The 115,343-nt window shown below is 35.3% G+C and carries 101 protein-coding genes, 5 tRNA genes, 1 other RNA gene and 1 riboswitch (1 of these 108 running past the window's edge); of the genes, 64 read left to right on the top strand and 43 right to left on the bottom strand.

From position 1 onward, the window contains the following. Window positions 1-848, top strand: partial view of an ABC transporter ATP-binding protein gene (locus A9G24_RS00950; protein ID WP_065637364.1) — the end only. It extends 1,078 nt beyond the left edge of the window; 848 of the gene's 1,926 nt are visible here — the last part of the coding sequence; its start codon lies beyond the left edge, outside the window; the stop codon is at window positions 846-848. A 74-nt stretch (window positions 849-922) separates the two neighbouring features. Here the strand turns inward: A9G24_RS00950 and A9G24_RS00945 are convergent, their stop codons facing one another. Together A9G24_RS00945 and tpx are read right to left on the bottom strand one after the other, a co-directional pair. Next, entirely contained in the window at window positions 923-2,104 is a 1,182-nt protein-coding gene (locus tag A9G24_RS00945) for a sugar transporter (RefSeq protein WP_065637363.1), read from the bottom strand. Between the two features lie 139 nt (window positions 2,105-2,243). After that, entirely contained in the window at window positions 2,244-2,756 is a 513-nt protein-coding gene (gene tpx, locus A9G24_RS00940; protein ID WP_065637362.1) for a thiol peroxidase, read from the bottom strand. Window positions 2,757-3,042: 286 nt separating this feature from the next. Between tpx and A9G24_RS00935 the strand changes: the two genes are divergently transcribed. Next, entirely contained in the window at window positions 3,043-3,396 is a 354-nt protein-coding gene (locus A9G24_RS00935; RefSeq protein WP_065582439.1) for a DMT family protein, read from the top strand. 281 nt (window positions 3,397-3,677) lie between these two features. Beyond that, a complete protein-coding gene (locus A9G24_RS00930) occupies window positions 3,678-4,418 on the top strand; it encodes an acid phosphatase (protein WP_065637361.1) in 741 nt (246 codons plus the stop codon). Window positions 4,419-4,526: 108 nt separating this feature from the next. On the opposite strand, the gene apbC is transcribed toward A9G24_RS00930, so the two are convergent. Then, window positions 4,527-5,600 (bottom strand): iron-sulfur cluster carrier protein ApbC, encoded by a 1,074-nt coding sequence (gene apbC, locus A9G24_RS00925; protein WP_218056173.1) that lies wholly within the window; start codon window positions 5,598-5,600, stop codon window positions 4,527-4,529. Between the two features lie 226 nt (window positions 5,601-5,826). On the opposite strand from apbC, the gene metG reads away from it, so the two are divergent. From metG to A9G24_RS00910, 3 genes are all read left to right on the top strand, one after another. Continuing rightward, on the top strand, window positions 5,827-7,854 hold the full coding sequence (gene metG / locus A9G24_RS00920; RefSeq protein ID WP_065637359.1) for a methionine--tRNA ligase: 2,028 nt from the start codon (window positions 5,827-5,829) through the stop codon (window positions 7,852-7,854). Window positions 7,855-8,067: 213 nt separating this feature from the next. Further along, window positions 8,068-8,517: a hypothetical protein gene (locus tag A9G24_RS00915; RefSeq protein ID WP_065637358.1), complete on the top strand. Its 450-nt coding sequence runs from the start codon at window positions 8,068-8,070 to the stop codon at window positions 8,515-8,517. Between the two features lie 88 nt (window positions 8,518-8,605). Further along, window positions 8,606-8,950, top strand: coding sequence for a hypothetical protein (locus A9G24_RS00910; protein ID WP_065637357.1), 345 nt, complete (start codon window positions 8,606-8,608; stop codon window positions 8,948-8,950). 178 nt (window positions 8,951-9,128) lie between these two features. Here A9G24_RS00910 and tolC read toward each other — a convergent pair whose 3' ends face one another. Continuing rightward, window positions 9,129-10,475, bottom strand: coding sequence for an outer membrane channel protein TolC (gene tolC / locus A9G24_RS00905; RefSeq protein WP_065637356.1), 1,347 nt, complete (start codon window positions 10,473-10,475; stop codon window positions 9,129-9,131). Between the two features lie 139 nt (window positions 10,476-10,614). Here tolC and nudF point away from each other — a divergent pair, with 139 nt between their 5' ends. Together nudF and cpdA are read left to right on the top strand one after the other, a co-directional pair. Further along, a complete protein-coding gene (nudF, locus tag A9G24_RS00900; protein WP_065637355.1) occupies window positions 10,615-11,244 on the top strand; it encodes an ADP-ribose diphosphatase in 630 nt (209 codons plus the stop codon). Between the two features lie 169 nt (window positions 11,245-11,413). Continuing rightward, window positions 11,414-12,244, top strand: a complete 831-nt coding sequence (cpdA, locus tag A9G24_RS00895; RefSeq protein WP_065637354.1) for a 3',5'-cyclic-AMP phosphodiesterase — start codon at window positions 11,414-11,416, stop codon at window positions 12,242-12,244. Window positions 12,245-12,286: 42 nt separating this feature from the next. Here the strand turns inward: cpdA and cls are convergent, their stop codons facing one another. The 5 genes from cls to fldA form a co-directional block, all read right to left on the bottom strand. Further along, window positions 12,287-13,750 (bottom strand): cardiolipin synthase, encoded by a 1,464-nt coding sequence (cls, locus tag A9G24_RS00890; RefSeq protein WP_065637353.1) that lies wholly within the window; start codon window positions 13,748-13,750, stop codon window positions 12,287-12,289. 6 nt (window positions 13,751-13,756) lie between these two features. Further along, entirely contained in the window at window positions 13,757-14,212 is a 456-nt protein-coding gene (yciA, locus tag A9G24_RS00885; protein WP_065637352.1) for an acyl-CoA thioester hydrolase YciA, read from the bottom strand. 25 nt (window positions 14,213-14,237) lie between these two features. Further along, window positions 14,238-14,783: an inner membrane-spanning protein YciB gene (locus A9G24_RS00880; RefSeq protein WP_065637351.1), complete on the bottom strand. Its 546-nt coding sequence runs from the start codon at window positions 14,781-14,783 to the stop codon at window positions 14,238-14,240. Between the two features lie 69 nt (window positions 14,784-14,852). Next, window positions 14,853-15,305 carry a ferric iron uptake transcriptional regulator gene (gene fur / locus A9G24_RS00875; protein ID WP_065637350.1) on the bottom strand — a complete coding sequence of 151 codons (453 nt, stop codon included), beginning with the start codon at window positions 15,303-15,305 and terminating at the stop codon, window positions 14,853-14,855. Window positions 15,306-15,382: 77 nt separating this feature from the next. Continuing rightward, on the bottom strand, window positions 15,383-15,895 hold the full coding sequence (gene fldA / locus A9G24_RS00870; RefSeq protein ID WP_065637349.1) for a flavodoxin FldA: 513 nt from the start codon (window positions 15,893-15,895) through the stop codon (window positions 15,383-15,385). A gap of 188 nt (window positions 15,896-16,083) precedes the next feature. On the opposite strand from fldA, the gene sucC reads away from it, so the two are divergent. The 11 genes from sucC (at window position 16,084) to hslU (ending at window position 25,923) form a co-directional block, all read left to right on the top strand. Next, window positions 16,084-17,241 carry an ADP-forming succinate--CoA ligase subunit beta gene (gene sucC / locus A9G24_RS00865; protein ID WP_065637348.1) on the top strand — a complete coding sequence of 386 codons (1,158 nt, stop codon included), beginning with the start codon at window positions 16,084-16,086 and terminating at the stop codon, window positions 17,239-17,241. 27 nt (window positions 17,242-17,268) lie between these two features. Continuing rightward, window positions 17,269-18,141 (top strand): succinate--CoA ligase subunit alpha, encoded by an 873-nt coding sequence (gene sucD / locus A9G24_RS00860; protein WP_065637347.1) that lies wholly within the window; start codon window positions 17,269-17,271, stop codon window positions 18,139-18,141. Window positions 18,142-18,241: 100 nt separating this feature from the next. Continuing rightward, window positions 18,242-19,813 (top strand): cytochrome ubiquinol oxidase subunit I, encoded by a 1,572-nt coding sequence (locus tag A9G24_RS00855; RefSeq protein ID WP_065637346.1) that lies wholly within the window; start codon window positions 18,242-18,244, stop codon window positions 19,811-19,813. Between the two features lie 19 nt (window positions 19,814-19,832). Then, complete coding sequence (cydB, locus tag A9G24_RS00850; protein WP_065637345.1) at window positions 19,833-20,969, top strand: cytochrome d ubiquinol oxidase subunit II; 1,137 nt, start codon at window positions 19,833-19,835, stop codon at window positions 20,967-20,969. A gap of 9 nt (window positions 20,970-20,978) precedes the next feature. After that, window positions 20,979-21,089 carry a cytochrome bd oxidase small subunit, CydX/CbdX family gene (locus A9G24_RS12605; protein WP_141673014.1) on the top strand — a complete coding sequence of 37 codons (111 nt, stop codon included), beginning with the start codon at window positions 20,979-20,981 and terminating at the stop codon, window positions 21,087-21,089. Between the two features lie 169 nt (window positions 21,090-21,258). Further along, entirely contained in the window at window positions 21,259-21,660 is a 402-nt protein-coding gene (gene ybgC, locus A9G24_RS00845; RefSeq protein WP_442902744.1) for a tol-pal system-associated acyl-CoA thioesterase, read from the top strand. After that, window positions 21,657-22,328 carry a protein TolQ gene (gene tolQ / locus A9G24_RS00840; protein WP_065637343.1) on the top strand — a complete coding sequence of 224 codons (672 nt, stop codon included), beginning with the start codon at window positions 21,657-21,659 and terminating at the stop codon, window positions 22,326-22,328. The genes ybgC and tolQ overlap by 4 nt, the downstream gene beginning before the upstream one ends. Window positions 22,329-22,330: 2 nt before the next feature. Beyond that, a complete protein-coding gene (gene tolR / locus A9G24_RS00835; protein WP_065637342.1) occupies window positions 22,331-22,750 on the top strand; it encodes a colicin uptake protein TolR in 420 nt (139 codons plus the stop codon). Between the two features lie 27 nt (window positions 22,751-22,777). Then, on the top strand, window positions 22,778-23,893 hold the full coding sequence (gene tolA, locus A9G24_RS00830; RefSeq protein ID WP_065637341.1) for a cell envelope integrity protein TolA: 1,116 nt from the start codon (window positions 22,778-22,780) through the stop codon (window positions 23,891-23,893). 147 nt (window positions 23,894-24,040) lie between these two features. Beyond that, the gene (gene hslV / locus A9G24_RS00825) at window positions 24,041-24,568 is read left to right on the top strand and encodes an ATP-dependent protease subunit HslV (protein ID WP_025316169.1); all 528 of its coding nucleotides are present in this window, start codon (window positions 24,041-24,043) and stop codon (window positions 24,566-24,568) included. A 26-nt stretch (window positions 24,569-24,594) separates the two neighbouring features. After that, window positions 24,595-25,923 (top strand): HslU--HslV peptidase ATPase subunit, encoded by a 1,329-nt coding sequence (gene hslU / locus A9G24_RS00820; protein WP_065637340.1) that lies wholly within the window; start codon window positions 24,595-24,597, stop codon window positions 25,921-25,923. A 50-nt stretch (window positions 25,924-25,973) separates the two neighbouring features. Here hslU and asmA read toward each other — a convergent pair whose 3' ends face one another. The 3 genes from asmA to mltA all read right to left on the bottom strand — a co-directional run bounded on the left by asmA (window position 25,974) and on the right by mltA (window position 29,630). After that, complete coding sequence (gene asmA / locus A9G24_RS00815; protein ID WP_065637339.1) at window positions 25,974-27,857, bottom strand: outer membrane assembly protein AsmA; 1,884 nt, start codon at window positions 27,855-27,857, stop codon at window positions 25,974-25,976. A 32-nt stretch (window positions 27,858-27,889) separates the two neighbouring features. After that, window positions 27,890-28,471 carry a dCTP deaminase gene (gene dcd / locus A9G24_RS00810; protein ID WP_065637338.1) on the bottom strand — a complete coding sequence of 194 codons (582 nt, stop codon included), beginning with the start codon at window positions 28,469-28,471 and terminating at the stop codon, window positions 27,890-27,892. Between the two features lie 70 nt (window positions 28,472-28,541). Further along, a complete protein-coding gene (gene mltA, locus A9G24_RS00805) occupies window positions 28,542-29,630 on the bottom strand; it encodes a murein transglycosylase A (RefSeq protein WP_065637337.1) in 1,089 nt (362 codons plus the stop codon). Window positions 29,631-29,829: 199 nt separating this feature from the next. On the opposite strand from mltA, the gene cycA reads away from it, so the two are divergent. Then, window positions 29,830-31,203 carry a D-serine/D-alanine/glycine transporter gene (gene cycA, locus A9G24_RS00800; RefSeq protein ID WP_065637336.1) on the top strand — a complete coding sequence of 458 codons (1,374 nt, stop codon included), beginning with the start codon at window positions 29,830-29,832 and terminating at the stop codon, window positions 31,201-31,203. A gap of 47 nt (window positions 31,204-31,250) precedes the next feature. Here cycA and A9G24_RS00795 read toward each other — a convergent pair whose 3' ends face one another. Continuing rightward, window positions 31,251-32,276: a TerC/Alx family metal homeostasis membrane protein gene (locus A9G24_RS00795; RefSeq protein ID WP_065637335.1), complete on the bottom strand. Its 1,026-nt coding sequence runs from the start codon at window positions 32,274-32,276 to the stop codon at window positions 31,251-31,253. Between the two features lie 181 nt (window positions 32,277-32,457). Here A9G24_RS00795 and dacB point away from each other — a divergent pair, with 181 nt between their 5' ends. Then, entirely contained in the window at window positions 32,458-33,894 is a 1,437-nt protein-coding gene (gene dacB, locus A9G24_RS00790) for a serine-type D-Ala-D-Ala carboxypeptidase (protein WP_065637334.1), read from the top strand. Window positions 33,895-33,970: 76 nt separating this feature from the next. Here the strand turns inward: dacB and A9G24_RS00785 are convergent, their stop codons facing one another. Both A9G24_RS00785 and A9G24_RS00780 read right to left on the bottom strand, forming a co-directional pair. Further along, on the bottom strand, window positions 33,971-35,806 hold the full coding sequence (locus tag A9G24_RS00785) for an ABC transporter ATP-binding protein (protein WP_065637333.1): 1,836 nt from the start codon (window positions 35,804-35,806) through the stop codon (window positions 33,971-33,973). Window positions 35,807-36,059: 253 nt separating this feature from the next. Further along, the gene (locus A9G24_RS00780) at window positions 36,060-36,749 is read right to left on the bottom strand and encodes a LexA family transcriptional regulator (RefSeq protein WP_065637332.1); all 690 of its coding nucleotides are present in this window, start codon (window positions 36,747-36,749) and stop codon (window positions 36,060-36,062) included. Window positions 36,750-37,373: 624 nt separating this feature from the next. Here A9G24_RS00780 and A9G24_RS00775 point away from each other — a divergent pair. Next, window positions 37,374-37,550: a Sec-independent protein translocase subunit TatA gene (locus A9G24_RS00775; protein WP_065637331.1), complete on the top strand. Its 177-nt coding sequence runs from the start codon at window positions 37,374-37,376 to the stop codon at window positions 37,548-37,550. 14 nt (window positions 37,551-37,564) lie between these two features. After that, a complete protein-coding gene (locus A9G24_RS00770; protein WP_065637330.1) occupies window positions 37,565-38,749 on the top strand; it encodes an FAD-dependent monooxygenase in 1,185 nt (394 codons plus the stop codon). 1 nt (window position 38,750) lies between these two features. Here the strand turns inward: A9G24_RS00770 and A9G24_RS00765 are convergent, their stop codons facing one another. The 3 genes from A9G24_RS00765 to pheA form a co-directional block, all read right to left on the bottom strand. Next, window positions 38,751-39,974 (bottom strand): MFS transporter, encoded by a 1,224-nt coding sequence (locus tag A9G24_RS00765; protein WP_065637329.1) that lies wholly within the window; start codon window positions 39,972-39,974, stop codon window positions 38,751-38,753. 68 nt (window positions 39,975-40,042) lie between these two features. Further along, the gene (gene mutY, locus A9G24_RS00760; RefSeq protein WP_065637391.1) at window positions 40,043-41,086 is read right to left on the bottom strand and encodes an A/G-specific adenine glycosylase; all 1,044 of its coding nucleotides are present in this window, start codon (window positions 41,084-41,086) and stop codon (window positions 40,043-40,045) included. A 5-nt stretch (window positions 41,087-41,091) separates the two neighbouring features. Beyond that, window positions 41,092-42,243 (bottom strand): bifunctional chorismate mutase/prephenate dehydratase, encoded by a 1,152-nt coding sequence (pheA, locus tag A9G24_RS00755; RefSeq protein ID WP_065637328.1) that lies wholly within the window; start codon window positions 42,241-42,243, stop codon window positions 41,092-41,094. Between the two features lie 457 nt (window positions 42,244-42,700). On the opposite strand from pheA, the gene A9G24_RS00750 reads away from it, so the two are divergent. Continuing rightward, window positions 42,701-44,317, top strand: a complete 1,617-nt coding sequence (locus A9G24_RS00750; protein ID WP_065637327.1) for a hypothetical protein — start codon at window positions 42,701-42,703, stop codon at window positions 44,315-44,317. Between the two features lie 102 nt (window positions 44,318-44,419). Here A9G24_RS00750 and raiA read toward each other — a convergent pair whose 3' ends face one another. Next, entirely contained in the window at window positions 44,420-44,749 is a 330-nt protein-coding gene (raiA, locus tag A9G24_RS00745) for a ribosome-associated translation inhibitor RaiA (protein WP_065637326.1), read from the bottom strand. A gap of 236 nt (window positions 44,750-44,985) precedes the next feature. Here raiA and trmJ point away from each other — a divergent pair, with 236 nt between their 5' ends. Next, window positions 44,986-45,747 carry a tRNA (cytosine(32)/uridine(32)-2'-O)-methyltransferase TrmJ gene (gene trmJ, locus A9G24_RS00740; RefSeq protein WP_065637325.1) on the top strand — a complete coding sequence of 254 codons (762 nt, stop codon included), beginning with the start codon at window positions 44,986-44,988 and terminating at the stop codon, window positions 45,745-45,747. Between the two features lie 88 nt (window positions 45,748-45,835). On the opposite strand, the gene cysS is transcribed toward trmJ, so the two are convergent. The 6 genes from cysS to mog form a co-directional block, all read right to left on the bottom strand. Beyond that, on the bottom strand, window positions 45,836-47,245 hold the full coding sequence (cysS, locus tag A9G24_RS00735) for a cysteine--tRNA ligase (protein WP_065637324.1): 1,410 nt from the start codon (window positions 47,243-47,245) through the stop codon (window positions 45,836-45,838). Window positions 47,246-47,458: 213 nt separating this feature from the next. Next, a complete protein-coding gene (locus A9G24_RS00730; protein ID WP_065637323.1) occupies window positions 47,459-47,698 on the bottom strand; it encodes a GlsB/YeaQ/YmgE family stress response membrane protein in 240 nt (79 codons plus the stop codon). Between the two features lie 1,105 nt (window positions 47,699-48,803). After that, entirely contained in the window at window positions 48,804-49,049 is a 246-nt protein-coding gene (locus A9G24_RS00725) for a GlsB/YeaQ/YmgE family stress response membrane protein (protein WP_065637322.1), read from the bottom strand. Between the two features lie 346 nt (window positions 49,050-49,395). Beyond that, on the bottom strand, window positions 49,396-50,760 hold the full coding sequence (gene lysC / locus A9G24_RS00720; protein ID WP_065637321.1) for a lysine-sensitive aspartokinase 3: 1,365 nt from the start codon (window positions 50,758-50,760) through the stop codon (window positions 49,396-49,398). Window positions 50,761-50,835: 75 nt separating this feature from the next. After that, window positions 50,836-51,009, bottom strand: a riboswitch (Lysine riboswitch). Between the two features lie 108 nt (window positions 51,010-51,117). Beyond that, window positions 51,118-51,576, bottom strand: coding sequence for a transcriptional regulator ArgR (gene argR / locus A9G24_RS00715; RefSeq protein WP_065637320.1), 459 nt, complete (start codon window positions 51,574-51,576; stop codon window positions 51,118-51,120). 165 nt (window positions 51,577-51,741) lie between these two features. Beyond that, window positions 51,742-52,320 carry a molybdopterin adenylyltransferase gene (gene mog / locus A9G24_RS00710; RefSeq protein ID WP_065637319.1) on the bottom strand — a complete coding sequence of 193 codons (579 nt, stop codon included), beginning with the start codon at window positions 52,318-52,320 and terminating at the stop codon, window positions 51,742-51,744. 222 nt (window positions 52,321-52,542) lie between these two features. Between mog and A9G24_RS00705 the strand changes: the two genes are divergently transcribed. After that, on the top strand, window positions 52,543-53,481 hold the full coding sequence (locus A9G24_RS00705; protein WP_065637318.1) for an ABC transporter ATP-binding protein: 939 nt from the start codon (window positions 52,543-52,545) through the stop codon (window positions 53,479-53,481). Beyond that, the gene (locus A9G24_RS00700) at window positions 53,481-54,251 is read left to right on the top strand and encodes an ABC transporter permease (protein WP_065637317.1); all 771 of its coding nucleotides are present in this window, start codon (window positions 53,481-53,483) and stop codon (window positions 54,249-54,251) included. Before A9G24_RS00705 ends, A9G24_RS00700 begins: the two co-directional genes overlap by 1 nt. Before the next feature lie 56 nt (window positions 54,252-54,307). Here A9G24_RS00700 and A9G24_RS00695 read toward each other — a convergent pair whose 3' ends face one another. The 3 genes from A9G24_RS00695 to accB form a co-directional block, all read right to left on the bottom strand. Then, window positions 54,308-54,946 (bottom strand): bifunctional 4-hydroxy-2-oxoglutarate aldolase/2-dehydro-3-deoxy-phosphogluconate aldolase, encoded by a 639-nt coding sequence (locus tag A9G24_RS00695; protein WP_065637316.1) that lies wholly within the window; start codon window positions 54,944-54,946, stop codon window positions 54,308-54,310. A gap of 68 nt (window positions 54,947-55,014) precedes the next feature. Further along, on the bottom strand, window positions 55,015-56,361 hold the full coding sequence (gene accC, locus A9G24_RS00690) for an acetyl-CoA carboxylase biotin carboxylase subunit (RefSeq protein WP_065637315.1): 1,347 nt from the start codon (window positions 56,359-56,361) through the stop codon (window positions 55,015-55,017). A 39-nt stretch (window positions 56,362-56,400) separates the two neighbouring features. Further along, window positions 56,401-56,856 (bottom strand): acetyl-CoA carboxylase biotin carboxyl carrier protein, encoded by a 456-nt coding sequence (gene accB / locus A9G24_RS00685; protein ID WP_065637314.1) that lies wholly within the window; start codon window positions 56,854-56,856, stop codon window positions 56,401-56,403. Window positions 56,857-57,227: 371 nt separating this feature from the next. Here accB and A9G24_RS00680 point away from each other — a divergent pair, with 371 nt between their 5' ends. The 6 genes from A9G24_RS00680 (at window position 57,228) to A9G24_RS00655 (ending at window position 63,546) form a co-directional block, all read left to right on the top strand. Further along, entirely contained in the window at window positions 57,228-58,274 is a 1,047-nt protein-coding gene (locus tag A9G24_RS00680; protein WP_065637313.1) for a rod shape-determining protein, read from the top strand. A 147-nt stretch (window positions 58,275-58,421) separates the two neighbouring features. Further along, window positions 58,422-59,264 carry a rod shape-determining protein MreC gene (mreC, locus tag A9G24_RS00675; protein ID WP_065637312.1) on the top strand — a complete coding sequence of 281 codons (843 nt, stop codon included), beginning with the start codon at window positions 58,422-58,424 and terminating at the stop codon, window positions 59,262-59,264. Next, window positions 59,251-59,736: a rod shape-determining protein MreD gene (gene mreD, locus A9G24_RS00670; RefSeq protein WP_065637311.1), complete on the top strand. Its 486-nt coding sequence runs from the start codon at window positions 59,251-59,253 to the stop codon at window positions 59,734-59,736. The genes mreC and mreD overlap by 14 nt, the downstream gene beginning before the upstream one ends. A gap of 11 nt (window positions 59,737-59,747) precedes the next feature. After that, a complete protein-coding gene (gene rng, locus A9G24_RS00665; RefSeq protein WP_065637310.1) occupies window positions 59,748-61,223 on the top strand; it encodes a ribonuclease G in 1,476 nt (491 codons plus the stop codon). A gap of 139 nt (window positions 61,224-61,362) precedes the next feature. Next, window positions 61,363-62,823 (top strand): metalloprotease TldD, encoded by a 1,461-nt coding sequence (gene tldD / locus A9G24_RS00660; protein WP_065637309.1) that lies wholly within the window; start codon window positions 61,363-61,365, stop codon window positions 62,821-62,823. A gap of 27 nt (window positions 62,824-62,850) precedes the next feature. Further along, the gene (locus tag A9G24_RS00655) at window positions 62,851-63,546 is read left to right on the top strand and encodes a DedA family protein (protein WP_065637308.1); all 696 of its coding nucleotides are present in this window, start codon (window positions 62,851-62,853) and stop codon (window positions 63,544-63,546) included. A gap of 1 nt (window position 63,547) precedes the next feature. On the opposite strand, the gene rnpB is transcribed toward A9G24_RS00655, so the two are convergent. The 3 genes from rnpB to A9G24_RS00640 form a co-directional block, all read right to left on the bottom strand. Then, window positions 63,548-63,937, bottom strand: an RNA gene (rnpB, locus tag A9G24_RS00650) — RNase P RNA component class A. A 165-nt stretch (window positions 63,938-64,102) separates the two neighbouring features. Next, window positions 64,103-64,468, bottom strand: coding sequence for an outer membrane protein assembly factor BamE domain-containing protein (gene bamE, locus A9G24_RS00645; protein WP_081303018.1), 366 nt, complete (start codon window positions 64,466-64,468; stop codon window positions 64,103-64,105). A gap of 235 nt (window positions 64,469-64,703) precedes the next feature. Continuing rightward, on the bottom strand, window positions 64,704-64,967 hold the full coding sequence (locus tag A9G24_RS00640) for a helix-turn-helix domain-containing protein (protein WP_065637306.1): 264 nt from the start codon (window positions 64,965-64,967) through the stop codon (window positions 64,704-64,706). A gap of 179 nt (window positions 64,968-65,146) precedes the next feature. Here A9G24_RS00640 and A9G24_RS00635 point away from each other — a divergent pair, with 179 nt between their 5' ends. The 31 genes from A9G24_RS00635 (at window position 65,147) to A9G24_RS00490 (ending at window position 100,865) form a co-directional block, all read left to right on the top strand. Further along, on the top strand, window positions 65,147-65,503 hold the full coding sequence (locus A9G24_RS00635; protein WP_065637305.1) for a DNA-binding protein: 357 nt from the start codon (window positions 65,147-65,149) through the stop codon (window positions 65,501-65,503). 63 nt (window positions 65,504-65,566) lie between these two features. Beyond that, complete coding sequence (gene proQ, locus A9G24_RS00630) at window positions 65,567-66,115, top strand: RNA chaperone ProQ (RefSeq protein ID WP_065637304.1); 549 nt, start codon at window positions 65,567-65,569, stop codon at window positions 66,113-66,115. 9 nt (window positions 66,116-66,124) lie between these two features. After that, window positions 66,125-68,206 carry a carboxy terminal-processing peptidase gene (prc, locus tag A9G24_RS00625; protein WP_065637303.1) on the top strand — a complete coding sequence of 694 codons (2,082 nt, stop codon included), beginning with the start codon at window positions 66,125-66,127 and terminating at the stop codon, window positions 68,204-68,206. Between the two features lie 27 nt (window positions 68,207-68,233). Next, a complete protein-coding gene (gene cydH / locus A9G24_RS13255; RefSeq protein ID WP_141673013.1) occupies window positions 68,234-68,323 on the top strand; it encodes a cytochrome bd-I oxidase subunit CydH in 90 nt (29 codons plus the stop codon). A 71-nt stretch (window positions 68,324-68,394) separates the two neighbouring features. Then, window positions 68,395-68,482, top strand: a tRNA-Ser gene (locus tag A9G24_RS00620). A gap of 149 nt (window positions 68,483-68,631) precedes the next feature. Then, complete coding sequence (gene prmB, locus A9G24_RS00615) at window positions 68,632-69,525, top strand: 50S ribosomal protein L3 N(5)-glutamine methyltransferase (protein WP_065637302.1); 894 nt, start codon at window positions 68,632-68,634, stop codon at window positions 69,523-69,525. A 30-nt stretch (window positions 69,526-69,555) separates the two neighbouring features. Then, window positions 69,556-70,629, top strand: a complete 1,074-nt coding sequence (gene aroC / locus A9G24_RS00610; protein ID WP_065637301.1) for a chorismate synthase — start codon at window positions 69,556-69,558, stop codon at window positions 70,627-70,629. After that, window positions 70,626-71,378 (top strand): TSUP family transporter, encoded by a 753-nt coding sequence (locus A9G24_RS00605; RefSeq protein WP_065637300.1) that lies wholly within the window; start codon window positions 70,626-70,628, stop codon window positions 71,376-71,378. Before aroC ends, A9G24_RS00605 begins: the two co-directional genes overlap by 4 nt. A 196-nt stretch (window positions 71,379-71,574) precedes the next feature. Further along, on the top strand, window positions 71,575-72,498 hold the full coding sequence (locus A9G24_RS00600) for a LysR family transcriptional regulator (RefSeq protein WP_065637299.1): 924 nt from the start codon (window positions 71,575-71,577) through the stop codon (window positions 72,496-72,498). Window positions 72,499-72,646: 148 nt separating this feature from the next. After that, window positions 72,647-72,916, top strand: a complete 270-nt coding sequence (gene rpsO, locus A9G24_RS00595; RefSeq protein ID WP_065567223.1) for a 30S ribosomal protein S15 — start codon at window positions 72,647-72,649, stop codon at window positions 72,914-72,916. Between the two features lie 310 nt (window positions 72,917-73,226). Further along, entirely contained in the window at window positions 73,227-75,341 is a 2,115-nt protein-coding gene (gene pnp / locus A9G24_RS00590; protein ID WP_065637298.1) for a polyribonucleotide nucleotidyltransferase, read from the top strand. 31 nt (window positions 75,342-75,372) lie between these two features. Next, window positions 75,373-76,227 carry a lipoprotein NlpI gene (gene nlpI / locus A9G24_RS00585; RefSeq protein WP_065637297.1) on the top strand — a complete coding sequence of 285 codons (855 nt, stop codon included), beginning with the start codon at window positions 75,373-75,375 and terminating at the stop codon, window positions 76,225-76,227. A gap of 358 nt (window positions 76,228-76,585) precedes the next feature. Next, on the top strand, window positions 76,586-78,352 hold the full coding sequence (locus A9G24_RS00580) for a DEAD/DEAH family ATP-dependent RNA helicase (RefSeq protein ID WP_065637296.1): 1,767 nt from the start codon (window positions 76,586-76,588) through the stop codon (window positions 78,350-78,352). 800 nt (window positions 78,353-79,152) lie between these two features. Further along, window positions 79,153-79,449: a YfcZ/YiiS family protein gene (locus A9G24_RS00575; RefSeq protein WP_065637295.1), complete on the top strand. Its 297-nt coding sequence runs from the start codon at window positions 79,153-79,155 to the stop codon at window positions 79,447-79,449. A 25-nt stretch (window positions 79,450-79,474) separates the two neighbouring features. Continuing rightward, window positions 79,475-79,918: a phosphohistidine phosphatase SixA gene (sixA, locus tag A9G24_RS00570; RefSeq protein ID WP_218056170.1), complete on the top strand. Its 444-nt coding sequence runs from the start codon at window positions 79,475-79,477 to the stop codon at window positions 79,916-79,918. Continuing rightward, the gene (gene recB, locus A9G24_RS00565) at window positions 79,897-83,373 is read left to right on the top strand and encodes an exodeoxyribonuclease V subunit beta (RefSeq protein WP_065637294.1); all 3,477 of its coding nucleotides are present in this window, start codon (window positions 79,897-79,899) and stop codon (window positions 83,371-83,373) included. The genes sixA and recB overlap by 22 nt, the downstream gene beginning before the upstream one ends. A gap of 468 nt (window positions 83,374-83,841) precedes the next feature. Beyond that, a complete protein-coding gene (locus A9G24_RS00560; protein ID WP_065637293.1) occupies window positions 83,842-86,298 on the top strand; it encodes a type VI secretion system Vgr family protein in 2,457 nt (818 codons plus the stop codon). A gap of 2 nt (window positions 86,299-86,300) precedes the next feature. Further along, window positions 86,301-87,230 (top strand): hypothetical protein, encoded by a 930-nt coding sequence (locus tag A9G24_RS00555; RefSeq protein WP_065637292.1) that lies wholly within the window; start codon window positions 86,301-86,303, stop codon window positions 87,228-87,230. Between the two features lie 29 nt (window positions 87,231-87,259). After that, on the top strand, window positions 87,260-91,210 hold the full coding sequence (locus A9G24_RS00550; protein WP_065637291.1) for a toxin VasX: 3,951 nt from the start codon (window positions 87,260-87,262) through the stop codon (window positions 91,208-91,210). A gap of 17 nt (window positions 91,211-91,227) precedes the next feature. Continuing rightward, on the top strand, window positions 91,228-92,052 hold the full coding sequence (locus A9G24_RS00545) for a DUF6708 domain-containing protein (RefSeq protein WP_065637290.1): 825 nt from the start codon (window positions 91,228-91,230) through the stop codon (window positions 92,050-92,052). Window positions 92,053-92,132: 80 nt separating this feature from the next. Beyond that, window positions 92,133-92,957 carry a DUF6708 domain-containing protein gene (locus tag A9G24_RS00540; protein ID WP_065637289.1) on the top strand — a complete coding sequence of 275 codons (825 nt, stop codon included), beginning with the start codon at window positions 92,133-92,135 and terminating at the stop codon, window positions 92,955-92,957. Between the two features lie 22 nt (window positions 92,958-92,979). Beyond that, the gene (locus A9G24_RS00535) at window positions 92,980-94,167 is read left to right on the top strand and encodes a hypothetical protein (protein WP_065637288.1); all 1,188 of its coding nucleotides are present in this window, start codon (window positions 92,980-92,982) and stop codon (window positions 94,165-94,167) included. Window positions 94,168-94,185: 18 nt separating this feature from the next. Then, window positions 94,186-95,010, top strand: a complete 825-nt coding sequence (locus A9G24_RS00530; protein WP_065637287.1) for a DUF6708 domain-containing protein — start codon at window positions 94,186-94,188, stop codon at window positions 95,008-95,010. Window positions 95,011-95,092: 82 nt separating this feature from the next. Then, window positions 95,093-95,917 carry a DUF6708 domain-containing protein gene (locus A9G24_RS00525; RefSeq protein ID WP_065637286.1) on the top strand — a complete coding sequence of 275 codons (825 nt, stop codon included), beginning with the start codon at window positions 95,093-95,095 and terminating at the stop codon, window positions 95,915-95,917. A 520-nt stretch (window positions 95,918-96,437) separates the two neighbouring features. Then, window positions 96,438-98,156, top strand: a complete 1,719-nt coding sequence (locus A9G24_RS00520; protein ID WP_065637285.1) for a carbohydrate porin — start codon at window positions 96,438-96,440, stop codon at window positions 98,154-98,156. A gap of 320 nt (window positions 98,157-98,476) precedes the next feature. Next, window positions 98,477-99,088, top strand: a complete 612-nt coding sequence (locus A9G24_RS00515) for a TIGR04211 family SH3 domain-containing protein (RefSeq protein ID WP_065637284.1) — start codon at window positions 98,477-98,479, stop codon at window positions 99,086-99,088. Continuing rightward, window positions 99,088-100,188 (top strand): multifunctional CCA addition/repair protein, encoded by a 1,101-nt coding sequence (locus tag A9G24_RS00510; protein WP_141673015.1) that lies wholly within the window; start codon window positions 99,088-99,090, stop codon window positions 100,186-100,188. The genes A9G24_RS00515 and A9G24_RS00510 overlap by 1 nt, the downstream gene beginning before the upstream one ends. Before the next feature lie 116 nt (window positions 100,189-100,304). Beyond that, window positions 100,305-100,381 (top strand) — tRNA-Met (locus A9G24_RS00505). Between the two features lie 37 nt (window positions 100,382-100,418). Continuing rightward, window positions 100,419-100,503 (top strand) — tRNA-Leu (locus A9G24_RS00500). Between the two features lie 25 nt (window positions 100,504-100,528). Continuing rightward, a tRNA-Gln gene (locus A9G24_RS00495) sits at window positions 100,529-100,603 on the top strand. A gap of 187 nt (window positions 100,604-100,790) precedes the next feature. Continuing rightward, window positions 100,791-100,865: transfer RNA gene (locus A9G24_RS00490), tRNA-Gln, on the top strand. A 196-nt stretch (window positions 100,866-101,061) separates the two neighbouring features. Here the strand turns inward: A9G24_RS00490 and A9G24_RS00485 are convergent. The 12 genes from A9G24_RS00485 to vgrG form a co-directional block, all read right to left on the bottom strand. Further along, the gene (locus A9G24_RS00485; protein WP_065637282.1) at window positions 101,062-101,313 is read right to left on the bottom strand and encodes a hypothetical protein; all 252 of its coding nucleotides are present in this window, start codon (window positions 101,311-101,313) and stop codon (window positions 101,062-101,064) included. Further along, window positions 101,313-102,563 carry a hypothetical protein gene (locus tag A9G24_RS00480; RefSeq protein WP_065637281.1) on the bottom strand — a complete coding sequence of 417 codons (1,251 nt, stop codon included), beginning with the start codon at window positions 102,561-102,563 and terminating at the stop codon, window positions 101,313-101,315. The genes A9G24_RS00485 and A9G24_RS00480 overlap by 1 nt, the downstream gene beginning before the upstream one ends. Then, entirely contained in the window at window positions 102,563-102,829 is a 267-nt protein-coding gene (locus A9G24_RS00475; RefSeq protein ID WP_065636308.1) for a PAAR domain-containing protein, read from the bottom strand. The genes A9G24_RS00480 and A9G24_RS00475 overlap by 1 nt, the downstream gene beginning before the upstream one ends. Before the next feature lie 72 nt (window positions 102,830-102,901). Beyond that, window positions 102,902-103,882, bottom strand: coding sequence for a hypothetical protein (locus A9G24_RS00470; RefSeq protein ID WP_065637280.1), 981 nt, complete (start codon window positions 103,880-103,882; stop codon window positions 102,902-102,904). Between the two features lie 19 nt (window positions 103,883-103,901). Continuing rightward, window positions 103,902-104,819 carry a hypothetical protein gene (locus tag A9G24_RS00465; protein ID WP_065637279.1) on the bottom strand — a complete coding sequence of 306 codons (918 nt, stop codon included), beginning with the start codon at window positions 104,817-104,819 and terminating at the stop codon, window positions 103,902-103,904. Between the two features lie 129 nt (window positions 104,820-104,948). Next, entirely contained in the window at window positions 104,949-106,817 is a 1,869-nt protein-coding gene (locus A9G24_RS00460) for a hypothetical protein (RefSeq protein WP_065637278.1), read from the bottom strand. Window positions 106,818-107,060: 243 nt separating this feature from the next. Next, a complete protein-coding gene (locus tag A9G24_RS00455; protein WP_065637277.1) occupies window positions 107,061-108,890 on the bottom strand; it encodes a hypothetical protein in 1,830 nt (609 codons plus the stop codon). 111 nt (window positions 108,891-109,001) lie between these two features. Then, a complete protein-coding gene (locus A9G24_RS00450) occupies window positions 109,002-109,883 on the bottom strand; it encodes a hypothetical protein (protein WP_065637276.1) in 882 nt (293 codons plus the stop codon). Window positions 109,884-110,108: 225 nt separating this feature from the next. After that, window positions 110,109-111,992, bottom strand: a complete 1,884-nt coding sequence (locus A9G24_RS00445; RefSeq protein ID WP_065637275.1) for a hypothetical protein — start codon at window positions 111,990-111,992, stop codon at window positions 110,109-110,111. 28 nt (window positions 111,993-112,020) lie between these two features. Beyond that, window positions 112,021-112,323 (bottom strand): hypothetical protein, encoded by a 303-nt coding sequence (locus A9G24_RS00440; protein ID WP_141673012.1) that lies wholly within the window; start codon window positions 112,321-112,323, stop codon window positions 112,021-112,023. 133 nt (window positions 112,324-112,456) lie between these two features. Beyond that, complete coding sequence (locus A9G24_RS00435; protein ID WP_065637273.1) at window positions 112,457-112,915, bottom strand: hypothetical protein; 459 nt, start codon at window positions 112,913-112,915, stop codon at window positions 112,457-112,459. A 30-nt stretch (window positions 112,916-112,945) separates the two neighbouring features. Then, on the bottom strand, window positions 112,946-115,343 hold a 2,398-nt coding region (gene vgrG, locus A9G24_RS00430; RefSeq protein ID WP_065637272.1), incomplete at its 5' end, for a type VI secretion system Vgr family protein.

Below are 115,343 nucleotides of genomic sequence, written 5' to 3'. Positions count from 1 at the left end.
CTTTGTTAAAACTGATGTTAGGTAATTTAATACCAACATCAGGTAGCGTGCATTGCGGTACCAAGCTTGAAGTGGCTTATTTTGATCAATATCGGTTAGAGCTCGATCCTGAAAAAACCGTGATGGATAATTTAGCTGAAGGTAAACAAGAAGTGATGGTTAATGGACGATCACGTCATGTACTTGGTTATCTGCAAGATTTTTTATTCCCGCCAAAACGCGCCCGAACACCTGTTCGTGCATTATCAGGTGGGGAGCGTAATCGTTTATTGCTGGCTAAATTATTTTTAAAGCCTAGTAATTTATTAATACTTGATGAACCGACCAATGATCTGGATATTGAAACGCTGGAATTGTTAGAAGAGTTGGTTAATGATTATCAGGGAACAGTCTTACTAGTTAGTCATGATCGGCAGTTTGTTGATAATGTGGTTACCCAATGTTGGTTTTTTGAGGACAAAGGGCATATTGGTATTTATGCCGGTGGTTATGCCGATGCTCTGCAACAACAGCAACAAGCACAACCGGTTAAAGTAGCGGCAGTTAATGATGTCAAACAGCCTAAAAAAGCATTAAGCACGGCGAATAACAAAAGCAATGATCAAGCCACTAAAAAAAAGGTTAAGCTGAGTTATAATGAACAACGAGAGTTAACACAATTACCAAGCAAAATAGAACAATTAGAATTAGCCATTGCTGATTTACAAGCACAGATTAGTCAAAGCGACTTTTTTAATCAACCCCACGAGGTTACAGGTCCAATCTTACAATCTTTGACCGACAAAGAAGCCGAATTAGAATCTGCTTTTGAACGCTGGGAACAGTTAGAGTCTTTAAGTAAATCATAATGTAAGAGTGTTATTTTCAGCATTATTTATTGGCGTTATATAATAAATAATGCTGTTTCTGAGCTTTAAGATTTTTATAAAATGGTTTTATTATTCCACAATTTTCTAGAACAAAGACAGAAAAATAACAACGCAATAATAACGAAAACGGCGCCAACAAAACCAATATCCTCCGTTGATAGTAAAATTAATACTTTACTACCTATAAAAGCGCCTCCGCCTATTCCAATATTGTAAATACCTGAATAAACAGATGTGGCAATATCGGTTGCATCGGGCGCTGCATCGATGACTTTGCTTTGCATGACCATGCCAATAATGGTAATCGAAAGCCCCCAGATCAAACATTGAATGATTGCGGTATAAAGTGTGAACGAACAGACATAAAGTGATAATAAACAAGCGATCAATGACAACATAGGGATCACTAAAATGGCGGTTGGATTTTTTTCGGCGTATTTTGCAAAAATAACGCTGCCAATCATGCCAGAAAAACCGACTACTAACAATAAAGCGACGATAACATTTTGATTAAATCCGCCAACATCTTTCATAAATGGCGTAATGTAGGTATAAGCAGTGAAGTGGCCAGCAATTATAATGGCTATTAATAGATAAATGTTTAGCAGTATTGGGCGTTTTAATACCATTGGAATATCTTTGATAGAGATAATATCCATGCTTGGTACAGTAGGCAATAAGCGGAGTAGTAATATCATCACGCAAAAAGCGATACCAGCAATACATAAAAAAGTCACACGCCAGCCAACGAGTTGTCCTATGATGGTGCCAATTGGAATGCCTAGAATGGTTGCCATCGATACGCCAATAACAATAAAGCCCATGGCTTTAGCTTTTTTACCATTGGGCGCTAACCGAACGGCAAGTGGTGTTGTAATTGCCCAAAATACCGCATGAGCACAAGCAATACCAATTCTTGCTACCATCAAACTGTAAAAATTCCACGCAAATCCAGCTAAAATATGACTACCAATAAATAGGCAAAATAAAAGGATGAGTAGCTTTCTTCGTTCCATTTTTGACGTTAATACTGTGAGTGGCAATGATAATAACGAGACAGCCCACGCATAAATGGTGAGTAATAATCCAGCATGAGCCACATCCATTGAAAAGCTTTCAGCAATATTAGGTAATAGCCCAACGGGTACAAATTCCGTTGTATTAAAAATAAATGCCGCAAATGCAAGGCAAAGAATTGATGACCAAATGCGAGATCGGGTAATACTATTGTTCATGATTAAGAGTATGGAGGGAAGATTAGATTATGTTTGATTATAACTGAATATTTTTGTCTATAAAATAGCTGCCATGAATAAATCTTAAAGTAAACTGCCACCACTCTGGGATTGGGTGGCGAAGTATCATTGTTGCTATTTATGCTAATGCTTTAGCAGCCGCTAGGGCTTTATCATAATTAGGTTCTGAAGATGTTTCTTTAACATATTCAACATAAGCAATTTTGTCATTTTTATCAATAACAAATACGGCACGAGAAAGTAAACGTAGCTCTTCAATAACAGTGCCATATTTTAAACCAAAATCCAGATCTTTATGGTCAGAAGTGACTTTGACCACATCAATGCCTTCAGCCGCACAATAGCGATTTAATGCAAAAGGTAAATCAACACTAATTGAAAATATCACGGTATCTTTTAGTTTTGCTGTTTCTGCATTGAAGCGGTGAACTTGGGCACTACATACCGAAGTATCAATGGATGGTACCGAATTAATAATTCTGATTTTACCTTTAAAATCGGATAATTTAATGGGTTTCATTGCTAAATCTTGCACGATAAAATCGGGTGCTATGTCACCAACGTTGATTTTGGGACCTAACAAAGTAATGGGGGCTCCACGCATAGTAACTTCATTGACTCTTTTTTGCATAACTGTTTCCTTTGGGGGATAATAATTGTGTTGTAATAAGTTTCAGTGTTGATAGGATAACGACGTTCAATGCATTAAAGATTTTGCACCTATTGGCGTTGATTCAATATAGACCTAAACAGGCTACTGAGCAATAGCGCTATCATGTTTTTAGTGATGAATTAGCCAATTTCAACTATTGTTAATAATGTTGTTTTTTTAATGTAATTAAATTATTTCTATTTTGTATGTTTATTAGACAATGGTATATAATGCCAGTCCCTTTCTTTACTCTTATATCAACACAATGAATCAATTACTTATTACTGTTTGTTTACTGACTTTTAGTAATGTTTTTATGACTTTTGCGTGGTATGGGCATTTGCGGTTTTTACATAACCAAGTTTGGCTAGTGGCGGTGTTTGCTAGCTGGGGGATTGCGTTATTTGAGTATTTATTGCAAGTGCCTGCTAATCGCATTGGTTTTCAGGTTGCCAGCGCAAGTCAATTAAAGATTATTCAGGAAGTAATTAGTTTGTCTGTTTTTATCCCTTTTTCAATTTATATTTTAAAAGAGCCATTTAAGACAGACTATATTTGGGCGGGTTTGTGTCTTTTAGGTGCGGTATTTTTTATGTTCCGCGATAAGATTTTTGCTTAAATTCATTCTAGAACCGTGATAAATATTGAGCATATTTGTCACGGTAATGATCTAAATTAGCCTTTCAAATATTCCACTGTAAATATAATTGTGATGACTATCACATTAAAAATACTCAATCTTTATTAATATGTTGCTGTATTTTATTGTTGAACAGCTATTGATATCTTGCTGACCGTGTTGTTGTTTCATACAAAATCATTAATTAGATGTTATTTAAGCGTTTTTTGTTTCGATAACATGTTTTGATAGTTATCCCTTATTTGTATAAGGAGAAGTATATGCAAAAAAAAATTTTTTGTTCGTTATTTGTTGCTTCTTTAATATGTTCAAATGTTTTTGCTTCTGGGGGAAAAGATGTAACAACAGATCCTAATGATTTTTTCCTTAAAGAAGAACAAGCACCTAATAGCTTGCTGCTTTTGCCACCGCCTCCTACTTTTGACAGCATTGATTTTTTACGCGATAAAGCAATATACGATTGGGGTAAGTCTGTTCGTAATACAGAACGTGGAAAACAGGCCTATTTAGATGCTGATTCAAGTAAAGATAATATCACTAAGCAATTTTCACCATCTTTTGGGTTTGAAATTTCTGATAAGAAAACGCCAGAAATTTACAAATTAGTTACTACAATGAAAGAAGATGCAGGGGATTTGGCAACGCGCTCAGCTAAAAACCATTATAATCGTATTCGACCGTTTTCATTTTTCCATGAACCAACCTGTCGCCCAGATGATGAAAAAGCGCTATCGACCAATGGATCCTATCCCTCTGGTCATACAACAATGGGGTTTGCTATTTCACTTGTGTTAGCAGAGATAAATCCAGCGCGTCAAAATGAAATTTTAAAACGAGGTTATGAGATTGGCGAAAGCCGCGTTATTTGCGGCTATCATTGGCAAAGTGATGTTGATGCTGCTAAGGTGATGGCAGCTGCGGTGGTTGCTCAATTACATACGAATACCGCTTTTAATCAACAATTAACGAAGGCAAAAGCCGAGTTCCACCATTTAAAATAAGGGTGATAATGGGCAGTTATTGCGCGGCTGATCATGGCGATGTGATGCCAAATTAATTATAAAATATCAATAGCATTGGCTGTTGTTGACAGCCAAGCTTATTCTTTATTATAGCGCCTTAAAGGAAATATCCGGTAAAATTGCTTCGCCTTGCCAATATAACTCACTGGCAATACGCCCGGCAATTTGGCAATAAAGCTGGGTAAATTCGCTATCAGGATGGCTAATAACAGTGGGTTGCCCTGTATCGAGATCTTGGCGTAACATTTTATGGAGTGGCATTTTTCCGAGTAATTTTGTTTGATATTGCTCAGCTAAACGCTGTGCTCCACCTTCGCCAAAAATGGCTTCGTGATGACCACAATTTTCGCAAATGTGGTAACTCATGTTTTCAATAATGCCTAGTGTAGGGATGTTGACTTTATTAAACATGGTCATGCCTTTTTGGGCATCAATTAATGCTATGTCTTGTGGTGTACTGACAATGATTGCTGCCGTTACTGGAATGCTTTGTGCTAGGGTTAATTGGATGTCCCCAGTTCCCGGAGGCATATCAATAACCAAATAATCAAGTTCAGGCCATAATGTATCTTGTAATATTTGCAGTAATGCCTTGCTTGCCATTGGTCCTCGCCATACCATGGCGCTATCTGGATCGACTAAATAACCAATAGAGTTACTGGCTAATCCGTGTGCCATAATTGGGGTCATGTGTTTATTGTCAGGTGTTAACGGTTGCTGTTTTTCTGTGCCTAACATGGTTGGAATTGAAGGGCCATAAATATCTGCATCTAAAATACCTACTTTGGCGCCTTGTTTTTGTAAAGCTAGTGCAAGATTGACGGCTGTTGATGATTTACCCACGCCACCTTTGCCTGAACTTATGGCGATAATATTTTTTATATTGTTAATGGCATGTTGGTCATTAGCGCGTTTTAATGTGGCTATTTTATAGTCAATGTGCCAGTCAACGTCTTTAATGTCGTTAAGTTTAAGTAATTTTGGGGTGGCTATTTTTTTTAACTCGTCAAAAGCGTTTTGCCAAGCAAAGGGCATGGTTAAATTAATGGATAAATGCTGATTAACTATTTCACATTTAGTTAGTGCACCAAGTTCAAGTAAATTTTTTTGTAAGGTTGCATGAGTAAAATTCTCAAGAATCTTTTTTACTTCAATGTTCATTGCTATTATCTCTTTATGCATTGATATTTATACTTGTTCATTTTTAATACTCTTCTTTAAAGAGGCGGAAAAATGATAATATTTTACATTCTTCAAAAAGGATTATTTGCCATTTGCAAAGTGAATCGAGTATAGAAATTTTATCAAATTATGGCATAAATCTAGCGATAATCCCACGATTGATGTACTATTTCTGCCATTATGTAATAAAGGGTAATAAATCAACATGACAACTCAACGCAAAATATTGGTGACTTGCGCACTGCCTTATGCCAATGGTGCAATTCACTTAGGTCATATGCTTGAACATATTCAAGCTGATGTATGGGTACGTTATCAACGTATGCGTGGTAATGATATCTATTTTATTTGTGCCGACGATGCGCATGGCACCCCAATTATGCTCAAAGCACAACAACTTGGCATTACGCCTGAACAGATGATTAGTGAAGTAAAAACTGAGCATCAGCGTGATTTTGCTGGATTTAATATTAGTTATGATAATTACCATTCAACCCATAGCTCAGAAAATCGTGAAATATCAGCACAAATTTATAAGCGTTTAAAAGCTAATGGTTATATTAAAACCAAAGTCATTTCACAGCTATTTGATCCTAAAAAACAGATGTTTTTACCTGATCGCTTTGTAAAAGGTACTTGCCCACGTTGTAAAGCGCCAGATCAATATGGCGATAACTGTGAAGTGTGTAGTGCAACTTACAATCCGATTGATTTAATTAATCCTAAGTCTGTGGTTTCGGGGGCAACGCCAATTTTAAAAGAGTCAGAACATTTCTTTTTCGATCTGCCGGCTTTTTCAACTATGTTACAAGAGTGGATTCGCTCAGGGACACTACAAGACCAAGTCGCTAATAAAATGCAAGAGTGGTTTGAATCAGGCTTACAGCCGTGGGATATTAGCCGCGATGCCCCTTATTTTGGTTTTGAAATCCCCGATGCACCAGGTAAATATTTTTATGTCTGGTTAGATGCACCAATTGGTTATATGGGATCTTTCTTAAATTACTGTAATAAGCAAAATAAACCGATTTTTGATGAGTTTTGGAATAAAGATTCAAGTACTGAACTTTATCACTTTATTGGTAAAGATATCGTGTACTTCCATAGCTTGTTTTGGCCTGCTATGCTAGATGGTAGTGAATATCGTAAGCCATCGAATATTTTTGTGCATGGTTATGTAACTGTTGACGGCGCAAAAATGTCTAAATCACGAGGTACTTTTATTCAAGCAAGTACCTATTTAAAACATTTAGATCCTGATTGCTTACGTTATTATTATGCGGCTAAACTATCACCACATATTGATGATATTGATTTAAATCTTGAAGATTTTGTGCAACGTGTAAATAGTGATTTAGTCAATAAAGTGGTAAATATTGCTTCGCGTTCGGCTGGTTTTATTTATAAACGCTTTGACGGCAAATTATCAGAAAAAGTGGCTGAGCCAGAACTTTATGCGTTATTTGTAGAAAAAGCAAAAGTCATTGCTGATTATTTTGAACAACGTGAATCAGGTAAGGCGATTCGTGAAATCATGGTACTAGCTGATGAAGCTAATCGTTATATTGACGAAAAAGCGCCATGGGTGGTTGCCAAACAAGAGGGGCAAGATCAAGCATTGCAAGATATTTGCTCAATGGGTATTTACTTATTCCGCATTTTAATGACTTACTTAAAGCCGATTGTACCGTCATTAGCAGAGCGAACAGAAGCATTTTTAAATAGCAAATTAGAGTGGGATACTATTGCTAATGCGTTAACTAGCCATAAGATTAACCAGTTTAAAGCTCTATTTAACCGTATTGATATGGATAAAATTACTGCCATGATTGAAGAAACAAAAGAACAAGCTGCCCTAGCAACACCAGCTAAAACAAATGTTGCTGAACCTATTGCCGATACAATTAGTTTTGACGATTTTACCAAAGTTGATATGCGTGTTGCTTTAATTAAACATGCCTGTTTTGTTGAAGGTTCCGATAAATTACTCCAGTTGACGCTTGATATTGGTGATGAAACCCGTAATGTATTTTCAGGCATCAAACAATTTTATCCTGATCCAGAAGTGCTAATTGGGCGTTTAACCATTATGATTGCCAACTTAGCACCTCGTAAAATGCGATTCGGTGTTTCCGAAGGGATGGTGCTTTGTGCCAGTGGTAAAGATGATGGTGACGGCGTATACTTGTTATCGCCAGATAGTGGGGCTAAACCGGGAATGCGCATTTCGTAATTTTTATTCTTATCATACAAAAAATGCATCTTAACAAGTTAATATGCTTGTTAAGAAGTTTCAGAAAACTATACGTTTGAGTATAAAAATGATATATCGATATATCTAAGTCCGCTATTTCACGATATGACAAATAGATATTTTTTATGTGATCTTTTAATAGTTCCGGTAGGTATTATATAAAATTTTGACCTAAAAATATTAGGAAGTGTAATGGATTTTTTTGATTATTTAAATAAGCATGGGGTTATTTACTCAGCACGTGATGGTATGTTGTATATTTATGAAAGCTTGGATTTGGTTGGTGCGTCAGTCAGTGAATTATGCGACTATTTGACTGTAATGGGCGATTTTTATTGGCCTGATGAATCAGTTTATAAAATGCCTAAAAAATTAATTGTATATGGTGATTTATATATATGTAATAATGCAATCACAACTTTACCTGATGATTTAATGGTTGGCGGTGATTTAGATTTGGGCGAAACAGCCATTTCTCAATTGCCTAATAATCTTATTGTTGGTGGTGACTTAGGGCTTGGTTATACTCAAATAACCCGATTGCCAAATAACTTATCTGTTGGTGGTGATTTGGATTTAAGTCATACATCTGTCACTGAATTACCAGATGATCTGTTTGTTGGTGGTGCAATAGATAGATAAAATCCCGAAACAGGTAACGCCTAAAAATTTTATTATGAAAAATGGATATTTACACTTTGTTTTGTCTATTCAAATTTAAGGAATACTAATGAATAGCTTTAAGTCTATAAATGAATTAATCATGAACCTCTATCTTTTAGATCAAGGTGAATGGATTTATGCAAACTTAGAATTGTGGAATAGTGATCCAAAACATACAGAGTTTTATTATATTCCATGGGATTATATTCAAAATTTAAACGATAATGAAATATATCTGGATGAAGAGGATATGGAAATGCCTTTTATCGTTCAAGGATTAAATTTAAGAGGGTGGATGTTAGTTAGTTCATTAGACTATATAGCTCAAAATAAATCAAATTATGGACATGATGATAATTGGTTTATTGACGAAATAAATTATTATCGAGTAAATGATACATTTAGAACATAAGTTTACATGTTTTATCGGAGCATGTTACAAAATTCGTGTTTACCATATTTTTAATTAAAATAGCAGAATATGATTAACAATGTTAAAGTTAGCAGGATATATATTTTTTAAATATTAAATGACTGTTAAAAAGGCGATTTATTCGCATTTTTAACAGTTGTAATAAAAGAATTGGTGATTATTTTATCGTCACTAAAGTGCTAACTTCTTTACCTAACATATTGTTTAGATAAATTAAATCGTTAGCTGTTAAGGTTCCTACTGCGTATTTTAGTTGTAGTAAGCTAGTTAGATAATTATATTTTGCATCAGATAAATTTCGTTTAGAGTTGTATAGCTGTGTTGTTGCATTTAATACGTCAACGATTGTTCTAGTTCCAACTTGATAACCAGAATTAGTGGCTTCTAATGAACTTTGTGCAGAAACCACTGCTTGTTGATAAGCTTTGATTGCACTTATTGATGATGAAATATTGTTGTATGATGAACGTACTTGATTAATTACGCCACGATTGGTACTTTCTAGTTTTTCGCTGAAACTCACGTAATTTTGTTGTGCTTGTTCAACTTTAGACATTGTTGCACCACCCGAAAAGATAGGTAGATTTACACTGACACCGACATAGTTATTTCCTGAATAAGATTTACCACTATGTGCACCAGGCGCTATGTTATTACCATATCTATCAGTTTTATTTAAATTAGTTGATGCATCTACACTTGCTGTAGGCAGATGGCCTGCTTGTGAAAGTTTGATCTGTTCACGTGCGATGTCTAGATTTAATTTCATTGTTAATAAATTAAGATTAGATGCTTCGGATTGCTTTAACAATGTACTGATTTGCGTTGGGTTTTCCGTTCTAAAGGTGTTGGTGTTAACGCTTGCTAAATTAGAATAAAAACGACCGCTCACTTGACGTAAATCTTCGATCGCATTGTTTAGTTCATTTAATGCGTTAACTTGTTGTGCAACAGTTAGGTCATAGTTAGCTTGGGCATTTTGTACATCAGTAATGGCGACTAAACCAACTTGGTGTTGTTGACGAGTTTGTTCTAACTGACGTCCAATGGCTTTTTTCTGGGCATCAATAAAGCTCAATGCATCAAGTGCTTTTAATACATTAAAATAAGCAACAGAGGTATTTAAGATTAATGTTTGACCTTGGTATTGATAAGCAATATCGGCAACACTTGCTTGTTTTTTAGTAATATCCAAGGCTTTCCAATTTGAGAAATTAAAAATGCTTTGAGATGCCGTTACTTGGTATAAATTGCCACTTTTGGATTTTATACCACTCGTATCACGTCGACCATGAGTTACACCGTAAGAAGCACTTAAACCAACTTGCGGTAGTAAACTCGCTCGAGAACCTGAAATTGCCGCGTATGCTTTATTTTTTTCAGCTAATGAACTGCGCAGATCTGGATTGGTTTCTTTTGCTTGTTCATACACTTGAATCAAATTTTCAGCAAAGACAGATTGACTTAATGCTAAGCCAATTAAAAAGGTTAAAGTTTTTTTCATTAATCTTCTCTTTAAAAATCATTAAAATATAGTAGTATTTTTAATGGCGTAATTTTAACAGATAATTAGTATATAGTAAGCATAGTTTGCATGCCATTCGCACTTTTTATTCAAATTCATTTTAAAATCGAGAATATATATGAAAATTAAAAATAATCTGGTACATTTTGACAAAAATGATGTATTTAATCTAACTAAACGAATCTTATATAAAGGTTTTTTTTCTTTGTTTGAATATCGTTTTCAATATCGCAAATTTGATGGTTCAATGAGCGAGGTTGTAACACGTGAAATTTTAGAACGTGGACATGCAGTTGTGCTTTTAGCATATGATGCAAAACGTGATGAAGTTGTGCTAATTGAACAAATCCGGATTGCCGCTATTGAAACGCAAGATAGTCCTTGGATGCTAGAACTCATTGCTGGAATGATGGATCATGAAAATGAATCATTTGAAGAAGTAGCAAAACGTGAAGCAATGGAGGAAGCTGGAGTCGTTATTGGTCGATGTAAACCTATCATCAATTATTTAGCATCGCCTGGTGGTTTAACAGAACAATTGCATATTTTTGTGGGCGAAGTCGATTCATCAACAGCCAAAGGTATTCATGGTCTTGATGAAGAAAGCGAAGATATTAAAGTTCATGTTGTCGGTCGCAATCAAGCTTATCAATGGGTTAAAGATGGAGTGATTAACAATGCTGCATCAATTATTGCGCTTCAATGGTTAGAACTTAATTATCAGTTATTAAAAGAAGAGTGGGAATAACTTTTTTAGTATTCATATTTAATTATTTCTTTCATAAAAGTGTGATCTGTTTTACACTTTTGTATAACACTTAGATTTATAATAAAAATTATGTTTCCTGTCACAATGCCTATTTTGTTGCTGACACTATTAACCATAATTATAGATTGATAAGTAATTGGAGTGAATTTTGAGGTCATTGTTAAAACTTCCAATTCGTAATAAAAATTACGGTAAAATATTGCATATAACTGATACCCATCTTTTTGCTGATGAAGATGATTCATTGCTTGGTATTAATTCCAATGCAAGTTTTTTAGCAGTTATCAATGAAATTGGACGTAATAATAAGCAGTTTGATTTGATTGTGGCAACAGGTGACTTTGTACAAGATGGTTCTAAAAAAGCTTATGCCCGTTTTGCCGAGCAAATAAACAAGTTTAATACGCCTTGTGTGTGGTTAGCTGGCAACCATGATAACTATACTAGTATGCAAGATGTGTTTGCAAATTATCAGCTGGCTGATAATAAAATAGTGTTATTGGGGGATAACTGGCTGGTTGTTTTATTAAACAGCCAAGTTATTGGTCAAGCATATGGATTTTTACCAGAATCTGAACTTGAATTTTTACAAAATGCTTTAACTGAGCATTTTGATCGAGATGCATTAGTTTTTTTACACCATCATCCAATTAATTCTGGATGTCATTGGTTAGATCACCATATTTTAAAAAATAGTGATCAATTCGAGCAAATTATTCAAAAAAATGCTAATGTAAAGGGAATAGGTTGGGGGCACATTCATCAAAAACAAGATTATGTTTGGCATCATTGTCATGCGTTTTCAACTCCTTCAACGTGTTTTCAATTTAAACCTGAATGTTATGATTTTCGAGTATCAAGTGATGATGCACCAGGTTGGCGAGAAATCACACTTAATGCTGATGGTTCTATCGAGAGCGAAGTTTATCGTTTAGTGGATAATCAGTTTTTACCCGATGTTTCTCAAAGTGGTTATTAGCAAATAGTAATAATAGTTGCGATCTTAAAATTACCCTAAAAATCATAGCAACGGTGCAAAACAGTAGAACAGTCTTTCAACAATGCGTTGCCAAATTGGGCGTTGGTTCCATTTTTCAGTGCTTATTTTATCTGAATGAGATAAATATTTTTGTAAGAGAATTGATAGTGACTGAGCAAATTCTGCATCATCAATTACAGTTGTAATTTCAAAATTAAGCCATAAGCTGCGCATATCTAAATTAACAGTGCCAACAAGGCTTAATTGATTATCGATTAAAACACTTTTGGTATGTAATAAGTTATCGTTGAATTGATAAAGTTTGACGCCACCGTTTAATAATTCAGAAAAGAAAGCCCGGCTTGCCCATTTCACCATTAGTGAATCAATATTTTTGGGAATAATGATGATGACTTCAACACCTCGCTGAGCTGCGGTGCATACAGCATGTAAAATATCATCAGTCGGTACTAAATAAGGCGTAGTAAAAATAATTTGTTCTTGCGCTGAATAAATTGCCGTTAATAATACTTGGTGTATCATGCTTTCCATATAGCCAGGACCTGATGCGATTAATTGCATAATGTGTTTTTTATCTTCTGGTGGTTCGGCAAAATCAGTGATTTGTGGTAGGGCTAAATATTTGCCTGTTTCTAGCTGCCAATCGCAGGCATATATAGCGCCCATAAGTGTTGTAACTGGACCACTTACTCTAACCATGATATCAACCCATTTTCCAACATGTTTATTTTGTTTGAAAAAACGTGGATCGACAATATTCATGCTGCCAGTATAAGTGATATAGTTATCGATAATAGCTACTTTGCGGTGTTGACGTAAGTCCAGACGTCGAAACATAAAGCGAAGCAAGTTGACTTGTAAAGCTTCAATAATGGTAATACCAGCATCACGCATTCTTTTACTTGCGTTGGACTGAATAAAATGTCGGCTACCAGCAGAATCAACCATTAATCGACAAGTTACGCCTCGTTTAGTTGCTTGAATGAGTGCTTGCTCGACATCATCAGCCCGACCGCCTTCATTCCAGATATAAAATACCATTTCAATATTGGACGTTGCTCGATTGATATCATCAATTAAGCGGTCGAAAATGACATTTGTTTCACTCAATAGCTCAATATGATTACCATTAATTCCATCAAGCCCTGTTTGGTGTTTACAAAGCTGGAAAATCGGCTTGCTGACTTGGCTTACGTTTTTAGTGAAGATATCTGGAAAGTCACTTAGTCGGTTAATAAACTTGGAAATCGTTGGACGCATTTTTTGCGCTCGTTTGGCGCGTTGCTGCCCTAAGTGAGCTTCACCCAGTGTAAAATAAAGGAACACACCAACAAGTGGTAAGATATAAATGACTAACATCCATGCAATAACATAAGTCGTTGGTCTTCGTTTGAAGACAATTCGTAATGTTGTTGAAACAATAATCAGCCAATAAACAAGGAAGATCAAAGTACTGATTAAAGCATGAAATGAGGTAAATTGCATATTTACTTAGCTATGAATTAGATTCAGTTTAGCTATTGGATCTTTAGTACAATCATAATGTTGAAAAACCTCAGGTAATGGTTTTGGGTTATTATGTTTATCTACTGAAACATAAGTGAATACAGCATCTGTTATGCAAAAACGTTGTGTAGTGTCAGATGTATCAATGACTTTTTTAACCCAAACTTCAATACCTATCGTGATTGATGTTTTTCCTGTTTTGATGCAATGTGCATAACAACAAACAACATCACCTACCATTGCTGGTTTGTAAAATGTAATGCTACTAGCATTAACTGTTACAACTCGATTTCTCGCGATCTCTTTTGATAAAATACCGCCAGCAAGATCCATTTGAGACATGATCCACCCACCAAAAATGTGTCCGTGAGGATTGGTATCAGCCGGCATGGCAAGCGTTCTAAGCACTAATTGACCTTTAGGGGTTGTATCTTGTGTCATGCTAAAATACTCCGTTTGTTCTAACTTATTGTTTATTATCTACATCTTTATTCATATTTTTGTAAATATAGATACCTGATATTAACGATAATAGTAACGATGCGCCAGGTAAAATAAATACTTTAAATATCCAAAAGAAATCGTCAGTTGTGTAATAGGTTGCACCTAAACTAATGGCGCCACATAATATAAAAAAGAAGATCCATAATAAATTTAGTTTATTCCAAATAGCAGTATCAAGCTGTATTTCTTTGCCTAGCATTTTTTGAAGTAGGTTTTTTTTGAAAAAGTATTGGCTAATTAATAAGGCTGTGGCAAATAAAAAATTAATAATAGTGACTTTCCATTTGATTATATTCGGGTCACGCAAATAAAGTGTAAATCCACCGAAAACCATGATCATTAGATAAGAGATCAATTCTACTTTATCTATTTTTCTATATAGAATAAGAATGAGAAGAAAGCATATTGTTGCGGTAATCATCAATGCTTGAACGCCAACAAAGACATCATACATGGTTAGAAAAACAAAAAAGAACACCAAAGGAATAAAGTTTAAAAGCTGTTTCATTTGATTGTTAACCTAGCAAAAAGGTAAGTTGTCATATTTTAAATAAGTCAAAAGCCTATTGGAATAGGCTTATTTTTTGTGATGAAGTTCAGGATGCGCTTTACAGTTGCCAGATTGACAATGCCCATAAAGATATAAACTGTGAAAAGTCAATTTTACACCATATTGTTCGGCGATTTCTTTTTGTCTCGCATTAATAATATCATCGCGAAACTCAAATACTTCGCCACAATCTAAACAAATTAAATGATCGTGATGTTGCTGTGTAGCTAGTTCGAAAACTGCTTTACCACCCTCAAAGTTATGGCGAGTAACAATTCCTGCATCGTCAAATTGATTCAAAACACGATAAACGGTTGCAAGCCCGATTTCTTCACCCATATCAAGTAGTTTTTTATAAAGATCTTCTACTGTAATATGTTGACATGAAGGATCTCGTAATAACTCTAAAATCTTTAATCGAGGTAGTGTAACCTTTAAACCAGCGCTTTTGAGTGCTGCATTATTATCATGATTTGTCATATTACTTTCCATTAGTGATGAATAATTACCTATTATAGGAACTATATACGGTAAATAAAAGAAATCATTTTAATAGATTAAATTTTCATTTCGGTTTTAACTTGGTTCACCCAATTGTTGATTCTTTCTTCAGTTAATTCGGGTTGACGATCTTCGTCAATTGCTAAACCAACGAAATGTGCATCATCAACTAAACTTTTTGACGCTTCAAAACTATAACCTTCGATTGACCAATGCCCAACAATTTTGGCACCTTTAGGCTCAATAATATCGCGAAGTGTTCCCATGGCATCACAAAAATATTCGGCATAGTCTTCTTGATCGCCACAACCAAAAATCGCCACGGTTTTACCACTAAAATCTATTTTTTCTAAATTGGGGAAAAAGTCGTCCCAGTCTGCTTGAGACTCACCATAGTACCAAGTTGGAATGCCAAAAAATAGGTAATTGTATTGTTCAATGTTCTCTCTAGAGGCTTTTGCAATGTCGAAAAGGTCAGCTTTGTCACTACCCAAAATGAGTTGGATTTGCTTTGCTACATTTTCTGTATTACCTGTGTCACTACCAAAAAAAATACCAACTTGTTTCATATTTGTACCTTTATTATTTACCATATTAAATATTTTATTAAATATTTTAGGAGTATATCATTGTCATTTATTATCAGCAATCATTCTAAATTGCACAGAACATAAGTTATTATTTGCTATACAATTTATCCATCTTGCATTAGAATTAATACCTGTTTTCATATTAACATTGGCTATGGAATTTCTTTATGAATTTGCATGAATATCAATCTAAATATCTTTTTAAGCAATATAATTTACCCGTACCAGAAGGGTACGTTTGTAGCTCAATTGGTGAAATACAAGATATATTAGCTCAATTACCTTCAGGATCTTGGGTTGCTAAATGTCAAGTTCATGCAGGCGGAAGAGGTAAAGCCGGTGGCGTTATATGTACTCAAAATTATGATGAAATAAAGCAATTTGCTGAAAATTGGTTGGGGCAATACCTTGTTACTTATCAAACCACCGATAAAGGTCAGCCAGTTAATAAGATTTTAATTGAAAAGGCGTCTAATATTCAGAAAGAACTGTATTTAGGGGCGGTGGTCGATCGCAGTTCGAAGCGTATTGTGATTATGGCATCGACAGAGGGTGGCGTTGATATAGAAAGCGTTGCCGAAAAATCACCACACTTAATTTATAAAACTTCACTTGATCCTTTAACCGGTCCTTGTGCTTATCAAGGTCGTGAACTGGCGTTTAAATTGGGGTTAACAGGAAAATTAGTTAATCAGTTTACAAAATTATTTGTTAATTTTGCAAAACTCTTTTTAGAAAATGATGTGTCACTAGCTGAAATCAATCCGTTAGTGATTACTGATTCAGAAGAACTCATTTGTTTAGATGCAAAAGTTGTTTTAGATGATAACGCGCTTTTTAGGCATCCTAACTTAACGATTTTAAGAGATACAACTCAAGAGGATGAGCGTGAGTCAATTGCTGCAAAACAAGGTATTAGCTATGTATCATTAAATGGCAATATTGGCTGTATGGTTAATGGCGCAGGTCTTGCGATGGCAACTATGGATATTATTAAACTATATGGTGGTGAACCAGCCAACTTTTTGGATGTCGGTGGAGGTACAACGAAAGAACGCGTTGCTGAAGCATTTAAGTTAATATTATCTGATACAAATGTGAAAGCGATTTTGGTTAATATTTTTGGTGGTATTGTTCGTTGTGATTTAATTGCCGATGGCGTTATTAGTGCAATTAAAGAAATAGGCCTGACTGTTCCCGTTGTTGTTCGTCTTGAAGGTAATAATGCTCCGCTTGCTCGAGAAATTTTAGCGAAAAGTAAATTAAATGTTATTACTGCAGAAAGTTTAACCGATGCGGCCCAAAAAATTGTCGCTGTTGCCTAATAATAGGGTGCGTGGAGAATAGTTATTATGTCAATTTTAGTTAATAAAGAAACCAAAGTTATCTGCCAAGGATTCACTGGTAGTCAAGGATCTTTCCATTCACAGCAAGCACTTGCTTATGGTACCAAGTTAGTTGGTGGCGTGACGCCAGGCAAAGGTGGTACAATTCACTTAGGTTTGCCTGTTTTTAACACCGTTAAGGAAGCGGTCGCAGCAACTGGAGCAACAGCAAGTGTCATTTATGTGCCAGCAGCATTTGGTAAAGATTCGATTTTAGAGGCAATTGATGCAGGTATTAAACTTATTGTCTGTATTACTGAAGGTATTCCAACTTTAGATATGCTTGTTGTTAAAGAAAAATTACAGTTAAATGATGTTGTGATGATTGGACCGAACTGTCCGGGGATTATTGTTCCTGATGAATGTAAAATAGGTATTATGCCAGGTCATATCCATCGTGCAGGAAAGGTGGGAATTGTTTCTCGTTCTGGTACCTTAACTTATGAAGCGGTTAAACAAACAACCGATATTGGTTTAGGGCAATCTGTGTGTGTGGGCATCGGCGGTGATCCTATTCCAGGTAGCGATTTTATTTCTATTTTAGCGTTACTTGAACAAGATCCTAAAACTGAAGTTATTGTGATGATCGGCGAAATTGGAGGGAGTGCCGAAGAAGAAGCCGCTGAATATGTTAAAAAGCACGTAACTAAACCTGTGATTGCTTATATTGCGGGTATTTCTGCCCCATCGGGTAAACGCATGGGGCATGCAGGAGCCATTATTTCGGGTAATAAAGGCACCGCGGCGGAAAAATCTAAAGCATTGCAATCGGCAGGTATTACGGTTGTAACAAGCCTTACTGATATCGGCGATGCTGTAAAAAAACAAATTACGATATAGTTTTTTTGATGTATATCAATTATTATTCTGTAATTATCTGTGTATAATGTTCGTCAATAACGTAAAAAATTTGTGAGCATTTAAGATTTAGGGAGCGTTTATGTTAGATATAGTAGAACTTTCACGACTCCAGTTTGCACTCACTGCAATGTATCATTTTATTTTTGTACCATTAACGCTGGGTTTAGCGTTTATGCTAGCAATTATGGAAACGGTATACGTTGTTAGTGGTAAGCAAGTCTGGAAAGATATGACAAAATTCTGGGGTAAGCTGTTTGCTATCAACTTCGCTGTTGGGGTAGCAACTGGCTTGACCATGGAATTTCAATTTGGTACTAACTGGTCTTATTATTCACATTATGTGGGTGATATTTTTGGTGCGCCATTAGCCATTGAAGGTTTAATGGCATTTTTCTTAGAATCAACTATGGTAGGCTTATTCTTTTTTGGTTGGGATAGATTAAGCCGTGGTAAACACTTAATGGTGACATGGTGTGTGGCATTCGGTTCTAATCTTTCAGCACTTTGGATCTTAGTTGCTAATGGTTGGATGCAATTTCCTGTGGGATCTGAATTTAATCCAATTAACTCACGCATGGAAATGGCGAACTTTTTTGAGCTGATTACTAACACCGTTGCCCAATATAAATTTGTTCATACCGTTGCTGCGGGTTATTTGACCGGTGCTATCTTTATATTGAGCATTAGTTCTTATTATTTACTAAAAAAACGGGATATTGGATTTGCAAAACGTTCTTTTGCTGTGGCTGCTCCTTTTGGTCTTATCATGTCAATTGTAGTTGCTATTATGGGTGATGAAGCGGGGCATGAACTGACAACTGTTCAACCGGCTAAACTTGCTGCTATTGAAGCTGAATGGGAAACTCAACCAGCACCTGCATCGTTCAATGCTATTGCGTTTCCATCACAAAAAAATAAAGAAAATTTATTTGCAATAGAAATTCCTTATGCAATGGGCATAATGGCCACGCGTTCATTTGACACGCAAGTAATAGGTTTAAAAGACATATTAGCGAATAACGAAACGAGAATTCGTAAAGGTATTTTAGCTTATACAAATTTAGAAAAAATCCAACAAGGTAATCACGATCCTGACGTCCTTAAAGCATTTGAGGATAATAAAGCTGATTTAGGCTATGGTTATCTGGTTAAACGCTTTACTGATCGTGATAATCTAACTATTCCTCAAGCGACTGAAGAACATATTAAAGCCGCGACAGAGGACTCAATTCCTACAGTATGGCCACTATTTTGGGCATTTAGAGTCATGGTTGGTTTAGGTCTGCTAATGATTCTTGGTACTGGGTTTGCATTATGGGTAACTTATAAAAATAAAATTGGTGAAAAACGTTGGTTACATCGTTTATTAGTCCTATTTTTACCGTTCCCATGGTTAGCCTGTGAATCTGGTTGGTTTGTTGCAGAATATGGACGTCAACCTTGGGCGATTCAAGATATTTTACCGACTGGAGTGGCAAATTCATCATTAACAGCGGGTGAAGTGTTATTCACTATGGTACTTATTTGTGGGCTTTATACATTGTTTTTAGTTGCTGAATTATTCTTAATGTTTAAGTTTGCTCGCTTAGGACCAAGTTCGTTAGGGACGGGCAACTATCATTATGAAAAAACACAACCGATAACAAAATAGGGCATAGGGAGTATACACAATGATTGATTACGAAATTGTACGCGTCATCTGGTGGGTGCTGATTAGTGTTGTTTTAATCGGTTTTGTTGTCACAGATGGTTTTGATATGGGCGTGGGTATTTTATTACCTTTTATCGGTAAAACAGATACGGAACGTCGTATTATGATTAATGCAATTGCTCCTCATTGGGATGGCAACCAAGTTTGGTTAATTACTGCTGGGGCGGGAATATTTGCCGCCTGGCCTATGGCCTATGCTGCATCATTTTCTGGCTTTTATATTGCGATGATTTTAGTGCTTTGCGCGCTATTTTTTAGACCAATCGGTTTTGATTATCGTAGTAAACTAGAAAACTCAAAATGGCGTAATTTATGGGATGGTGGCATTTTTGCAGGTAGCTTTGTACCTGCCCTCGTTTTTGGGGTTGCTTTTGGCAATTTATTAGAAGGTGTTCCATTTAGGTTTGATAACTCTTATCGGGTGTTTTATGATGGTAACTTCTTCGGTTTGCTTAATCCTTTTGCACTATTGACTGGTGTTGTGAGTTTAATGTTATTTGTTGCTCATGGTGGAGCATGGTTACAAATGAAAACGTCGGGTGAGCTCTATTTAAGAGCCAGAAAAGCTACACAAATCGCTAGTTTAGTTATGCTAATTGCATTTGCGTTAGCAGGTGTTTGGGTGGCATTTGGTATTCATGGTTATGAGGTTACTAGTATCATTGATTATAATGCCGCATCTAACCCATTGACTAAAACAGTATCTACTGATGCATCGTGGTTAGCTAACTATATGAATTATCCTATTTTATGGATAGTGCCTGCTTTAGGCGTGGTGTTACCACTATTAACCATTCTTTTTTCTAGTCTAAATAAAAATGCATTAGTGTTTGTTTCATCTGCATTAACCATTGCTTGTGTTTTATTTACCTATGGTATTGCAACTTTCCCATTCATTATGCCTTCAAGCATTATGCCAAATGCAAGTTTGACAATATGGGATGCATCATCAAGTCAATTAACTCTTAATATTATGTTTATTGTTGTTCTTATATTTTTGCCTATTGTTCTTTTTTATACCATTTGGTCATATATTAAAATGTTTGGAAGACTGGATAAAAATCATATCGAAAATAATAAACATTCTCTTTATTAAGGAACTACTATGTATTACGTTTTATGGTTTATAGGACTTATTGCAGCATGTATGCTATCAGCTATAATTGGCTTATGGGTTGAGCGAGACTGTAGCGAAAAAGAGTCTAATAACAAATAATATGATTTAAAAAGTAATAAAAAAGGTGGCAAATAGCCACCTTTTTATTTTTGTATAGGCTGTTAAAAATAAATGATAAATGATAATTGTTTTCATTTGGTTTTTTTCATATCATAGTGCAGGGAATTTTGTATTCAGATATAATAGTCTCAAATTTAATTAGCGCGATTTGGACATGAAACAATTCATATGGAATGCAAGAGTTTATTATGAAGACACAGATGCGGGTGGTGTCGTGTACCATGCTAGGTATCTTGCTTTTTTTGAACGAGCTAGGACAGAAATGCTAAGGCAACTTGATATTAGCCAGCAAAAGTTATTACAAGAGGGTATTGCTTTTGTGGTAAAAAAGATGGATATTAGCTACCATTTCCCCGCTCGTTTAGATGATATGCTGACTATTAAGACTAATGCTGAGCAAGTTCGCAAGGCGTCTATTATTTTTAAGCAGACTATTTTGAATCAAAATAACCAAGTTATCAGCACAGCGGATGTTCTTATTGCTTGTGTGAATATCACTAAGATGAAGCCATGTGGGCTTCCTAAGTTATTAGTTTTGGAGTTTATATGAATATTATTGATCTGTTTTTGCAAGCAGGTTTGTTAGTAAAATGCGTTATGTTGTTGTTACTTACTTTTTCTGTTATGTCGTGGGCTATTATATTTCAACGAACTAAGATTTTAGGTAAAGCTAAAAAACAGATTGAGCAATTTGATAATAGTTTTTGGGTTGCAGATGATTTAAATGTTTTATTTGATAAAGCAAAATTTAATAAAGAAGATATTAGTGGTACAGAACATATTTTCTATTCAGGTTTTAAAGAGTTTTCACGACTTTATCAAATTAACCCAAATATGGCAGGATCAGCCTTAGATGGAGCATCACGTTCTATGCGTTTAGCAATGAATCGTGAGCTCGATATTCTAGAATTGCATATCCCTTTTTTAGGTACAGTGGGTTCTATTAGCCCATATATTGGTTTGTTTGGTACTGTCTGGGGTATTATGAATGCATTTATTTCTTTAGGATCTGCTAAACAGGCAACATTACAAATGGTTGCACCTGGGATTGCAGAGGCATTAATTGCAACTGCAATTGGTTTATTTGCAGCTATTCCTGCGGTTCTTGCTTATAATCGCTTGTCATTGAGTGTAAACCGAATTGAACAAAGCTATCTTAACTTTATTGATGAATTTTCAGCAATTTTACAACGTCAAGCAGTTGCTGTCAGGAAATAATTATGAGTAGACGTTCACGTTATACAACTAAATCTGAAATCAATATAGTACCTTTGCTTGATGTGTTATTAGTATTAGTGCTTATTTTTATGGCAACAGCGCCAATTATTAGCCAAAGTGTTGAGGTCGATCTGCCACAAGCGTCAGAATCTAAAACGGTCTCCTCTTCAGAAAATAAACCAATTATTATTGAAGTGTCTGGTATTGGTATATATTCACTGATTATTGATCAGAACCGTCAATCTAATTTACCACAAGAACAAATTGTTGCAGAAGTTAAGCAACAGATGTCACTTAACGAAAAAGCTGTTTTTTTAGTTGGTGGCGCTAAAGATGTTCCCTATGAAGAAATTATAAAAGCGTTGAATTTATTGCAATCTGCAGGTGTTAAGTCTGTAGGTTTAATGACTCAACCGATTTAAATAAAATAATATAGCAAGAAGTCCGCAATGTCTTATAAGTCAAATTCAAAATTAAGTATAGCTATTATAGTATCCATTATATTACATGTGATTTTAATTATTATTTTGGGGTACCGAGCTATGTATGATAACGATGCTAACTATGGTAGCGTTAATGGAAATGCTATTGATGCTATTATGGTTGATCCTTCCGTCATGACCGAACAATATCAAAGACAATTAAAGACACAGATTAGCCAAAAACAAGCAGAACAACAAAGGCAGCAACAAATAGATGAGCAGGCGCGAAAGCTACAAGAGCAGCAGCTTGCCCAACAACAGCGACTTAAAGAGCTAGAAAAGGAGCGCTTAAAAGTTGAACAGCAACAAAAGCAAGAAGCAGAGGCAGCACAAGCTGCGCAGGTAGCAAGGCAAAAAGAAGAAGAAGCTCGCAAAGCAAAAGAACAGTTAGAAGAGCAAAAAAGAGAGGCTGAAAAACAGCGTTTAGAGCAACAGCAGGCTGAATTAGCAAAACAAAAAGCAGAGCAGGAAGCTAAATTAAAAGCAGAGCGAGAATTGTTGGATAAACAACGAGAAGAAACTTTGCGTAAACAACAAGAATTGACGAAACAAAAAGCTGAACAAGAAGCTAAAGCTAAAGCTGAACAAGAACTTATTGAAAAGCAACGAATTGAAAATGAACGTAAACAAGAAGAACTAAATAAGCAAAAAGAAGAACAAGCAAAAAAGCAAGCCGCTGACAAAGCTGCTGCCGAAAAAGCAAAAAAAGCCGCACAAGCTAAAAAAGATAAAGAACTTGATAATCTGCTAGGTGGATTGACATCAGGCGCACCAACTCCATCAGGTGGTGCCGCTGCTCGTAAAGGTGTTTCAAATGGAGAACTTGATAAATATAAATCTTTAGTTCAAAATGCCATCAGTAATAAGTTTATTAATCCTAACAAATTATATAGTGGTCGAAATTGTGTGTTAGATATTCAAATAGCACCTGATGGCTTATTACTTGATGTTAGTGCAAAAGGGGGTGATGACGCATTATGTCGAGAAGCGCTTGCTGCGACTAAACAAGCTGTAATTCCCAAACCTGCAAGTGGTTTTTATAATCAAGTAAAAACGATGACAATTGACTTTCAACCGAAATAATTTTTATACGCAAACACGATGTTTTCTGAAACTTTTTTACAATAAATATCTATATCTTCAAATGTGAATATTGAAATTACATTAATCATCCCAATATATCCTCTATTCATTTCGAATCAAGTTTTTAAGTAAAAGAAGGAACAGAACATGACAACAATTGTCAGTGTCCGTCGTGAGGGGCAAGTCGTTATTGGTGGTGATGGTCAAGTCACGTTAGGCGAACGTATTATTATGAAGGGTAATGCTCGTAAAGTTCGTCGTTTATATAATAACAAAGTGATTGCAGGTTTTGCTGGTGGTACTGCTGATGCTTTTACACTATTTGAGTTATTTGAGCGCAAATTAGAGATGCACCAAGGACATTTAACCAAGGCCGCTGTTGAACTAGCTAAAGATTGGCGAACCGATAGAATGTTGCGCAAACTAGAAGCATTACTTGCTGTCGCTGATGAAAGTGCATCATTGATTATTACAGGTACTGGTGATGTTATCCAACCAGAAGATGATTTAATTGCTATTGGGTCTGGCGGTCCTTATGCGCAAGCAGCGGCTCGAGCTTTACTAGATAATACCTCACTTTCTGCACACGATATCGTACAAAAATCATTGTCAATAGCGGGCGATATTTGTGTATATACCAATAATTTCCAAACTATTGAAGAACTCAATTACTAATCAATCGAATTAAAGAGAATATTATTATGTCTGAAATGACTCCTCGCGAAATTGTAAGCGAACTAAACCAACACATCATAGGACAAGATAAAGCAAAACGTTCTGTGGCTATAGCATTGCGTAATCGCTGGCGTCGTATGCAACTTGATGAAACATTGCGTCATGAGGTTACGCCCAAAAATATACTTATGATTGGCCCAACTGGTGTTGGTAAAACGGAAATTGCAAGACGTTTAGCAAAATTAGCGCATGCTCCGTTTATTAAAGTAGAAGCGACTAAATTTACTGAAGTTGGTTATGTAGGTAAAGAAGTTGATTCCATTATTCGTGATTTAACCGATTCTGCGGTAAAAATGATCCGTCAAGAAGCGATTGAACGCAACCGTAATAGAGCGGAAGAATTAGCAGAGGATCGTATTTTAGATGTACTTGTACCACCGGCTAAAGATGGTTGGGGACAGGTTGAAAATAATACTGATTCAGCTGCAAGGCAAGCTTTTCGCAAAAAACTACGTGAAGGTGCACTTGATGATAAAGAGATTGAAATTGAAGTTGCAGGTGTCAATATTGGTGTTGAAATTATGGCGCCTCCAGGTATGGAAGAGATGACGAATCAGTTGCAGTCAATGTTTCAAAATTTAGGTGGACAAAAAACTAAACCACGTAAAATGAAGATCAAAGATGCATTTAAACAGCTAATTGAAGAAGAAGCTGCTAAATTAGTTAATCCTGATGAGCTTAAACATGAAGCTATTGAGGCAGTTGAACAAAACGGAATTGTTTTTATTGATGAGATAGATAAAGTCTGTAAACGTGGTAACTCATCAGGTCCAGATGTTTCACGTGAGGGAGTGCAACGAGATTTGTTACCATTAGTTGAAGGTTGTACTGTGTCGACTAAACATGGTTCTGTTAAAACAGATCATATATTGTTTATTGCTTCAGGCGCTTTCCAAACAGCAAATCCATCTGATTTAATCCCTGAATTGCAAGGTCGATTACCTATTCGAGTTGAATTACAAGCACTAACTAGTGAAGATTTTGAGCGTATTTTAACTGAACCAAATGCTTCGCTTACTGTTCAATATAAGGCGCTAATGGCAACGGAAGGTGTCAATATCGATTTTACTCCAGATGGTATTCGTAAAATAGCAGAATCAGCATGGCAAGTGAATGAGCAAAATGAAAATATTGGTGCTCGTAGGCTACATACTGTATTGGAACGCTTGATGGAAGAAGTCTCATTTGAGGCGAGTGAACTTGATGGACAGACTGTTACAATTGATGCTAAATATGTTGGTGATCATTTAGATAAACTTGTTGCAGATGAGGATTTAAGTAAGTTTATTTTATAATTAGGTTATGTTAGACATAAAAAGGTGAGTTTTGCTCACCTTTTTTATTCTTATTTTCTTAGTAATTCTCCTAAGATGTCGGTAGCTTTTGATTTGGATTTCGAATTCTCTTTAGAATTATGATTCTCTAATTTATCGCGAAGTTTATCTAAACGTTCTTGTAATTTATCGCTTAGAACATCGGTAACTAATTTACCAATATCAATTTGGTAACGAAGTTTAGTAAATTGACCATAAATGCGCAGCGGTATTGTCAACTTTTGTAGTTTTGCAATAGTTTCATTTTTAGCATTCCAGCCGCCTAGCATTTTTAAGTTCAAATTTATATCCAAGTCCTGTTTTAATATTCCGACTCTTCCTGAACCGTCAATGACATCAAGTGTTTCAGAATTAGCATTTAATGTCGAAAACTCCAAATTTCCCTGTTTCAAGTCAGCATTGGCCGAAATTGTATGAAATTCGGTATATTTTTTTTGATTTTCAGGTGTCATGACATCTTTTGAATAATGTGCTGCTGCATTTTGGATAATACTTTGAATATTCAAATTATTGAGTCTTGCATTATTTACAATAATAGCGACATTGCCTTGCAAGTTAGCTAAAAGTTTGGAACCTGATAAGCTGTTACTTTCTAAATCACCTGTAGCGTTAAATAAGCCTTCTAGATCATGTGCTGTATCTATTTGGTTAAAAAATGTATTTAAATCAACATCAGTTATCTTGGTATTAAGTTTTACAAGTGTATTTTTTTGTTTGCCATTTGCAACACCTGTTGCAACTATATGACCCTTAGCAAAATCTAAACTGATGTTTTTAAATATTGCAATACCGTCATTATTAGTCATATCAACGTTAATATTATTTAATGTTATTTTGTTAGCATTGATCTGTTTGATATTTAACTTAGCTTTAGCGTTAAAAGTATTTAGAAAGCTTAATTCATTATTGGTTTTAGCAATATTTGAAACCACAGGCGAAGTTTGTTGGGTCGTTGTCTTTTTATTCGATTTTTCATTTATTTTCAAAAACGAGGAGAGATCGATTTTATCTGAATTTACCTGCAAATCTATGTACGGTTTATTTGCTAAATCGGCATTGATAGTACCAGTAAAATAATTGTCATTAATTGAAAAAGATAAATTTTTGCTTTTCAGCAACCTAGGCATCTGCTGATAGTTAAATACGCCATTTATGTTACCTTTTAGTTCTTTGGTAGAATTAGCGACGCCTTTATAAGTGAAATCAAATTTTTTTAAATTGATTGTTGCTTGTTCAGGGAATTGATTTAAATCGACATAAGCATGGGCTATGTATGATACATCTTGTTGATTTTTATCTATATTACCGCTTAGGTCGATTGAGATGTTTTTATCTTTATTTTGTTCTACTACTAGATTGATATTTCTGAAGTTAATGAGATCATTTTTATGTTGAAGCACCACAGTACTATCAGCAACTTCAAATTTATTTAAGCTAAATTTCCAATTTGATGAATTTTTTTGATCTTTAGAATGAGATGCTTCATGAGTATTTGCGTTAATAGATGGTCGTTTAGTGCCATTTTTTGCAATATTGCTTTTACTTTCATCGGTAATGTTGATGATTGCTGATTTGATAAATACATTTTTAACTGATAATTTTTTTGAGAAAAGAGGTAGTAATTCAACATCTAGTCTCATATTATCTGCTGTTAAAATCGGTTTTTGAGCGCCAGTATCATATAGTTTTACTGAATCGGTTAGAATACTCACTTGTGGCCATATATGCCAGCGCAAATTGCCATCAATAGATAACTCATAACTTGTTTTATCTTTCACTGTATCAGAGATAAACCCACGAAAGTTGTTAGGATCGACAAAAACAATAAGCGAAAAAATACTAATTGTGATAAGTAAAATTAAGGCAAATAGAATAACCAATATTTTTTTGATCATATTAATGTTCCTTTGTTATAGTTATAAACTGCTTAGTCTTTATCAATACGACTGGCGACAGCGCCATGTTGGTCTTTATATTTTGCATCTTGCCTTCTATTATATGGCCTTGCAGCAGATCCTGTAAGTGTTTCAAAACTGAGGGCTCCGATTGTCATGCCAGGCCTAAGTGCTAATGGAATTTTTCCTGAATTATAAAATTCTAAAACAATTTGTCCTTGCCAACCGGGATCGATACGATGAGCTGTAACGTGAACCATAAGTCCTAGTCTGGCAAGCGATGAACGCCCATCTAACCAACCAACCAAATCGTCAGGAATAGTGACTGATTCTAATGTTACAGCTAATGCTAATTCTCCTGGGTGTAGGTAAAAGGCATCCCCCTCAGGTAATATCATTTCTTCACTCATTACTCGTTCTAACACAGCTGATACTTCTTCTTTAGGTCCACTTAAATCTATATAAGGTGTGGTATGTTCTCGGAAAGTTCTAAATTGGTTACCTAATCTAACATCAACTGTCGCACCATTAATACTGCTTATAGCAGGTTGCGGTATTATTTTTAATTTACCATTTAGCAAATACGCTTCGATATCTCTGTCGCATAATCTCATGAGTTATCCTCAATTTAGCTTGTATTGCTTTATTCTAACAGGTTCTTTTAATGGCGTCGATGTTAGTCGTTTAAGGCTTTAGCACCCATGCACGTCCATAGTGGTTATAATATCCTGCTAATTTACCTGGTTTATCACCAATGCCCAGATAAAGGTCAAAATGTTGTCCTTTTATAGCACCGCCAACATCGAGTGCAACCATCAGTCGAGTTTCTCGTCTACCTCGATATTGGCCATCTTCATCAAGAAGTGGTACATCGACTAATACTACAGACCCTATAGGGATGATAGATTTATCTGAAGCAACCGATGCATTTGCAATCAAAGGTACTTCTGCTGCGCCTGTAACCTCAGCATTATACTGTGGTTTGAAAAAAACGAATGAATGGTTTTGAATTAATAAATCTTTAAGTTGCTTTTCATGTTTATTTTCAGCCCAAGCTTTAATTGATTGTATCGACATGTTTTCTTTTGCAATTTCACCTTGTTCTACTAATAATCTTCCTATACTTGAATAACCATGATTATTTTTACCCCCATAGCAGAAGAAAACTAAAGGCGAGCCATCTTCAAAATCAACATAAGCACTACCTTGTACTTCCATAATGAAGTTATCCATTAAAGAGTTACTATAAGCAATTTCAAGATCCTTTCCAACTAATGCACCATCATAAATTTGTTCGCGATTTGGTAATTGTTCTCCACTGTTATCAGGCATTTTGTAAATAGGATATTTAAATTCTGCGGTTGGTTGATGCCTTGCTTTGATTATCGGGGTGTAGTAGCCTGTCAAATGCACATTACCGTATTCATCTTGTCCAGCCATTTCATAACTGTTAAGTCCAACTTTGTAAAATTCATCAGTCCTTAAAGAGTGGTTTATCCATTCATCTATAGCCTTATAAACTTGTTCATTTTTACGATATAAAGATGGGGATGATGATTTAATTTTTTCAACTTGAATAATGTAGTCTGATATATTCACTGGAATACTTAATTGAGGGTGATTTATATTAAGTGGTAAAGATAGTTTACCATCTTTATATTGTTGACCTTGATTGATTGGTTTATTTGAATGGTTTTGGCTACTAGTTAAGAGGGATAAAATAAATAAAGTACATAAAACATAAAAACTATAATAGTGTTTTTTTTCTTTCATCTTGGTAAATAATTATAATTAAATTAAGTAATATAGTTATTTATGCTACACAATTCTATTATAAGAAACTACCAATAATTATGATGTAACCATAAAAATTTTTCATAAAGATTCAGCTTGCGATTTAACGTTGGAGACTTTATAGTCCTATGATAAAAGAAATATTAGAACATTTTGAAAACTAAAGGTAATAAAAGCGATGAGCATTACATCCTCAAAGCATGATCTAAAGCGAAACCTTTCTAACCGTCATATTCAATTAATTGCAATCAGTGGCGCAATTGGTACTGGCTTATTTATGGGCTCAGGAAAAACAATTAGCCTTGCTGGACCTTCTATTATTTTTGTGTATATGATTATTGGTTTTATCCTTTTTTTTGTTATGCGCGCGATGGGGGAAATTCTGCTTTCTAATTTGAAGTACAAGTCTTTTAGTGATTTTGCCAACGACCTTTTAGGCTCTTGGGCGGGTTTTTTTACTGGTTGGACTTATTGGTTTTGTTGGGTGGTTACAGGTGTTGCGGATGTTATCGCAATTGCTGGTTATGCTCAACATTGGTTCCCAGAATTACAATCTTGGATACCAATGTTATTAACGGTTGTTTTACTATTAACCTTAAACCTGTTAACTGTAAAAATGTTTGGTGAGACAGAGTTTTGGTTTTCAATGATTAAGATTGTTGCAATTTTAGCTCTGATTGGTATTGGACTCATGCTTATTGTAACGGCTTTTCATTCCGAACAAACTGATACCACAGCTACATTTTCAAATCTATGGCAATACGGTGGTTTTTTCCCTCATGGTACTATGGGTTTTTTTGCTGGATTTCAAATTGCCATTTTTGCTTTTGTGGGAATTGAATTAGTTGGTACAACCGCTGCAGAAACAGTTGATCCGAGCAAAAATTTACCTCGTGCTATTAACTCTGTGCCAGCACGTATTATTTTTTTCTATGTTTTTGCTTTAATTATTATTATGAGTGTCACACCGTGGACGTTAATTTCTCCAAATAAAAGTCCGTTTGTTGAATTATTTACTTTAATTGGTTTGCCAGCTGCCGCAAGTATTATTAATTTTGTAGTACTGACATCAGCAGCATCTTCAGCTAATAGCGGTATTTACTCAACAAGTAGAATGCTATTTGGACTTGCTAAAAAACAAGATGCGCCAGAACCTTTTGGTAAATTATCAAGTCGTTCAGTGCCAGCGAATGGTTTAGTATTTTCGTGTGCTTGTTTATTTGGTGGTGTGGTTTTGATTTATTTAGTGCCTGATGTTATGGAGGCCTTTACCATAGTAACCACAATTTCGGCTATTTTATTTATGTTTATTTGGTCGATGATTCTTATTTCTTATATTGCTTATCGTCGTAAAAAATTAAACTTGCATGAACAATCTCAATTTAAAATGCCTGGCGGGATTTTGATGTGCGGTGTCTGTTTAGCTTTTTTTGCTTTCATGATTGTGTTACTTACTTTCGAGGCTGATACCCGCCAAGCATTAGTAGCCACACCTATTTGGTTTGCTATTTTAGGTGTGAGCTATTTTATTCGATCTTTAAAACGCCAATGAATCTAAACTCAAAATGGCAGGGAACCCTGCCAATATCATTATTGCAGTTATTGAGATTTATTTTTTTCTGGCCAGATAATACTGGCAATAATACCCAAAGCAAGTATACCTAAAACGATATAGAGACTTGTGGTTGGATCGATATCAATACCATATCCCAATAAATGGTTGCTTGCATTTAAAGCTAATTTTCCGGCAATAAAAAAGAGTAAGCAGATAACCGCCTTACCAAGGTGAACTAAGTACTGTTTCATGGCTTGTAAAATAAAGTACATCGTTCTAAGGCCTAAAATAGCAAAGATCATGGCACTATAGACGATTAGTGGCTCTTGGCTGACAGCAATTACCGCAGGAACAGAATCAAAGGCAAACATAACGTCACTGAGTTCAATTACAATAATACATAAAAATAGCGGTGTAGCATAAAATCTGCTTTTAGGTATTTTATCGACTAAATTTTTGTTTTCAGGTTTAGTAAGTTCTGTATCAAGTTGTTTTTGAGATAATAAAAAGTGATGGCCGACAATTTTGGGATAAGATGGAAAAATAAGTTTGGCTATGCGAAACGCAAAGTGATTTGAGTAATCTTTGATATCTTGGTCATTGTCTTGATTTTTCAACATCATTATTCCTGTGCAAGCCACCAAGATTGAAAATACAAATTCCATCCACGGCCCCAAATATAACAAACCTGTACCAATTACGACAAATATGGCGCGAAATATAATAGCACCAATAACTCCCCAATAAAGTAAGCGATGACGATAATTATTAGGTACTGCAAACCACGAAAAAATAGCCATAATCACAAACAAATTATCGACCGATAATGCTTTTTCAAGGACATAACCTGTAATAAATAAGCTGGCTATAGCACTGCCATGATGAAGGTACAAATATAGTGCAAACCCTAGGGCAACCATTATCCAAAATAGAGACCAAACAATGGCATTGCTTAAACTAATTGGTTTATCGTTATGGTGAGCATATAAATCAATAATAATTGCGGCTAGGGCTAGCCCAATAAATACCAATATAGTTTCTATTGGAAAACCTAATGAGTCTTGAATCATAATTATATTACCTAGTATTAAATGCTATATGGAGTGAATTTTGTTTTTTGTTATGTTGAATTATTAAATAGATCATAATTATAAAAGTGATTGAGTATATATTGCTAGCTAAATCAAAAAAAGTTATATTTGCAGGTCTCATTTAACTGTTTTAATTTGATAACTTTTTGAGCCAACATTCATGATAAAATTTAGGGTAATTATTTTCTTTTTTCTTCCTCTTTTTTCAGGATTATTACATGCACAATCAGTGGAACCTTACGTATCTTCTTTACCTAAAGGAAGTGATTTATCCATTTTGATTCAGTCTGTAGGAAGTAATCCTAAGACGTTAGCAAAATATAAAAGTGATCAGTTTAAACAACCTGCAAGTACTCAAAAAGTAATAACCGCTTTGGCAGCTGAGCTTGAATTAGGGAGTGATTTCCGATTTATAACGCACATGCAAACTAATGGCACGGTTAGTAATAGACAGTTAAATGGTGATCTGATTATTCAGTTTAGTGGCGATCCTACTTTTACTCGCGCACAATTAAAAAATATGATTGCAGAGCTACGTCAAAAAGGTATTGAAAAAATTGCAGGAAATGTAATTCTCGATACTTCAATATTTACAAGTCATGACAAAGCTCAGGGGTGGTCATGGAATAATCTAACAGCTTGTTACAATGCTCCACCATCTGCAGTGATTATTGATGATAATTGTTTCTATGCAACATTGACCCCAGGTAAAGTAGGAGCGAAAGCCTCAATTTCTAAGTCATCAAATATTCCTGTTGTTGTGACAGGTGATGTGAAAACGATCGCAAAAAACAGTAAAGATCTCAATGATAAGTATTGTGAATTAGATGTAAGCTATTTAGATAAAAATCGTTATTACCTATCAGGGTGTATTGCCTCAAGTTCTGATAAAACGCCGCTAAAATTTGCGGTAATTGATGGTGTTGAATATTTTTCTACTATTTTTAAAAATGAACTTAAGCAACAAAAAATCACTTATACCGGATCACTCTTTGAACGCAATCAGAGGACTAGTGAACAGTTGTCTTTGTTAGCTTCTAATCAGTCAGCACCACTTTCTGAACTGTTAACCGTGATGCTTAAAAAATCGAATAATTTATATGCAGATGCTATTTTTAGAACTTTAGGTGCTCATTATTATAATGTTCAAGGTACATGGCGTAATGGTGGTGATGCTGTTAAGCAAATTTTACGCAAAAAAGCAGGTATTAATCTTGAAAACTTAGTTATTGCTGATGGTTCTGGATTATCTCGATTAAACTTGGTGAGTGCTGACAAATTAATGGAAATTTTGCAATACATTGCTGCTCATAATACGCAATTAAGGATTATTGAAATGTTACCAATTGCTGGGGTTGATGGTACGTTGCAAAATCGTAAGAGTTTTAACCAAGCACCTTTTAAAGAGACAATACGAGCCAAAACAGGTTATATTCAAGGATGTTATAATTTAGCTGGATTTATCCAAAAGTCTGATGGTAGATATGTGGCTTTTGTGCAGTTAATATCGGGTTACCACGCCGATAGACAAAATGAGCCAAAAAATAGTGCAATTATGCGATTTGAATCAGAATTTTATAAAAACTTCATTAATTAAGGGACTAAAAGGACACATAGGTTTGATATGAAAATGAAATATGTGTCCTGATTTATTGTCAGTAAAATATATTAAATTAAAGATTATTTCCTAAAAATCCACCACTTTGATGTTTCCAAAGCTGTGCATATAATCCATTTCTTTTGAGTAATTCTTGGTGTGTTCCTTGTTCAATGATTTTACCTTGATCAAGTACAACCAACCTATCCATTGCTGCAATAGTTGATAACCGGTGAGCAATGGCTATAACGGTTTTTCCCTCCATTAAAGAGTATAGGCTTTCTTGAATGGCTTGCTCTATTTCAGAATCCAACGCACTTGTTGCTTCATCTAATAATAATATAGGGGCATTTTTAAGAATGACGCGAGCAATGGCAATACGCTGCCTTTGCCCACCAGATAATTTTATGCCTCGCTCACCAACAAATGCGTCATAACCAGTTCGACCTCTTGCATCAACAAGCGTTTGAATAAAGTTATCAGCATGTGCCTTTTGAGCTGCTTCAATCATTTGTTCTTCGGTTGCGTGATTGTTACCATAGAGCAAGTTTTCTCGTACTGTTCGATGCAATAATGAAGTATCTTGTGTCACCATACCAATTTGCGCTCGCAGGCTTTCTTGACTTACAGTGGTAATATCTTGACCGTCAATAACAATCTTGCCACTTTGTAAATCGTAAAAGCGAAGCAATAAATTGATAAGTGTTGATTTTCCTGCCCCTGAACGACCAACTAATCCGATTTTTTCACCTGACTTAATTGTTAAATCTAAATTTTCAATGACTGAATGCTGCTGCTTCTTGTCATATGTAAAATGAATATGTTTAAATTCGATTTTACCTTGAGTAACATCAAGCGGTGTTGCATTGGGTTGATCAACAACCGTTTTAGTTGCTGAAAAAGTATTAATACCGTCTTTAACAACTCCAATATTTTCAAATAGGGCTGCTATCTCCCACATGATCCAATGTGAAAAACCATTTAAACGAAGTGCAACAGCCGTTGTTGTTGCAATTGCGCCAACGCCAATTAATTGATCCGTCCATAACCACAGTGCAACGCCTGTGGTACTTAGTACTAACAAAATAGACAATAAGTGATTAACAATTTCAAAACTACTCACTAAGCGCATTTGTTTATTAACAGTAACTAAAAATTCATCCATTGATTCTTGAGCATATTTTGCTTCATTGCCTGCATGAGAAAATAGTTTTACTGTCATAATGTTAGTATAGGCATCGGTTACTCGTCCGGTCATTGTAGAACGAGCATCAGCCTGCATACTTGCAACTTTACTTAATCGGGGAATAAAGTAATACATGGCAATACCATAAAGTAGACACCAGCTCATAAATGGTATTAATAACCAAATATCTAATTTCCCAATGATTGTTGCCATAGTAATAAACGAAATTAGGACATAGATGAAAATATCTGCTACTAAAAAGCAAGTATCACGAACTGCCAGTGCCGTTTGCATGACTTTTGCTGATATTCTTCCCGCAAATTCATCTTGAAAAAAGCGCATACTTTGATTAAGTACTAGTCGATGTAGGTTCCAACGCATTCGCATTGGAAAATTCCCAGCTAAGCACTGGTGTTTAATAATCGTTTGTAGTCCAATGATAATGGTACTTGCTAAGATGATTAAGGCTAGTAAGACTAATGTTGTTTTTTCTTGTTGCCAAAATTTGCTAGGTTCAACAACTGCAAGCCAGTCAATGACTTTACCAAGAGCTGCATATAAAAAGGCTTCAAAAGCTCCACCTAATGCACTAAAAATAATTAATAACAGTAGAAATAAACGAGTTCCTTTAGTTGATTGCCATATGAAACTAAAAAAATTTTTAGCCATAGGTTGAGGTTCATCTTTCGGATAAGGCGACACCAATTTTTCGAAGAATTGATACATATTTAGACCTAATTAATAATAAGGTGTTCTTTGATTATATTGTCAATGATATAGAAAAATGGGGTGAGTGCAAATAGCTATAAATTATTTTTACATTCGAATTTTATATGAAATTTAAATAAGCATTACTTAGCTATAAATTTGATATTACTAGATTTATCAACATCAAAGAAGTTAGTGAGGAAATAAAATGTTTTATATTTCCTCGCTTTTTGATTATATCTTGAAAGTTAATATATAGCGATTAGTTGTATTAAAAAATGTCTTTAATAATAAGCACCACACGCCCAACAATATGGTATTTATGAAAATCTATCTTAGAAACTTCAATAGTTGGATGTTGGCTATTATTACAAATTAACAACCACCCATCGAGTGTTAAACGTACTTTTCTTAAAAAAGTAATATCTTCATATTCAATTAGATATATTGCACCATCAACAATATCAGTTATTTCTGTGTTTAGAATTAGCCCGTTATTGTTTTCTATTTCTGGAGACATTAAATCGCCTTTTGCCCAGTATATAATTAATTTTTTAGCATCTAAACCGCGATGCTTAGCCCAACCCTCAATAATAGGATAGTTCATTAATGGCGGTGTTTCTCTAACAAAACGTTCCTTTTGTGCTTCTTCTTTGGTTGGTAATTGTTTTTTATAAACAGGGATTCGATAAATATTTTCGTTGTAAACATCTTCTTCATTTTTAGAATCTACAAATTCTAGCCTATGCCCAGTGGCCAGCCAATTGAAAGAAACATTACATTTTTCAGCAATGACTTCTAAACGGGTAAGCGATGGGTATGTTTTACCAGATAGATAATCTCTAATTACCGTTTCTGACATATCGCATTTTTTCGCGAATGCAGAAACAGATAAACCTTGCATTGAGCTGTGTAATCTATCTTTGAAAGTTTTAACATTATTATTTTTAATTGAATTCATCTTTGATCCATTATTTCTCGCATAAATTCATTAATTATAGTGTATTTTTTTGTGATTTTGTATATGAAAATAGTATATAAAATCAATTCAATGGTTTTTATTCTATGTTAATGTGCTTTTTTAATTTTATATATTCGATTTTATGTTATGTTTCGTTTTTTAATATAAGAATGATCGCATTGTTAAAAAAACGATTATTTTTTGTTTTTTCTGCTCGATTTCTTGTATTTTTCTGTGAAATTCATTTATTTTTATGTTTTGCAAATGTTTTTTTTGTTAAATTTGATGTTTGTCAGATGATTTTTTGTGGATGAATTTTAGTTATCATTATGTTTTTATTTGATTTGTTTGTTTGTTGTGAAATGGTTAAATAAGCTGAAAGGCAAATAAAAACGTTGACTAAAGCGAAAAAAAATGGATAATAAGCAGGGTAAGGATTTTTCATTGTTTTCTTTCCTTATATTCCTTATATTTCATGTTGGCCTGTATAATTTTATACAGGTCTTTTTTATTCTTTAACTACTCATGAAATCACGCCATAAAAAGAGTATAATGAGCATTTTATAAAATCTATTTTAAAGCCTACCCTAAATAGAGCGTTATATTTATTGAGAGGATTTGATTATGTCTTTTAGCATTCCACACCTTTTAGTGTTTTTGGCCGTAGTTATTTTATTATTTGGCACTAAAAAATTGCGTAATTTAGGTTCGGATCTGGGTTCAGCATTAAAAGGCTTTAAAAAAGCGATGAATGATGACGAAGTTGAATCGAAAAATGATGATAAGTTAGATAATAAATAGTTGTACTTATAGGTATGAATATTCATTTTGATATAGCAATTGTTGGTGGTGGGTTAGTGGGTTTAGCAACGGCGTGCGCACTTAGTCAATATGCTCTAAACATTGCAATTATAGATACTAAAATTCATCAGCATGCATCCTTGTCACATGAAGATGTTGGTATTAGAGCTTCAGCTATTAATGGCGCAAGTCAACGGTATTTTTCGCAAATCGGTATATGGAATGATTTGTGCGCCAGTCAACGTGTACAAGAGTTTACCGAAATAGGTGTATGGGAAAAAAATGGTCAAGCTCATTTATCAGCCCACGCTAAAGATTATAGCTATCCAAATCTAGGTTATATTATCGAAAATAATGTCATTTCTCATTATCTTTACCAATATGCTTTAAACTGTTCCAATATTAATATTTTTAGTTGCGAAGCCATTGATTGTACATTTAATGATGACTTTGCCTTTTTGACGCTTGCTGATAAAACTGTTTTACAATCTAAATTAATGATAGGTGCTGATGGTGCTCATTCTTGGGTGCGTAGATGCAAAAATATTTCTGTTTTTGAGCGCGATTATATTCATCATGCTGTTATTACCACTGTTGAAACCGAGTATCCACATCGATTTTGTGCTAGACAAGTGTTTTATCCTGATGGGATTATCGCTTTTCTTCCTCTTTGGGATGAATATAAAAGTTGCTTAGTTTGGTCGACTAAACCAGATAATGCAGAAACTTTAACTGCGCTTTGTGAATCTGAATTTTCAAATGAATTATTAGCATTAACGGGTGATAAGGTAGGCAAATGTAAATTAATTAATCCGCGCATGGTCTTTCCATTAAAAGCGCGTTTTGCAAAACAATTTGTTAAACATCGCTTAGTACTTATCGGTGATGCTGCGCACACGATTCATCCTTTAGCAGGACAAGGTGTGAATTTAGGTTTTCAAGACTCCGCTTTATTAGTTTCGACCATTAAACAATTAATTGATACACAAAAAGATATTGGACTTGTAAATAATTTAAAGTCATTTGAATTTAACCGTCGTAAAGATACGTTAGTTATGTTAACTGCCATGCGAACTATTCAAGATATGTTTAATGGTGATAATGTGCTGAAAAAGACATTAAGAACCATTGGTATGAATGCAATTAATCACAGCCCATTATTAAAAAAACAATTGATCAAATACGCTATGCATATTTGATCTAAGTTGACATTTTATTACTGTGATTTTTGTCAAAAAGTTTCTGATAGGAATGCGTTTTAGTATAAAAAAGCCAGCAAATGATACCTAATATTGCCAAAGACGTGCTTGCAATGATTATTGCTATCCATCCGTAATGACTAAATAAATAGGTTGAACCCGCAGATCCTAGCATTCCGCCAATAAAATAACATACCATATAACCTGTATTCATTCGGCTGCGTGCTTCGGGCCTAATTTGATAAATGGCATTCATATTTGAGACGTGGGTCACTTGTACGGCAAAATCTAATAAAATCACGCCGATAATTAAGGTGTAAATTGAATATTTGGCTAACGAGAGCGGCAACCAAGATAACAGTAATAAGCATAACCCTATGGTGGTTGCAATAAAACCTTTTCCTTTGTCTGACAATTTTCCCACTATTGGAGATCCCATTGCACCAGCCGCACCAGCAAGTCCAAATAAACCAATAATAAAATCAGAATAGTGGTATGGAGCATTAGTTAACAAAAAGGCAAGCGGTGTCCATAATAGTGAAAATAGTGCAAATGATACAATGGCTAATAGTGAACGAATCCTAAGCGTTGGTTCTTGTTTATATAATAAAGCAATCGACCATAACAACTTAAAATAATTAATGTTAATATCGCTATGGTAACTAGGTAGAGAAATCCAGAGTAATAGCGTCACAATGGTCATGATACCTGTTGCAATCCAATACACGTCATGCCAATCAGCAATTGTTGAAATGGCGCCAGCAAAGGTTCTACCTAATAAAATACCCAGTAACATACCACTCATTAACGTGCCTACAATTTTACCACGATTCTCTGGTTTTGATAGCGTGGCAGCAAAAGGAATTAAAACTTGAGCCACCGTTGAAAATAGCCCTGTCATAGCCGTGCCTATTATAAGCATCCCTATATTTTGAGATAATGCGCTTACTATAAGTCCACAAGTGGATAATATCATTAAAATAATAATCAGCCTTTTACGCTCCAATTTATCGCCAAGTGGAGCGATAAAAAGTAAGCCAACAGCATAACTAAATTGGGCTGCCATAATGATTGATCCTGCATTTTCTACTTTTATATGTAGATCATGTGTAATCGAGTGTAATAGCGGCTGAGCATAATAATTGCTGGCAATAGTAATACCAATAGCAAATGCCATTAAAAAGACTAAGTAGCTAGATAAATTTTGATGTGGTTTGCTTTGCATAACTGAATATCGTTAAAAATAATCGGTAATTATATACGAAAAATAACCTAGATACTGATAAAGAAGCGTTAGTAAGTCGTTTGTTTTAATAAGTTATAAATAGGTGTTGCTAGTCCTATTTTGGCATTGTCAGCTTTAAGGTTATACCAATAGCCACAAGATTCATCCCAACATTTTTTATATTTAGTGATAACACAATAGATAGGAATAATATCTAAGTGAAAATGGCTAAATGTGTGGCGAAAGGCAGTGAGTTGCTTTGGTTTGGTTGTTTCAATTCCGTATTTTTTTAACCAGTCAGTTAACGCTTGCTTACTTGAAAACTGAGGTAAACAATATAGGCCTCCCCAAATGCCAGACGCTGGTCTTTTTTCGAGCCAAATAGTTTGGTTATATTCAAGTATTAAAAAATAGGCTATTTTTTCAGGAATAGTATTTTTAGGTTTTTTGGTTGGGTATTGTTGCCAACTTTCAGTTTTATAGGCAAGACAATGATTATGTAAAGGACATAAAGTGCACTTAGGTTTAGAGCGAGTACAAACCGTTGCTCCAATATCCATCATGGCTTGATTAAATTTTGCAACATTATTTTTGGGTGTAACTTGCTCACTCAATTGCCAGAGCCTATTTTCAACAGTTTTAATACCAGACCAGCCTTCAACTGCAAAATATCGGGTTAAAACACGTTTTACATTGCCATCTAAAATGGGATAATGTTGATTTTGTGAAAGTGATAAAATTGCCCCAGCAGTTGAACGCCCTATGCCGGGTAGTGCAATGACATCGTCAAATTGTGTTGGGAATTTACCATTAAACTTTTCAGCAATCATTTGGGCTGCTTTATGTAAGTTACGTGCTCTTGCATAATAGCCAAGACCAGTCCAAAGATGCAATACATCATCTATTGAAGCTTTTGCAAGATCAGTTACCTTGGGAAATTGTTCAATAAAACGGTTAAAGTAAGGGATAACAGTTGCAACTTGAGTTTGTTGCAACATGACTTCTGATAACCAAACATGATAAGGGCTTTTTTCGATTTGCCAAGGTAGCGATTTTCTACCGTACTGTTCATACCAGTTAAGTACCGCTTGTGAAAAATGTTGCATTGTCATAGTCATTACATTACCGCAACAATTGAATCACTTGGATAGCATCCGAGCACCTTAGTATATAGCGTCATTGATGCTAGTTCTTTGAGTGCTGTTTGCATTTCATAAGAATGGATGTTGCCTTGCAAATCAATATAAAACATTTCTTCCCATGGTGTACCATGAATTGGACGCGACTCAAGTTTAGTCATGACGATATTATGATTACGTAATACTAATAGGGCATCAACTAAAGCACCTGCTTGTTGACCTGTCTTCATTAAAATTGTGGTTTTAGCTGGAATTTGATCCGAAACCTCAATCGGCTGGCGTGCCAACACAATAAAACGCGTAATATTTTCTTTTTGATTAGCAAAGTTATGTTCAAGGACTTGCAGTCCATATAATTCACCGCCATCTTTATTACCCATTGCTGCAACATTAGGTTGATTCAATTTAACAACAGTTTCCATTGCTGATGAAGTACTGTCGCAATATACAATCTTCCAATGAGGGTAGTTTTCTAGGAAGTTACTGCATTGCTGGAATGGTTGTGGATGACTATAAATAGTATTAATTTGCTCAAGTTGTGAATTTGGTATAGCAAGAACGCAATGATCGATAGGTAAAGAAAGCTCACCAATAATGTGCAAATTGGTTTTTTGCAATAAATCATAAACCTCATTAATCGAGCCTGAGCTAGAATTTTCGATTGGTAAAATGCCATAATCTACAGCTCTATTTTCTACTTGTGTAAAAATATCTTTAAAGGTTGAACAGCCTAATTCAATCATTTCATCTAAGTGAGCGCTAGCATAGCGTCGAGCAGCAGAATGTGAATAAGAGCCTTTGGGACCTAAAAAGGCAACTTTGGCAGTAGCACTAGTGCCGTGATTAAGCTTTTCTTGTAAGATTTTTTGTTGTAATAGTACAGAATCTTCGATAATTAATTGATATAAGCGCTTAATAAATACATCATCAAGATGATAGTTTTTGCCTTGATTGATTAAAGTTTTTATCAGTGAACGCTCACGCTCCATATCGCGCACCGGAATGTTCGCATCAATTTTAGTATGAATGACTTGTGTTGAGAGTCTGCGACGTTCAGCAATAAGTTCTAACAACGTTTTGTCTAGCTCATTAATCTTATCTCGTAAAGGTAATAAAGGGTTTGCAGTCATTTTCATTAGATATTTTAAAAAAGATAGTTTGTATTATAACAAGCAAAAAAATAAAGACACCATCAAAGTCTATTTTTATGATAGAATAAAGATATACCTACTGTGGACTCGATATAACAAAATTTTTTATTTTCTGTTTATTATCATGATATAAAAAATGTCTAAATCACCAAGATTTTTAGGTCATTATAGTATATTCAAAAAATCTATCTCAAGTCTTCGGTATAAACATGTAGCGTTTGTACAATATATTTACAAATCTTAACAAAAATCTATTTTTTTGCTTTTAAACAACTGTTTTTTATTTATAATGCAGGTTCTATATGCTAATTTGCACAGTTCTTATTATTTGCATGGAAAAATATCATTAATGAATGATAAAAAAGGCACCTATAGAATTTTATTCTAGAAAATTGAAAATAAATTAAAATTATCAAAAGGAATAGGTAATTATAAAATGAAGGAATCAAACACATTTCTTGATCACCCACAAAAATTAATTTCAAAAAATGCTTCTCTTTTTACATGTTTAGCTTCTTATTTTAATTATCGCCCCTGTGTAGTAACTAAGTTAGTTGAACGTACTTTTTCATTGTTAAAATGTTGCAATTTACGTTTAATTCTGTTGGTTATTATTTATCCTGTGTTATTCGTTAATAATGCGAGTGCATTATCGGCAGCGACAGCAAATGTGGTAAATGGAAGCGCTCCGTACTTAAGCTTGGATGGTGGGGAAACTAAAATAAATAGTGCTGAAGGACTATTAGGAATAACGTTACCTAATGGGCATTATATTCCACCTGGGGTAAATAGTGCGCTTTATCCTAATGTGACGATAGATACTTCAAGCGCAAGCAATCCTATTGAGTTACCAAGTACTACAACGTTTGCTGATATACAAACAATGGTACCAGTGGCAAGTTATCCTAGCATTGAGTTAAATAAATTGGTTAATTCACCGTATAATTACGGGAAAGATGACGATGGTGATGTTGAAATAAGTGCAACGGGGAGCTTAATGATCCAATGGCAAGACAAAAAAGGTCAAGACATTACAACACAAGTCAAAAATCACCAAAAAGCAACATTAAGCGCGTGTAGCGCACCTTATAAACTGACACTAACGGCAACAAACGTTAGTATATTAACAAAGTATGGTCAGCCAAAGAGCAATACCTTTATAGGTGATCGTTATACCTATCATATTGTTGTTCCTAATATGGATAAGCCATGTCCTTCCGTTGCTTTTGCTCAGCCCAATTTATTATTTTCTGCTGGTGATGAGTCGCCAGATTTATGGAATGGCCAAAAAGGGTTTAAAGTCGCCGATGTGAGTGACACAACAAATAACTTTCCGACCACAGGGGCAAACAAATTGTATTTCTTTTTACTCTTAAAAAATATAACCCCAGAACAAGTTATAGCTGCAAATGGGACAAAGGTGAGTGCAACAAGTGGTATGGGGGTGACATTATCATTAAGCAAGAGTACAACAGGTTGGCGAGATACACCTTTGGGTGAAGCAGCATTAAAGATAGAACTAAATGGACCTGATATAAGCTCAAATAATAAGGCATTTAACCCTTCATTATTTAATATTTATGCAGATAGTACCCATTTAGAATTGTTATACAGTTTCAAAATAGAGCGTTGGTATATAATTCCGATTCAACGGAGTCGCACTTATGACGATATTCAAAAATTTTGTCGTAATTTAGGTAATGGCTATCGGGTTCCTGATGCGAATGACTTAACTAATGCAAATGGGGATGGCTGGACCGGAGGTATACCGGGCAGAAATGTTAACAGTTACCAAAGGCGTTTAAGTTACCGTGATAGTAATCGCTGGATTGGCGGGATACTTAATGAGTGGGGCTATATTACTGATACCCCTAACAACGCTTTCTTGAATCATGGATATTGGGTTACCCAGTCGAATAACATCTGCCGATCTGGTTCTGAAATACTATTTGCTAACTCAATGTTTGGTAACGTCAATTGCTCGCGATATACCACTAGAGTAATCGAAGAAGACCAATATGATAACGTTGGCGATGTCTGTGTTAGCCCATAATACTATATTTTCTAAATTAAGAATGAGTATTGTTATCGTTTTTATCCGAACATACTTATATTTAATATCACTGTTATTGTAATTTACTTTATAGAAGGGGAATTATTCCCCTTCTGGTATGGCTTCTTTTATGCTATTAAATGCCCGACGAGCTTCGCCTTTATGTTGCAGTTTATTGAGTTGTTTTTCAAGTTTATCAATAAGATCATTAATTGCGGCATACATATCAATATGTTTAGCAGAGGCAACTAACGGCGTTCCTTTAGTGGCAATTGTTGCATCAACAATAAATCCATCCGGTTCTTTGGATAAAATAAAATGAGGATTGATTAGCTGTGCTCTCCATTTATCTAACTTCGAAAACTTATCTTCTAGGTAGTTACGAATTGCAGGGGTAATATCCATTTGTTTACTGGTAATACTTAAAGCCATAGTTGACCTCCGTTTTTTTATCAATAAATCTAACATTTTTAAATGTTGTGATTACTACATTGGCAAATTATTTTATTCTCGTCAATAAGATATTTATTATTGATCACATTTTTGTGAATTTAATTTAAAAATAGATTCTATTAATTAGCTATTGCATAACAGTGGGGCTGAAACGGATTTTACTATATACTGTGTCAATAAATATTTAGTTTATTATGCGTTATAAGATATTTTCAATGAATGAGGATAATGTGAGTTATTTAGATAATGTAAAGATTGTTTTGGTTGAAACATCTCATACAGGTAATATGGGATCTGCTGCAAGAGCAATGAAAACCATGGGATTAACGAATCTTTGTTTAGTTAATCCAGTCATCAAGCCTGATTCTCAATCGATTTCATTAGCGGCAGGTGCGAGTGATATTATTAAAAATGCGCAAATTTTTTCGTCACTTGAACAAGCGATTGCCGACTGTACTTTAGTTATTGGCACTAGCGCCCGCTCTCGTAGTTTGCAATGGCCACACTTAACCCCAAAAACATGTGGTGATAAGATTATTCAAGAAGCAACTAATGCCAGCGCTCAGGTTGCTTTGGTGTTTGGGCGTGAACGTGTTGGTTTAACGAATGAAGAATTGCAAAAGTGCCATTATCATGTTGGCATTCCTGCTAATCCTGATTATAGTTCTTTAAACCTTGCCATGTCGGTGCAAGTTTTGTGTTATGAAATTCGTATGTCAATGTTAAATATTGAAAATAACATATCAGAGCAAAAAAATGCGAATCTGTCCGAAACTGAATTTCCTATTGATGCAGATATAGAGCGTTTTTACCAACATTTAGAACAGACTTTGTTAAAAACAGGCTTTATTAATGCCAATCACCCTGGGCAAATTATGGGGCGTTTGCGACGATTGTTTACTCGCGCACGTATTGAACAACAGGAACTGAATATTTTACGTGGTATTTTAACTTCGATTGATAAAACGTTACGATGATCACAAATAGAAACACCCACAGAATTGTGGGTGTTATTTTTCTAATTGACACTGCTTAGTGTGTTATTTTATTTATTCATCAAAATTTTTATTTTGAGAATATTAATTTTTTTTTGCGCCATGTTGTTCCATTCGCACCATCTTCAAGCACAATATTCATTGCATTTAATTTGTCGCGAGCTTCGTCGGCCTGTGCCCAATTTTTACTTACTCTAGCTTCGTTGCGTTGTTTTATTAATGCCTCAACTAATGCAACATCAACATCATCTCGCTGATCACCTTGTAAAAATTTAATGGGATCTTGTTCTAATAATCCAAGTACAGCGGATAAATAACGCAATTCAGCAGCTAATTCATTAGCAAGGGACATATTATTATCAGCTTTGGCTTTATTAATTTCACGAGCTAAATCAAAAAGAGTTGAATAAGCTTCTGGCGTATTAAAGTCATCATCCATTGCATCACAAAATTGGCGATAATAATTGCTGTCAGGCGTTACTACGTGTGGATAAGTTGGATCAGTGTCTCGTAGGGCTGTATAGAGTCTCTCTAGTGCTATTCTCGCTTGCTTTAAATTTTCTTCGCTATAATTGAGTTGGCTACGATAATGACCTGATAGTAAAAAGTAACGCACTGTTTCGGCATCATAATGTTTTAATACATCGCGAATTGTGAAAAAATTATTGAGTGATTTTGACATTTTTTCTTGGTCTATCATAACCATGCCGGAATGCATCCAATAATTGACATATTGACCATCATGCGCACAGGTTGATTGGGCAATTTCATTTTCATGATGTGGAAACATTAAATCAGAACCACCACCATGAATATCGAAGTGATTACCTAACTGATAACTATTCATCGCCGAACATTCAATGTGCCAACCTGGGCGACCTTTACCCCATGGCGAATCCCAACTTGGTTCATTCGGTTTTGACATTTTCCATAACACAAAATCCATTGGATTACGTTTAACATCAACTACATCAACACGCGCACCAGCTTGTAGCTGTTCTAAATTTTGTCGCGATAAAATACCATAATTTGGATCACTGTCTACTGAAAACATCACATCGCCATTATCGGCAATATAGGCATGATTTTTGGCAATTAATTCTTCAACTAATTGGATAATTTGTGGCATGTGATGAGTAGCACGTGGTTCTATATCAGGTCGTTTTATATTAAGTGCATCAAAATCTGCATACATTTCTTGAAGCATTCGATCAGTAAGTTGATCACAACTTTCGCCATTTTCGAGTGCACGCTTGATGATTTTGTCATCAACATCAGTAATATTACGCACATAAGTTAAATCATAACCTAAAAAACGTAAATAACGTGTGACAACATCAAATGCAACAAAAGTACGCCCGTGACCAATATGGCAAAGATCGTAAATGGTTACTCCACAAACATAAAGCCCAACTTTATTAGGGGTAATAGGTTGAAATGTTTCTTTCTCGCGGGTTAATGTATTGAATATTTTTAACATTATTATCTACAGGTTAAAATTGATGGATTTTGTTAAATAATATAACAAAAATCTGGATATGACGAAATTACTTATTCTAAACTTTGTAAATAAATAGTGTGAATATGCATATACCAAAATAATAACTTTTGTTTTATCGTTTTGGTATATGCCTTAATAAATGAGGATAAAGAAGATATATCTGAAAGTATAAGCTTAAAACACATTATTGTTTTAAATTATATAGATATAAATGAGTATAATCGCCCCAAGTACTGAAATTAACAAACTAGGAAAGTTAAAACCTGTTATACTACCCCAACCAAATAAGGAGCTAATACACTCACCCATTAAGGCTCCTGCTAAGCCTAAAAAAGTCGTTTTAATTATACCAATACGTCCTAGTGGCATAAAAAGCTTGGCCATAAAGCCAGCAATTAATCCTAGAGCAATTATCCAACTTATAATTTTCATAATAAATTCCTTTGCTTATTGAAATTATAATTAGTTTACTAAATTAAAAAATCTAACAGATGCTGATATTTAATGTAATGGATTTAATTTAAAATAATATATTGTAAGTCACTCGGTTTTTTACACTTTATGATTAAAATAATCCTCTAATAACGTATATGGCATTTTTCCAAAATTGTTTTATCTTTATGTAGTGAATAAATCTTTTCTATCTTTTGCATCGCCAACTATTTGCAGATTATGCCATATTTCCATCAAAGTTAATATTATGCTTTCAGTTTTCCTATTTGTTATAAGGCAGGTGGGTTTTGTGAATTTTTGATTGATACGATAGTTATCGCATGTTTTAACCGATAGGTATTGCAAATTCTCAATTCATCACGAAACGGTATAGAATCCTGAATATTTTTTACAAAAATATAACCTAAAAAGTGAACATGAGCTCTTGATTAAAGTTCTTATCGCTTTTTGTTTTTCATTTATTTGAGGGTAGGCTGAGTTTGTGAATTTTTGATTGATACGATAGTTATCGCATGTTTTAACCGGTAGGTACTGCAAATTCTCAATTCATCACGAAACGGTATAGAATCCTGAATATTTTTTACAAAAATATAACCTAAAAAGTGAACATGAGCTCTTGATTAAAGTCCTTATCGCTTTTTGTTTTTCATTCATTTGAGAGTAAGCTGAGTTTGTGAGTTTTTGATTGATACGATAGTTATCGCCCGTTTTAATCAATAAATACTACAAATTCTCAATTCATCACGAAACGGTATAGAATCCTGAATATTTTTTACAAAAAATAGAACCTAAGAAGTGAACCGCTGGGGAAATACCTCATAGTGAGTACAAAACTAATATAGAAAATTACGTTGTCTGTTTTAGTGTTTTATATTCAATAGGCATTATGTTATTTAATGCCTCATCAGGTCTTTTCGTATTAGTTTTGTTTTTATAAGTATTTGTTACAGTCGTTGCTCAAATTAGGGTAAACAACGCAAGTAAGGCTAGTACTACAAATGGGGATAAAGGTGATATATCTGGAAATATTAAGCATGAAGTGTATTTAAATTGGCGGGATACCCGCCAATTTAACAGGAACAAATTATTTCTTTATGTGACGATAGATATAAATGAGTATAATCGAACCAAGTACTGAAATTAACAAACTAGGGAAGTTAAATCCAGTCACACTACCCCAACCAAAGAAGGTGCTAATATAACCACCTACTAAAGCACCTGCAATGCCTAATAAAATAGTTTTAAATACACCTACACTTCCTAGTGGCATAAAAAACTTGGCAATCCAGCCGGCAATTAATCCTAGAATTATCCAACTTATAATACCCATGATAATTTCCTCTTGTGATTGAAATTAATTTTAGTTTACTTGAATTAATTAAAAAATCTAACAGAAGATAATGTTCAATGAAATAGTTTTAATCGATTAATTAAGAGTCATAAATAATATTTAGAGTATATTAATAACTAATACTACTAAAGAAAATAGGGATTTAATTTAAAAACTCACTATACCAATAAAATATTGTGAATTCATAAATCATTTTGTATTTTATAATTATGGATAATAAAAGTTAATAATGTTTTGCCCTGTTTTCGTTTCCTTAAAATATACTAAAAAAGATAAGCTGATAATTAGAGCAAAGTATAAGGGAGATTAAATCTCCCTTATAACATTATTGTTCAAAAATTGTGTTATGTAGAATTTTAATAATGGATTCTGCGTCATTACTTTTTGTTAATAGGCAAAGATTATGAGTACTTGCTCCATAACAGCAAAGTCTAATAATAAAATCATCTAATACACCAAACACCTCTTTTGCTATACCTTGTGTTGATGTTAGGTTATTGCCAATAATAGCAATTAGTGCTAAGTCTTCTTCAACTGTGACATGACACACTGTTGACAGTTCATCAAATAATGCTTTTGTTAATAAACTGTTGCCGTTAGTGTTAGTACCTGTGGTATCGATAGTTAATGCGATACTGACTTCAGAGGTTGTAACTAAATCAACCGAAATATTATGTTTGGCTAATATCGTAAACACATTAGCTAAAAAACCTTGTGCATGCAGCATATTTAAACTAGTAAGTGTTAATAATGTTTGCTTGCGACGTAGGGCTAATGCTCTAAATACGGGTAATTTAGATGTAATGCTATTAGTGTTGTAAACAATAGTTCCTCCTTCTTGAGGTGCTTTACTTGAACCAACAAAAACAGGGATATTACTCCGCACAGCTGGGACTAGTGTTGCTGGGTGTAGTACCTTCGCGCCAAACGTTGCCATTTCGGTTGCTTCAGCAAAAGATATTTCATCAATACGTTTAGCCGCTGGGGTAATGCGCGGATCGTTAGTATAAATTCCTGCAACATCAGTCCAAATGTCAATTTGAGTGGCATTCAATGCTTCACCTAATAACGCTGCTGTATAATCACTTCCTCCACGGCCTAAAGTGGTCGTTTTGCCAGAACTTTCACTACCGATAAACCCTTGCGTTACAATGACGCTACGATTGTTTAGTGATTTTAAATGGGCACAGCAAAGCTGTTTAATATCTTCAATTTTTGGGGTGGCTTTACCAAATTTATCATCGGTGCGCATAACTTTACGGACATCAAACCATATGGCATTTTTTTGTTTTTCTTTTAATATTTCAACAAACAGTTTTGAAGACATAATTTCACCGTGACTAACTAGCTCATCAGTTAATGCTGGTGATGTAGCTAAACTTGCGGCTTCAGACAAAGAGGCTATATTAGCAATGATTTTGTCAATTTCAGTTCGTAGTTCGGGATTTTCAGGTAATTGTTCTAAGATGTTGTATTGGATTGATTGGATTTTGGCAATATGTTGAGTTCGAACATCGGCATCACGTCCTTCTGCTAATGCGACTAGTAAATTTGTTACGCCAGCAGATGCCGATAGTACCACAACTTTTACGTTAGGATTAGCTATTACAATATTGGCACTATTTACCATTGAAGGATAATCGGCAACACTAGTACCACCAAATTTAGCAATTACAAATGATGTTTCCATAAATTCCTCATATTAAAAATTTTTTATTTTTAACAGAGTTAGAGCGGGTGTGTCCTATTTACAATTAAAAAATACAGACCATGAAGCGCTCCACCTGTTAAGGTGACAACCCAAGGGATTCAGCCCTTGCAGTCGATTTGATCGCTTCTGGATTGGCAATCAAACCTCGGCATTACATCCCCTCGATCATTTATTCGTGGTTCCAGTCCCTACAATGATTTACCTGAGTAATGCGCCTCTTCGTTTTTGCAACTTCAGTTACGAAATCAGCGTTATATAGGATTAACGATTTTATTAATTGTGTCAATAGTTTAAATATTAAAATTATTTGCTTGCAATAGGGCGAAATGGAAAAACCTATAACTCACGTTCAAACAATTCAATAATGGTTTGATATAATTTTTTTACTGTATATTCTTTAGTAGGTGTACTAAATATAGTGTCATCGCCCGCAATTGAACCTAAAATGCCTTCTGATTTACCAATCGAGTCAAGTAATCGAGCAATGAGTTGAGCGGCACCAGGGCTGGTTCTTATCACCACCATTGAACTATTGAAATCAATATCAATCACTAAATTTTTTAATGGACTACTCGTTGTGGGCACACTTATTTCTGCAGGTAAACAATAGACCATTTCGGATTTTGCATTGCGGGTTCTCACTGCGCCAAATTTGGTTAACATACGCGAAACTTTGGATTGATTGATGTTATCAAAACCTTGTTCTTGTAGCGCTTGTACGATTTCTACTTGTGAACTAAACTTCTCTTGACGAAGTATCTCTTTAAATGTTTTAGTGAGATCGGCTTGTTTCATAATGTTCCTTGGTTTTTAATTTGTTACTGATATTGTGCCAATATATGCAGTCATAATACTTATAATAAAATTTGCTTGCTATTCAAATTAAAATAACGCCAGCAATTTTAGATAGCATGAATAATAATTTCGTTATAGATAATTATGAGTTAAATTGGCATAAACTTAAAGAGTTGGTTTAATTGCATCTTTAGGGCGAAAAGACTTTATAACTTGTTCATGGGTTTCAATGTAAGGTCCTTCTAATAGTTGTATACAATAGGGGATGCTAGCAAAAATGCCACCAACAATGACATTGCCTTGGTTATCTTTAACCCCCTCAAGGGTTTCTTTTATTGATTTTGGCCTGCCTGGTAGGTTTATGATTAAACATTTTTTGCGAATAACACCAACTTGTCTTGATAAAATTGCGGTTGGTACAAAATGTAAGCTGATTTGACGCATTTGCTCTCCATATCCCGGCATCACCCGATCAGCGATGGCGAGTGTCGCATCAGGTGTTACGTCTCTAATTGCAGGACCAGTACCTCCGGTGGTTAAAATTAAATGGCAATGTAGATTATCAACAAGCTCACATAATGTTTGTTCAATAATAGCTTGTTCATCGGGAATAATGCGATTTTCGGTTACAAAAGGCGTTTTCAATGCGGTTTTTAACCATGAAACTAATGATGGTATGCCTTCATCTTGGTAAACGCCACTTGAAGCTCTATCTGATACTGAAACTAACCCAATTTTAAACATGCTACTTATTCCTTCAACGATAAAGGCACACAGCTTGAAAATTAAAACTACACTGTTTGTGCCCAACCAATAATAATATGCGCTATAATCTTACAATGATAATTTATTCGCATTGATATAAATAAAATTAAAAAGACCTTTACATTGATTGATTTTATTGTCAATTGATTTAACATGATATCATATTATTCAAATAGTAATTGATTCACTTAGGATATATTTATGCCATCAATTCCTGCACTTGAGCTAATATCACTCAAAAAAATTTATAAAAATGGTATAGAAGCATTAAAAGGTATCGATTTAACTGTACAAGCTGGCGATTTTTATGCCTTGTTGGGGCCTAATGGTGCTGGGAAGTCAACAACTATAGGCATTATTAGCTCATTAGTCACCAAAACAGCGGGACAAGTTAAAATTTTTGGTTATGATTTAGATAAAGATGTTGTCAATGCTAAAAGACAATTAGGGCTTGTTCCGCAAGAATTTAATTTTAATCAATTTGAAGAAGTGCTACAAATAGTTACTAATCAAGGCGGTTATTATGGATTGCCACGAAAGCTTGCATTAGAGCGTGCTGAAAAGTATTTGCGAATTTTAGATTTATGGGACAAACGCCACAGTCGAGCTAGCATGTTATCTGGTGGCATGAAAAGGCGATTAATGATAGCTAGAGCGCTGGTACATGAGCCTAAACTATTGATTCTTGATGAACCAACTGCAGGTGTTGATATTGAATTACGCCGTTCTATGTGGGATTTTTTACGTGAAATCAATCGGCAAGGTATCACAATTATTTTAACCACCCATTATTTAGAAGAAGCCGAAATGCTATGTCGAAATATCGGTATTATTCAGAGAGGTCAATTGATTGCGAACTCCTCAATGCGTGATCTATTGGCCAAAAGTCAATCTGAAACAATTGTTATTGATTATGTACCCACATCTGAGCCAATTAAATTACAAGGCTACAATTATTCTGATATTGAAGCCGGAATGTTAGAAGTCAAAGTAGATAAGCAACATGGATTAAACCAATTATTTGAACAATTAAATCAACAGAGTATTAAAGTGATTAGTGTACGAAATAAAGCAAATCGGTTAGAAGAGTTATTTGTTGATTTATTGCACAATGATACCAAACAAAAAGGTGATATTTGATGAATAATTTATATTGGATTGCCTTAAAAAGTATTTGGCGTAAAGAAGTGACACGATTTTTAAGAATTTGGGTTCAAACGCTAATTCCGCCCGTTATTACAATGTCTCTTTATTTTATCATCTTTGGTAATTTAATTGGCTCTCGTGTTGGTGACATGGGGGGATTTAGCTATATGGCATTTATTGTGCCGGGATTAATCATGATGTCAGTCATTACCAATTCTTATACCAATGTTTGTTCATCCTTTTTTAGCGCTAAATTTCAACATAACATTGAAGAGTTATTGGTAGCGCCTGTACCAACGCATATTCTTATTTTAGGATATGTTGGTGGTGGCGTGATGCGTGGTATTTTAACCGGTATTTTAGTGACGATCGTATCACTATTTTTTGTTCGTTATGAAGTATATTCTTGGTTATTTGTCGTTTGTACATTACTATTGACCTCAATTCTGTTTTCATTAGCGGGTTTATTAAATGCGGTATTTGCCAAGACATTTGATGATATAAGCATTATTCCAACATTTGTATTAACACCATTAACTTATCTTGGCGGTGTTTTCTATTCCATTACTATGTTACCAGCCTTTTGGCAGTGGATTTCAAAAATCAATCCAATCGTTTATATGATTAACGGTTTTCGTTATGGATTTTTGGGCGTGACAGACGTGCCGTTATGGATCACGTTTTCAATGCTGATTTTGTTTGTTACCGTACTATATGTAATTGCATGGCGACTTATTGAAAGTGGGCGAGGGTTAAGAAGTTAAGAAGCATCGACAACGCGTGGTTAACCGCCGATATTATATCGGCGGAATAATAGCAGTTATTGTGCACCAGCAACGGCTTGTTTTGCCATTTCCGTAATTTTAGCAAAATCCCCTTTTGCAATGGCATCAGTAGGTATAAACCAAGTGCCACCGACGCAAAGTACATTATCAAGCGCAAGGTAATCGCGATAGTTTTTCGGGTTTACTCCCCCAGTTGGACAGAACTTCATATATCCACAAGGACCAGCAAAAGCTTTTAATGCTGCAACGCCACCATTGATTTCAGCTGGAAAGAATTTTAATGCTGTTAGACCATATTCTTGTGCTGTTAATAGTTCAGAAATAGTTGCAATACCAGGAATAACAGGGATAGAACCTTCAACCGCCGCTTTTAAAATAGCGTCAGTAATACCAGGAGTGATGACAAATTCAACACCAGCTTCGGTGACTTGTTTTAGTTGTTCAACAGTTGTCACTGTTCCTGCACCAACCACAGCTTCAGGAACTTCTTTGATGATTTTCTTTATTGCGTCAATTGCGCAAGCTGTCCGTAACGTCACTTCCAGTACTTTTACTCCACCAGCAATGAGCGCTTTGGCTAGTGGTACAGCATCTTCAATACGTTCAATCACAATAACTGGAACAACAGGTCCCATGGTTAAAATTTCTTCAGCGCTTTTTCCCCAATTTTTCATTTATATCTACCCATACCTTATTGATACTTAAATATAGCAATAATCCCTAATAGATAGGGATTATTTTGTTACTCATAAATGCCTAATTTCTTTTCTAAATAATGAATGTTGGTGCCACCTTTTTGGAAGCCTTCATCATTCATAATTTCAATATGAAGATCAATATTGGTTTTGATTCCATCAATTACTAGCTCTGCTAAGGCATTTTTCATCCGGGCAATGGCAACTACGCGTGTTTCACCATAAGCGATTAATTTACCAATCATTGAGTCATAGTAAGGTGGGACAGTATAACCAGCATAAATATGTGATTCCCAACGAATACCAAAGCCACCTGGTGCATGAAAACGGGTAATTTTTCCTGGTGATGGCATGAAGGTTTTGGGATCTTCAGCATTAATTCGGCACTCAATCGCGTGACCTTTAATTTCAATATCACTTTGTTTAATTGATAGCGGTTTGCCGGCGGCGATCAAAATTTGTTCTCTTATTAAATCAACGCCAGTTACCATTTCGGTAACTGGATGCTCTACTTGAATACGAGTATTCATTTCAATGAAATAAAACTCACCATTTTCAAATAAGAATTCAAATGTTCCAGCACCACGATAGCCGATCTCAATACATGCATTAACGCAACGCTCACCAATGAATTTACGCATTTTAGGTGTGATGCCAAGTGCTGGTGCTTCTTCCACCACTTTTTGATGACGTCTTTGCATTGAGCAATCTCGTTCACCTAAATAAACAGCATGACCTTGACCATCAGAAAGTACTTGAATTTCGATATGACGTGGGTTCTCAAGGAATTTTTCCATGTAAACCATATCATTATTGAAAGCTGTTTTGGCTTCCAATTTGGTCATTTTGATGGATTGTTCAAGATCCTTTTCTTCCCGAACAATACGCATACCGCGACCACCACCGCCACCAGAAGCTTTAATAATCACAGGATAGCCAATTTGTTTAGCGATTTGTTTATTGGCTTCAATATCACTACCTAGAGGCCCATCTGAACCTGGCACACAAGGCACACCGGCTTTTTTCATGGCATGAATCGCTGATACTTTATCGCCCATTAAACGGATAGTGTCGGGTTTTGGACCAACAAAAATAAAGCCTGAACGCTCAACTTGCTCAGCAAAGTCTGCATTTTCAGATAAGAATCCATAGCCTGGGTGAATAGCAGCAGCACCCGTTACTTCAGCAGCTGAAATTAGTGCTGGCACATTAAGGTAACTTTTTACGGAAGCTGCTGAGCCAATACAGACGGTTTCATCTGCTAGTAATACATGTTTTAAATCTTTATCTGCCGTAGAATGAACTGCAACAGTTTTAATTCCAAGTTCTTTACATGCTCGTAATATACGTAGAGCTATTTCTCCACGATTCGCAATAAGAATTTTATCAAGCATATTCAATCTCTTAATCGTATAGTCATTAATAAATTCAGATTATTCAATAATGAATAGTGGCTGATCAAATTCAACTGGTTGACCATTTTCAACCAAGATGGCTTTTATTGTACCAGCTTTTTCTGACTCGATTTGGTTCATCATTTTCATCGCTTCAACGATGCAAAGTACATCGCCAACATTTACTGTTTGACCAACTTCAACAAAAGCTTTTGATTCTGGACTTGGTGTACGATAAAAAGTTCCAACCATCGGGGATTTGATTGTTGTGCCATCAGTTACAACAGTCTCTGTTACAACTTCAGCTTGAGCTGTTGGAGCTACAACGACAGGAGCGGGTTGAGGAATTTGAATATTTTGTACTGGCGCCGAATAGTTTGTAGTAGGAGCAGAACGACTAATTCGAACTGATTCCTCACCTTCAGAAATTTCCAGTTCAGAAATACCTGACTCTTCAACTAATTCAATTAATTTTTTAATTTTGCGTATATCCATGAATTACACCGTGTTTATTTGATATAAGTAACAATGATTTTAATGCATCCTTATTAATGGCTAACTGTGTTGTTTTCGCCGATAATAAGGTTGTAACTCAACATTAACGCGGAAGAATACACTGTAAAACTGAATTTGTCATTATATATCTCCTTTACAAACACTTGTTATACTATTTTCTAGGTATTATTTTATAATTGCGATACAATAACGAAAGTGAGTTATTATTGGGTTTGGCTATGGTTTGGAAAGGTTAAATAATATCTTATTTAGCTTGAATGAAGCTGAAAATATATATTTTTGATTCCATGGTTTGTTTTTAAATACTAAAATATACTTAAACAAGATTTATTCTAGGAAGAGTTTTTATTATGTTCAAAAAAGTTCGCGGCTTGTTTTCAAATGATTTATCGATCGATTTAGGTACAGCAAACACACTTATTTATGTAAAAGGACAAGGTATTGTATTAAACGAACCTTCGGTTGTAGCGATCCGCCAAGATCATCGCACTGGCACACCCAAAAGTGTTGCTGCTGTTGGGCAAGCTGCGAAACTGATGTTAGGGCGAACGCCTGGTAATATTGCTGCTATTAGACCAATGAAAGATGGCGTTATTGCCGACTTTTCTGTCACTGAAAAAATGTTACAGTATTTTATTCGCCAAGTTCATAGCCATAGTTTTTTAAGACCAAGCCCTCGCGTACTTGTTTGTGTTCCTGTAGGCGCTACACAAGTTGAACGTCGAGCTATCCGAGAGTCTGCATTAGGCGCAGGTGCGCGTGAAGTATATTTAATTGAAGAACCAATGGCAGCGGCTATCGGTGCTGATTTACCAGTATCTGCGCCAACAGGTTCAATGGTCGTTGATATTGGTGGTGGTACTACAGAAGTGGCCGTTATTTCATTAAATGGTGTTGTCTATTCTGCGTCTGCGCGTATTGGTGGTGACCGCTTTGATGAAGCGATTATTAACTATGTTCGTCGTAATTATGGTGCCTTAATTGGTGAAGCAACAGCCGAAAAAATCAAGCATTTTATTGGTAGTGCTTATCCGGGTGATGAAGTGCTTGAAATAGAAGTCCGTGGACGTAACCTTGCTGAAGGCGTACCGCGTAGCTTTACTATAAACTCTAATGAAATTTTAGAAGCGCTGCAAGAACCATTAAGTGGTATAGTTAGTGCGGTTAAAGTTGCATTAGAGCAATGTCCTCCTGAACTCGCTTCTGATATTTCAGAACATGGTATGGTTTTAACTGGTGGTGGTGCTTTATTACGTAATATTGATAAATTATTATCAGCTGAAACTGGTATTCATGTTGTTGTGGCTGAAGATCCATTGACATGTGTTGCAAGAGGTGGTGGCAAAGCATTAGATATGGTAGACATGCATGGTGGCGATCTATTTAGTGAAGAGTAATTGCTGCCTTATTGTTAAGTAAATTAGTTTCATATTGATGAAACAATTAGTCAGTAAACATCTCATATTTTCTTCCGCCGACTTTGTCGGCGGAGTCATATCTTGAAATAATTAGATCTTGAGCATAAAACAGGTAAGTACTGGACAATGAAATTACTTTTTTCTAAACGTTCGCCTCTCAGTGTGCAATTATTTACTTCTCTAGCGTTAGCCTTGGCTCTAATTGTATTAGATGTCAATTATCGCCCATTTAAAGAAATTCGTTATTATCTCGATACCATTATTTCGCCTCTTTATCATGTTTCGAATGCGCCAAGATCTTCGTTTGATTCGCTTTACGAGATGTCAAAAACGCGAGAAAGCCTAATAAATGAAAACGCAAAATTGCATGCAGAGTTATTGCAACAAAAAAACGATCTATTATTACTTGAGCACTTAAAACATGAAAATAGTAGACTTCGTGAATTACTCGGTTCCCCATTAAGGCATGATGAGCATAAAATGGCTGCGCAAGTATTGCTAGCAGATACTGATCCGTATGTTTATCAATTCGTTGTCAATAAAGGCAAACAAGATGGCGTTTATGTTGGGCAACCTGTTGTCGATGAGAAAGGAATAGTTGGACAAATTTATGAAACCGCGCAATCAACAAGTCGCGCAATTTTAGTGTGTGATTATCAACATGCCATTCCAGTACAAGTACTAAGAAATGATATTGGCATGGTTGCTGTAGGTAATGGCTGTAGTAATGATTTAACGTTAGAATTTTTGCCTAATAACGTTGATATAAAAGTCGGTGATGTTTTAGTGACCTCAGGACTTGATGGTCGTTTCCCTGAGGGATATCCGGTAGCCGTAGTCAGTTCAGTAAAACTTGATATTACCGATTCAACCCCTATTATTTCAGCTACACCAACAGCTGATTTGAAACGTCTTCGTTATTTATTGTTATTGTGGGGAAATCAAGGAGTAAAACATGAGGGGCCGTAATCGAATATTAATTATTTGGATAACGTTATTCATTGGTTTATGTTTACAAATTATTCCGTGGTCACCATCATATAACATGTTTAAACCCCATTTGCTGATCCTCATTTTTGCTTATTGGCTGATTGCCCTTCCTCATCGGGTTGGAATTGGCACCGCTTTTGTATTTGGCGTGATGATGGATCTGTGTACTGGTTCGATTTTGGGGATCCATGCTTTTATTTATTCATTTATTGCTTATTTACTTGTTTTTAAATTCCAAGTAATACGCAATTTAGCGTTATGGCAACAATCGTTTATCATCTTTGGTGTTTCGGTATGTTACAATTTACTGGTATTTTTATTCCAAGTTAGTATTTATCATACAATAACAATATCACCATTAATTTTACTATCAAGCTGTATTGATGGCTTATTATGGATTGTCATCTATCTATTATTGCGGCTAATAAGGCGAAGCTTTGCTATCAATTAAAAGGGAATCTTATGTCTGTTGAACTATTAATGAATGTGACGCCATCTGAAACACGAGTTGCTTACATAGAAGATGGTGTATTGCAAGAAATCCATGTTGATCGCGAATCTAGGCGTGGTATTGTTGGAAATATCTATAAAGGTAAAGTGATCCGTATTTTGCCTGGTATGCAAGCTGCCTTTGTAGACATTGGGCTTGAGAAAGCGGCTTTTTTACATGCATCAGATATTATGCCTCATACTGAGTGCGTATCAGATACTGAACAAGAACAATTTCAAGTAAAAGATATCTCTGAACTTGTTCGTCAAGGGCAGGACTTAATGGTGCAAGTGGTTAAAGATCCACTAGGAACCAAAGGCGCTAGACTGACAACCGATATTACTTTGCCGTCGCGTTATTTAGTATTAATGCCTGGACCAAATTCTGCCCATGTGGCAACGTCGCAACGCATAGAAAGTGAACAAGAACGGGAAAGGTTAAAAAATATTGTTCAACAATATGTAACATGCGAAGGCGGTTTTATTGTTAGAACGGCAGCCGAAGGTGCGAGTGCGCATGAGTTAGAGCAAGATGCCAATTTCTTAAAACGACTTTGGGCTAAAATTCAACAGCGTATGGCTCGTCCGGTAAGTAAAAATCTAGTTTATGGTGAATTGGCATTATCACAACGTGTATTACGTGATTTTGTTGGTGATCCCATTGAGCGAATCTTGGTGGATTCGAAACTAACTTATGATTTATTGGTTGAGTTTACGCAAGAATTTATGCCCGAAGTGACCAGCAAATTATCACATTATCGTGGTAATATACCAATTTTCGATCTTTATGATACCGAAAACGAGATACAAAGAGCATTAGATCGTAAAGTTAAATTGAAATCAGGCGGATATTTAATTATTGATCAAACCGAAGCCATGACAACAATTGATATTAATACCGGTGCATTTGTTGGTCATCGAAATTTAGAAGAAACGATTTTTAATACTAATATTGAAGCAACCATTGCTATTGCACGCCAGTTACGATTACGTAATTTAGGTGGTATTATTATTATCGACTTTATTGACATGCAAGAAGAGTTGCATCGAGAGCGGGTGTTACAATCGCTCCATGATTCTTTATCTAAAGATAGAGCCAGAACGACTGTTAATTTATTTTCGACTTTAGGTTTGGTCGAAATGACTCGCAAACGAACACGCGAAAGTATTGGGCATATTTTGTGTCAGGAATGTCCAGCATGTAAAGGCCGTGGTATGGTCAAATCGGTAGAAACAGTTTGCAATGAAATTTTACGTGAAATAGTTCGTGTTTATAAAGCACATCACTCAGAATACTTTTTAGTTTATGCCTCAGCCGCTGTGGCTAATGCTTTAACTCATGATGAGTCTCATGCTTTAGCCGAAGTTGAGGTATTTGTAGGCAAACGTGTTGAAGTAAAAGTTGAACCACTTTATATTCAAGAACAATACGACGTGGTGTTAATGTAATAAGCACTATTTTGTAAAAAATTTTCAGGAAACTATGCGTTTTAGTATAAAAATGATGAAAGCTAAACAATCATTATGTTCGAGTTTCTTAATCGATCATCAAAAAAGCTAGCATCCACAATTAAAATTTAAGGAATTTATGATACTAACTCAAGTGAGTGAACGATTGCTCAATTCAAACAATCTAAGCCAACAAGATCTTCTGCATTTACTTGATATGCTAAGTTCAAGGCGAATTGATTTTGGTGATTTATATTTCTTATCTGGTTATTATGAAAGTTGGTTACTTGAAGACGGTATTATAAAAAATGCTTCGTTTCATCGTGATCAAGGCGTTGGTGTTAGGGCTGTTGTGGGTGAAAAAACGGGCTTTGCCTATACTGATCAGCTTTCATTGGCGCGTTTAGAACAAAGTGTATTAGCTGCAAATTCAATTACTAAACTACAAACCCCCATAGCGGTGACGCCATTTAAATCTACTCAAACAGTGTCAATCTATCCATCAATAAATCCGATCAATTCGTTTTTTCAAGAGCAGAAAATAGCGTTGTTGCAGCAAATTGATAAGTTAGCGCGCTCAATTGACCCAAGCGTTATTGAAGTATCAGCTAGCTTAACGGGTAGTTACGAAGACATTTTAATTGCAGCAACAGATGGTACACTATGTGCCGATATTCGTCCTTTGGTTCGTTTGTCGGTTTCAGTTCTGGTTGAAAAAGAGGGTAAACGCGAACGTGGAAGTAGTGGCGGAGGGGGACGATTTGGGTATGAATATTTCTTAACGATCAATCCTAAAACATCAGAAAGTTATGCGGATAGTTACACGCGAGAGGCTGTTCGCCAAGCACTTGTTTCCCTTTCGGCTAAAGCTGCACCCGCTGGCACAATGCCGGTTGTTTTAGGTGCTGGTTGGCCAGGTGTTTTGTTACATGAAGCTGTAGGTCATGGTTTAGAAGGCGATTTTAACCGTAAAAATAGCTCAGTATTTTCTGGAAAAATGGGTGAACAAGTCACCTCAGAAGTTTGTACTATTGTTGATGATGGCACGATTGAAAATCGGCGTGGTTCAATTTCAATTGATGATGAAGGCACACCAAGTCAAAAAACTGTACTTATTGAAAATGGTATCCTAAAAGGATATCTATTTGATAAACTCAACGCAAAATTGATGAATACATATTCAACGGGCAACGGGCGTCGTGAAGGATATGCTTGCTTACCTATGCCAAGAATGACGAACACCTATATGTTGGCGGGCAGCTCTTCTTTTGACGATATTATTAGCAGCGTTGATTATGGGTTGTATGCACCTAATTTTGCTGGAGGGCAAGTTGATATCACTTCCGGTAAATTTGTTTTTTCGGCGTCAGAAGCTTATTTGATTGAAAAAGGTAAAATAACAAAGCCAGTAAAAGGTGCAACGCTAATCGGTTCTGGTATTGAAACTATGCAACAAGTATCAATGGTGGGTAACGACCTTGAACTCGATTCAGGTGTCGGCATTTGTGGTAAAGCTGGACAGAGTGTGCCTGTTGGGGTTGGGCAACCCACTTTGAAAGTGAATAATTTAACCGTTGGTGGTACCATTAACCACCAATAAAGATACATCAATGGGATTTTAGAATAGATGGAAACAATAATGACACTTTATCATGCGTTTGTTAATTTGGATATTGCAACGCTTTCAAATCCTAATGTGCTATGGGCACTATATGGTATGTTGTTTGTTATTATCCTTTTAGAAAATGGCATCTTACCAGCAGCTTTTTTGCCCGGAGACAGCCTATTATTCTTAACAGGTGTGTTAATTAGTCAAAATGTATTTCATTTTGGTTTAATTAATCTTATTTTAATTGCTGGCGCAGCTTTAGGAACTTGGTTAGGTTATGCACAAGGTTTGTGGCTTGGTAATACTAAGCTTGTACAAGGTTGGATGGCACATATACCTGAAAAATATCATCACAAATCGGAAGTATTGTTCCATAAGTATGGATTACAGGCGCTATTTATTGGACGATTTATTGCTTTCGTACGTACATTATTACCAATGATGGCAGGATTATCAGGATTACATAGTCGAAAATTCCATATCTATAATTTGATCAGTGCAACATTATGGATTTTTTTGATTGTGACATTAGGTTATTTATTTGGATTATCGCCAATTTTCAAAGAGTATGAAAAGCAAATTATGTCTTTGTTAATGTTAATACCTATTTTTTTATTGGTATTAGGATTGCTATTTTCAGTTTTTCTTGCTGTCAAACGCTCATTAAGTAATAAAAAACAATCTAAAGCTACATCAAACCACAATAAAAAATAGAAAGCGAAATTAACCGATAAGCCGGGTTCTGTCGTGGACAATCATTCCTCTAGGCTAATGCTCACACATTAGCTCAAGCAGTCTACCCGGATTCAACGCGGGCCGCGCCAATGAATCCCTATTTGACCTTGCTCCGAGTGGAGTTTACCGTGCCACAACTGTTACCAGTTGCGCGGTGTGCTCTTACCACACCCTTTCACCCTTACCTGATCTTATAAAATAAGCCATCGGCGGTTTACTTTCTGTTGCACTAGTCGTGAATTTTCGCTCTCGCCAAAACTCCCCAGGCGTTACCTGGCACTCTGCCCTATGGAGCCCGGACTTTCCTCCCCTCTGTTTGTCTCCTTTAATAAAAGGACAGCAACAAAGCAGCGATTGTCTGGTTAATTTCTTTGATGAGTATAACCTAATGCGCAATTTTGTCCAGAATTGTATAACCTGTAGAGAATAGTTGAATGAAGTTTAAACGTTTTTTAAGGTGAATATGTTCAATAAAGAGGAAACATTAAGCGTTTAGCACACCTTGGCGATGTGCTATAAAACTGGATAATTTTTATTACCACTTTTTCTGTTTTTGGTGTTCGTCATAATTAAACCAAGTTACCACACCTTTAGAGATAATAATATCGAGTTTTCCTTCAACAATATCATATTGAATTTCACCAATTAACATATGGCTGGTTGAACTCTTTTTCGTGTATTGATAAGTCCATTGTGTTTCATTTGAATTAAGTTCCTTTTGGCTTGTTGGTTTACCAAATAGGCTAATTATTTGGGATTCAGTCGTTGAGCCTTCCACTATATTTTTTACTTTTTCTTTATTTAATGGAGTCCCTTGTTCTACAAAATTCTTTTGTGAACAGCTTGATAATATTACAATTGAAAATAATGCGATAAGGTATTTTGTTACATTTTTCATCATATTGTTGCCTGAGATGGGTAATGCTTTTATTGATAATCGCTAATAATAGCACATGTTGGGCAACGTTCAAGATGAAGAATTATTTATATTTCTGGGAAAAATTAACTCATATTCAATCATAGCAAAATTGTTATTAAGCTAGAAACATGGAAACAATGATTTTTGTTTCTATATGTTTCCATATTTTCCGTATTTTTGTTTAAATTCATTTCTTGCCTACAGCTTAATGTAAAATTTATTCTTTGCTCTGTCGTATTACACGCTTGATTGGTTGCTTTGTTTTCGAATCGATATAACGGCTAGGCCATATTTGATGGGGTTCTAAATTTAATGCTTTGGCAATAATAATCTCTCCTTTCGTCCATGGTCTCACTAATGCATTGCTAAGTGTGGATGAGCTTAAACCCGATTGACGAGATAGATTTGCAAGCGTTGTACCCTTCTTTTTTAGAGCGGCGATAATGTCTGCTGGATGCCAATCTTTAGACTTTTTTTTCATTTTTTATTTCCTCTTAGTTTATAACCTTGTATATCTATGTTATGCTCCAAAGTTACTAAAACGAGTAAGTTTGCAATTGAACTTGAATTATTAATAATTATGCGTTTCTTATTTATTGTATCAAAGTTTCTTTAATTTCTATAACTTTTTCTTAAATGTGTTAAAATGGGATAGTAAAAATGAAAGAGTGGTTTTCATCAAAAGAGCTATCAAGTATTGCAGGGATGCCGTCAACAATACAAGGCGTTAATCGTAAAGCCAGAGCTGAAAATTGGACTGCTCGAAAAAGAGCGGGCGTTCGAGGTAAAGCTTTGGAATATCATATTGGTAGCTTACCACTTAATGTTAAAAAAGCATTATATAGTGAAGAAGAAAGTGCTAACTATATCATTTCGCCGATCGAACCTTTACAACTTTGGATGACTGCTTTTGAACAGTTATCCGCTGATGAACAATCTATTGTCTCCTCATGGTTGATGCGAAACGGTATTAAAGATTTTATTACTTTTATTAATAAACAGAAAAAAGATGATTAGTGTTATTGTATAAGCTACGATATACTTTAACGTCCGTAAAATTTAGTTGCTATGGAATAAACAATGGAAAGTCAGTTTCAATTAACAAATAGTAAAGAGATTATTGCTTATTTAGCTCAACAATTCCCGAATTGTTTTACCCTTGAAGGTGAAGCAAAACCATTAAAAATTGGTATTTTTCAAGATATCCTGTCTCGTCTGGATAATAGTGACATAATTAGTAAAACTAAACTTCGAGCGGCATTGCGTGCATACACCATGAGTTGGCGCTACTTGTATAGTATAAAAGCAGGGGCTAACCGTGTTGACTTAGATGGCAACCCTCATGAAGTCATCAATCAAGAACAGATGGATCATGCTCAACAACAGTTGAAAGATAGCAAAGAAAAGGCTAAAGCGCGCTTTAAAGAACGCGCAAAAGAAAAACGTAAAACGGCTCGTGCACCATTTAAAAAATCCAAAACTCCAAAAATTGGTGATTTTGTTAAAGTTATTGTAGGCAATAAACCTATAAAAGTACAAATAATTAATATTGAAAAAGAGCATATTAAAGTAAAGGTTGGCGCAGGTATGGAATTAACGGTGAAACCTGAACACATTATCAATAAGTAGAGAATTTGAATGAATAAATTACTGAAAGGTATTATTGCACTTAGTCTTGTTTTTGGTATTGTTAGCCAAAACGTTCAGGCAAAACCGCAAGCTAAAGAACAAATCCCCGTTTTAAAGCAAGATGAGATTCATCAGGTTGTCGCTAAACGTGTAACCAATTTTTTTACTCAATCACATTACCGCAATTTTGCCTTAGATGGAGTTTTTTCTGCTCAGATTTTTGATCGCTATTTCAAATTATTAGATGGAAATAAATCCATATTTATTCAAGGTGATGTTGATAAATTCCGAAACAGACAAGAGTTTTTAGGTCAGGAATTAATTGACGGTAATCTAAAAACGGCTTATGACATCTATAATCTTTTTTTACTAAAACGTTATAACCGTTATCAATATGCACTGGAAGTTTTACAGCGTCCTATGGATTTTTCTGCCAATGATGAAGTTGATTTCAATCGTGAAGAAATTGCATGGCCGACTTCTGAAGCTGAACTCAATACCTATTGGGACAAACGCGTTAAATATGACGAGCTCAGTTTATCCTTATCAGGAAAAAATGAAAAACAGATCCGAGAAGTATTAACTAAACGTTACAAACGTGTTTTGAAAACGATAATGCAATCAAATAATGAAGATGCTTTCCAAGTATTTATGAATGCATTTGCAAGAGAGATCGATCCTCATACTAGTTACTTAGCACCACGTAAAAAACGTGATTTTGATTCTGAAATGAGTTTATCATTTGAAGGCATTGGTGCAACATTAAGTCAGCAAGACGACTATACTGTGATTATGTCTTTTGTCACTGGCGGACCTGCTGAAAAAAGTAAGTTGTTTTCCGTTGGCGATAAAATTATTGGCGTAGGTCAAAGCAATTCTGCAATTGAAGATGTTATTGGTTGGCGTTTAGATGATATTGTCGATAAAATTCGTGGACCAAAAGGGACTATAGTTAAGTTAGAAATTTTACCAGCAGGTAACAATAGTAAGGCCAAAGTCATTGAGCTTACTCGTGATAAAATTCATTTTGAAGATCGTGAAGCGAAATTGAAGATCATTGATAATCAGCGCGGTAAAGTAGGGGTTATTGAAATACCGAGTTTCTACATGGGATTAACCGAAAAAGTGGAATCTCTTTTATCGAAAGCAAATAAAGAAAATTTGCAAGGTCTGGTTATTGATTTACGTGATAATGGTGGTGGTTCATTAGCGGAAGTTATCACTTTAACTGGTTTGTTTATTGATAGTGGGCCTGTTGTTCAAGTTCGAGACAATTTGCAAAAAGTCATTACTTATGATGATAAAAATAAAGGTATCGAATATACCGGACCGCTTGTTGTAATGGTTAATCGCTATAGTGCATCAGCATCAGAAATATTTTCTGCTGCTATGCAAGATTATGGGCGCGCATTAATCGTTGGTGAAACGACTTATGGTAAAGGAACTGTACAAACTTCTCGTAACATTTCTTATCCAGTTGATGCAAGATTACATCCAAATTGGCCTGAACTGGGCGGTGCTCAATACACTGTACAGAAGTTTTATCGTATCAATGGCGGTAGTACACAATTGAAAGGTGTTGAGCCGGACATTGAAATGAATAAAGTTAAGTATGTTGATGAAACAGGTGAGCGGTTCTTAGACAATGCGTTACCTTGGGATAAAATACCATCAGCTAATTACTTGGTTCTTGCCAATATTAAGTCATTGTTACCTGATTTAGAATCGCAACATTTGGCTAGAATTTCAAAAAATCCTGAATTTATCTATATTGATGAAGATATTAAGCGGTTTAATGATAAAAAAGATCGTCAATATATTGTTTCGCTTAATAAGAAAAAACGAGAAGCAGAACAAAAAACTAATGATGATCGTGATTTAACAAGAATGAATGAACGTCTAAAGAAAGCAGGTTTACCATCAATTACTAAATTAGATGATTTACCTAAGGATTATAAACAACCCGATGCTTACTTAGATGAATCAATCGAGATACTTCTTGATTTTGCGTCTAAATATCCAAAACTTGAAAGTAGTGGCGCTATTAACAAGATTATTTCGTTTGATTTGCCAATCGAAAAGACTAATTAATAATAAAAAATAATTGGAGATAATAAAATGTGTTCAGATATAAAATATGCTTTGCTCACAACAGTTAGTATACTCGCTGTTTTGGCCACATTTGGTATTATTGTTTGTATGAATTAAAAAAGCTTGATTAATTATCTTGTGATCATTATAGTATGCAACCTGCTTGAAAAAGCAGGTTCTAATAATTAGGTGAGGTGTCCGAGTGGTTGAAGGAGCACGCCTGGAAAGTGTGTATACGGCAACGTATCAAGGGTTCGAATCCCTTCCTCACCGCCATAAATAGTTAGTCATCAAAGGGTGGGACTTCAAGTTCAACATTGTTGTTAGGGGTATACTGTCAAGATTACTCTAGCAAAACCCCCATTGAAGGCCGTCGCCTAGAATGATAAATAACGCCTTCCTCTCCTAAAGCATTTGGAGTCATTATGGAAAACTTACGCACAGTTCAGGACTTTATACGCTGGACAGCATCGCAACTTAATCTATCAGAAGTCTTTTTAGGACATGGTACAGATAATCCTATTGATGAATCTAAACAACTGATTTTAGCAACATTAGGGCTATCGTTATTTATTCCTACGGAATTTTATTCTGCAAATCTGACTAATGACGAAAAAAATCAACTTTTTGATGTTATTCAAAAACGAATTAAAGATCGTGTGCCAACCCCTTATTTAACTAATCAAGCTTGGTTTTGTGGCCATTCTTTTTACGTTGATGAACGTGTATTAATTCCTCGTTCTCCTATTGGTGAACTCATTAATAACCATTTTGAACAGCTAATATTTGCTGAGCCTAAAAATATTTTAGATTTGTGCACAGGCAGTGGTTGTATTGGTATTGCTTGTGCTTATGAGTTTGCTGATGCTCAAGTTGATATCACCGATATTTCATTAGAAGCATTAGATATTGCACAAACAAATATTGAAATGCACGAAATGGATTTTCGAGTTACGCCTATTTTGTCAGATCTATTTAATGATGTGCCTGTAAAACAATATGATCTCATTGTCACAAATCCACCTTATGTTGATAGTGAAGATATGAGTGATTTGCCAGATGAGTTTTTATATGAACCGAGGTTAGCATTAGAGGCGGGTTTTGATGGTTTAGATTTGGTAAAAACAATTTTACGAGATGCAATAGATTATTTAGCTCCAGCGGGTATATTAGTTTGTGAAGTTGGTAATAGCTGGATTAGCTTACAGCAACAATATCCAGATGTCCCATTTAATTGGATTGAATTTAAGCATGGTGGTCTGGGCGTGTTTGCGATCACTCGTGAAGAGTTGATTCAATATCATTACTGTTTTAAATAAGCGACTTTCAATAATTGGAATAAATTTATTATGGCTGGAAACTCAATCGGAAAATTATTCAAAGTGACCACTTTTGGTGAATCACACGGCGTAGCATTAGGGTGTATTGTCGATGGCGTTCCACCTGGACTTGCATTAACTGAATCCGATATGCAACATGACCTTGACCGTCGTAGACCCGGCTCATCTCGTTATACTACTCAACGCCGAGAAGCCGATCGAGTCAAAATCTTATCAGGTGTATTTGAAGGTGTAACAACAGGGACAAGTATTGGATTACTTATTGAAAACACCGATCAACGTTCTCAAGATTATAGCAAAATTAAAGATATCTTTAGACCAAGCCATGCAGATTATACTTACCAAAATAAATATGGCATACGCGATTATCGTGGCGGCGGCCGTTCTTCTGCTCGTGAAACTGCCATGCGCGTTGCCGCTGGCGCGATTGCAAAAAAATATCTGCAAGAAAAGCTTGGCATAACCATTCGTGGTTATTTGGCTCAGATGGGCGATGTAAAATGCGAATTAAAAGATTGGCAACAAGTTGAACAAAATCCATTTTTTTGCGCTGATGAAAGCCAATTAGAGGCACTTGATCAGTTGCTCAGATCACTGAAAAAAGAGGGTGACTCAATTGGTGCTAAAGTCTGTATTGTTGCCGAAAATGTTCCAGTAGGATTTGGTGAACCCGTATTTGACAAATTAGATGCTGAACTTGCACATGCGTTAATGAGTATTAATGCAGTGAAGGGCGTTGAAATTGGTGATGGTTATGCGGTTGTTAATAAACGAGGCAGTGAAAATCGAGATGAAATAACCAAGCAAGGTTTTTTATCTAACCATGCTGGTGGTATTTTAGGGGGTATTAGCTCAGGACAAACGATATTAGCCAGTATCGCCTTAAAGCCAACACCAAGCATTGAAATTGCAGGGCAATCAATTAATATCCATGGCGAGGCCGTTGAAGTATCGACCCATGGTCGACATGATCCATGTGTAGGAATACGAGCCGTACCTATCGCTGAAGCGATGGTTGCTATAGTGCTAATGGATCATTATCTTCGCTATCGCGCTCAATGTAATGATGTCAATTCGCTATGAGTGATGAGTTACTTATCTTACTGTTTACTATTGCTATTTTAGCGGGTTTTATTGATTCAATTGCAGGTGGAGGTGGTTTATTAACCGTGCCTGCTTTACTTGCGGTTGGACTGCCGCCAGCCAGTGCTTTGGCGACTAATAAGCTACAAAGCTGTGGTGGTTCATTTTCTGCTAGTTTATATTTTATTCGTCAGCGAATGGTCGATTTAAAGCAGCAAAAGTGTTCAATCATGTGTGCTTTTGTTGGATCGGCAGTTGGAACATTGTCGGTTATGCATGTCCAAGCTGATTTTTTAAAGCTATTACTGCCTATTTTAACCATTGGCGTGGGACTTTATTTTTTGCTTTCTCCAACCATTGGTGAAAACGATCGTAAAAGTCGCTTTTCACTTATCCAATTTGCACTAATACCAGCTTTAGCAATTGGTTTTTATGATGGATTTTTTGGGCCTGGCGCGGGTTCATTTTATGCGTTAGCCTATATCACACTGGCTGGCTTTAATTTAACTAAAGCGACAGCACATACCAAAGTGTTAAACTTCACTTCAAATTTAGCTGGTTTACTGTTTTTTATTGTTGGTGGTGAAGTGATATGGTCAATTGGACTTATCATGTTAGTTGGTCAATTTATAGGTGCAAGACTTGGTGCTAAGATGGTCATTGCTAAAGGTCGCAAATTAATCAGACCTATGCTAATTACTGTTTCAACGCTTATGGGTATAAAATTAATTTACGAAAACTTCTTTTAATTGCTCACCATTTTAATCATTACTATTTATTTTTCATCACTATTTTACAATAGCACAACAAAATCGTTGTTAAAAACTTTCAGGAAAGTATGTGTTTGAGTATAAAAACGTTAACAATTATTTACTTCACTTAAATATGATTTAGTATATATTTGTGTTAAGCAAGATAGTTTGTGTTAAGGCATTAACTGATATTATGAAACTTCAACAACTACGTTATATTTTAGAAATTGCACGTTCCGGCTCAATTAATGAGGCTGCTAAAAATTTGTACATTACACAACCGAGTTTATCAACGGCGGTAAAAGATTTAGAAGCCGAATTTGGTATTGAGATTTTTGTACGTACTTCCAAAGGCGTTTCACTTTCGACCGATGGTGTTGAGTTTTTAGGTTATGCTAAACAAGTCTTAGATCAGGCTGAGCTATTGGAACAACATTATTCAAAAAAAGTACCTTCTAAGCAGCTATGTAGTATATCAACCCAACATTATGCTTTTGCAGTTAATGCTTTTGTTAATTTAATTAAAAAAAATCATACAGATGAATACGAGTTTACGCTTAGGGAAACAAGAACATACGATATTATCACCGACGTCGCCAATTTACGCAGCGAAGTTGGCATCTTATATTTGACTGATTTTAACCAAAAGGTAATTTTGCGACTACTGAAAGAACATCGATTGACCTTTAATCCACTTTTTGAAGCGCATCCTCATGTATTTATTAGTACTCATCATCCATTAGCGGGAATGAAGTCATTAACATTAGATGATTTAGAGGATTATCCTTATCTCTCTTTCGAGCAGGGGGAGTATAATTCGTTTTATTTTTCAGAAGAGATTTTAAGTACGGTTTACCATAAAAAAAGTATTCATGTGAGTGATAGGGCAACTTTGTTTAATCTATTGCATGGACTTAATGGTTATACCATTAGTACAGGAGTGTTAAGTACGGATTTAAATGGTTCTGATATTTTATCAATACCTTTAGATGTAGATGAAAAAATCCTAATTGGTTGGATCACATCACAAAAAGCTCAATTGAGTCTATCAGCCCAAAATTATATTGAGGCGTTAAAAAAACTTATTCAAGAAGAATATGGTTTTCAACTCAAGTAAACCCTGTGGTTAACTAAGTAAATCAAATTGCTATTTTAACAAATTTCAGTATAATTACGCAGTTCATATATTCTTATATGAATATTGAGGAATGTCTGAATTAGAGATCGGTCATTCTATATTTTATATTTATTTGAAGAGGTTTATTATGTCTCTAACTGTAGAAGCTAAAGCGAAAATCGTTGCTGAATATGGTCGTGGTACTAACGATACAGGTTCAACTGAAGTTCAAGTTGCTCTTTTAACTGCGCGTATTAATGATTTACAAGGTCATTTTTCTGAGCACAAAAAAGATCACCATAGCCGTCGCGGTCTATTACGTATGGTGTCTAGCCGTCGTAAATTATTAGATTATTTACGTCGTAAAGATATCGAGCGTTATAGCCAATTAATTAAAAAGCTAGGTTTACGTCGCTAATTTATAATCTACTTGAAAAGAGGCTTAGGCCTCTTTTTCGTTGTGAAAAATTGGCACTCTGATATAATGCAGAGCTCGAAAAAAAATTAGTATTTTATGTAAGTCAACAAAGTAAAGATTGTATCTCATGTTTCGCGCGACTAATGAGAGCTCTATAATTTATAGATTTGTCATTAGTCGTGACAGTGAAATAATCTTTTTGTTGAATTTATCCCCACATTGTTGAAGAGAGTATCAATAAGTGCAGCATAATGCTGCTTCCTGTCGAAATATCAAACTTCAACATAATAAATAACAAGAGGACATTATTTTGTTTAATCCGACTCATCAAAAATTCCAATATGGCCGTCATACTGTGACTTTAGAAACAGGTATTATGGCTCGTCAAGCAACTGCTGCGGTTATGGTTAATATGGATGATACCGCTGTATTTGTTACCGTTGTTGCCAATAAAAAAGTGAAAGAAGGCCAAGACTTCTTCCCGCTAACAGTTAATTACCAAGAACGTACCTATGCAGCAGGGCGTATTCCTGGTGGTTTTTTTAAACGAGAAGGTCGTCCAAGTGAAGGCGAAACCTTAATTGCACGTTTGATTGACCGTCCACTTCGCCCATTATTCCCTGAAGGGTTTGTTAATGAAATCCAAATTATTGCAACCGTGGTTTCAGTAAATCCTGATGTGAGCCCAGACTTAGTTGCTATGATTGGTGCTTCTGCTGCGCTTTGCTTATCAGGTGTGCCATTCCATGGTCCTATCGGTGCTGCGCGTGTAGGCTTTATTAATGATGAATTTGTCTTAAATCCATCTGTAAAAGAACTGGCTACAAGTCGTTTAGATTTAGTGGTTGCTGGAACTAAAAGTGCAGTATTAATGGTTGAATCTGAAGCTGATTTACTTACTGAAGATCAAATGTTAGCGGCGGTGGTATTTGGTCATGAACAACAACAAGTTGTTATTGACAATATTAATGAATTTGTAAAAAAAGCCAATTGCGAAAAATGGGATTGGGTAGCACCAGCTAAAAACGAAGTGCTATATAATGCCATTGTTGAACTCGCTAAAGAGCGCTTAGGTGAAGCTTATCGTATAACCGAAAAGCAAGCGCGTTATGCTCAAATCGATTTAATCAAAGAAGAAGTATTAGCCGCACTAAAAGAACAAAATGAAGAAGTTGATGAAAACGAAGTGCTTAATATTATCGTCGATTTAGAAAGCCAAATTGTTCGTAAACGTGTTATTGCGGGCGAACCTCGTATTGATGGTCGCGAAAAAGATATGATTCGTGCACTTGATATCCGCACGGGTGTTTTACCAAGAACGCATGGTAGTGCACTGTTTACACGTGGCGAAACCCAAGCATTAGTCACCGCAACATTAGGTACAGAACGTGATGCACAAATCATTGATGAACTAACGGGTGAATATACTGAACGTTTTTTACTTCATTACAATTTTCCTCCATATTCTGTTGGCGAAACAGGTATGGTTGGATCACCAAAACGTCGTGAAATCGGTCATGGTCGCTTAGCTAAACGTGGCGTTGCGGCAGTAATGCCAAGTCGTGAAGAATTTCCATACACTGTTCGAGTGGTATCAGAAATTACCGAATCAAATGGTTCATCTTCAATGGCTTCTGTTTGTGGTGCTTCACTTGCGCTTATGGATGCCGGCGTGCCAATTAAATCATCTGTTGCTGGTATTGCGATGGGGCTGGTCAAAGAAGGCGATCAATTTGTGGTATTGTCAGATATTCTTGGTGATGAAGATCATCTTGGTGATATGGACTTTAAAGTAGCTGGTACGCGTGAAGGTGTTAGTGCATTACAAATGGATATCAAAATTGAAGGTATCACTAAAGAAATTATGCAAGTAGCGCTTAATCAAGCAAAAGGTGCACGTTTACACATTTTAGGTGTAATGGAGCAAGCAATTAATAAACCTCGTCAAGAAATTTCGGAATTTGCACCGCGTATTTATACGATGAATGTTAATCCTGATAAAATCCGCGATATTATCGGTAAAGGTGGGGCAACTATTCGCGCCTTAACTGAAGAAACAGGGACGACTATTGAAATTACTGACGATGGTACAGTTAAGATTGCAGCTTCAGATGGCAATAAAGCGAAAGATGCCATGGCACGCATTACTAATTTAGTTGCTGATGTCGAAATTGGTAAAATTTATACAGGAAAAGTTACTAGAATCGTTGATTTTGGTGCTTTCGTATCTGTTATTGGCGGGAAAGAAGGACTTGTCCATGTTTCTCAAATTGCTGATCATCGAGTCGAAAAAGTGGCTGATTATTTAAAAATAGGTCAAGAAGTGAATGTAAAAGTACTCGAAATTGATCGCCAAGGCAGAATCCGTTTAAGCATGAAAGATGCTGTTGAGTCGGCAGTAGATGTTGCTCCGACAGCAGAATAAAACTGTGATTCACTAGGCTAGGGGGGTAAAAGTGAAATTATTCAACCTGAGGGCTGTATACTGCTTTTTGCTAGCTGTTATTCTTTTGTCGGGTTGTTCTCACTCTCAGCCTTTGCTGGCTGTTCCTGAGCAGGTTTCATATGATGACGAATTAAAAATTGCTCAGATCAGCCAACAGTTATCACGAAAAGATCTTGATACTGTAACGCGAATGCAACTTATCTTTGAGCGTGGTATTGTTTACGATTCATTAGGTTTTAAAGCCTTTGCCCAAAGCGATTTTTCGTATTTGTTAAATTTTAATCCAGAAATCCCTGATGTTTATAATTTTTTAGGGACTTATGCGCTCAGAGAAGGTAATTTTGATGAAGCTTTAACATCGTTTAATACAACGTTAGAGCTTGATCCTACTTATGCTTATGCTTACTTAAATCGTGCAATTGCGTTATATCGTACAGGGCATTATCAAGCTGCTGAGCGCGATGCATTGCAGTTTTATCAATATGATGTGAATGAACCTATCAGGATTTTATGGCTTTATCTGATTGAGAAGGAGATCAACAATAAAGCTGCCCAAAATGAGCTACAAAAACGTTATGATCTGATTAATGATAAAACGATTTATAGTGGCAATATTATTGCATTTTATTTAGACAAAATAAGTGAGTCTAAATTAATGCAGAATCTTCAACAAGGTGCTGAAAATAATCGGCAGTTAGCCGAGCGCCTTTGTGAAGCCTACTTTTACTTAGGAAAATATTATCAAAGTAAAGGTAACAACGAGCGTGCCAAAATGTTATTTAAATATGCTTTAGCCAATAATATTTATAACTATGTTGAACATCAACAGGCACTCTATGAAATGAAGTTACTTGAAGAAAAGTAACAAGGGTCATGCCAGTTTTAAAAGTGAAAATATTGTTATAGCGTAGTTCTGATTTGCCAAATAATATATTCTCAACATTTGTCATGCAGATAACTTTATCTTAGATTATATAAGCATTAATTAGCTTTAAATTTAAGTTGTTTCTATATCGAATAGTTGTTGAGTCAATATCGGCAGTTAGTTATTGGGGTGAGTTGTAAATTTTCAATTTAGTGAGCTGGCATAAATTTATATCTGCTTTCTTTATTTGGTTTAGCAAAAATAAGAGAAATCTTAATTGATATTAGTTAATCATTATTAATTTTTTTGCTAACTAAATAAGCAAGCTTATATATTCAAAGTTTATAAGCGAGTTTACATGACAAAAGACGTTTCTTTTATTGACCTTGGTTTATCCGAGGATATCCTTAATGCATTAAATGATCTTGGTTTTAGCAAACCATCACCTATTCAATCTGAATGTATACCTCTATTATTAGAAGGTAACGATGTATTGGGTATGGCGCAAACGGGTAGTGGTAAAACTGCCGCATTTTCAATCCCTTTCTTAATGAATATTGATGCAAGCTTAAAAGCACCACAACTTTTAGTTCTAGCGCCAACACGCGAGCTGGCTATGCAAGTTGCAGATGCTTGTTCTGAATATTCAAAATATATGAAAGGCGTAAAAGTACTAGCTTTATATGGCGGGCAGCGTTATGACGTGCAATTACGTGCGTTAAAACAAGGGCCACAAATAGTGGTTGGTACACCAGGGCGTTTGCTTGATCACTTAAATCGTAAAACACTAGATCTTTCCAATTTGAAAGGTTTAGTGCTTGATGAAGCTGACGAAATGTTAAGAATGGGCTTTATTGATGATGTTGAAAGCATCATGGCAACGATTCCCGAAAATCATCAAACAGCATTATTTTCAGCAACGATGCCAGCACCAATTCGTCGTATTACTAAACGATTTATGCATAATCCAAAAGAAGTTCAAATTAAAGGTACTAATCAAACAGCGCCTGATATTGACCAAAGTTATTGGCTTGTTCGAGGTATGCGTAAAAATGAAGCGATTGTTCGCTTTTTAGAAGCTGAAGATTTTGATGCAGCGATTATTTTTGTTCGAACAAAATCGGCTACTTTAGATGTGGCAGAAGTGCTTGAAAAACACGGTTATAGTTGTGCCGCTTTAAATGGCGATATGACACAACAACTGCGTGAACAAACATTAGATCGTTTACGTAATGGTCGATTAGATATATTAATCGCAACCGATGTTGCGGCACGTGGTTTAGATGTTGAGCGCATCAGCTTAGTTATCAATTATGATATTACGTTAGATTCAGAATCTTATGTTCACCGTATCGGACGTACTGGTCGAGCTGGCCGAGCAGGTCGTGCTATTTTATTTGTTGATAGCCGTGAACGTCGCTTGCTTAAAAATATCGAACATACCATAAAAAAACCAATCCCAGAAGTTGGATTGCCATCTAAAGAGTTGCTGGAAAAACGTCGTTTAGCTAAATTTACGGAGCAAGTCCAAAAACAGTTAGAAAGTAGTGATTTAGATCAATACCAAAATTTATTAGCGCAAATACAAGCCGAAAGTGGTGCTGATCTTGAAACAATTGCAACTGCATTGCTCAAATTAGCGCAAGGTGAACGTCCGCTGATTCTTCCTCCTGATCCGGTATTTAAGCCATCTCGTGACACTCGTGATCGAGATAACCGTGGTGGTGAGCGCCGCCTACGCGGAGATAATCGCGAAACACCAAAACGTCGTGAGCGTCGCGATGTGGGTGATATGGATATGTATCGTATCGAACTTGGTAAAGAAAACGGTATTGAAGTGCGGCATATCGTTGGTGCAATTGCCAATGAGGCCGATATTAGTAGCCGTTATATTGGCAATATCAAACTTTATGATACTTATTCAACTGTTGAATTACCAAAAGGCATGCCAAAAGACATATTAAAACACTTTGAAAAAGTAAGAGTTCTTAATCAGCCAATGAAAATGAGTTTGGTTAATGGCACAATGTCTGAATCTAAGCGAAACCGTAAAGGTAGCAAATCTGATACATCAGATAAAGGATTTGCTAAAAAACGCGGTCGTCCTTCAGCGCCTAAATTTTAATAATGTAACCTCTGCCGTCTGGCAGAGGTTTGTTCACTCCATCTTATTTGCACAACTATTGTCAAAGTAGTTTATTGTTATATTCTGCCAACATTTATTCAGAAAACTAATTATATGACTGCTAGGAAAACAATAGGTTGTTTACACTTCATGATGAATCATCCAAAAAGCCCATAAAACGTTTTACCTGCAATCACTTAAACTTTTCGTTTTCTATCTTTTGACTTACCCATTTATTTTAGGGCTAGTTGATTTCGTGAATTTCTGATGGATACGATGCGAGCACACGTTTAACAAATGAGAGATGGCAAAGCCTCAATTAATCGCGAAACGGTATAGAATCCTGAATATTTTTTACAAAAAATATAACCTAAAAGATGAATAGTTGGGTAAATATCCGATAGTGAGCACACAACTCACCTAGAAAACGATGCTATCTGTTTTCGTGTTTAATATGCAATGTGAGTCATGTTATTGAATGTTTAATGGAGTCTTTCAGTACGATAAATTGTTGGACGATTAACCATAAAGTAGTTAGCCAAATTGATGACGGTGATTTTTTTATGAGATAAGCGCCGTATCGCTTGTTTGGAAGACGCGTTATACAGTCATTTTTCAAATTACGCTAAACAACGCAAGTAATTCCGATATATGCCTTAAAAACTCAATCAAAATTTGTTAGAGCGGTTAGTTATCAAGTTATTATAAATAACTAAAACAAAACAGCGTTAGTACTTTGCCCTAAGTTATGATTAAGAGTATACTATGAATCATATCAACTGGTAATAGAGGTGTAGAGCATGACAGATTCTTTAAACAAATGTAAAGCAAACGAAACAGCCGCATGTTGTTGTGTGGATGTGGGTACAATAATTGACAATGAAGATTGTAGCGCTGAATATGAGTGCGTTTTTGCGACAGAATCTGAAGCTCAACAAAAGTTGGCATCATTAACACAAGCTGCCAAAGATGTTGAAACTGAGCCTTGCCAAATTGAGAGCAATATTGAAAAAATTAATGATGGCTTTAAATTAACAGTAAAATTCACTTTTTGCTGTGGTGCAGAATCCATGATTTTCCAATTAAAATTACGTTAATTAAATATTGATGAAAGTTTGTATTATGAGACATGGTGAAGCAGGATTTTCTGCTTCATCAGATTCAAGTCGGACATTAACAAATTATGGTATTATTCAGTCAAATCAAGCTGGAATATGGCTTAAACAGCAAAATTATCAATTTGATTTTGGCTTAGTGAGTCCTTATCTACGAGCACAACAAACATTGACAGAATTATCATCGCATGTTCGTGTCGATAAAGTTGAAACTAATCGATTTTTAGTACCTAGTGGTAGCCCATCTCATATTGTTGACGTATTAACATTATTGTTAGCCGATGGGATTGAAAATGTGATTGTGGTATCACATTTGCCATTAGTTGGATATTTAGTTAATGAACTTTGTCCACAAGTCTCTCCGCCTATGTTTCCTACTGCTGCAATTGCTTGTATTAATTTATTGCCAGAATCTGCGGGAAAGCTTGAATGGTTTTATCAAGCAGAGTAAAAAAACTCAATCTTTTTGATTTACCTTTAACTGGTCGAACCTTAATTGAAGCATCGGCAGGAACCGGTAAAACTTATTCGCTCGCCTTTATTTATTTAAGATTATTGCTTGGTATTGGTCAAAATAGTTATCCAAGACCCTTAGACGTTAATGAAATTTTGGTTGTTACTTTTACTAAAGCTGCAACTCAAGAACTACGTTCACGGATAAGACAAAATATTCAAGAATTACGAATTGGACTACAACAACAGCAGCATAAAGATCCGATTTATCAACAACTCATTGAGTTAATCGATGATCACAAATTAGCAATACAACGACTTACTGTAGCTCAACAATCAATGGATGACGCGGCAATTTATACTATTCATAGTTTTTGTCAGCGTATATTAACTAGCCATGCGTTTGAGTCAGGTGTTTTATTTGAACAAAAGCTAATTTCTGATGAATCTCAACTGAAATTAAGGGTAACACAAGAGTTTTGGCGTCACTATTTTACGCCACTTGATAAACAGCTTGCTTATTTGGTACTTGCTACATGGCAAGATCCAGCTGCATTATTAAAAGATATCACACCTTATTTAGGTTTAAATCTTAACAATACTAACAAGTTAAATCCAGATATCGGTACAACAATTAAGGCGTTTTATCTAAAAAATTATGAAATAATTGAAAATGTTAAAAAGTCTTGGTTAGATTTATCTGATGAATTAGTCAATATCATTACTCAATCAGGTGTCAGCAAACAATCTTATAGTAGCCGACATTTACCCAATTGGGTAATAAAAGTATCAGCATGGGCTAACAGCGCAACTCAAACGTTTGAATTACCAGATGAACTTAAAAAATTTAAGCAATCGGTATTAATCGAAAAGACAAAAGAAGGAAAGAATGCGCCATGTCATTTTGTTTTTGAACAAATTGACGATCTATATACACAGTCGTTGGACTTGCGTAGCCAAATCTTAATGGATATTGTTAGCGTGATTCAAAAAGGGCTTTATGACGAAAAGCTCAAACATGGTGAAATGAGCTTTGATGATCTTATTGGGCAACTTAACCGCGCGTTACAAGCAAAAACAGGTAAACGATTAGCGCAATCTATAGCGTCAAAATACCGCGTTGCCTTGATTGATGAATTTCAAGATACCGATCCCACGCAGTACCAAATTTTTAACCGTATTTATGATAACCAACAGCCAGATCGAGGTTTACTCTTTATTGGCGATCCCAAACAAGCGATTTACAGCTTTCGGGGAGCTGATATATTCACTTATTTAAAAGCTAAACAATCGACTGGAGAAAATTATTTTACTATGGATGTCAACCATCGTTCATCGGTTTCGATGGTTAAAGCGGTTAATCAATTATTCGCTAATTGTAATAATCCATTTATATTTGAAGATATTCCATTTTTACCCATGGATGGGGCAAAAAGGAATCAACAAAAGTCTTTGCAAGTGAATAACCAAGAAGTTGCCGCACTCACAGCTTATTTATTGCCCGATGGCATTGCAACCAATACAGATTATCAAGAACATATAGCAAGTTGTTGTGCTAATCAAATTGTGTCTTTATTGTCTAATTCTTCAATATTAATTGATAATGAAGAAAAACAACGTCCTGTCACTACAGCTGATATTGCGATCTTAGTTCGCACAGGGCGTGAAGCCGAAATTATTCAACAAAAATTGTCCAATTACGGTGTTAAAAGTGTCTATTTATCAAACAATAGTAGTGTCTTTTCTTCAATTGAGGCCAATGATGTATTGAGTTTATTGCAAGCGGTCTTAATGCCTGAAAACGAAACAACATTAAGACTAGCATTAATGACATCATTATTAGGGCAAACCATGACTGAACTTGAACAAATCACTGACGATCAAGACAGATGGGAAAGTTTAGTTGAAGAGTTCAAACAATACCAAGCAATTTGGCAATATTATGGTGTATTAGTGATGTTACGCCGAATGATGAAAAAACGTCATTTAGCTGAAAACATATTAGCTCGCCAAGATGGTGAACGAACGTTAACCAATTTAATGCATTTAGGCGAGTTACTCCAAGAAGCATCAAATGAATTAGATAGTCCACATGCGTTAATTCGTTGGTTGACAAAACAAATAGTTAGCCCCGACCCTAATTTAGAAAATCACCAGCAACGCCTTGAAAGTGATGAAAACCTTGTCAAAATAATTACTATTCATAAATCCAAGGGGCTGGAATTCCCAATTGTTTGGTTGCCATTTATTTCGATGTATCGTGAGGCGGATAGTCAATTTTATCATGATAAAGACAATGACTATCAAACAACCTATGCATGGTTACTGACCGACGAAATTAAACAACAGATAGAAAATGAACGCCTTGCTGAAGATTTGCGGTTATTATATGTAGCAATGACCCGTTCAGTTTATCATTGCAGTATTGGGCTTGCTTCATTGAAGAAAAGTCAATCAGCGATTAATCATTTATTAAAAAATGAACTAAGATCAATTGCCAATATGGCCAATTTAGTTGAAGTACAATTACCGATAGAGAGCGAACAGTATATTTCTCAAATTTTACCAAGCCAATCATTATCGGCAAATGAGTTTTCGCGTAAGCTATCAAGCAGTTGGCGAGTCACAAGTTATACTGAATTACAAAAACATAATCATGCCATATTGGCTTACAATCCCGATATTATTAATGATTGGGATGAGCTCCAACTTGAACCTGCTAATGCTCCGTCAACCGATATACAATATGATATCCACCACTTTCCGAAAGGGGCATATGTGGGTACATTAATGCACAGCATTATGGAAGAGATCACACCAGATAACCTTGATGAATTATGTAATCAAATGGTAAAAAAACTCAATTTAGAGCCAGCATGGAGTGGTGTAGTAACGAATTGGATGCAACAAGTATTGACTACACCACTGCATGATCCAAATTTAATATTATCGCAAGTGTTAATGGGGCAACATATTAACGAATTACAATTTTATCTTCCTATACGCAAAACTGTAACTAGCCAGCAATTAGATAGTCTGTGCAAACAATATGATCGTTTATCAAGATTATGTCCTAAGTTAGATTTTGATTCGGTACAAGGCATGCTAAGAGGGTTTATTGATTTAGTCTTTAAATTCGAAGGGAAATATTATTTGGTTGATTATAAATCAAATTGGTTAGGTGAATGCGTTGATTCTTATAATCAAGAAGCACTAGAAAAAGTGATGTGTGAACATCGCTACGACCTACAATACCAACTTTACTGTTTAGCCTTGCATCGCTTTTTAAAAGGTCGTTTAGCCAATTACCAATATCAAACCCATTTTGGGGGCGTTTACTATCTGTTTTTGCGTGGTATGCCCGAGCATGGTATCTTTTACCATCTACCTGAGCAAGCGTTTATCGAAGAACTTGATAAGTTGTTTGAAGGGAATGTGTCAAATGAGCTATAAGAAGTTAAAACGCTCAGTGTTGAAAATAGATTAAATAACTAAAAATAAGGCACAAATAATGAGTGCCTTATTTTTTATCTAATTAGTTTTTTTAATTAACATGAACGGCTTTCTTTATTAAAAGACGCAATTCTTGTAAAAAATATTCAGGATTCTATACCGTTTCAGATTGAAATTATTTTAAATTTAATAAGTTAATAATTTCCCTCGATAAAGCATAACGTTGCTTAAATCCCTTATTCAACAAAGGCGCTAAGCCGCTATCAGTTACAGGTTTAACTAACGGAAATTATTCATATTAAACAAAGATATTGATTAAAAAGGTTAAATTTTGCGTTAAAATAGTCTATACTCTGTTTGCATTATCGCTTACGTTAAAAATAGTCAGCACAAAAACAATGCGATAGCGATAAACCAATAACATAATAAAAATAGATATATGAATTTTAGGGAAAATAGGAGGAAAACATGTCAAATGAACTTAATCGTCTTTTGGGGCAACTCGGTGACGGGTTTGGCGATTTAATGGCGGGATTGAGTGGGGTTAGCCATAATCGCTATACCTTAACGGTTGACGGGCTGGGCGCGCCGATTTCGGTTTTACATGTTGAGGGTAATGAGTCGTTAAACCAGCCTTGGCGTTATGTAATCTCCTTTACCAGTACTGACAAAACCTTATCGCCTGATTCCTTTCTTAATCAAAAATCGACCTTCTCCTTTAATCCGGTTATCAATAAACCATTAACTTCCGCTATCCGCTCATTAAGTGATTTGCCCACGTTGACGAATAAACGCACCTTGCATGGGGTGATTACTGAGTTTAGTCAGTTATCGGTCAATAAAGAGGAAGCGCATTATCAGGTGGTGTTATCCTCGTGCTTAGCACGGCTCGCAGTGGGGCAACATAATGCCATATTTCAAAATCAAAGTGTGGTGAGTGTGGTTGAAGAAGTGCTACGCAGTCATGGTTTGACGGGCATTGATTACCGTTTAGAGTTAAAAGACAGCTACCCTGAGCGGGAGTTTATCACGCAGTGGCAAGAAAGTGACCTTGAATTTATTCAACGCTTATTGGCTGATGTGGGTATCTGGTTTCGCTTTGAAACCCACGCCGAGCACCACTGTGATGTGATGGTGTTAAGTGATTATGAACAAGGTTATGCGCAGGTGGCTAATATTGACTATAAACAACCCAATGGCATGGCAGATAGTGGCGTTGAAAGTGTGTGGGATATCAGCCTGCATAGTGAAGTGGTGGTCTCCTCAGTCAAGGTACAAGACTATAACTACCGTGATGCCCTAGCCGATTTACAGGGCGAGATTAACACCCAACCTAAAGACCTTACCACCTATGGCAGCGACTATCGCTATGCCGAGCACTATAAAGGCTTAGCGAGTAACGGACAGGAAAATCCACACACTCGTGGTGATGATAATAGTGATAATGACAATAACACTCACGATAATCAGATTGAAAGCGGTCAGTGGTATGCCCGTATTCGTCATGAACAGGCGATTAGCCAGCAAATTATCCTCAAAGGCAAGAGTAATCACTATAACCTTGCTCCCGGTCAATGGATTAACCTCAACGGCAGCCCGCTGGCAGATATCAATGACGGTATCATCATTTTAACGGTACAAGGGCAGGGTAACCGCACTGATGCTTATGAACTCACCTTTACCGCTATTCCCTATCAAGCCTTAAAACCCTATCGCCCTGCGCCTATACGCTGGCCACAAGTTAGTGGCACATTACCTGCCCGTGTCACCAGTCCCAATCATGACACCTATGGCTATATTGACCCGCAAGGGCGCTATCGGGTTAAATTTAACTTTGATTTAAAAGAGTGGAAAAATGGCACGGAAAGCTTATGGGTACGCTTAGCCAAACCGTATGCGGGCAACACCTATGGCTTTCACTTCCCGTTAATTGACGGTACTGAAGTCGCCATCGCCTTTATGAACGGCAACCCCGATAGGCCGTATATCGCCCATGCCATGCACGACAGTGCCCACCCTGACCCTATCACCACCATCAACAAACACCGCAACATCATTCGCACCCCGGCCAACAACAAACTGCGCATGGATGATAAACGTGGGCAAGAACATATCAAACTGGCTACCGAATACGGCAAAACCCAACTTAATATTGGTCACCTAGTTAACGAAAAAAAACAACCCCGCGGTGAAGGTTTTGAACTACGCACCGATGACTGGGGGGCGATTGCCGCCAATAGAGGCTTATACTTAACCACGCAAACCGAGCCGAAAGCGCAAGGTAAACAGCTCGATATGCAAGCGGCAATAAACCAACTTGAAAATGCTTTAGCCATTGCTAAAGCACTACAAAATGCCGCCACCCAATCCGAAGCGCACAGCGCCGATACCGACAGCCAAGCGCAACTTAAAGCCAACTTAACTCAGCTAACCCAAAGTGGCATTTTAGCCTACGCTCAAGAAGGCATAGCCCTAACCAGCCCTGAAAATATTCAACTGACAACAGCGAGCAGCCTCACCTTAACCAGCGAACATCAAACCGACATCAACGCTTTAAACAACGTCACCCTTTCAGCGGGCGAGGCGATTGGTTTATTTGCGCAAAAAGCGGGCATGAAACTATTTGCCAACCAAGGTGATATTGAAGTGCAAGCCCAAAATGCTAACCTCAATATGGCCGCCAAGCAAGATATCAAAGTGGATAGTGTGGATGGTAAAGTCACCATTACCGCCAACGACAACCTCACGCTTATTTGTGGTGGCTCTTATATCAAAATCAGCAGTGAAGGCATTGAACTGGGTACACAGGATAATATCTATCTTAAATGTAATGTGTTCCAGAAGATGGGGCCGGCAAGCCAATCTAAAACAATTAGATTAAATTCAAGTGAACTGAATGTAAAACGCTGCGCAGAAACGGATTGAAAATGATTACTGAATTAAATAATCAACATAACTTTAACAACTATCGCTATTTACTAGTCGATAATTTAGTGGCGCTTAATTCAATGAGCCCATTATCACACGACTCATTAGTGAATCAATTTGGTGAAGACAAACTATTTGGTGAACAGAAACTCACTCAGGTATTACGTACCGATTTAGATTATGATCCAAGCATATGCCCGACACTGATTAAACTGGCAGAGCCCCATGAATTTTTAGCCAGTCCCATCCTGGATGAAATTGGTAAACAGGCTGAATTCGAATGTTTTTGGTCAAAGCGTTATATTTGCGCTTATATTGTTAGCCCCCTTAAACCGTCGTTATTAGCAAAACAGCTGATAACTATAGGTAATAACATCGCTAAAATATTGCAACAGCCTTATTATCCTTTTTTTGAACCGTTTCGCATGCAATTTTTGCAGGAAGTGGCTACCAACCAAGACACCGCATGGTTAAAATCGCAATTTGCCCAAATTGAAAACTATTATTATCCGTCCATTCATGCTGGGCAGTTTATTCGTTTCACGGCCGATAGTGAACTGGAAACGCCAGACCGTTGGAGCACGCAGTATTGCCAGCGCTTAAAACATTTCAAAATGATTCGAACCCTTGTTAAGGCATGGGCCAATAATCGAACACAATTTGATAATCAAAAATCATTACCACGCCATAACCAAGTGATTTTGCACTCAACGCAACTGGTTGAGCAAGCGTATCAATTAGGTTTAACTGAGGCTACTGATATCTTATTTTGGGGATTAAATGGCTTAAGGTACCAAACTGCTTTTACTCAGCATCCTAACGTGCTTGAACAAATTGCCAAAGCGCAAAAAGCGCCGGGCACATTGTCAAAACACGTTATTGACGCCCAGATTCACCTTGAAAGCCCATCACTTTCTATTAACGAATAACAAATAAGACAAGCATTAAAGAGCATAAGATGAAAAAAACAGCAAACATTGCGATAGAAAATAAAAATGAAGCCACAGGTCATTGCCTTGCCTGTGAACGAGTAGGATTACCGGTCTTTTTACTGCGTCAAGCCGTGATAAAAACAAAATTCAATAAAATTAAACAGGTTAACCCCACTTATCAAGAACTGGCGGATTACACTAAAACCTTAGATTTTAAACGCCGCATGCCAGATGAAGCATTAGACTATTATGACTATGTGCTTCGCACTTTGCGTAACGGCTATGTTTATGTGATGCAACAACAAGGTGAGGATATTGAGAGCCGAATACTTCATGTGTATGAATGCATTGATGGCGCGCTACGTTTAAAAAACTTCCATGAACTGACTAATACCCAGCCAAGACCTTTATCAAAGGCGTGTAAAGATGCTTGCCACACCATTCCGGCCTCGTTTATTCATCTTAATAATAAGGACTTTACCCAAGCTTGGGTGGCTTATTCTTCACAACCTTGGCCCCAAAAAGCCATTGACGATTACTTAAAAGAGAAGAACAGCAACGCGTTATCGCGTTTTACCAAAATTGATATACAAAACCTTAAAGATTCACCGTCTGAGGCAACGGGCAATCGAGCGGTGCCATTTAAAGATATTTTTGGTAGCAGTTATCAGACTTATCAAGATGAAAACAGTAAAGTACTGGAGTTTCGTTTTGATAAGCATCTTGATAATTTTGAATCGGTACATCCGTTTACCAGTTTACAAGACCAAAAATTAAAATATGTGCTACATACTAATCAATTATACCAAGGGGGTAAACCAATATCGTGTGGCGTAGTGCTAGAAGACACCTTCGGCATCGCCGAAGAACTTAACTCGCAACGGGTATCACAGTTACATATCTTTTGCAGTGATGCGCCAAAACAAGCCAAATCATTATCACCTTTTGATGGTGACGAAGCCAAAGTTTATCAACAGCGTGGTGAACAGATGTATAACCGTATTAATCCTACGTTAAAACGCATGTTTAAGTACTATCATGCTGACATGTTTAAAAAACGCACGATTTTACAGTTTATAGAGAATTATCGAACTTCAATTGAAGATGCTTACGACACCGAAATTGCCCGGTTACAAGAACACTATGACTACCTAAAAGATATTGATGCTGCCAATGACTCCGGTGATGAATTTTTACGAAAAGTCGAATATAAAATTAAAGACACCGAGTCAGAAAAGGCCAAAAAAATTGAAAAAATAAACCAGCAGATTAATCATGGTGAAGTTAAGAAATTTAAAGGTGAATTAGAAACCGAATTTAAAGAAATAACTCGATATTATAAAGAGTGGTCACAAGACTATTTTACTTATGTTCGTTGGTTATTTGGCGATGCAAAATTTATCTCGCAATACAGCAAAATAAAACCGAGTTCTTTTAATCAAACTCATTTTTGGCAGAAAGAGTTTGATTTTTCAAACGATACAAGCGCGCTTATTCATATAAAAGAAATTATCCAAATCCTGATTGATTCAACCCATGCAGAAGTGCGTCTTGACGAAGATAACGCCCTATGGGACGAGCTACTAAGTAATCCTGCCAGTATTTTTTATGTGATAGAGCATAAAAATAACCAAGGGATTGATCTTGATGCGCTGGCATTTATCGATTTAGACAGCGATACACCCGTAAAATGGCGTGATATTATCGACAAATCAACGGGTTTTGCTTCTGCTTATAATACACATCAAGCGCAAAACACTCAAAACACGCAAACCGATAAAGAAAAAGAACTGCAAAAGGCAAAAGAGCGTGTTGAGTTAGATATTGAAAAAAAACAGCAAGAGATTAATGCCAAACAAGAGGAGTTAAACAAAAATCGACAATATAACCCACAAGAGCATAGCAGGCTACAAAAAATCAGAGATCAAAAAATAAAAGAGCTCAAGCAATTAAAAGCGTTTTTGGCCTCGATTGACCGCAAACTTGCTGAAATGGCAAATACCCCCAGTGCTGTGACCCATGTCGACAAAAATCGATATTTGCATCAACTTGCACTTAAAAAATACACCGTATTAAAAACCAATAAACAACACCAACCGATTAAACCACGTTTAAAACTGCTTGATACGCTATCTTATTTGGGGGATTTAGGTGGGTATCCCGTTGAGTTTGCTATGCAAGTTAGGCAAGATAAAATTCGACAGGTTTATGCACTATTAACCCAATTACAAGGGAGTTTTTTCCGTGAAAATAGTTTAACCAACCAAGAAGTGGCGTTTTTAGAAAAATTTGATGTCACCGATCCAAAATATGACGTTGGCTCAAAAAAACCAACAACTCAAAAGCTTAAATTTACGCTTTGCTTTCCCGACGAGGCAAGTAAAGCGCTGGTTGTTAATTTTTTAAAAAATAAAGAGATACTTAATCCCAATGATTTCAAAAACTTTTTAACCAGCAACATGGCAGATTATGTCACGTTAGTCAACCGTACTACCGTATTACAAGACAAAATTGACAAAGTCAATCAACAAAAATCTAGCAACGACGAAGCGATTAACGAATCGAACGAAAAGAAAAGAGAAGATAAAATCAAACAGCGCGAGATAAACCGCGAAACCGAAGCAATGAATCAACGCGAAATGGAAAAAGCGAAAATTGATGAAAAACTATCAACTCATGAACAAGTAAAAATAACCCGCCAAAATGCAAAAGCGGCTAAGCTTAGCTATGGTGCCAATGCAATATCGGGCGTTATCAGCATGTTAAATATTTACGATAACCTAAAAGAGTGGGACACCGTTAAAGAAGGCGAAAGCCAAGCTAAAAAAATGCGCCAACTGGCGATCGACTTAGGCTCGTTAGCATTATTAAGTGTTGATAGCGTTGCCCTATACCGTGACATCAAATTAAAAATGCAATTAGTTAAAGCCATGCGATCGCGGGTTGCAACGACATTAGTACCCGAAATCGAAGCGAAACTGACATTAAATACCTTGATTTCTAAAACCGTAGCCAAAGCCTTTGCTGCTATGAGTATTTTTGAGTCCTTAGGCGAGCTAAAAAGTGCCTTGGGGATGTGGAATATGGAGGATAAAAAATACTTTGTTTATAGAGTTGTAGGATCTCTATTCCTAGGTTTTGGTGCTGTCCTATTATTAGTTGGAAGTGGAATGGCTATAGGCTTTGGTGTTGTTTTACATTTATTGAGTTTATACTTAATTGCAAGCAGCAAAAAATACGATAATTTTACCCCTATCGATCACTGGTTAAACCGTTGTTATTTTGGGGTGCAAAAAGAGTTTGCCTATTTGGGGTACGGCGCTTATCACGAAGAGCAGTACTCATTTGTCGGTTTTGGGCATTCGGTGAATGATTATTTGGTTGCCTTGTCGGGCATTGAAACTTTTATCCTCTTTAAAAAACCAAGTTCATTTAGTGGGATGAAGCTATACCACCGCCACCTCTATTTTTATTTAACATACCCAAACTACGCTACTATTGCCCAAAAGCCGTTACAGGCTTCAGTTAAATTAGTTGGCAAGAATGGGCAAAGCTATGAGGATTTGATTGAATCTCGCTTTAGTATTAGTTTAACAGGGGTAAATAAAGACTCAGTAGAGGTGCATCCCCCAATCCACCTAAACGAAGACAAAGCCAAAGAAACCTTAAAAATCACAGAATATGTGACCCTCGACAAAGGTTATTTTATGGATCATTATGAAGCAAAAACCTTTAAAACCCTCACTCAGGGCAAAGCGGTATGGCAATCTAATTTTAACGATATTGAAAAAATCGAAGTGAAAAAAACCGATCCTCATCAGTCAGATAGCAACCTAACGGTGATAACATGGGTCGCGGGCACCTTTGCTTATGATCTAGTAAATAGCTATCAAATCAATATCAGCCCTAATGCACAAGATGATGACGAAATCCCACTCATCATTAATCGCAGCAGTAACCAATTTCATGATGAATAAATAGAAAGGAGAATAAAATGCCATCAAAATACCGTCCACAAATCTTTGGTTGGTTTGGCGATCTAGATAAAGGCCCTTATAGTGTGCCTCTGCATGATCGTCGCTTAAGCTATGCCAATAATAACTACTGTGCCTTTATTCGTCAGGATCTCAATGATCAGATTTTTTATGCTTGCCTTTATTTTGTTGCTATTATTTGTGGGAGTGGAGCTATCATTGGATGTCTTTGGTTGTTGGTACACCATGATAGCTCTAAAATAGAATTTATTGATATAGTAGTAATTTTGGGTTTTATTATCTGTTGTCTCGCTATGTATTATGTTATTCCCCAAGTGTATCATTATCTATTTTCCCGTCGTGGTAGTCCTATTATATTTAACCGTAAAACGGGTAAAGTCTATGTCAACGAAAGTGACTTTTTTAACTTTAAGTTTTTACGCCATCCTGCGGTATTTTTACAACCGAAAAAACGCCGTATAAAAGAGTATGATTGGGATGATTTGCATGGTGTTATTATCCATAATATGTCGCGTAATGCCTTAACCTCGACCGTATTAATGGTGTGCCAACCGGGAACGCATCAAGTGATTGATCATATTATGTTAGATCCTATTCGAGCAGGCGCAGGGAGTACATTTGTTTGGGGTTGGATTAATAGTTTTATGGTCTTTTATAAATCAGCCAATATCGATGATGGCGAATATAAATCAGATCAAGAAGCGGCATTTAAAGCCCATAGGATTGACGGTCAAGGCTGGCCCGAATGGATGGTTGAAGCGTTTAATGCCACATCATTAGAAGAGTTAGCTGAAATTAAACAACGGCACAATATAACGGAATAGCTAAGATGATGGCGAAATCCCACTTATCATTAACCGAAGCAGTAACCAATTTCATGAAGAATAAATAAAAGGAGAATAACATGCCATCAAAATACCGTCCACAAATTTTTGGTTGGTTTGGGGATCTAGATAAAGGTCCTTATAGTGTGCCCCTGCATGATCGTCGCTTAAGTTATGCTAATAATAACTATTGTGCCTTTATTCGTCAGGATCACAATGATCAGATTTTTTATACCTGTCTCTATTTTGTTGTCGTTATTGTTTTATTAATACTTCTTATTGGTTTTCCTACATTTATTATGGATTATGATCATCCTGATAGTGGTAGAATGCTTTGTTTTATTGGAATTATTGGATTTATTACCTGTTGTATCGGTATGTATTATGCTGTTCCTCAACTGTATCATAATCTATTCTCCCGTCGTGGTAGTCCTATTATATTTAACCGTAAAACAGGTAAAGTCTATGTTAACGAAAGTGACTTTTTTAACTTTAAGTTTTTACGCCATCCCGCAGTATTTTTACAACCGAAAAAACGCCGAATAAAAGAGTATGATTGGGATGATTTGCATGGTGTTATTATCCATAATATGTCGCGTAATGCTTTAAGCTCGACCGTGCTAATGGTGTGCCAACCCGGTACGCATCAAGTGATCGATCATATTATGCTAGATCCTGCCCGAGCTGGTGCAGGGAGTACATTTGTTTGGGGGTGGATCAATAGTTTTATGTTTTTTTGTGATGTGGCCAATATCGATGATGGTGAATATAAATCAGATCAAGAAGCGGAATTTAAAGCCCATAGGATTGACGGTCAAGGCTGGCCCGAATGGATGGTTGAAGCGTTTAATGCCACATCATTAGAAGAGTTAGCTGAAATTAAACAACGGCACAATATAAGCTAATAATATAAATATAATCAAAATAATGGACACCGTTAAAGAAGGCGAAAGCCAAGCTAAAAAAATGCGCCAACTGGCGATTGACTTAGGCTCGTTAGCATTATTAAGTGTTGATAGCGTTGCCCTATACCGTGACATCAAATTAAAAATGCAGTTAGTCAAAGCCATGCGATCGCGGGTTGCAACGACATTAATACCCGAAATCGAAGCGAAACTGACATTAAATACCTTGATTTCTAAAACCGTAGCCAAAGCTTTTGCTGCCATAACTATTTTTGAAGCCTTAGGGGAGTTAAAAAGTGCCTTGGGGATGTGGAATATGGAGGATAAAAGTTATTTGTTTTATAGAGTTGCAGGATCATTTGCTTTAGGTTTTGGTGCTATATTTTTATTAGCTAGTTCAGGCATTGTGATAGGATTGGGTGTTGTATTATCATTAGTGGGATTATACCTAATTGCTTTGAGTAAAAAATACGATAATTTTGCCCCTATCGATCACTGGTTAAACCGTTGTTATTTTGGAGTGCAAAAAGAGTTTGCTTTTTTGGGGTACGGCGCTTATCACGAAGAGCAAAAGACATTTGTCGGTTTTGGGCATTCGGTGAATGATTATTTGGTTGCGGTGTCGGGCATTGAAACCTTTATCATCTTTAAAAAACCAAGTTCATTTAGTGGAATGAAGCTATACCACCGCCATCTCTATTTTTATTTAACATACCCAAACTGCGCTACTATTGCCCAAAAGCCGTTACAGGCTTCAGTTAAATTAGTTGGCAAGAATGGGCAAAGCCATGAGGATTTGATTGAATCTCGCTTTAGTATTAGTTTAACAGGGGTAAATAAAGACTCAGTAGAGGCGCATCCCCCAATCCACCTAAACGAAGATAAAGCCAAAGAAACCTTAAAAATCACAGAATATGTGACCCTCGACAAAGGTTATTTTATGGATCATTATGAAGCAAAAACCTTTAAAACCCTCACTCAGGGCAAAGCAGTATGGCAATCTAATTTTAACGATATTGAAAAAATCGAACTGAAAAAAAACGATCCTAACCAGTCAGAGAGTGATCTAACGGTGATAACATGGGTCGCGGGCACCTTTGCTTATGATCTAGTAAATAGCTATCAAATCAATATCAGCCCTAATGCACAAGATGATGGCGAAATCCCACTTATCATTAACCGCAGCAGTAACCCATTTCACGATGAATAAATAAAAAGGAGAGTCATCATGCCATCAAAATACCGCCCACAAATTTTTGGTTGGTTTGGTGATCTAGATAAAGGTCCTTATAGTGTACCCCTGCATGACGATCGCTTAAGCTATGCCAATAATAACTATTGTGCCTTTATTCGTCAGGATCTCAATGATCAGATTTTTTATGCTTGTCTCTCTTTTTTTTCTATTATTTGTGGCAGTGTAATTATCATTGGATTTTTTTGGTTATTGGTACACCATGATAACTCTAAAATAGAATTTATTGATATGATAGTAATTTTTTGTTTTATTAACTGTTGTCTAGCTATGTATTATGTTATTCCCAAGCTGTATCATAATCTATTCTCCCGTTGTGGCAGTCCCATTATATTTAACCGTAAAACAGGTAAAGTCTATGTTAACGAAAGTGACTTTTTTAACTTTAAGTTTTTACGCCATCCTGCAGTATTTTTACAACCAAAAAAACGCCGTATAAAGGAGTATGATTGGGATGATCTGCATGGTGTTATTATCCATAATATGTCGCGTAATGCCTTAACCTCGACCGTGCTAATGGTATGCCAACCGGGCACGCATCAAGTGATTGATCATATCATGTTAGATCCTATTCGAGCCGGCGCAGGGAGTACATTTGTTTGGGGATGGATCAATAGTTTTATGTTTTTTTGTGATGTTGCCAATATCGATGATGGCGAATATAAATCAGATCAAGAAGCGGAATTTAAAGCCCATAGGATTGACGGTCAAGGCTGGCCAGAATGGATGATTGAAGCGTTTAATGCCACATCATTAGAAGCGCTCGCCGAAATTAAACAACGGCACAATATAACGGAATAGCTAAGATAATGACGAAATCCCACTTATCATAAATCGCAGCAGTAACCCATTTCACGATGAATAAATAAAAAGGAGAGTCATCATGCCATCAAAATACCGTCCACAAATTTTTGGTTGGTTTGGCGATCTAGATAAAGGCCCTTATAGTGTGCCCCTGCATGATCGTCGCTTAAGCTATGCCAATAATAACTATTGTGCCTTTATTCGTCAGGATCTCAATGATCAGATTTTTTATGCTTGCCTTTATTTTGTTGCTACTATTTGCGGAAGTGGAATTATCATTGGATCTATTTGGTTAATTGTTCATCATGATAACTCTAAAATAGAATTTGTTGATATAATAGTAATTTTGAATTTTATTACATGCTGTCTCGCTATGTATTATGTTATTCCCCAAGTGTACTATTATCTATTCTCCCGTCGTGGCAGTCCCATTATATTTAACCGTAAAACGGGTAAAGTCTATGTTAACGAAAGTGACTTTTTTAACTTTAAGTTTTTACGGCATCCTGCGGTATTTTTACAACCGAAAAAACGCCGAATAAAGGAGTATGATTGGGATGATTTGCATGGTGTTGTTATTCATAATATGTCGCGTAATGCCTTAACCTCGACCGTATTAATGGTGTGCCAACCCGGTACGCATCAAGTGATTGATCATATTATGTTAGATCCTGCCCGAGCTGGTGCAGGGAGTACATTTGTTTGGGGGTGGATCAATAGTTTTATGGTGTATTATAAATCAGCCAATATCGATGACGGCGAATATAAATCAGATCAAGAAGCGGAATTTAAAGCCCATAGGATTGCCGGTCAAGGCTGGCCAGAATGGATGATTGAAGCGTTTAATGCCACATCATTAGAAGCGCTCGCGGAAATCAAACAACGGCACAATATAACGGAATAGCCCAAAAGCCGTTGCAGTTTGGCAAGAATGGGCAAAGCGGTATGGCAATCTAATTTTCCCGATATTGAAAAAAAACGATTTAGATCAGTGTTCATATATTTCCCCCCCACGTATTCGGTTTACTATGTAATACTGATACGAATATCTTTATTGATTTTTATCAATTATAAGCTATATGCGATTAAAAAATAGCAGTCTAGTTAACATTTATGTAATCGTATACATGTTATTAAGTATACCTTTTATTGTTTTTAGTTGATTTAAAGATTAGCGATTCTAATGGCTGATGTTGTGTATAAAATAAGAATTTTTAATGTGATATCAATCACAATATTAGTATTTAGTTTTTGAATAGTCGTTTTTATTAGTTATATTGAAATTACCTATTAAAAGGTATTGGATTGTTACCGATTTATAGCGGGCAAAACCGAAAGAATAGTTATGACTATTCTTTCGGTTTTTTTTTGTCTCAAATTTAAAAGATATTTATCTATTTTTAAAATAATGAATAGGAGGGGAAATGAAATTTTCAAAAAAAATAGTATGTAAAATCAAGCCAAAACGAATTGTTTTAATGACTATGCTAGGGTTATGTTATTTACCAAATGCTTTGGCAGCCACTCAAGATGAGTTAGAAGCAAGAATTGCGTTATTAGAGCAAAAATTATTAGCACTTAGTCAAGAGTCTAATGATTTGAAAAAGCAAGTAATAGAGTCTAATAAACAGCTTGCTCAGTTAAATAATCATTTTCAAAAACAACAAATTGTTATCAATAATCAGAAAAAAGCGCTTAAAAATAGTCAAAAAGCAACAATTACAAAGCAACAGGCGCCTGTTAATGCAGTAAAAACAATTAATAATCAACAAATTGTACTTATTAACACACCAAAAGCCGAAACCAAACAAGGTGAAAGTGCTCCAGAAAAGACAACATTTACTTTAGCTGAATTTAAAGACTATATTAAAGATGAAATAGGGTTTTCTTATAACGGCTACTTCCGTGGTGGTTGGTCAACCTCAAGTAATGGCAAACCTAAAAATTATGCTGAAGGTGCATTAGGTCGATTTGGTAATGAATATGGCGGTTGGTATGATCTTATCTTTAAGCAAAAAGTCTATGATCAAGAGGGCAAAAGAGTTGATGCAATTGTTATGATTGATGGAAACGTGGCAACCAATAAAGCTGCGGGATTATTTAATACTCAAGATGATAATCTTATGCAATTTTCAGATATCTATCTAGAAACTAAAGGTTTTGTGCCTAGATTTCCTGATGCGAAATTATGGGTTGGTAAACATTCTTTACCTTATAATGAAATACAAATGCTCGATTGGAAAACACAAAAAACGCCAGCAGGCGGGGGGATTGGGATCGAAAATCTTAAAGTGGGTATTGGTGCACTTGATTTAGCTTTAGTTAGAGCAGATGTAAATGTAAAAAATAAAAAAGATGTCATTAAAACGGATAGCGATGGTAATAAAATTACCCAATATAAAAAAGAAGAAGTTGATTTAAATGAATTAGAAATCCGCTATCGTGATATTCCATTATGGAAAGATGCAACGTTTGGTGTGAATGCGCGTTATTCAGCGCCAAATAAATCTAAAATCCAAAATAATGTATCTGTTAAAAATGCTTGGCTTGGTAGCTTTGTATTGCGTCAAAATGCATTTTTTGGTGGATTTAATCAGTTTACATTACAGACAGCCACCAATTCTGTAGCTTCACAGTTAGCTAATATTAATACTAATAATCCAGAGTTTGCCAGTAATTCGGATAATGACTATATTGGAACGCATACTGGCGGTAAAGCTTATCGCTTCGTATCAGAAGGTGAAGCCTATTTAAGTGATGATATGATTGTTGCTCATGCTTTGGCGTTAACTTCGGGCAATGATGTTTATTCTTATGATCTTCATCTTGCGCATACCGATTTTACGAGCTTTAAATCAGCAATAAGACCTGCTTATATATGGGATACTTACAATCAAAGCGGTATTGAAGTAGGTTACTTTAGGCAAAAGAATAAAGTCAAAAGTAAAACTTATGTTGAAGAGGGATACAAAACAACGCTTTATCATTCATTCAAAGTTGGAAAAAGTATTTTATCTTCAAGACCTGATATCCGCTTTTATGTTTCTTATATAGAAGCGTTACAAAATGATATTAGTCAATTTGATTTTAATGGTAAAGATCATCAAATTAGTTTCGGTGTACAAACAGAAGTTTGGTTTTAAGTGTAAATTTATAAATATAATATAAAACTGATCATCTGAACTATATTATAGGTGTAAGATAATATCACTTACCTTATTTATATAGTTCAGATGTAAAATGAATACCTTGTTGATGTTTACCCACGTTATTCAGTAAATATTATTAACTAATCATATTTACTGAATAACGCTTAGTTAAGATTGGTATATAGACATTCATTAAATTTGCTGGAATATTTTCTCCTATCAAGCTTTAAAACCATTTATTATAAAATGAATATGCGAATTGCTATTTTTTTATGTTATTATGTGATTATTTAAGGGTAATTGTTGGTAATATAATGAAAAAACAAAATATTATTGGGATACTTTCGCTTTTTGCCATTTCGTTTGATGGTTATGCTATAGACAAATATGTGACTGATAATGTTGATATCTATTTGCGACGTGGTCCTGGCTCGCAATATGCGTATTCTAACTCTGTTAAAGCTGGTGAAAAAGTTGTTGAACTTGAAAAAAGTGCAGATGGTAAATATACCCGCATTCAACTTAATAATGGCAATGCTGCTTGGATCGAAACGATTAAACTAAATGAGCAGCCTAGCTATAAAGAACGTTTTCCTGCGTTAGAAGCAAAACTGACAGAATACCAAGATAAAATTGATAATGCTGAAGCTAATCAACAAAAATTAGTGGGTGATTATGTCCAAAAATTGCAAGCGGCTGAAAAATCAATTGAAACACTACAAAATAGAAATCAAGCTTTAGAACAACAAGTCAAAGAGCAGGGAGCACAAATTGAATCAATGCTAAATCAAGTGGATGATAAACGTCGTGATCTTATTGTAACTTGGTTTACTTATGGTGGTCTTGTTGCGGGCGGTGGTCTTATTTTAGGGCTTATATTGCCAAGAATTATACCTAGCCGACGTAAAAAAGATCGTTGGATGTGATTGTGAGTAAAATCTATCTTGTGGGCGGAAGTGTACGCGATAGATTATTGCATCTGCCCGTTGCTGACCATGACTGGATTGTTGTTGGCGCTACGCCAGATGAGCTTTTGGCGTTAGGGTATCAACAAGTTGGTAAAGACTTCCCAGTATTTTTGCATCCCGACACAAAAGAAGAATACGCATTGGCTCGCACTGAGCGAAAATCAGGTAAAGGTTATACAGGATTTATTTGCGATTTTGGTAAAGAAATCACATTAGAACAAGATCTGATTCGCCGTGATTTAACCATCAACGCCATTGCCATGGATGAAAACGGTAATATCGTCGATCCTTATCATGGTGTTGATGATATCAATCATAAAATCTTGCGCCATGTCTCACCAGCCTTTCGAGAAGATCCACTACGTATATTGCGTGTGGCACGTTTTGCTGCGCGTTTTCACCAATTGGGTTTTACAGTAGCGCCACAAACGCTAACATTGATGAAACAAATGGTATCAGACGGTGAGGTTAGTTATCTAACACCAGAGCGAGTATGGAAAGAAACAGAAAAGGCATTGTCAACTTTAAATCCTCAAATCTATTTTCAAGTATTGGAGCAATGCGGAGCGCTTACGTTAATGTTTCCATCATTAGACTTATCAACCAATATTATTGATGCACTAAAAAAATCTACTTTGTTAACTGACGATTTGACTATCCGTTTCGCTGTCCTGTGTGCTCTGTTAGCTAACAAATCAGCAGTTGAAGCGTTATGTAGAAAAATTAAAGCGCCCAACAATTACACTAAAATTGCCGTTATGGTTCAACAATATCATAACAATCTTGAGCGAGTGCAGACACTCTCGGCTGTGCAAATTGTTACTTTGCTAAATAGTCTTGATGTATGGCGCAATCCTTTACACCTTGACCAATTAATTATCGCAAGCGAAGCGTTTGTCAAAACAACATCATTTGCACAAGCAAATTACTTAAAAGAAGCCTATAAAATTGCCCATGATGTCAATGTACAACACATTATTGCGGAAGGTTATACGGGAAAACAAATCCATGTTGAGTTACAAAAAAGGCGAATTGAAGCGTTATTAAACTGGATTTGATTGCATCTTAATCAATCATCACTTTTTTTCAAAATATCTTAAAAAAAGGGTTGACGATTTGGCGTAACACAAGCATAATGCGCCTCGCAGTGTTGGTTATGACGTTGCGAATAAATGGCTACGTAGCTCAGCTGGTTAGAGCACATCACTCATAATGATGGGGTCACAGGTTCGAATCCCGTCGTAGCCACCATTAAGATTAGGTAGTATTTTTACTGAAAATATTCAGTGCGGGTGTGGCGAAATTGGTAGACGCACCAGATTTAGGTTCTGGCGCCGCGAGGCGTGTGAGTTCAAGTCTCTCCACCCGCACCATTTAATCTTAATATCTATCCTTTATTGGGGTATAGCCAAGCGGTAAGGCAGCGGGTTTTGATCCCGCCACGCCCAGGTTCGAATCCTGGTACCCCAGCCATTCCAATATGCATAATTTTGGTATTTCATCCTTTGATTTGTATCAATATTTGGTGTATTAATTATTCACTATTTTCATGTGGAGCATAATGGAATTGGTAGACGCGCTAGATTCAAGGTCTAGCTTAGAATTGTGTGCGAGTTCAAATCTCACAGCTCGTATCAAAAGTGATTTTCACTTTCTATAGTGGGGTATAGCCAAGCGGTAAGGCAGCGGGTTTTGATCCCGCCACGCCCAGGTTCGAATCCTGGTACCCCAGCCAATACAGAAAAGTTGTATTGGGAATTGTTGGTTTTCTGACTAAAAAAGTTAACGAATCCCTGTTATAATAATTCTCAATAAACAGAATTCTTTATATACTTTACTGAGTGTAAATAATTACTTTTTGTAATTAAATTTATTTTAATAGGGATGGCACTTGGGTGTTTATATGGATTTTTTATTGACATAAGAAATTTTTATTTCAGTTTTTTCACAAAATAGTCTCCTTCTTCGTCTTTAAATATATCTTCAACGATAAAATTAATAATCAATTTTATTACGATGGCAAATAAGGTAAATAACATACTTACGAATAATATTTTGAAAGAATACTCCACTTTTATGCGCGCAGTCATTAGCTGTGTATTATCTGAAAACCAAACGAATGCTACACAACAAATTGCTACAATATAACAAATAAATGTCCAACCAAGCATCAGTCTTCCCATTATGTGTCCTTTTCTATCTCAAATTTTATTTTATCTAAAATGGTAGCATTAAAACATGCATTTTTTTCACCAATAACCATTTGTTTATTGTCAATCTGAGCGGCATATTCGATCGCAAAAGCTAACGCAACCCAATAATCACACTTGCCGGATTTACCAAATGTTGAATCAACATTATAAATATTTTTAATTGAACACCGCTTATCAATATAGCGTGATAAAACATTGACGTTAGTTTCTGATGATAATTGTGATAACCAAATAGCACCTAACTGCGTTTTATTGTTTTCATCATTGTCTAATTCTCCCCATAATTCAGCGTGCTCAAGAACATGATTAAGTTTTTCACCTTCTTCTGTTCGATGTAATGCAACCACCACCGATTTGCTTTTTTGTATATATTGAATAGTATTTTGTTTATTAATAAGATTTTTACCTAAAAAAATCATACTTGTCATAGCCTCAGCACTATACGCTGCAGGCTTTTCAAATAAATGCAAACTAATACAACACAATAAATAATCATCATTTGCAAAATCATCTAACCAGTCATCTAAAAAAATAGTACTCTGTTTTGCATCAATAACCTGCCAAGAATCAAATAAGTTTGTATTCCCTAGCTTATGTTCCCAAATTTTTTTAATATCTTCGGTTAATATGGGGACATCAATAAATAAGCGAATATGTTTTTGAACGCCATTAAAAGTGTTATCGTTTAAAATTGATAAAGTCTTATGTAACTTATCAAATAACTTATCTAGTTTTTGATTAAAATCGTCAGGTTTTAAATCATTAAATAGAAATTTTGAATAAAAAATTGGATTTTCATAATAATTTGACAAGTTAGTTGTTCTTGTTTCAAGTGACATTAGACCACCAACAAGCGCCTGAGCATGATTATCATCACCAAATTCAGATATCAAGTGGTGAAAAATAACATACAACGGTCTTTGACCATACTCAATGAGCTGTTGTTTCCGTTCTTCTCTTAATTGATTCCAAGTTTCAGCATAGTCTTTTTTACACCCTTGAACAAAAAACCATATGGATAATAATATCAACCAACTTAAAACTGAAAAACTAATACCAATCATTAGATGTTCCAGTGTTAAATTACTATTGAGTTGCTTCATGCAGGTAAAAAATAAGCCAATAGCAATAAATACAATTAATGCAATAAACCAAAATAGGCGAGATAGCCCTTTTTTTAGAATTATTGGTTGTGGAAGCGAAGTTAAATCGATAGCCATTAATTATTTTTACCAAAATTAGTTAGTGATGAAATTAGTGTACAGCCACATGCTGATCTATGTCCATGAAAAGCAACTTGTTTACCGTCTTCTATAAATTGAGGATCTCCTTCAATTATAGGATTAACACCATGATTTTTGATTGGGCAACTGACCATATCACCAACACGCGCAACACCTTTATTAAATACGACAAGTTTTGATGAAGCAGAAATAACTTTACCTCCGTGGTTAGTTAAATCGCCTAATCTAATTACCCCTTTCATGATTTTATTTCCTTTGACTTTGATAATTTATTAAAAAATAGCACATATAATTTCTAAAATTTAGTCAAAAATCTATTTTTCAGATTCTAATCTATCAACGGCTTTGTACTCTTTACTAGTATCAATTGTAAGATTTTTATAGCGTTCTTCCTCAGGAAAGTCTGGAATTCTATGATATGGAACACTGCCATATGTTACGTCAGTTATATTTCCTTGTTTATCAAGATGAACAATTTTGCTGTTCCCAGAACTAGGGGTATAAAAGATAGCTGTTTTATCTCCTTGTTCATTAAATAACGTGGTTTCAGAATAGTATTGACTTCCTTTGGGATAATATTTTTCCATACTTATTAGTTTATTATTTTGATCTTTTCTTATGGCCATTAAATCATTACCTTCTTCGTCATATTCCACATAAAGAGATTGTAATAGTGTTTTTTTATCCATTGCATAGATAAAAAATCTTAAATAACGCATATTAGCGCTATGGGGCCAGTAGCCATATTCCCATTTACAAATCGAAAGCAAAGGTTTTTTTTCAATAGCAATGATTTTGCCCATTTCTCTTGTTACTTTAATATAATTGGATAATGTAATTGCTTGTTCAATGGTGATCGGTTGCAGTTGTAAATGCGTATCTAAAATAAAAAAGTGAGAGCCATTTTCAAGATCTTTTAAACTGTTTAATTGCCGCTCATTAAGTAAAATATATTGTGGTTTACGTTTATAACTCCAACGCTCTTTAAATTGATAATTATCACCAACTTCATTGATTTTAAGTTTAGTACTAAACGGAGATTGAACGCGATAGGGCGCATTTTCAGCTTCTTCAAGGGAAATTGGGGCAAAATCAGGATAATTGGTAGGCATTCGGTAATGATTAAGTATTATTCTGGTCGAGCCATAATAAGGCACGTGAGGTTTAATCCCCATTGTGCGAACTTTAATGCATTTAGCAACATCTAATGGATTGATTAAGCCAGTCATAATTGCTCCTAATACATAGATTAATAATGGCATCATTATTAAGGTTAATGTTAATTTTTTTTTCATAGATATTATTTTTTATATATTACGCTTTCAGTATATCAGCTAATTTTTTTGCATTATCATTAACTTGCTTCATTTTTTTATAAATTTCATTAGCTTGTTTTCTGATACTTTCTGGGTTTTTTAATTTAATTACATGTCCATGATAATCAGTAGTATATCGATATTCATCTTTGTAATCACTAGCTGAGGCTAAAAACCTCATAAAATGTACATCTTTTAAAATATATCTATCTGCCAAATTTGCCTCATATAATAAATTAAATAGAAAAGTATGACAGTTATATTCTGTGTAACGCTCAAATGCATAAGACCATTTTTTTACTGCTTTATTTTCTTCTTCAGAAATATGACTTATTGCAAAGTTTCTTATCTCTTCAATGACGTCTTCTTCGGTTCGAGGATCATTGACAAAAAGATAAGGATGATTAACTTCACCTTTATCACTATTAGGGAGGGTATATCTTCCATTATGATGGGGATCAAAAGGATATAAAGAATAAATTTTATCTTCTTCTTTAATGATTGCTCTGCCTGCTTCATTAGGCTCTCCTTCTCCTTCGCCTTCGCCTTCGCCTTTTCTATCCTTATCCCGAAAATATTTACAATCACTATTTAAACAGCCATCAGCGGTAAAATTTTTTAAGAAAGTTGCGGGTTCTTTTGGATACCACCCATAACTTTCAATAAATCCTTCGCTGCCATCCATTTTGCTTAAATCATTAATTATTTCAATCCAATAGTGACCAGGAGCTGTTTCTGTATCCCATTCTATACGTCCACCAAGTATTAGGGTTGGAAGGCGACAAATTCGGATCCGTGTTAACTCTTTAAGGCCAGCTATAACAATTTGTTTGCGTAGATTATCTTGTGAATCAGCAACCGTTCTTCCAACTACATCAACCCAACCAGGAGGTGGTGTCCAAGTCTCAAAACCCATTTTTACTCCTTATAAATATATTACATATATTTCTGATCTTTATTATTTGTTTACCTTTGTTCTAAATAATGTCAAAAATAATACCTCACATTTTGCAAAAATAAATGGCTGTTAATCTTTTATTGATACTCATTTATTATCTAAAAATTTGTTGAACATTAGCCCAATAAATTCATCAGAATAAACTGGTAACATATCGTAAAGTTGAGGATTATTTTTATTTTTAATATGGCTTGTTGTAAATTTGATATTGCCTTCTTCATCCAGATATTGATTTTCAACACCATCACTATAATAACCGTAATAGCGAATAATATGATTGGTTTTTACACCATCAGGGGTAAAACGTTCTATTACGCCATAAATCCTATCTTTCTGAACTTTACTAAAAACTGCGATTTTTCTATTTTCATTATCTTTGATTGTTTGCGACACTGTATATAAACCAATATCATCATAGATCGTTTCTATGGTTATTGATGGCATAACAGGGCTTTCTAATACTTTCAATATTTGTTTAATCATTTGATTGTTATCTTTATATTCATACTGCTGTAACGTCTTTTGTATCCTCGTTTTTTGTAGTATTGAATCAATTTTCCCCATTACTTTTTCTACACGAACGTATCTAGGCAATGAAATAGCTTGTTCAATGCCATCTAATGGGATTAATTGACCTTTATCATCTAAGCTAAAAAAATACGAACCATTTTCTAACGATTTGAATTGTTCTAAAGGCAGTGATAACGGAACTTGTTGCCATTTTTCCATTGAAATTGTTTGATATTGATAATTATCACCTACTGTTACTTTAACTAAATCTACATACTCTTCTTTAGGATACTGAAATTCAGCTTCAGATAAGCTCATTGCAAATTGATGTGGGTAATTTTTATAACGTTCTTCCGCCCATTTTGGAAATGGAGTTGGGTGGTAATAACTACTGTTCGGTTTTATACCTAAAAATTTGGCTCGAGTGATGGCTTCTTGATCTGCTAGTGTGGTATCTTTATTAAATGCCATTTGTTGAATGAAATTACTTATATGGAAATGATGTGCCCTTTTAAAATCCATAGGAATAGATTGATAAATAGCGGGTTGAGGTAAATCCTGATCATAGAAAATTTCTGGTTTAGAATTTGTGGTTTTTACAATATTCCCTGATTCATCTAAATATTGGCTTTCAACATTACCTTTTTGATCATAAATAATGGTATGGTTAACCTTAACCCCTTTTTCATTAAAAATATCCATGATTGAATAAACATCGTTTGTATATAAATAAGTCATAACCGCTTTATAATTTGTCACTAGGTTATGTTCTAACATTTTAATTCGCTTGCCAGTTTGATCATTTTCAATTTCGTAGCGAACAAGTGCATTATTATTTAAATCAAGTTTTTCTCTAATTTTTTTCAGTATATTGCCATTTAGCCAGTATGAAAATATCGTTTTATTTATAAAAGCCAAAGGGCGTTTTTGCATTTTTACCACTTTACCTTGTTGGATGATTATCTTTAGATAACAGTCTTGTGCTAATGCATCTTCAACCGAGTTTAAGTGATGAAGTTGATACTTTTCGTCCAAGGTAAAAAAGTGTTCACCATCCGGATATCCATCAAACATGGCGGTGGGAAATAAAATATCAATTAAATTTCTACCTTTTACAAGAATACTTTTATATTGATAATTATCATCCAATTCAATAATTTGAATTATATTATCAGGAGAGTTGGGGTTTATTTTTTCTGCTTCAGCCAAAGTGATAAATGGCTGTGTTGGAAAATTTTTGTATTTACTATAATTATAATCAGAGTGAATGTATGTGATATGGGGCTGAATTCCTTGTGCTTTTAATTGGTTAATGATGATATCATCGGATAAATTTTCTTGCTGCTCAATTATGTTTGTATCTGCATAAATAAAATGAGTATTAATTACCCAACATAATAAAGATAAAATACAAGATATTATAAAATTTTTAATATTGATTTGCATAATTTTTACTTCTCTTAATAGTCAAAACAGCACCTCAAATTATTCAAAAATAAATGGCAGTTAAACAGTTATTGATACTTATTTATCTAAAAATCACTCATAACATTTTTCCTATTAATTACCTAAACACAGCTTTATCTTATTAATTTCCCAAAGCTTCTATATCGCTCTACACAAAAAATTTTATTGACTTTTTTAATTCATTTTTCATTTAAGTTTCATATCGCTTTTATTTAAAATTTATTATTGTTGATTTAAATAAGCATCAAAGATAATTTGTTCAAGATGGTCAGGAAAAATAGGAAATTTATCATATGGTTGATGATTATATCGAGCATTCATAATAATTGAATCATCTTTATCTTTACTTTTCTTATCTGAATCATCAATAGTTAGGATTACGTTTCCTTTTTCATCAAAAAACTGATTTTTTAAATAAAAATATCCATTAGATAAATCTACTCTTAGCTCAATATGATTAGTTATTACGCCGTTATCATCAAAACGATCTGATACCGCTATAAGTGGGTCTTCATTTATATAGTTATAGGTTCTAATAATAACTCCTTGAGCATTTTTGATTTGATAATATTTTACAATATTCGTTTCATCTTCATATTTTGACTCAATAATTAAATGAGGCAAAATCTCACTTTCAAGTACACTAACTTTGCTAGTTGTTAAATTATTGTCTTTATATTCAAACTCATTTAATACTTTATAAATCCGTGTTTTTTTAACTATCGAAATTATCTTACCCATCTCTTTTTCAACACGTATATAACTCGGCTGTTTAATCGCTTGTTCAATGTTTTCTAATGGCGTTAATTGTCCACGATTATCCATAACAAAAAAGTAGATGTCGTTTTCTAGCGGTTTAAATTGTTCTAACGGTAAATCAATAGGGATTTGTTGCCATTTTTCTTTAAGAATCGTTTTATATTGATAGTTATTACCTACTTCAAATTTGATTAAATCACTGTAATTGGCGTTAGGTTGTTGATTTTCAGCGTCAATTAAAGTTAAAGGCTTTTGGTGAGGAAAATTTTTATAACGTTCATCTGAAAAATAGGCATAAGGCAATTTAGCATAATAGATTTGGTTTGGTTTAATTTCTAAATATTTAGCACGGTTTATTGCTTCGTTATCCCACTGTAAGGTATTTTTATCAAAGGTATGTTTAAATAATTTTGTAGTCAAAACTCTTTTGGTTTTTTCAACATCCATTATTAATTTATTATAAGGATAAGATTCCTCTAAATCTTTCGCTGTATCAAATATTTCATCTAGAGCATGACCTGTTATTTTGATGATTTCTCCTTTGCTATTGAATTGTTTATTTTCGATTTGAGGTGCAGGTTTAGATTTATCGAAATAAATAACGCGATTGGTTAAAATGCCATTATTATCAAAATATTCCTCGATGCTTTTAATACCCTCTTTATTGATAGCGACACGGTGCATTGTTTGTTGCGTTAGCATATTTTTTTGGCTAGATTCTATAATTTGTCCATCCTCATCAAAAGATTCTTTATAAATATAAATAAGTTGACGATCGTTATTATACTTTTCTAATTGGACATATTTTATATTTTGATTCGGCCAGTAATTATAAGTAAAATGGCTAATTGATGTAAGCGGTCTTTTTTGAATGCTGACAACTTTTCCATGCTGTTTTTCAACTCGTATATAAGTTGGTGATTCAAATACTTCTTCAAAGTTTTCTTTTTTTTGTAACTGATTATGTTCATCGAGAACATAAAAATGGATTCCATCATCAAGTGTTTCAAAAGGTTCTGTTGGGTATAATATCTCAATGATATTTCGCCTTCTAGTAAGAATATCATTGTATTGATAATTACTATTTAATTTGATTTGTGAAACATTTTGTTTCGCCGAAAAATGCTTGCTTGATTTAGACTCTAAAACATTGTCGATTGATGTAAATAATTTTTCCGAAGGAAAACTATCATCTTTTTTTGAAAAAAAACTAAAATCATTCTGAAAATAGATTTGATTGGGCTCAATAGATTGAGCTTTTAATTGGTTAATGATCGCTGTTTGGTTATCCATTGTTACCTCCGCAAAAACATAATTAATGATTGCTGTTATGCATACTATAAAAAAGAATAAGTGAGGTACATAAAATTGATTAATACAATTCTTGAATCTCATTTCTAGCCCTTATTTTGTAAAATTTGACTGATTAGATATTTGTAGCAACTTAGTTATTAAGCTTTTCCTTTCTTGATATTTAGACTCTAGTTGATCTTTATCATTTAAAGACTCTTGATAAGCTGTAAAATGTGGATCTAGACCTTTCCCTATACATTCAGGATCGGCTAAATTGCAACTAGCAAGCAATAAGAACAACATTGTATGGCAATTAGTTTCATCAAATCCATCACCATTCCAGCTCCATTCAGGCTCATTTTTTTCAAATTTAGTTGTAAAATTTCTAATTTGCTCAATAATCTGTTCTTCAGTGCGTACATCACCAGATAATAAGTAAGGGTTTGTGGTTAAAGTAATGGGATTTTTTGAATCAAAACGCCGATGTTGAGAGCAATCAAACGCAATTGTTGATAGATCATTCTTAAGTTTACTTCTACCTGCAATTCGTTTTATTTTATAATTTAGGTCACGGTTTTCGTCTTCTTTTCTTCTATCTTTGTGATCGCCATTTACACAACCTTTGTTTTTTATACATCGAGAATTACGTGTAAATATATCGACAATACTTATATTATTAAAACTACTATTGGATATTGGGTACCAGCCATAACTTTCACGGAAACCATTTATTTTCTTCACTGTTTGATCAAGCCCTTTTAAATGTTTCTCTTTTAATCCTTTTTTTTTCGCTTCTACTATAAAATCATCCATTTCATTTTCATCTTTATGGACAATTTCTATCCAGTAATGACCTGGATTAATTCCTCTTTTAGGAATTCGCCGTATTAAAATATTTTCTAATTTTCGTGTTCCTGCTTTTACAGTAGTTTCTATCGTTTTATCGTTGCTTGAAGATTCACATGTTATTGATGTTGCTCCAGTACAATACATAAAATACCCCTAGAATCTAATTTTTTATACCTATTTATACCGAAATGTTACTTTATCTTCTTCATATCCTGATGTTACAATTTGCGCTTTACCTTGTGCATCGGTTTTGCCTAAAGCTATACATGGTAATGCCTTTATACTTCAGTACTAATTATCCAAAAAAACATAACTTAAATTAATTACACTAATTTGTTACTGTATTATTTACCGTAGACATGATTGGGATTAATCATTTTCTAACTCTCTTTGATAAAGCTTAAAAAGTTGATATTCCAGCTGATCTATAAAAATAGGATAGAAAGGTTCTTTATAAATTTTATCGTAGACTGAATCTTTTTCGGGATAATCATCCGTTGTTTTAATCAGTTGTCCTTTTTCGTCTAAATATTGGTTTATTATGTCAGGATCATTATTCTTATTTATTTCAATACGATTGGTTTTTATTCCATTTGAGTTAAATTCCTCAAAAATAGCATGAAAATCTGTTGGATTGATAACTGTAATTGTTCTTACCGTTATTCCTTGATTATCTTTAATCACTTGGTATTTGGGCAAATAATTTTCCCATTTTGTCTCAATGATTAAGTTTGGTAACAGCGTGCTTTCCAGTAAATTAAATTTACTGTTTTTCAAACTATTATCTTGATATTCAAACTCATTTAATACTTTATAAATTCGTGTTTTTTTAACTATCGAAATTATCTTACCCATCTCTTTTTCAACACGTATATAGTTTGGTTGTTCTACCGCTTGTTCAACGTTTTCTAATGGAATTAATTTTCCGTTATTGTCCATAACAAAAAAGTAGATGTCGTTTTCTAGTGGTTTAAACTGTTCTAATGGTAAAGTGATTGGAGTTTGTTGCCACTTTTCTTTAATCAAAGTTTTATACTGATAATTATTGCCCACTTCAAATTTGATTAAATCACTGTATTTGGCATTAGGTTGTTGATGTTCCGCTTCAATTAATGTTAACGGTTTTTGGTGGGGAAAATTTTTATAACGATTAGGCCAAAAAAGGGGATAAGTTACCTTTGCGTAATACGGTTGATTAGGAGTAATTCGTAAATACTTGGCGCGGTTTATCGCCTCGTTATCCCATTGTGTTGTATTTTTATCTACAGTATGAAGAAAAAACTTCTCTGTTAAAACTACGTCTGTTTTTTCAATATCCATTAATAAATTATTATAAGGATAACTCTCAGCTAATTCTTCTTTAAGCGGATCGAATATATCATCAGGCACCGTATTACTTATTGCTACCAGTTTTCCTTCATGATCCAATATTTGATTTTCGATTTTATGTTGAGAATTAGTGTTATCAAAATAAATCACATGATTGGTTTTATTACCCTGGCTATCAAAATATTCATCAACTCTTGATATGCCATCTTTGTTTATGTAGGTATAGCGTATATTTCGTCGTGTTAACAGATTCTTTTTATTACCCGTTATAATTTTTTCATTTTCATCATAAAATGTTTCATCATAATAAATTATTTGATGTTCATTATTATAATACTCCAATTTATCATACTTTAAATTTTGATTAGGCCAATATTCATAATTAAAATGGATAATCATATATATAGGTCGTTTTTGAATACTGATCACCTTTCCATCTAATTTTTCAACACGTATATAACCGGGCTCTTTAAACACCGCTTCAAAGTTTTCTTTTTTTTGCAATTGGTTGTCTTTATTTAAAATATAAAAATGGATACCGTCTTCAAGTGTTTCAAAAGGCTCTGTTGGATAGAGTATTTCTATAATATTTCTTCTTATCTTTGTAACTTCACGATATTGCTTATTTTCATTAAGTATTATTTGAGAAATTTCCTGTAATGCAATATCATCGTCAGGGTCTGTTTCTAACGTTGCGGGAGATAAAAATAATTTTCCTTCTGCAGGAGAACTATCTTCTTTATGACGAAAACTTTTAAAATCATACTGGTAGTAAATTCTATTAGCTTCTAGAGGTTGTGGTGTTTTCATAATTGTTTTTTGAACTATCATGTTTATATCCGCATAGGTAAAATTAGTATTAATGACCGAACACAAAAAATATAAAATAGAAATTGTTATAATATTTTTAGTATAAATTTGCATAATCGAATTTCCTATTTTAAAATTCAGTTTATTTAGCTTGTGCAAGCCTTGATATGTCGTGTAATTGTTCGATCATACAATGCCTTTGATAAAATTTTTCTTCATTCTCATCCTTATCTCCGTCAGGTTTGTCAAATTTATTTTTTAACTCGCTTCTATATGATTTAAAATAAGGGTCTTTCTTGGCGCCAATGCAGTCTGGATCGGCTAAATTACAACTGGCAAGTAATAAAAATACAAATGTGTGACAACAGGTTTCGTTATAACCATGCCCCTTATAACTCCATTCATCTTCAAATTTAGCAGCAAAATCTCTAATTTCTTCTATCACTTGCTCTTCCGTGCGCGAATCATCGGGCAATAAATAAGGATGAGTTGTAAAATCTATTTCATCTTCATGAAATCGACCATGTTGATGTGGATCAAAAGGTCTAATTGAAAGATGATTCTTTTCTTGATGTTTATCATCTTTTTTTTTGATGATTTCGTCTACCTGCTTCTCGTTCTTCTGTATGAAATAAATTATGTTCTTTATCTTTTTTTATCCTGTAATTGCAATCACCATTTAAAAAACCATTGCCTTTAAAATTTGCCCATCCATCCCAACGACCGTCATCAGGATACCATCCATAACTTTCACGAAAACCATTGGCTTTAGTGCATTCTTTATTCATTGAAATAAATTGTTTTTCAGTTAATTTTTGTTCCCTTGCCTCTTTTATAAAATCATCAGTCTCATCCTCATCATCATGAATGATTTCAATCCAATAATGCCCAGGAGACTGAATGCCACCTATTTTCATGAAAATTCTTCGTATTAAAATATTTTCTAATTTTCGTGTTCCTGCTTTTACAGTAGTTTCTATCGTTTTATCGTTGCTTGAAGATTCACATGTTATTGATGTTGCTCCAGTACAATACATAAAATACCCCTAGAATCTAATTTTTTATACCTATTTATACCGAAATGTTACTTTATCTTCTTCATATCCTGATGTTACAATTTGCGCTTTACCTTGTGCATCGGTTTTGCCTTCGGCAATTACTTGATTATCTTTATTTACGATTTGATATTCTCTATTCATAATCGGTTTGCCGGTTCCCTCTTCAACCAATACAAATTGTTTAACATAAGGTGCTTGTGGTTGCTGTTTTGGGAATGAATAAAGTGTTGGTAACATTTTTTGTGGGCCAGAGTATGGAAAGGCTTGTGCGCCATGTTTAATTATACCTGGTGCATAAAGTTCAATATTGCCATCGGCAATACGGATATAAGCACCACCACATGCAATGGTTATCTCTTTTTTAGCATTAATATTAATTTTATCGTCGTTGCTGACTATTTTGAGTGATTTGTCGGCTATTACCTCTATATCGCCATTATGGGCTTGCAGTTGGACTTTAGCTTCACCGCTAAATAATTTAATATTTTCTTTGGCAAAAACGGAATAATCTTTAGTTGCGCTAATATGCACTGAATTATTGGCGGCAATATTCGTATCATGTTTGCTAGTTAACAAAATATTTTGTTCAGCAAATTGATAAATACTATCAGGAGTGACTGCTGCTATACCTTTTGGACTAGATAACACCATACTTGGCTGAGTAAATGATAAATTATCATCAATTTTTGTTGCGGTATAACTCACAAACAGATTAAAGCTATCCGTGCCTTCCAATTTACCCGCTCGGTGACTATCTGAACGTTTAGATAGGCGATTAGATACACTCAAGCCTGTTTTTAATAATGTTGCTGTTTCATCACCATCTAAACTGGCCTTTTTAACACCTTGGTTGCCCTCTCGTTTATATGATGTCAAATAAACCCCTTTACCCGCTCGTATTACCCCCCACTCATCGGTACGTAGTTCAAAGCCTTCACCGCGCTTAATTTTTTTATTATCAACTAAATGCCCTAGATTGAGTTGTGTTTTACCGTATTCGGTGGCAAGTTTAATATGCTCTTGCCCGCGCTTATCATCCATTCTCAATTTGTTATTGGCGGGTGTTCGAATTACATTGCGGTGTTTATTGCGGATAGACACATGGTCTGGGTGGGCGCTGTCATGCATTGCATGGGCAATATAGGGGCGGTCAGGATTGCCATTCGTAAAAGCAACGGCAACTTCGGTACCCTCAATAAGGGGAAAATGAAAACCATAGGTATTCCCTGAATAAGGCTTGGCAAGCCTAACCCATAAACTTTCTTCGCCTTTTTTCCAGTTTTTTAAATCAAAGTTAAACTTAATACGATAGCGCCCCTGAGGGTCAATATAGCCATAGGTATCGTGATTAGGACTGGTCACTCTTGCTGGTAATGTACCGCTCACTTGTGGCCACGGTAATGGCGCAGGACGATAAGGTTTAAGTACATTAAACGGTATAGCGGTAAAGTGGGTTTGGTATGATTCGGTTCGGTCACCATGACTATGGGTTGCAACAATCATAATGCCGTCTTTGATATCGTTAATTGGGCAGCCATCAATAATAAGAAGTTGCCCTGGCGCTAACTGGTAATCATTACATTTGCCATAAATAGTTAATTGTTCGGTAATATGTTGTTGATGGCGGATGTGGGCATACCATTTGCCACTTTCAACAGTTTGAATATCTCCCTCTGTTTTATGATGCTCTTCATAACGATAGTCATCGCCACGGGTTGTGATATCTTTTTGTTGACTATTATCGGTGATGTGAAGGTTGTTATTTGCCGTGCGGTAGTTGTAATCATTAATACGCACCTGATTGGGTTTGGTTTTGCTGCTAAATTGCAAATCCCATACGCTATGACGGCGACTATCATTTAAACCACTGGGCTGCTTAATTGCAATATTACCCGCCTTTTTTAATCCTTGTTCATAATCACTCATGACCATGACATCACAGCGATGTTTTGGATGCGTTTCAAAATAAAACCAGATACCGACATCAGCTAATAATCGCTGAATAAAGGTTAAATCACTTTCTTGCCACTGGGTAATGAACTCACGAGCAGGGTAAGTTTCATTTAACTCCATTCGAAAATCAATCCCGATAAAACCGTGATTACGCAACACCTCTTCAACGACTTCAACGACGCTTCTATTTTGAAAAATAGCACTTTGATGATGGTTAGCTAGCAATGCCACTTTAGATTCAAACACCACCCGATAGTGAGCTTGGTCTTCACTCATTGAGACAAAACTAAATTCAGTAATCACCCCATAGAGTGTGCGGGGTTTATCTTCAATATCCAGTGAGCTTATTTGGGTGAGTGTAAGTGGTAAGGGGTTGGGATGAAAAGTCAGTGATGCGGTTTGGCTGAGTACTGAATCGATGGATATCTGACGATTTGTGCTGGTAAAATCAATG

Origin of the sequence: Gilliamella sp. App6-5 (genome assembly GCF_001690525.1) — a bacterium.
Lineage (GTDB): Bacteria > Pseudomonadota > Gammaproteobacteria > Enterobacterales > Orbaceae > Gilliamella > Gilliamella apicola_H.
Note: the sequence above shows the minus strand (reverse complement) of the source record. Positions and strands in the feature narration are given on the sequence as shown.

Bases quoted from the DNA above. Each gene is read 5' to 3' on its own strand.
- bamE (WP_081303018.1), bottom strand. From the start codon at position 64,468: ATGATGAAAAATGTAACAAAATACCTTATCGCATTATTTTCAATTGTA.
- dcd (WP_065637338.1), bottom strand. From the start codon at position 28,471: ATGAGATTATGCGACAGAGATATCGAAGCGTATTTGCTAAATGGTAAA.
- A9G24_RS00910 (WP_065637357.1), top strand. From the start codon at position 8,606: ATGAATAGCTTTAAGTCTATAAATGAATTAATCATGAACCTCTATCTT.
- A9G24_RS00545 (WP_065637290.1), top strand. From the start codon at position 91,228: ATGCCATCAAAATACCGTCCACAAATCTTTGGTTGGTTTGGCGATCTA.
- tolQ (WP_065637343.1), top strand. From the start codon at position 21,657: ATGAATATTATTGATCTGTTTTTGCAAGCAGGTTTGTTAGTAAAATGC.
- sucD (WP_065637347.1), top strand. From the start codon at position 17,269: ATGTCAATTTTAGTTAATAAAGAAACCAAAGTTATCTGCCAAGGATTC.
- prmB (WP_065637302.1), top strand. From the start codon at position 68,632: ATGGAAAACTTACGCACAGTTCAGGACTTTATACGCTGGACAGCATCG.
- A9G24_RS00580 (WP_065637296.1), top strand. From the start codon at position 76,586: ATGACAAAAGACGTTTCTTTTATTGACCTTGGTTTATCCGAGGATATC.
- A9G24_RS00700 (WP_065637317.1), top strand. From the start codon at position 53,481: ATGAATAATTTATATTGGATTGCCTTAAAAAGTATTTGGCGTAAAGAA.
- nudF (WP_065637355.1), top strand. From the start codon at position 10,615: ATGAAAATTAAAAATAATCTGGTACATTTTGACAAAAATGATGTATTT.
- recB (WP_065637294.1), top strand. From the start codon at position 79,897: ATGGTTTTATCAAGCAGAGTAAAAAAACTCAATCTTTTTGATTTACCT.
- A9G24_RS00705 (WP_065637318.1), top strand. From the start codon at position 52,543: ATGCCATCAATTCCTGCACTTGAGCTAATATCACTCAAAAAAATTTAT.
- A9G24_RS00730 (WP_065637323.1), bottom strand. From the start codon at position 47,698: ATGAAAATTATAAGTTGGATAATTGCTCTAGGATTAATTGCTGGCTTT.
- rng (WP_065637310.1), top strand. From the start codon at position 59,748: ATGTCTGTTGAACTATTAATGAATGTGACGCCATCTGAAACACGAGTT.
- mog (WP_065637319.1), bottom strand. From the start codon at position 52,320: ATGTTTAAAATTGGGTTAGTTTCAGTATCAGATAGAGCTTCAAGTGGC.
- A9G24_RS00945 (WP_065637363.1), bottom strand. From the start codon at position 2,104: ATGAACAATAGTATTACCCGATCTCGCATTTGGTCATCAATTCTTTGC.
- accC (WP_065637315.1), bottom strand. From the start codon at position 56,361: ATGCTTGATAAAATTCTTATTGCGAATCGTGGAGAAATAGCTCTACGT.
- dacB (WP_065637334.1), top strand. From the start codon at position 32,458: ATGATAAAATTTAGGGTAATTATTTTCTTTTTTCTTCCTCTTTTTTCA.
- A9G24_RS00540 (WP_065637289.1), top strand. From the start codon at position 92,133: ATGCCATCAAAATACCGTCCACAAATTTTTGGTTGGTTTGGGGATCTA.
- A9G24_RS00525 (WP_065637286.1), top strand. From the start codon at position 95,093: ATGCCATCAAAATACCGTCCACAAATTTTTGGTTGGTTTGGCGATCTA.
- cysS (WP_065637324.1), bottom strand. From the start codon at position 47,245: ATGTTAAAAATATTCAATACATTAACCCGCGAGAAAGAAACATTTCAA.
- tpx (WP_065637362.1), bottom strand. From the start codon at position 2,756: ATGCAAAAAAGAGTCAATGAAGTTACTATGCGTGGAGCCCCCATTACT.
- A9G24_RS00460 (WP_065637278.1), bottom strand. From the start codon at position 106,817: ATGCAAATCAATATTAAAAATTTTATAATATCTTGTATTTTATCTTTA.
- asmA (WP_065637339.1), bottom strand. From the start codon at position 27,857: ATGATCAAAAAAATATTGGTTATTCTATTTGCCTTAATTTTACTTATC.
- hslU (WP_065637340.1), top strand. From the start codon at position 24,595: ATGTCTGAAATGACTCCTCGCGAAATTGTAAGCGAACTAAACCAACAC.
- A9G24_RS00725 (WP_065637322.1), bottom strand. From the start codon at position 49,049: ATGGGTATTATAAGTTGGATAATTCTAGGATTAATTGCCGGCTGGATT.
- A9G24_RS00480 (WP_065637281.1), bottom strand. From the start codon at position 102,563: ATGGCTATCGATTTAACTTCGCTTCCACAACCAATAATTCTAAAAAAA.
- proQ (WP_065637304.1), top strand. From the start codon at position 65,567: ATGGAAAGTCAGTTTCAATTAACAAATAGTAAAGAGATTATTGCTTAT.
- A9G24_RS00795 (WP_065637335.1), bottom strand. From the start codon at position 32,276: ATGATTCAAGACTCATTAGGTTTTCCAATAGAAACTATATTGGTATTT.
- A9G24_RS00780 (WP_065637332.1), bottom strand. From the start codon at position 36,749: ATGAATTCAATTAAAAATAATAATGTTAAAACTTTCAAAGATAGATTA.
- A9G24_RS00445 (WP_065637275.1), bottom strand. From the start codon at position 111,992: ATGCAAATTTATACTAAAAATATTATAACAATTTCTATTTTATATTTT.
- A9G24_RS00605 (WP_065637300.1), top strand. From the start codon at position 70,626: ATGAGTGATGAGTTACTTATCTTACTGTTTACTATTGCTATTTTAGCG.
- metG (WP_065637359.1), top strand. From the start codon at position 5,827: ATGACAACTCAACGCAAAATATTGGTGACTTGCGCACTGCCTTATGCC.
- A9G24_RS00600 (WP_065637299.1), top strand. From the start codon at position 71,575: ATGAAACTTCAACAACTACGTTATATTTTAGAAATTGCACGTTCCGGC.
- A9G24_RS00575 (WP_065637295.1), top strand. From the start codon at position 79,153: ATGACAGATTCTTTAAACAAATGTAAAGCAAACGAAACAGCCGCATGT.
- A9G24_RS00750 (WP_065637327.1), top strand. From the start codon at position 42,701: ATGAAGGAATCAAACACATTTCTTGATCACCCACAAAAATTAATTTCA.
- pheA (WP_065637328.1), bottom strand. From the start codon at position 42,243: ATGACTGCAAACCCTTTATTACCTTTACGAGATAAGATTAATGAGCTA.
- A9G24_RS00520 (WP_065637285.1), top strand. From the start codon at position 96,438: ATGAAATTTTCAAAAAAAATAGTATGTAAAATCAAGCCAAAACGAATT.
- A9G24_RS12605 (WP_141673014.1), top strand. From the start codon at position 20,979: ATGTATTACGTTTTATGGTTTATAGGACTTATTGCAGCATGTATGCTA.
- apbC (WP_218056173.1), bottom strand. From the start codon at position 5,600: ATGAACATTGAAGTAAAAAAGATTCTTGAGAATTTTACTCATGCAACC.
- A9G24_RS00515 (WP_065637284.1), top strand. From the start codon at position 98,477: ATGAAAAAACAAAATATTATTGGGATACTTTCGCTTTTTGCCATTTCG.
- A9G24_RS00680 (WP_065637313.1), top strand. From the start codon at position 57,228: ATGTTCAAAAAAGTTCGCGGCTTGTTTTCAAATGATTTATCGATCGAT.
- A9G24_RS00555 (WP_065637292.1), top strand. From the start codon at position 86,301: ATGATTACTGAATTAAATAATCAACATAACTTTAACAACTATCGCTAT.
- A9G24_RS00775 (WP_065637331.1), top strand. From the start codon at position 37,374: ATGTCTTTTAGCATTCCACACCTTTTAGTGTTTTTGGCCGTAGTTATT.
- accB (WP_065637314.1), bottom strand. From the start codon at position 56,856: ATGGATATACGCAAAATTAAAAAATTAATTGAATTAGTTGAAGAGTCA.
- A9G24_RS00550 (WP_065637291.1), top strand. From the start codon at position 87,260: ATGAAAAAAACAGCAAACATTGCGATAGAAAATAAAAATGAAGCCACA.
- A9G24_RS00640 (WP_065637306.1), bottom strand. From the start codon at position 64,967: ATGAAAAAAAAGTCTAAAGATTGGCATCCAGCAGACATTATCGCCGCT.
- A9G24_RS00770 (WP_065637330.1), top strand. From the start codon at position 37,565: ATGAATATTCATTTTGATATAGCAATTGTTGGTGGTGGGTTAGTGGGT.
- mreD (WP_065637311.1), top strand. From the start codon at position 59,251: ATGAGGGGCCGTAATCGAATATTAATTATTTGGATAACGTTATTCATT.
- fldA (WP_065637349.1), bottom strand. From the start codon at position 15,895: ATGAAACAAGTTGGTATTTTTTTTGGTAGTGACACAGGTAATACAGAA.
- cydB (WP_065637345.1), top strand. From the start codon at position 19,833: ATGATTGATTACGAAATTGTACGCGTCATCTGGTGGGTGCTGATTAGT.
- trmJ (WP_065637325.1), top strand. From the start codon at position 44,986: ATGAATGAGGATAATGTGAGTTATTTAGATAATGTAAAGATTGTTTTG.
- A9G24_RS00655 (WP_065637308.1), top strand. From the start codon at position 62,851: ATGGAAACAATAATGACACTTTATCATGCGTTTGTTAATTTGGATATT.
- cydH (WP_141673013.1), top strand. From the start codon at position 68,234: ATGTGTTCAGATATAAAATATGCTTTGCTCACAACAGTTAGTATACTC.
- tldD (WP_065637309.1), top strand. From the start codon at position 61,363: ATGATACTAACTCAAGTGAGTGAACGATTGCTCAATTCAAACAATCTA.
- tolC (WP_065637356.1), bottom strand. From the start codon at position 10,475: ATGAAAAAAACTTTAACCTTTTTAATTGGCTTAGCATTAAGTCAATCT.
- A9G24_RS00935 (WP_065582439.1), top strand. From the start codon at position 3,043: ATGAATCAATTACTTATTACTGTTTGTTTACTGACTTTTAGTAATGTT.
- A9G24_RS00880 (WP_065637351.1), bottom strand. From the start codon at position 14,783: ATGAAACAGCTTTTAAACTTTATTCCTTTGGTGTTCTTTTTTGTTTTT.
- A9G24_RS00695 (WP_065637316.1), bottom strand. From the start codon at position 54,946: ATGAAAAATTGGGGAAAAAGCGCTGAAGAAATTTTAACCATGGGACCT.
- prc (WP_065637303.1), top strand. From the start codon at position 66,125: ATGAATAAATTACTGAAAGGTATTATTGCACTTAGTCTTGTTTTTGGT.
- A9G24_RS00470 (WP_065637280.1), bottom strand. From the start codon at position 103,882: ATGAAAAAAAAATTAACATTAACCTTAATAATGATGCCATTATTAATC.
- A9G24_RS00450 (WP_065637276.1), bottom strand. From the start codon at position 109,883: ATGTATTGTACTGGAGCAACATCAATAACATGTGAATCTTCAAGCAAC.
- fur (WP_065637350.1), bottom strand. From the start codon at position 15,305: ATGACAAATCATGATAATAATGCAGCACTCAAAAGCGCTGGTTTAAAG.
- cls (WP_065637353.1), bottom strand. From the start codon at position 13,750: ATGCAATTTACCTCATTTCATGCTTTAATCAGTACTTTGATCTTCCTT.
- raiA (WP_065637326.1), bottom strand. From the start codon at position 44,749: ATGGCTTTAAGTATTACCAGTAAACAAATGGATATTACCCCTGCAATT.
- A9G24_RS00485 (WP_065637282.1), bottom strand. From the start codon at position 101,313: ATGGGAAGACTGATGCTTGGTTGGACATTTATTTGTTATATTGTAGCA.
- A9G24_RS00785 (WP_065637333.1), bottom strand. From the start codon at position 35,806: ATGTATCAATTCTTCGAAAAATTGGTGTCGCCTTATCCGAAAGATGAA.
- A9G24_RS00930 (WP_065637361.1), top strand. From the start codon at position 3,678: ATGCAAAAAAAAATTTTTTGTTCGTTATTTGTTGCTTCTTTAATATGT.
- A9G24_RS00435 (WP_065637273.1), bottom strand. From the start codon at position 112,915: ATGTATTGTACTGGAGCAACATCAATAACATGTGAATCTTCAAGCAAC.
- A9G24_RS00635 (WP_065637305.1), top strand. From the start codon at position 65,147: ATGAAAGAGTGGTTTTCATCAAAAGAGCTATCAAGTATTGCAGGGATG.
- lysC (WP_065637321.1), bottom strand. From the start codon at position 50,760: ATGGAAACATCATTTGTAATTGCTAAATTTGGTGGTACTAGTGTTGCC.
- yciA (WP_065637352.1), bottom strand. From the start codon at position 14,212: ATGACACAAGATACAACCCCTAAAGGTCAATTAGTGCTTAGAACGCTT.
- rpsO (WP_065567223.1), top strand. From the start codon at position 72,647: ATGTCTCTAACTGTAGAAGCTAAAGCGAAAATCGTTGCTGAATATGGT.
- mltA (WP_065637337.1), bottom strand. From the start codon at position 29,630: ATGAAAGAAAAAAAACACTATTATAGTTTTTATGTTTTATGTACTTTA.
- aroC (WP_065637301.1), top strand. From the start codon at position 69,556: ATGGCTGGAAACTCAATCGGAAAATTATTCAAAGTGACCACTTTTGGT.
- mutY (WP_065637391.1), bottom strand. From the start codon at position 41,086: ATGACAATGCAACATTTTTCACAAGCGGTACTTAACTGGTATGAACAG.
- A9G24_RS00465 (WP_065637279.1), bottom strand. From the start codon at position 104,819: ATGGGTTTTGAGACTTGGACACCACCTCCTGGTTGGGTTGATGTAGTT.
- argR (WP_065637320.1), bottom strand. From the start codon at position 51,576: ATGAAACAAGCCGATCTCACTAAAACATTTAAAGAGATACTTCGTCAA.
- A9G24_RS00455 (WP_065637277.1), bottom strand. From the start codon at position 108,890: ATGGATAACCAAACAGCGATCATTAACCAATTAAAAGCTCAATCTATT.
- A9G24_RS00765 (WP_065637329.1), bottom strand. From the start codon at position 39,974: ATGCAAAGCAAACCACATCAAAATTTATCTAGCTACTTAGTCTTTTTA.
- sixA (WP_218056170.1), top strand. From the start codon at position 79,475: ATGAGACATGGTGAAGCAGGATTTTCTGCTTCATCAGATTCAAGTCGG.
- hslV (WP_025316169.1), top strand. From the start codon at position 24,041: ATGACAACAATTGTCAGTGTCCGTCGTGAGGGGCAAGTCGTTATTGGT.
- A9G24_RS00855 (WP_065637346.1), top strand. From the start codon at position 18,242: ATGTTAGATATAGTAGAACTTTCACGACTCCAGTTTGCACTCACTGCA.
- A9G24_RS00915 (WP_065637358.1), top strand. From the start codon at position 8,068: ATGGATTTTTTTGATTATTTAAATAAGCATGGGGTTATTTACTCAGCA.
- tolA (WP_065637341.1), top strand. From the start codon at position 22,778: ATGTCTTATAAGTCAAATTCAAAATTAAGTATAGCTATTATAGTATCC.
- A9G24_RS00475 (WP_065636308.1), bottom strand. From the start codon at position 102,829: ATGAAAGGGGTAATTAGATTAGGCGATTTAACTAACCACGGAGGTAAA.
- A9G24_RS00560 (WP_065637293.1), top strand. From the start codon at position 83,842: ATGTCAAATGAACTTAATCGTCTTTTGGGGCAACTCGGTGACGGGTTT.
- A9G24_RS00535 (WP_065637288.1), top strand. From the start codon at position 92,980: ATGGACACCGTTAAAGAAGGCGAAAGCCAAGCTAAAAAAATGCGCCAA.
- mreC (WP_065637312.1), top strand. From the start codon at position 58,422: ATGAAATTACTTTTTTCTAAACGTTCGCCTCTCAGTGTGCAATTATTT.
- sucC (WP_065637348.1), top strand. From the start codon at position 16,084: ATGAATTTGCATGAATATCAATCTAAATATCTTTTTAAGCAATATAAT.
- tolR (WP_065637342.1), top strand. From the start codon at position 22,331: ATGAGTAGACGTTCACGTTATACAACTAAATCTGAAATCAATATAGTA.
- cycA (WP_065637336.1), top strand. From the start codon at position 29,830: ATGAGCATTACATCCTCAAAGCATGATCTAAAGCGAAACCTTTCTAAC.
- A9G24_RS00530 (WP_065637287.1), top strand. From the start codon at position 94,186: ATGCCATCAAAATACCGCCCACAAATTTTTGGTTGGTTTGGTGATCTA.